The sequence below is a fragment of the Kutzneria buriramensis genome (assembly GCF_003387475.1).
Classification (GTDB): Bacteria; Actinomycetota; Actinomycetes; order Mycobacteriales; family Pseudonocardiaceae; genus Kutzneria; species Kutzneria buriramensis.
In genome coordinates, this window is the sequence record NZ_QUNO01000018.1 from 1 (window position 1) to 115,343 (window position 115,343).

Annotated in this window: 99 protein-coding genes (1 of these 99 running past the window's edge); 61 read left to right on the forward strand and 38 right to left on the reverse strand. The window is 71.0% G+C overall.

Features of this window, described 5'->3' with window-relative positions:
* Positions 1-331 precede the first annotated feature (331 nt).
* The gene (locus BCF44_RS41065; protein WP_116179918.1) at positions 332-1,096 is read right to left on the reverse strand and encodes a crotonase/enoyl-CoA hydratase family protein; all 765 of its coding nucleotides are present in this window, start codon (positions 1,094-1,096) and stop codon (positions 332-334) included.
* A gap of 117 nt (positions 1,097-1,213) precedes the next feature.
* On the opposite strand from BCF44_RS41065, the gene BCF44_RS41070 reads away from it, so the two are divergent.
* Entirely contained in the window at positions 1,214-2,116 is a 903-nt protein-coding gene (locus BCF44_RS41070) for a MurR/RpiR family transcriptional regulator (RefSeq protein ID WP_246016122.1), read from the forward strand.
* On the opposite strand, the gene BCF44_RS41075 is transcribed toward BCF44_RS41070, so the two are convergent.
* From BCF44_RS41075 to BCF44_RS41100, 6 genes are all read right to left on the reverse strand, one after another.
* Positions 2,113-5,028 carry an ATP-binding protein gene (locus BCF44_RS41075; RefSeq protein ID WP_116179920.1) on the reverse strand — a complete coding sequence of 972 codons (2,916 nt, stop codon included), beginning with the start codon at positions 5,026-5,028 and terminating at the stop codon, positions 2,113-2,115. The two genes, BCF44_RS41070 and BCF44_RS41075, sit on opposite strands and share 4 nt — an antisense overlap.
* Positions 5,029-5,169: 141 nt before the next feature.
* Positions 5,170-5,379, reverse strand: coding sequence for a hypothetical protein (locus BCF44_RS41080; RefSeq protein ID WP_116179921.1), 210 nt, complete (start codon positions 5,377-5,379; stop codon positions 5,170-5,172).
* Between the two features lie 57 nt (positions 5,380-5,436).
* Positions 5,437-8,445, reverse strand: a complete 3,009-nt coding sequence (locus tag BCF44_RS41085; RefSeq protein ID WP_116179922.1) for a type 2 lanthipeptide synthetase LanM family protein — start codon at positions 8,443-8,445, stop codon at positions 5,437-5,439.
* A gap of 122 nt (positions 8,446-8,567) precedes the next feature.
* A complete protein-coding gene (locus BCF44_RS41090; protein ID WP_147328829.1) occupies positions 8,568-9,446 on the reverse strand; it encodes a peptidase in 879 nt (292 codons plus the stop codon).
* 495 nt (positions 9,447-9,941) lie between these two features.
* Complete coding sequence (locus tag BCF44_RS41095) at positions 9,942-11,264, reverse strand: MFS transporter (protein ID WP_116179924.1); 1,323 nt, start codon at positions 11,262-11,264, stop codon at positions 9,942-9,944.
* On the reverse strand, positions 11,261-11,812 hold the full coding sequence (locus BCF44_RS41100) for an ArsR/SmtB family transcription factor (protein ID WP_281283202.1): 552 nt from the start codon (positions 11,810-11,812) through the stop codon (positions 11,261-11,263). Before BCF44_RS41100 ends, BCF44_RS41095 begins: the two co-directional genes overlap by 4 nt.
* Before the next feature lie 72 nt (positions 11,813-11,884).
* Between BCF44_RS41100 and BCF44_RS41105 the strand changes: the two genes are divergently transcribed.
* The 3 genes from BCF44_RS41105 (at position 11,885) to BCF44_RS41115 (ending at position 13,751) form a co-directional block, all read left to right on the forward strand.
* Complete coding sequence (locus BCF44_RS41105; protein ID WP_116179926.1) at positions 11,885-12,337, forward strand: GNAT family N-acetyltransferase; 453 nt, start codon at positions 11,885-11,887, stop codon at positions 12,335-12,337.
* Positions 12,338-12,403: 66 nt separating this feature from the next.
* Positions 12,404-13,534 carry an inorganic phosphate transporter gene (locus tag BCF44_RS41110; RefSeq protein WP_116179927.1) on the forward strand — a complete coding sequence of 377 codons (1,131 nt, stop codon included), beginning with the start codon at positions 12,404-12,406 and terminating at the stop codon, positions 13,532-13,534.
* Positions 13,535-13,547: 13 nt separating this feature from the next.
* Positions 13,548-13,751 carry a hypothetical protein gene (locus BCF44_RS41115; protein ID WP_116179928.1) on the forward strand — a complete coding sequence of 68 codons (204 nt, stop codon included), beginning with the start codon at positions 13,548-13,550 and terminating at the stop codon, positions 13,749-13,751.
* 44 nt (positions 13,752-13,795) lie between these two features.
* Here BCF44_RS41115 and BCF44_RS41120 read toward each other — a convergent pair whose 3' ends face one another.
* Positions 13,796-15,295 carry a glycoside hydrolase family 76 protein gene (locus BCF44_RS41120; protein ID WP_116179929.1) on the reverse strand — a complete coding sequence of 500 codons (1,500 nt, stop codon included), beginning with the start codon at positions 15,293-15,295 and terminating at the stop codon, positions 13,796-13,798.
* 95 nt (positions 15,296-15,390) lie between these two features.
* Positions 15,391-16,350 (reverse strand): prolyl aminopeptidase, encoded by a 960-nt coding sequence (pip, locus tag BCF44_RS41125; RefSeq protein ID WP_116179930.1) that lies wholly within the window; start codon positions 16,348-16,350, stop codon positions 15,391-15,393.
* Positions 16,351-16,416: 66 nt separating this feature from the next.
* On the opposite strand from pip, the gene BCF44_RS58770 reads away from it, so the two are divergent.
* Positions 16,417-16,545: a hypothetical protein gene (locus BCF44_RS58770; RefSeq protein WP_281283203.1), complete on the forward strand. Its 129-nt coding sequence runs from the start codon at positions 16,417-16,419 to the stop codon at positions 16,543-16,545.
* Positions 16,545-17,042, forward strand: coding sequence for a GNAT family N-acetyltransferase (locus tag BCF44_RS41130; protein WP_116179931.1), 498 nt, complete (start codon positions 16,545-16,547; stop codon positions 17,040-17,042). The genes BCF44_RS58770 and BCF44_RS41130 overlap by 1 nt, the downstream gene beginning before the upstream one ends.
* Here BCF44_RS41130 and BCF44_RS41135 read toward each other — a convergent pair.
* On the reverse strand, positions 16,987-18,159 hold the full coding sequence (locus tag BCF44_RS41135) for an alpha/beta hydrolase (RefSeq protein ID WP_147328830.1): 1,173 nt from the start codon (positions 18,157-18,159) through the stop codon (positions 16,987-16,989). The two genes, BCF44_RS41130 and BCF44_RS41135, sit on opposite strands and share 56 nt — an antisense overlap.
* Positions 18,160-18,239: 80 nt before the next feature.
* On the opposite strand from BCF44_RS41135, the gene BCF44_RS41140 reads away from it, so the two are divergent.
* Complete coding sequence (locus BCF44_RS41140; RefSeq protein ID WP_116179933.1) at positions 18,240-18,683, forward strand: molybdopterin-binding protein; 444 nt, start codon at positions 18,240-18,242, stop codon at positions 18,681-18,683.
* A gap of 68 nt (positions 18,684-18,751) precedes the next feature.
* Here the strand turns inward: BCF44_RS41140 and BCF44_RS41145 are convergent, their stop codons facing one another.
* Complete coding sequence (locus BCF44_RS41145) at positions 18,752-20,155, reverse strand: hydrolase (protein ID WP_116179934.1); 1,404 nt, start codon at positions 20,153-20,155, stop codon at positions 18,752-18,754.
* A 129-nt stretch (positions 20,156-20,284) separates the two neighbouring features.
* Here BCF44_RS41145 and BCF44_RS41150 point away from each other — a divergent pair, with 129 nt between their 5' ends.
* Both BCF44_RS41150 and BCF44_RS41155 read left to right on the forward strand, forming a co-directional pair.
* A complete protein-coding gene (locus tag BCF44_RS41150) occupies positions 20,285-20,941 on the forward strand; it encodes an HAD family hydrolase (protein ID WP_116179935.1) in 657 nt (218 codons plus the stop codon).
* 55 nt (positions 20,942-20,996) lie between these two features.
* Positions 20,997-21,728: a hypothetical protein gene (locus BCF44_RS41155; protein ID WP_147328831.1), complete on the forward strand. Its 732-nt coding sequence runs from the start codon at positions 20,997-20,999 to the stop codon at positions 21,726-21,728.
* Between the two features lie 30 nt (positions 21,729-21,758).
* Here the strand turns inward: BCF44_RS41155 and BCF44_RS41160 are convergent, their stop codons facing one another.
* The 3 genes from BCF44_RS41160 to BCF44_RS41170 form a co-directional block, all read right to left on the reverse strand.
* Positions 21,759-22,019, reverse strand: a complete 261-nt coding sequence (locus BCF44_RS41160; RefSeq protein ID WP_246016106.1) for a TFIIB-type zinc ribbon-containing protein — start codon at positions 22,017-22,019, stop codon at positions 21,759-21,761.
* A 10-nt stretch (positions 22,020-22,029) separates the two neighbouring features.
* The gene (locus tag BCF44_RS41165) at positions 22,030-22,803 is read right to left on the reverse strand and encodes a phosphotransferase family protein (RefSeq protein ID WP_116179937.1); all 774 of its coding nucleotides are present in this window, start codon (positions 22,801-22,803) and stop codon (positions 22,030-22,032) included.
* A 68-nt stretch (positions 22,804-22,871) separates the two neighbouring features.
* Complete coding sequence (locus BCF44_RS41170) at positions 22,872-23,642, reverse strand: enoyl-CoA hydratase/isomerase family protein (RefSeq protein WP_170218047.1); 771 nt, start codon at positions 23,640-23,642, stop codon at positions 22,872-22,874.
* A 70-nt stretch (positions 23,643-23,712) separates the two neighbouring features.
* Between BCF44_RS41170 and BCF44_RS41175 the strand changes: the two genes are divergently transcribed.
* A complete protein-coding gene (locus BCF44_RS41175) occupies positions 23,713-24,072 on the forward strand; it encodes a hypothetical protein (RefSeq protein ID WP_116179938.1) in 360 nt (119 codons plus the stop codon).
* Positions 24,073-24,075: 3 nt separating this feature from the next.
* Here BCF44_RS41175 and BCF44_RS41180 read toward each other — a convergent pair whose 3' ends face one another.
* Entirely contained in the window at positions 24,076-25,788 is a 1,713-nt protein-coding gene (locus BCF44_RS41180) for an Hsp70 family protein (protein WP_116179939.1), read from the reverse strand.
* 180 nt (positions 25,789-25,968) lie between these two features.
* Here BCF44_RS41180 and BCF44_RS41185 point away from each other — a divergent pair, with 180 nt between their 5' ends.
* The 4 genes from BCF44_RS41185 (at position 25,969) to BCF44_RS41200 (ending at position 32,538) form a co-directional block, all read left to right on the forward strand.
* On the forward strand, positions 25,969-26,949 hold the full coding sequence (locus BCF44_RS41185) for an IniB N-terminal domain-containing protein (RefSeq protein ID WP_116179940.1): 981 nt from the start codon (positions 25,969-25,971) through the stop codon (positions 26,947-26,949).
* A 14-nt stretch (positions 26,950-26,963) separates the two neighbouring features.
* On the forward strand, positions 26,964-28,733 hold the full coding sequence (locus tag BCF44_RS41190) for a dynamin family protein (protein ID WP_116179941.1): 1,770 nt from the start codon (positions 26,964-26,966) through the stop codon (positions 28,731-28,733).
* Complete coding sequence (locus BCF44_RS41195; RefSeq protein WP_116179942.1) at positions 28,730-30,169, forward strand: dynamin family protein; 1,440 nt, start codon at positions 28,730-28,732, stop codon at positions 30,167-30,169. The genes BCF44_RS41190 and BCF44_RS41195 overlap by 4 nt, the downstream gene beginning before the upstream one ends.
* Positions 30,170-30,417: 248 nt before the next feature.
* Positions 30,418-32,538 carry an acyltransferase family protein gene (locus BCF44_RS41200; RefSeq protein ID WP_246016107.1) on the forward strand — a complete coding sequence of 707 codons (2,121 nt, stop codon included), beginning with the start codon at positions 30,418-30,420 and terminating at the stop codon, positions 32,536-32,538.
* Here the strand turns inward: BCF44_RS41200 and BCF44_RS41205 are convergent.
* Positions 32,535-33,959 (reverse strand): helix-turn-helix domain-containing protein, encoded by a 1,425-nt coding sequence (locus BCF44_RS41205; RefSeq protein ID WP_116179943.1) that lies wholly within the window; start codon positions 33,957-33,959, stop codon positions 32,535-32,537. The two genes, BCF44_RS41200 and BCF44_RS41205, sit on opposite strands and share 4 nt — an antisense overlap.
* Positions 33,960-33,987: 28 nt before the next feature.
* A complete protein-coding gene (locus tag BCF44_RS41210; protein ID WP_170218031.1) occupies positions 33,988-35,007 on the reverse strand; it encodes an ArsR/SmtB family transcription factor in 1,020 nt (339 codons plus the stop codon).
* Between the two features lie 99 nt (positions 35,008-35,106).
* On the opposite strand from BCF44_RS41210, the gene BCF44_RS41215 reads away from it, so the two are divergent.
* The 4 genes from BCF44_RS41215 to BCF44_RS41230 all read left to right on the forward strand — a co-directional run bounded on the left by BCF44_RS41215 (position 35,107) and on the right by BCF44_RS41230 (position 38,724).
* A complete protein-coding gene (locus BCF44_RS41215; RefSeq protein WP_116179945.1) occupies positions 35,107-35,760 on the forward strand; it encodes a hypothetical protein in 654 nt (217 codons plus the stop codon).
* Positions 35,761-35,848: 88 nt separating this feature from the next.
* Positions 35,849-37,120, forward strand: coding sequence for a GGDEF domain-containing protein (locus BCF44_RS41220; protein ID WP_116179946.1), 1,272 nt, complete (start codon positions 35,849-35,851; stop codon positions 37,118-37,120).
* A 60-nt stretch (positions 37,121-37,180) separates the two neighbouring features.
* The gene (locus tag BCF44_RS41225; RefSeq protein ID WP_116179947.1) at positions 37,181-37,657 is read left to right on the forward strand and encodes a LapA family protein; all 477 of its coding nucleotides are present in this window, start codon (positions 37,181-37,183) and stop codon (positions 37,655-37,657) included.
* A gap of 143 nt (positions 37,658-37,800) precedes the next feature.
* Positions 37,801-38,724, forward strand: coding sequence for an acetoacetate decarboxylase family protein (locus BCF44_RS41230; protein WP_211353463.1), 924 nt, complete (start codon positions 37,801-37,803; stop codon positions 38,722-38,724).
* A 65-nt stretch (positions 38,725-38,789) separates the two neighbouring features.
* Here the strand turns inward: BCF44_RS41230 and BCF44_RS41235 are convergent, their stop codons facing one another.
* Entirely contained in the window at positions 38,790-39,833 is a 1,044-nt protein-coding gene (locus BCF44_RS41235) for a phosphatidylinositol-specific phospholipase C domain-containing protein (protein WP_116179948.1), read from the reverse strand.
* 263 nt (positions 39,834-40,096) lie between these two features.
* Between BCF44_RS41235 and icmF the strand changes: the two genes are divergently transcribed.
* The 3 genes from icmF to BCF44_RS41250 all read left to right on the forward strand — a co-directional run bounded on the left by icmF (position 40,097) and on the right by BCF44_RS41250 (position 45,555).
* Positions 40,097-43,324 carry a fused isobutyryl-CoA mutase/GTPase IcmF gene (icmF, locus tag BCF44_RS41240; RefSeq protein WP_116179949.1) on the forward strand — a complete coding sequence of 1,076 codons (3,228 nt, stop codon included), beginning with the start codon at positions 40,097-40,099 and terminating at the stop codon, positions 43,322-43,324.
* Between the two features lie 65 nt (positions 43,325-43,389).
* Positions 43,390-44,553, forward strand: coding sequence for an MFS transporter (locus BCF44_RS41245; protein WP_170218032.1), 1,164 nt, complete (start codon positions 43,390-43,392; stop codon positions 44,551-44,553).
* A 258-nt stretch (positions 44,554-44,811) separates the two neighbouring features.
* Positions 44,812-45,555 (forward strand): helix-turn-helix transcriptional regulator, encoded by a 744-nt coding sequence (locus BCF44_RS41250; RefSeq protein ID WP_170218033.1) that lies wholly within the window; start codon positions 44,812-44,814, stop codon positions 45,553-45,555.
* Positions 45,556-45,726: 171 nt separating this feature from the next.
* Here the strand turns inward: BCF44_RS41250 and BCF44_RS41255 are convergent, their stop codons facing one another.
* Positions 45,727-46,608 carry an alkaline phosphatase family protein gene (locus BCF44_RS41255; protein ID WP_116180134.1) on the reverse strand — a complete coding sequence of 294 codons (882 nt, stop codon included), beginning with the start codon at positions 46,606-46,608 and terminating at the stop codon, positions 45,727-45,729.
* A gap of 647 nt (positions 46,609-47,255) precedes the next feature.
* Positions 47,256-48,407 (reverse strand): glycoside hydrolase family 88/105 protein, encoded by a 1,152-nt coding sequence (locus BCF44_RS41260; protein ID WP_116179952.1) that lies wholly within the window; start codon positions 48,405-48,407, stop codon positions 47,256-47,258.
* Between the two features lie 176 nt (positions 48,408-48,583).
* On the opposite strand from BCF44_RS41260, the gene BCF44_RS41265 reads away from it, so the two are divergent.
* The 3 genes from BCF44_RS41265 to BCF44_RS41275 all read left to right on the forward strand — a co-directional run bounded on the left by BCF44_RS41265 (position 48,584) and on the right by BCF44_RS41275 (position 50,972).
* Positions 48,584-49,573, forward strand: coding sequence for an MBL fold metallo-hydrolase (locus BCF44_RS41265; protein ID WP_116179953.1), 990 nt, complete (start codon positions 48,584-48,586; stop codon positions 49,571-49,573).
* Between the two features lie 83 nt (positions 49,574-49,656).
* Positions 49,657-50,148, forward strand: coding sequence for a MarR family winged helix-turn-helix transcriptional regulator (locus tag BCF44_RS41270; protein ID WP_116179954.1), 492 nt, complete (start codon positions 49,657-49,659; stop codon positions 50,146-50,148).
* Positions 50,145-50,972, forward strand: a complete 828-nt coding sequence (locus tag BCF44_RS41275; protein ID WP_116179955.1) for a VC0807 family protein — start codon at positions 50,145-50,147, stop codon at positions 50,970-50,972. Before BCF44_RS41270 ends, BCF44_RS41275 begins: the two co-directional genes overlap by 4 nt.
* 1 nt (position 50,973) lies before the next feature.
* Here the strand turns inward: BCF44_RS41275 and BCF44_RS41280 are convergent, their stop codons facing one another.
* On the reverse strand, positions 50,974-51,486 hold the full coding sequence (locus tag BCF44_RS41280; RefSeq protein ID WP_116179956.1) for an Lrp/AsnC family transcriptional regulator: 513 nt from the start codon (positions 51,484-51,486) through the stop codon (positions 50,974-50,976).
* Between the two features lie 116 nt (positions 51,487-51,602).
* Here BCF44_RS41280 and pdhA point away from each other — a divergent pair, with 116 nt between their 5' ends.
* The 3 genes from pdhA to BCF44_RS41295 are packed head-to-tail and all read left to right on the forward strand — an operon-like array spanning position 51,603 to position 54,897.
* Positions 51,603-52,694: a pyruvate dehydrogenase (acetyl-transferring) E1 component subunit alpha gene (pdhA, locus tag BCF44_RS41285; RefSeq protein ID WP_116179957.1), complete on the forward strand. Its 1,092-nt coding sequence runs from the start codon at positions 51,603-51,605 to the stop codon at positions 52,692-52,694.
* Complete coding sequence (locus BCF44_RS41290) at positions 52,694-53,707, forward strand: alpha-ketoacid dehydrogenase subunit beta (RefSeq protein WP_116179958.1); 1,014 nt, start codon at positions 52,694-52,696, stop codon at positions 53,705-53,707. The genes pdhA and BCF44_RS41290 overlap by 1 nt, the downstream gene beginning before the upstream one ends.
* Positions 53,704-54,897 (forward strand): dihydrolipoamide acetyltransferase family protein, encoded by a 1,194-nt coding sequence (locus tag BCF44_RS41295; protein WP_116179959.1) that lies wholly within the window; start codon positions 53,704-53,706, stop codon positions 54,895-54,897. The genes BCF44_RS41290 and BCF44_RS41295 overlap by 4 nt, the downstream gene beginning before the upstream one ends.
* 3 nt (positions 54,898-54,900) lie before the next feature.
* Here the strand turns inward: BCF44_RS41295 and BCF44_RS41300 are convergent, their stop codons facing one another.
* Together BCF44_RS41300 and BCF44_RS41305 are read right to left on the reverse strand one after the other, a co-directional pair.
* Complete coding sequence (locus tag BCF44_RS41300) at positions 54,901-55,377, reverse strand: hypothetical protein (protein WP_116179960.1); 477 nt, start codon at positions 55,375-55,377, stop codon at positions 54,901-54,903.
* 110 nt (positions 55,378-55,487) lie between these two features.
* Positions 55,488-56,411, reverse strand: a complete 924-nt coding sequence (locus tag BCF44_RS41305) for a PAC2 family protein (RefSeq protein ID WP_116179961.1) — start codon at positions 56,409-56,411, stop codon at positions 55,488-55,490.
* 189 nt (positions 56,412-56,600) lie between these two features.
* On the opposite strand from BCF44_RS41305, the gene BCF44_RS41310 reads away from it, so the two are divergent.
* The 5 genes from BCF44_RS41310 (at position 56,601) to BCF44_RS41330 (ending at position 60,666) form a co-directional block, all read left to right on the forward strand.
* A complete protein-coding gene (locus tag BCF44_RS41310; RefSeq protein WP_246016108.1) occupies positions 56,601-57,263 on the forward strand; it encodes an HAD family hydrolase in 663 nt (220 codons plus the stop codon).
* Between the two features lie 283 nt (positions 57,264-57,546).
* Positions 57,547-58,563, forward strand: a complete 1,017-nt coding sequence (locus BCF44_RS41315) for a beta-ketoacyl-ACP synthase III (protein ID WP_342775708.1) — start codon at positions 57,547-57,549, stop codon at positions 58,561-58,563.
* A 115-nt stretch (positions 58,564-58,678) separates the two neighbouring features.
* Complete coding sequence (locus BCF44_RS41320; protein ID WP_147328832.1) at positions 58,679-58,954, forward strand: hypothetical protein; 276 nt, start codon at positions 58,679-58,681, stop codon at positions 58,952-58,954.
* Between the two features lie 18 nt (positions 58,955-58,972).
* Positions 58,973-60,376 carry a DUF4331 domain-containing protein gene (locus BCF44_RS41325; protein ID WP_116179963.1) on the forward strand — a complete coding sequence of 468 codons (1,404 nt, stop codon included), beginning with the start codon at positions 58,973-58,975 and terminating at the stop codon, positions 60,374-60,376.
* 11 nt (positions 60,377-60,387) lie between these two features.
* Positions 60,388-60,666 (forward strand): phospholipase, encoded by a 279-nt coding sequence (locus BCF44_RS41330; RefSeq protein WP_116179964.1) that lies wholly within the window; start codon positions 60,388-60,390, stop codon positions 60,664-60,666.
* A gap of 214 nt (positions 60,667-60,880) precedes the next feature.
* Here the strand turns inward: BCF44_RS41330 and BCF44_RS41335 are convergent, their stop codons facing one another.
* The 3 genes from BCF44_RS41335 to BCF44_RS41345 form a co-directional block, all read right to left on the reverse strand.
* Positions 60,881-61,681 carry a VOC family protein gene (locus BCF44_RS41335; protein WP_170218034.1) on the reverse strand — a complete coding sequence of 267 codons (801 nt, stop codon included), beginning with the start codon at positions 61,679-61,681 and terminating at the stop codon, positions 60,881-60,883.
* A 218-nt stretch (positions 61,682-61,899) separates the two neighbouring features.
* Positions 61,900-62,811, reverse strand: coding sequence for a patatin-like phospholipase family protein (locus tag BCF44_RS41340; RefSeq protein WP_246016125.1), 912 nt, complete (start codon positions 62,809-62,811; stop codon positions 61,900-61,902).
* A gap of 22 nt (positions 62,812-62,833) precedes the next feature.
* Positions 62,834-63,889, reverse strand: a complete 1,056-nt coding sequence (locus BCF44_RS41345) for an NAD(P)-binding domain-containing protein (protein WP_246016109.1) — start codon at positions 63,887-63,889, stop codon at positions 62,834-62,836.
* A 117-nt stretch (positions 63,890-64,006) separates the two neighbouring features.
* Between BCF44_RS41345 and BCF44_RS41350 the strand changes: the two genes are divergently transcribed.
* Genes BCF44_RS41350 through BCF44_RS41370 form a run of 5 tightly spaced genes read left to right on the forward strand, consistent with a single transcriptional unit; the run spans position 64,007 to position 66,886 of the window.
* Positions 64,007-64,249, forward strand: a complete 243-nt coding sequence (locus tag BCF44_RS41350) for a holin (protein ID WP_116179968.1) — start codon at positions 64,007-64,009, stop codon at positions 64,247-64,249.
* Positions 64,250-64,299: 50 nt separating this feature from the next.
* Positions 64,300-64,563 (forward strand): phosphoribosyl-ATP diphosphatase, encoded by a 264-nt coding sequence (locus BCF44_RS41355; protein WP_116179969.1) that lies wholly within the window; start codon positions 64,300-64,302, stop codon positions 64,561-64,563.
* A 20-nt stretch (positions 64,564-64,583) separates the two neighbouring features.
* Positions 64,584-65,429 carry an ATP phosphoribosyltransferase gene (gene hisG, locus BCF44_RS41360; protein ID WP_116180137.1) on the forward strand — a complete coding sequence of 282 codons (846 nt, stop codon included), beginning with the start codon at positions 64,584-64,586 and terminating at the stop codon, positions 65,427-65,429.
* Positions 65,430-65,439: 10 nt separating this feature from the next.
* Positions 65,440-66,354, forward strand: a complete 915-nt coding sequence (locus BCF44_RS41365) for an AEC family transporter (protein ID WP_116179970.1) — start codon at positions 65,440-65,442, stop codon at positions 66,352-66,354.
* Positions 66,355-66,370: 16 nt separating this feature from the next.
* Positions 66,371-66,886, forward strand: coding sequence for a class I SAM-dependent methyltransferase (locus BCF44_RS41370; RefSeq protein ID WP_170218035.1), 516 nt, complete (start codon positions 66,371-66,373; stop codon positions 66,884-66,886).
* Here the strand turns inward: BCF44_RS41370 and BCF44_RS41375 are convergent.
* Together BCF44_RS41375 and BCF44_RS41380 are read right to left on the reverse strand one after the other, a co-directional pair.
* Positions 66,883-67,245 carry an STAS domain-containing protein gene (locus tag BCF44_RS41375; RefSeq protein WP_116179972.1) on the reverse strand — a complete coding sequence of 121 codons (363 nt, stop codon included), beginning with the start codon at positions 67,243-67,245 and terminating at the stop codon, positions 66,883-66,885. The two genes, BCF44_RS41370 and BCF44_RS41375, sit on opposite strands and share 4 nt — an antisense overlap.
* Positions 67,246-67,305: 60 nt before the next feature.
* A complete protein-coding gene (locus tag BCF44_RS41380) occupies positions 67,306-68,151 on the reverse strand; it encodes a RecB family exonuclease (protein WP_116179973.1) in 846 nt (281 codons plus the stop codon).
* A gap of 246 nt (positions 68,152-68,397) precedes the next feature.
* Between BCF44_RS41380 and BCF44_RS41385 the strand changes: the two genes are divergently transcribed.
* Together BCF44_RS41385 and BCF44_RS41390 are read left to right on the forward strand one after the other, a co-directional pair.
* Positions 68,398-69,534 carry a site-2 protease family protein gene (locus BCF44_RS41385; protein ID WP_116179974.1) on the forward strand — a complete coding sequence of 379 codons (1,137 nt, stop codon included), beginning with the start codon at positions 68,398-68,400 and terminating at the stop codon, positions 69,532-69,534.
* 121 nt (positions 69,535-69,655) lie between these two features.
* Entirely contained in the window at positions 69,656-70,543 is an 888-nt protein-coding gene (locus tag BCF44_RS41390) for a tRNA (adenine-N1)-methyltransferase (RefSeq protein WP_170218036.1), read from the forward strand.
* Here the strand turns inward: BCF44_RS41390 and BCF44_RS41395 are convergent.
* From BCF44_RS41395 to BCF44_RS57005, 3 genes are all read right to left on the reverse strand, one after another.
* Positions 70,540-71,004: a hypothetical protein gene (locus tag BCF44_RS41395; protein WP_116179976.1), complete on the reverse strand. Its 465-nt coding sequence runs from the start codon at positions 71,002-71,004 to the stop codon at positions 70,540-70,542. The genes BCF44_RS41390 and BCF44_RS41395 overlap by 4 nt on opposite strands.
* A gap of 11 nt (positions 71,005-71,015) precedes the next feature.
* Positions 71,016-71,723, reverse strand: a complete 708-nt coding sequence (locus BCF44_RS41400) for a hypothetical protein (RefSeq protein ID WP_116179977.1) — start codon at positions 71,721-71,723, stop codon at positions 71,016-71,018.
* A 76-nt stretch (positions 71,724-71,799) separates the two neighbouring features.
* Complete coding sequence (locus tag BCF44_RS57005; protein ID WP_211353465.1) at positions 71,800-72,669, reverse strand: Rv0361 family membrane protein; 870 nt, start codon at positions 72,667-72,669, stop codon at positions 71,800-71,802.
* A 329-nt stretch (positions 72,670-72,998) separates the two neighbouring features.
* On the opposite strand from BCF44_RS57005, the gene arc reads away from it, so the two are divergent.
* The 6 genes from arc (at position 72,999) to BCF44_RS41435 (ending at position 81,465) form a co-directional block, all read left to right on the forward strand.
* Positions 72,999-74,792, forward strand: a complete 1,794-nt coding sequence (gene arc / locus BCF44_RS41410) for a proteasome ATPase (protein ID WP_116179978.1) — start codon at positions 72,999-73,001, stop codon at positions 74,790-74,792.
* Positions 74,793-75,005: 213 nt separating this feature from the next.
* Entirely contained in the window at positions 75,006-75,932 is a 927-nt protein-coding gene (locus BCF44_RS41415) for an aldo/keto reductase (protein ID WP_116179979.1), read from the forward strand.
* Positions 75,933-76,011: 79 nt separating this feature from the next.
* Positions 76,012-76,686, forward strand: a complete 675-nt coding sequence (locus BCF44_RS41420; protein WP_116179980.1) for a hypothetical protein — start codon at positions 76,012-76,014, stop codon at positions 76,684-76,686.
* A 186-nt stretch (positions 76,687-76,872) separates the two neighbouring features.
* A complete protein-coding gene (locus BCF44_RS41425) occupies positions 76,873-78,090 on the forward strand; it encodes an NAD(P)/FAD-dependent oxidoreductase (RefSeq protein WP_116179981.1) in 1,218 nt (405 codons plus the stop codon).
* Positions 78,091-78,174: 84 nt separating this feature from the next.
* Complete coding sequence (locus BCF44_RS41430) at positions 78,175-80,805, forward strand: WD40 repeat domain-containing protein (protein WP_116179982.1); 2,631 nt, start codon at positions 78,175-78,177, stop codon at positions 80,803-80,805.
* 18 nt (positions 80,806-80,823) lie between these two features.
* Positions 80,824-81,465, forward strand: coding sequence for a class I SAM-dependent methyltransferase (locus tag BCF44_RS41435; protein WP_116179983.1), 642 nt, complete (start codon positions 80,824-80,826; stop codon positions 81,463-81,465).
* On the opposite strand, the gene BCF44_RS41440 is transcribed toward BCF44_RS41435, so the two are convergent.
* Positions 81,456-81,968: an NUDIX hydrolase gene (locus tag BCF44_RS41440; RefSeq protein ID WP_116179984.1), complete on the reverse strand. Its 513-nt coding sequence runs from the start codon at positions 81,966-81,968 to the stop codon at positions 81,456-81,458. The two genes, BCF44_RS41435 and BCF44_RS41440, sit on opposite strands and share 10 nt — an antisense overlap.
* An 82-nt stretch (positions 81,969-82,050) precedes the next feature.
* Between BCF44_RS41440 and BCF44_RS41445 the strand changes: the two genes are divergently transcribed.
* From BCF44_RS41445 to BCF44_RS59520, 10 genes are all read left to right on the forward strand, one after another.
* Complete coding sequence (locus tag BCF44_RS41445; RefSeq protein ID WP_211353466.1) at positions 82,051-83,658, forward strand: S53 family peptidase; 1,608 nt, start codon at positions 82,051-82,053, stop codon at positions 83,656-83,658.
* A gap of 152 nt (positions 83,659-83,810) precedes the next feature.
* Entirely contained in the window at positions 83,811-86,315 is a 2,505-nt protein-coding gene (locus BCF44_RS41450; RefSeq protein ID WP_246016110.1) for an FtsX-like permease family protein, read from the forward strand.
* Between the two features lie 47 nt (positions 86,316-86,362).
* The gene (dop, locus tag BCF44_RS41455; RefSeq protein ID WP_116179986.1) at positions 86,363-87,865 is read left to right on the forward strand and encodes a depupylase/deamidase Dop; all 1,503 of its coding nucleotides are present in this window, start codon (positions 86,363-86,365) and stop codon (positions 87,863-87,865) included.
* A gap of 93 nt (positions 87,866-87,958) precedes the next feature.
* On the forward strand, positions 87,959-88,153 hold the full coding sequence (locus tag BCF44_RS41460) for a ubiquitin-like protein Pup (RefSeq protein ID WP_116179987.1): 195 nt from the start codon (positions 87,959-87,961) through the stop codon (positions 88,151-88,153).
* 55 nt (positions 88,154-88,208) lie between these two features.
* Complete coding sequence (prcB, locus tag BCF44_RS41465) at positions 88,209-89,042, forward strand: proteasome subunit beta (RefSeq protein WP_116179988.1); 834 nt, start codon at positions 88,209-88,211, stop codon at positions 89,040-89,042.
* A 40-nt stretch (positions 89,043-89,082) separates the two neighbouring features.
* Positions 89,083-89,838, forward strand: a complete 756-nt coding sequence (prcA, locus tag BCF44_RS41470) for a proteasome subunit alpha (RefSeq protein ID WP_116179989.1) — start codon at positions 89,083-89,085, stop codon at positions 89,836-89,838.
* Between the two features lie 257 nt (positions 89,839-90,095).
* Complete coding sequence (locus tag BCF44_RS41475; RefSeq protein ID WP_116179990.1) at positions 90,096-94,409, forward strand: LamG domain-containing protein; 4,314 nt, start codon at positions 90,096-90,098, stop codon at positions 94,407-94,409.
* Positions 94,410-94,432: 23 nt separating this feature from the next.
* Entirely contained in the window at positions 94,433-100,876 is a 6,444-nt protein-coding gene (locus tag BCF44_RS41480; protein WP_147328833.1) for an RHS repeat-associated core domain-containing protein, read from the forward strand.
* Between the two features lie 2 nt (positions 100,877-100,878).
* Positions 100,879-101,586, forward strand: a complete 708-nt coding sequence (locus BCF44_RS41485) for a hypothetical protein (RefSeq protein WP_116179992.1) — start codon at positions 100,879-100,881, stop codon at positions 101,584-101,586.
* Between the two features lie 10 nt (positions 101,587-101,596).
* Positions 101,597-101,953: a DUF7919 family protein gene (locus tag BCF44_RS59520; protein WP_446685241.1), complete on the forward strand. Its 357-nt coding sequence runs from the start codon at positions 101,597-101,599 to the stop codon at positions 101,951-101,953.
* 52 nt (positions 101,954-102,005) lie between these two features.
* Here BCF44_RS59520 and BCF44_RS41495 read toward each other — a convergent pair whose 3' ends face one another.
* Positions 102,006-103,391, reverse strand: coding sequence for a bifunctional phosphatase PAP2/diacylglycerol kinase family protein (locus tag BCF44_RS41495; RefSeq protein ID WP_116180139.1), 1,386 nt, complete (start codon positions 103,389-103,391; stop codon positions 102,006-102,008).
* Positions 103,392-103,506: 115 nt separating this feature from the next.
* Between BCF44_RS41495 and pafA the strand changes: the two genes are divergently transcribed.
* The 6 genes from pafA (at position 103,507) to BCF44_RS41525 (ending at position 109,232) form a co-directional block, all read left to right on the forward strand.
* Positions 103,507-104,865, forward strand: a complete 1,359-nt coding sequence (gene pafA / locus BCF44_RS41500) for a Pup--protein ligase (RefSeq protein ID WP_116179994.1) — start codon at positions 103,507-103,509, stop codon at positions 104,863-104,865.
* A gap of 304 nt (positions 104,866-105,169) precedes the next feature.
* Positions 105,170-106,156 (forward strand): helix-turn-helix transcriptional regulator, encoded by a 987-nt coding sequence (locus BCF44_RS41505; RefSeq protein WP_116179995.1) that lies wholly within the window; start codon positions 105,170-105,172, stop codon positions 106,154-106,156.
* Positions 106,153-107,127, forward strand: coding sequence for a helix-turn-helix transcriptional regulator (locus tag BCF44_RS41510; protein WP_116179996.1), 975 nt, complete (start codon positions 106,153-106,155; stop codon positions 107,125-107,127). Before BCF44_RS41505 ends, BCF44_RS41510 begins: the two co-directional genes overlap by 4 nt.
* A 61-nt stretch (positions 107,128-107,188) precedes the next feature.
* The gene (locus BCF44_RS41515; protein ID WP_211353467.1) at positions 107,189-107,431 is read left to right on the forward strand and encodes a hypothetical protein; all 243 of its coding nucleotides are present in this window, start codon (positions 107,189-107,191) and stop codon (positions 107,429-107,431) included.
* Positions 107,428-108,375 carry a twin-arginine translocase subunit TatC gene (gene tatC / locus BCF44_RS41520; protein WP_379796771.1) on the forward strand — a complete coding sequence of 316 codons (948 nt, stop codon included), beginning with the start codon at positions 107,428-107,430 and terminating at the stop codon, positions 108,373-108,375. Before BCF44_RS41515 ends, tatC begins: the two co-directional genes overlap by 4 nt.
* Entirely contained in the window at positions 108,372-109,232 is an 861-nt protein-coding gene (locus BCF44_RS41525; RefSeq protein WP_116179998.1) for a diacylglycerol/lipid kinase family protein, read from the forward strand. Before tatC ends, BCF44_RS41525 begins: the two co-directional genes overlap by 4 nt.
* Positions 109,233-109,246: 14 nt before the next feature.
* Here BCF44_RS41525 and BCF44_RS41530 read toward each other — a convergent pair whose 3' ends face one another.
* The 5 genes from BCF44_RS41530 to BCF44_RS41550 form a co-directional block, all read right to left on the reverse strand.
* On the reverse strand, positions 109,247-110,962 hold the full coding sequence (locus BCF44_RS41530) for a hypothetical protein (RefSeq protein ID WP_116179999.1): 1,716 nt from the start codon (positions 110,960-110,962) through the stop codon (positions 109,247-109,249).
* Between the two features lie 224 nt (positions 110,963-111,186).
* A complete protein-coding gene (locus tag BCF44_RS41535; protein ID WP_116180000.1) occupies positions 111,187-112,395 on the reverse strand; it encodes a hypothetical protein in 1,209 nt (402 codons plus the stop codon).
* Positions 112,396-112,406: 11 nt separating this feature from the next.
* Positions 112,407-114,245 carry a hypothetical protein gene (locus tag BCF44_RS41540; RefSeq protein WP_116180001.1) on the reverse strand — a complete coding sequence of 613 codons (1,839 nt, stop codon included), beginning with the start codon at positions 114,243-114,245 and terminating at the stop codon, positions 112,407-112,409.
* Positions 114,246-114,299: 54 nt separating this feature from the next.
* A complete protein-coding gene (locus BCF44_RS41545; RefSeq protein WP_170218037.1) occupies positions 114,300-115,076 on the reverse strand; it encodes an isocitrate lyase/PEP mutase family protein in 777 nt (258 codons plus the stop codon).
* Positions 115,077-115,120: 44 nt separating this feature from the next.
* Positions 115,121-115,343, reverse strand: partial view of an apiosidase-like domain-containing protein gene (locus tag BCF44_RS41550; RefSeq protein WP_116180003.1) — the 3' portion only. Its footprint extends 1,118 nt past the window's final position; the window shows 223 of its 1,341 coding nt (coding positions 1,119-1,341); its start codon lies off the right edge, out of view; its stop codon occupies positions 115,121-115,123.

Below are 115,343 nucleotides of genomic sequence, written 5' to 3' on the forward strand. Positions count from 1 at the left end.
GGATGGTCAGGACGGCGGAGATCGGGGCGGGGGTGGCGAAGGTGGTCATCGTGGGCTCCTGGCGAGTGGTTTCCGTTGTTGACGAGAACCACGTTTGCCGGCCCCGCTGACACCGCCCGGCCACCGTCCTGACACCGCCCCTGACATGACAGCACCGTCTGCCTGAAACCGACATTCGGTGTGTCTGTGCTTGTGCCGCGCGTTCCGCGCGGGGCGAGGTCGCTCTGATCCGACCTCTTCCCTTGTCTCAGCTCGATCGATGAACAGACTCGATCGAGCTGAGCCTGCGGTCCAGAGGCCGGCGCGACCTCGCGCGCTCCCGCGGGGGTTGCTACTTGCCGGTCCAGCGGGGTGGGCGCTTCTCGGCGAAGGCGGCGGCGCCTTCGCGGGCGTCGGCGGAGGTGAAGACGGGGGCGACGATGGCCTGCTGGCGGTCGAAGGCCTCGGCGGCGGGCCAGTCCGGCGACTCGACGATGACACGCTTGGTGGCCCGCACGGCCAGGGGGCCGTTGGCGGCGATCTCCGAGGCCAGCGACTGCGCGGCGGCCAGGGCCTCGCCCGGCGACGCGAGCCGGTTGACGAAGCCGAAGGCGTGGCCGCGGGTGGCGTCGAGGAAGTTGCCGGTCAGCGCCAGCTCCATGGCGACGTGGTACGGCAGGCGAGTCGGCAGCCGCAGCACACCGCCGCCGGCGGCGACGAGGCCGCGCTTGACCTCGGGGATACCGAACTTGGCGTCGGTGGCGGCCACGACCAGGTCGCAGGCGAGCGCGATCTCCAGGCCGCCGGCCAGCGCGTAGCCCTCGACGGCCGCGATCAGCGGCTTGGCCGGCGGCCGCTGCGTGATGCCGGCGAAGCCGCGGTCGCCGACGGTGGGGCTCTCGCCGCGCAGGAACGCCTTGAGGTCCATGCCGGCGCTGAACGTGCCGCCGGCCCCCGTCACGATGCCGACGACCAGGTCGTCCCGACTGTCCAGCTCGTCGACGGCGGCGGCGACACCCTCCGCCACGGCCCGGTTGACGGCGTTGCGCGCCTCCGGGCGGTTGATGGTGATGACGGCGACGCCGTCGGCATGGGAGACCAGCACCTCGTCGGACATGATCCCCAGGCTACGGGGAGGAACAATTCGTCACCGTTTGCCCACGTCGGCGGCTTGACACCGCGCAGAACGGCGAATAATTTTCGTCTTGCAGGGGGAGGGGTACACCGAGTGGAGATGCCGCACCAGCCGGACGGATCGACGGTCGAGCGGATCAGGGCCATGGTGCCGGCCATGCCGGCGGCCCAGCGGACGCTGGCCGAGCTCATCCTGGCCGACCCGGCGGGGGTGGCGAGGACGACCATCCTCGATCTGTCCGAGCGCTGCGGCGTCTCCACCGGCAGCATCACCCGCCTCTGCCGGTCGCTGGGCCTGAGCGGCTACGCCGACCTGCGCATCGCCCTGGCCTCCGACGCCTCCGCCCCCCGCCGCGGCACCTGGGCCGGCGAGGTCGGCATCGACGCCGACGACGGCATCGAGAAGGTCGCCGAGGTCGTCGCGCACGGGGTCGGCCGCGTCGTCGAGGAGGCCATCGGGCACCTGGACCTCGCCAACGTGGAACGGGCCGCCCGCCTCGCCAGCGCCGCCGGCCGCGTGCTGGTCTCCGGCATCGGCGGCAGCGCCACCGTCGCCTCCGAATTACAGCAGCGCTTCTACCGGATCGGCGTGCCGAGCTGGGACTGGTCCGACCCGCACGTCGCGCTCACCGGCATCGCCCTGACCGCCCCGGGCGATGTGCTCTTCCTGTTCTCGCACAGCGGCCGCACCGAGGAACTGGTGGCGATGGCCACCGAGGCGCGCAACCGCCCGGTGACCGCGGTCGCCGTGACCAACGACCCGAGCTCGCCGCTGGCCGAGCTCGCCGACATCGCCCTGGTCACCGGCGTCTCCCAGCTCGGCTTCGGGCACGAGGCGGCGCTGTCCCGGCACGCCCAGCTCGCGGTCGTCGACCTGCTCTACATCACCGTGGCCCGCATCGCGCTGGACCGCACCACCCGCGCCATGGCCGCCACCGCCGAGGCCGTCCGCGGCCGCCGCGGCGCCCCGAGCGATCCGCTGCCGAGCGACGAACAGCCCTAAGAGGCGAGGATGGCGCTCGCGTAGCTGCTGAGCGCCTCGCGGTCGGGCTGCTGGGTCTTGGCGATCAGGCTCGCCACGTGCTTTTCCACCGTACGGGGCGAGATGTGCAGGCGGTTGGCGATCGCCTTGTTGCCCAGGCGTTCCACCAGCAGCCGGAACACGTCGTACTCCCGCACGGTGACCCCGACGGACCGCAGCTCGCTCGGCACCTGCTCGGCGCCGACCCGCCGCTGCTGCACGGAAACGCCGACCTGACGCAGCAAGGCCCGGCAGGCGCTGGCGGTTCCGGTGACACCGTTGCGGTGGAAGTACTCCTCGGCATTGCGCAGCCACGTGATGGGATCGCCCCAACCGTCGGTGTGCGCGGACTCGGCCACCAGCCGCAGCCCGAGGTTGCGGGCCATCGGGAACGCCCCGCCGACCTGCTGCGCGGCGGCCATGGCGCACTCGGCCTGCTCGACCTTGCCTTCACGGCCATAGAGCACCGCGCCGGCCAGCTCGGTGAAGTGCCGGTTCCAGCGCATGCCGCCGGCGGGCGTCGCCGACACCTCCCGGTGTTGCGCCCAGTCGAAACGCCCGGACAGCACGCCCAGCAACAGATCCAGCCCGTGTCGGCCGGCGAGGTGGAAGGTGGTGGGGTTCTCCGCCTCGAACGCCAGCGCCTGCGCCAGCTCCTTGTCGGCGAGCTCCCGGTTCTCCTCCAGCAGCGCGCAGAAAACCCGTGCCAGGCCGAAGGAAAGAGGCAACTCCTGGGACTTTTCCCCGCCCCACTCCCGGAATTCGGCCAGCGCGTCGTCCATCTCGCGCCGCCGGCCCTGGTGCGCGGCCAGCGTCGCCTTGGTCATCAGGGCGTAGCGGACGATCGAGCTGAGCTGCAGGCGGGTCGCGGACTCGCCGCAGGCGGCGATGCGCTGCGTCGCCAGGTCGAAGTCGCCGCCGAGCACGGTGTGCAGCGCGATGATGGCGTCCGCGTTGTACGCCATGGTGATCGCGCCGATCCGCAGCGCCTCCTGCCGGGCGCGCTCCAGGCTGCCGGTGTCCGCTGTGGACAGCCAGTCGATGCCCGCCAGCCGCATCATCGCGTACGCCCGCTGCATCGGCAGCTGGTGCTGCTCGCCGAGCTGCTTCGCCTTCTCCAGACAGGACATCGCCTGCGAGATGTCGTGCTCACGGGCGATGATGCCCAGCAGTTCCCACGCCTCGCAGGCGACCACCGGCTGCTCGGACCGCTCCGCGGCGGCTACCGCGCGCCGGGCCAGGGCCTCCGCCCGGGTCAGCCGATCCGGTCGCGGCGTGTCCAGTTCCAGGTACGCCGCAACGACATCCACCGGCGCGGTGTCCTCGTCGGCCGGCTGGTCGCCGAGCAGGGCTCGCGCCGCCGCCACCTGCTCGGCGCCGTTGGACGGGCGGCCGGCGAGGTAGGCGACCTTGGCCAGCCGGGTGTGCAGCGCCGCGCGCCGCCGCACGTCCAGGCCGTCGCCGTCCAGGTCGGCCAGCTTGCCGGCGAGCTGGAAGGCCCGCTCGAAGTGGCCGGCCTCGGCCAGCGCGGGCAGCAGCGACTCCAGGATGTCGGCGCGGATGCGGGCGTCCAGCTTCCGGGTCAGCAGTCGATTCGCCTTGTCCAGCAACGTGATCGCGGATCCGGCGGCGCCGTCGCGCAGCGCCCGCCGGCCGGCCTCGGCGAACAGCCGCCCGGCGGCGGCATCCTCGCCGGCGTCCAGTCGCAGCGACGCCACCAGCTGGCACCAGTGCCCCGGCAGCGTGGGATGCAGCTCCAGCACGGCGTCGGCCGCCTTGGACGACAGCTCGGTGCGGTCGATCGGGGTGAGCTGGCTGAGCAACGCCTCGGCGGTCAGCGGGTGCCGGAACGCGTACCAGTCCGGCGCCGGTTCGTCCGGAGTGACCAGTTGCGCCGCGACGCCGGCGTGCAGATGGGAAAGCAGTCCACGATCGTCGATGTCGGCGACCTTGCGTACCACCGAAAGTGGGAACCGGTGACCCAGCACCGCAGCCACCGACAGTAGCATTCGCCCTTGCGGGCCAAGCCGATCCGTGCGGTTGGCGATGCTGCGCACGACCGCCGCCGGCACCTCGGTGCGCAGCGGGCCGACCACCTGCCAGCCGTCCCCGCTCGGCACCAGCAAACCGTTGCTGACCAGGCCGTGTAGCAGTTCCTCGACGATGAAAGGGTTTCCGGCGCTGTCCACCCACAGCCGCTGCACGACCTCGTCGGCGACCTCGGCCCCGGGCATCTCCAGGCAGGACGCGGCCATCGCGCGCACCTGCACGCGGTCCAGCCGGCGCAGCTCCAGCAGCTTGCCGGTGCGGCGCTGCTCGCTGGCCCGCGCCAGGTCCAGCGCCGCGCCGGGCTCGCCGCGGATGGTGGCCAGCAGCATGATCGGCTGAAGGTCCAGATTGTCCGAGAGGTACTCGACGACGGCCAGCGTCTCGGCGTCGGCGTCGTGCAGATCTTCCAGCACCAGCAGGCATCCGCGGCCCCGGCCGGCCACCGACAGCAGCCGCAGCACGGCCTCGGCCAGCACCACCAGCGACACCGGCTGCGGCGGCGCGCCCGCCGCCCACTCCGGGATCAGCCGCCCCAGCACCGGCCGGTACGGCCCGAGTTCGCTGTCCTCGAACGGCTCCCCGCCGCGGAACAGCGACAGCAGCGCCTCGGTCAGCGGACGGAACGGCACCATCGGGCCGATCGTGCTGCCGCGACCGCGCAGCACTCGCATCCCGGAGTCGAACGCCCGGCCGGTGGCCATCGCGGCCAGCCGCGACTTGCCGATGCCGGCCTCGCCCACCAGGAAGGCAGCCCCGCCGCGGCCGGCGCGGGTGCCGGACAGCGACCGCGTCAGCTCCGTCAGCTCGGCGTCCCGGCCGACCAACAGCGGCGCGCGGGTCTGCATGGTGCCGACCCTATGCCGACACCACCCCATGTCCATAAGGACTCCACCGGAGTGGCCGAATTGCGGGACGGTCTGCCCCTAGGTGTACGGCAATCCCCCCATCCGGGCACATCGGATGAGGGGACCGGCGTTCTCGTGGCGTCAGACCGTGCCCGGCGCGCTGACCGTCGTGAACGGAATGGCGCTGACCGCCATGAAGGCGCTCATGCCCAGCGTCAGCCCGGCCAGCGCCCGAGCCCGCGCCCCCGCGCGCGTTCTGGCGGTCACCACGATCTCGCCCGCCGGGTTGTCGCCACTGGCGGTGGCGAACTCGACGTCGGTGGCGGTCTCGTCGGCGGTGAAGTCGCTCATGTTCGTTTCTCCCTCAGTGGATTCCCTCAGCGGCACAGCGGAAAAGCGGTAAATCCCTCAGTGGTGCGACGAGTCGAGCAGGAGCACGGACGGCACCTGTTCGGTGAAACCGAGGCGCAGCAGGCCGTAGCCGATACCGGCGAGGCCGCTGAGCAGACCGGGGGTGGGGACCTCGTTGGGCGTGCCGCAGCGCGCCCCGTACTGGTCGAGCGAGCCGAGCACCAGGCCGGCCCGGCGGCCGACCGCGGCGGCGGCCCGCTCGTCGCCGGCGCGGCCGAGCACGGTGAGCGCCTCGATGGCGCCGAGCTCACCGTGGCACAGGCTCAGGTCGCGCAGCGGAGCGTGTCCCGCGAGGGCGTCCACGCGGCGGGCGAGCCCTTCGTCCGGACGGCCGATCCGCGCCAGCGTCGTACCGGACAAACCGCCGCACCAACCGTGATCGGACACCACGGTGGGATCGCCGTCCGCGGCGAGGAAGGCGTCTCCGGCCGTCTCGTGCCGGTCGCTGCCGATCACGGACGCGAGCCGCAGCAGCGCCCAGCCGGCGCCGCCGGGACCGCGGGCGAAGCCGGTCGCGTCGGTGGTGCCGTGCCGGCCGGTGGCCAGCCGGTCGGCGTACCGGATGGCCAGCGTGCCGGCGGTGGCCAGGCCCGTCTCGGCGTGCACGGCGAGCATCGCCGCCAGCCCGCCGGCCAGGCCGTTGGCCAGGTCCGCCGACTCGTCGCCGGCCTCGGTCTCCAGCGCGGTCGCCAGCCGGACGGCCGTGGTCAGCCAGCCCAGCACCTCGGCGTCGTCGCCGAGCAGCCGGTGCAGGCGGGCCAGCGCGTAGCAGATGCCGCCGAGGCCGTGGAAACCGCCGGAGCCGACGGCCAGCGCGAGTGCCAGGTCGTCGCCGAGCGCGTCGAGCAGACGCGGGATCGGCTGGATCGCCCGCCGCGCCAGGTCGCCGTAGCGGGGCGCGCCGGTGAGTTCGGCCAGCTGTGCCAGGAAAAGCGCGAGCCCGGGGTAGCCGTTGGCCAGGCCCGCGCCCATCGGCAGCACGGTCCACTGCTTGTCGTCGACCAGCTCCAGGCCCAGCCAGTTCGTGCGTTCCGCGCCCGGCACGGCGCGGCCGACCAGCTCGTCGGCGATGCCGCAGGCCGCCGCCAGCAGTCGCTGCGGGTCCGGCACGACGGTGGCGACATGGCCCGGCAGCACGTCCACGCCCTGGTGGCGCACCGGCTGCGGGCGGGTCGCGAACGAGGCTCGGATCAGCCACTCCTGGTTGTGCCGGTCGATCTCGCCCATGTCGGCGATCTTCGCCTCGACGGCGTCCAGTCCGGACACGGCCAGCAGGTTCGGCAGCCGCACCCCGGTGGCGGAGAAGACGTCCCGGGAGCCGACCGGGCAGGTGAACATCGGCACGTCGCCGGCCCACAGGTCGGCGATCTCGTGCGGCACCAGCCGGCGGCGCATCGGGTCGTCCAGCGAGTCCGTCCACAGCAGATCGAAGACGCTGTCGCGGTCCAGCGCGTCGCGCAGCACGTCCGGGTGCGTCGACTCGTCCAGCAGCGTCGCGTAGAGCTGGGTCGGCCGGGCCACGAACCGCAGCTCGTCGGCCGCGCAGGTGCGCAGCAGCGCCACGAACTCGGCCCGGTGCTCGACGATCGCGTCGTAGCCGGCCTGGAACCCGGTCAGCAGCGCCGCCTGGTAGTCCCGCGGCTCGGCCTCCTGCTCGCCGAGCCGCGGCCGGTTGCGCCCGCCGCGCATCGCCACCGGCCGGCGGACCAGCCGCATCGAGTCGGTGCCGGCGCCGTCCCAGCCCACCCCATCGGTCGGGAAGACGCCCTTGTCACCGCCCAGCCCGGAGACGTCCATCGACCCGTTCTCGCCGAGCATGACCTGCGGCAGCAGGGCCGTGCGGAACACCGAACGCACCAGTTCCTGGGCGGCCGGGTCGTGGCCGGTCGCCGTGTCCACCTGCATCGTCGGGTGGAACAGCGTCTCCACGTCCACCAGCACCGGCTGGTCGCCGGCGGCGATCAGGTTCTCGTAGTGCATGTCGCTGCCGTCCACGGCGTAGAGCAGGGCCAGCAGCACCCCCTGGCGGCGGTAGAACCGGCTCAGGCCGGACACCTCGTCGCAGGCGGCGGCGTCGACGAACTCCTGCCAGCCGTAGCCGTCGCCGCGCAGCAGCGCGACCTTGCGCAGGTCCAGGCCCGTGATCCGGCCGTTCAGCCAGTCCAGCATGTCGTTGAAGTGGGCGTGCAGGTCCAGCGGGCGGGGCTTGTAGACGACCACCCGGCCGTCGGCGAAGGTCAGCAGCGCCACCGAGCGGCCGTGCTGGTGGGCGTCGCCGCCGGTGGGCTCGATCCGCACCAGCTCGCCCGGGTCGACGCCGCCCAGCAGCGTCTCGACGATCGCGTCCCGGTCCGCGGCCACGCGCTCCAGCAGCTCCAGGTGCGCGGCGACGGCCTGCTGGCAGGTCTGAGCCAGCAGCCGGGCCAGCACCGGGTACTCGGCGAACAGCGCGTCCAGGTCGGGGCGGCGGGCGAACTCCGCGAACCGCTCCGCCGGCGTGCGGCCGGCCAGCTGGCCCCGGGCCCGGGCCCGGTTCAGCTGCAACACCAGCGTGCGGGCCGCCAGCCGGGCCAGGCAGCGGCCCAGCTGGTGCACGAAACCGCTGGTCACGTCGGCGTGCGCCCGGCCGGCGACCGCCGACTCCGCGACCTCCACCAACGGCCGCAGCCCCGCGGCCAGCGCCCCCAGCCAGTCGTCGCCGAACGCCTTGCGCCGACCGCTCGGGCTGGTGAGCGCCGAGTCGACGAAGTCGGCCCAGCCCGGCCGGGCCACCCGCCGCGCCAGCGCGTCCGGCGCCTCGGCGAGCAGACCGGTCAGCAGCTTCACGTCCAGGCCGGTCGCCGCCAGCCGCCGCTCGAACCAGTCCGGCGCCAGTTCCTCGTGCGCCCGGCGCCACCGCTCCAGCCGCTCCAGCGCGTTCGCCGTGCCGCTGACCTGCTGCGACGGGCGGGGCAACCGCTCGTGCAGGGTCAGGCCCCCGGCCCACCAGAACGTCGCTGACTTCATCACGAGAGGAAAGGTGTCACGCCGGGCACCCCCCTACATGGGGGCAACGCCCCCATATTCGCGGCCCCTGGTCCCACCCCCTACTCGGAGGTGGGACCAGGTGCCTCACATGCGCAGGTCAGCTAGGCGTTCTGGGCGCCGTTGTAGACCTGCCAGGCGGCATCGCGGTAGTAGGCGAAGTACGAGTCGCCCCAACTGCCGAAGAAGCTCGCGGTCTGCACCGCCGACCCGTCGCCCTGGTAGTTGACGATGAAGGCGCCGCCGCTGGCCCCGCCGGACAGGCCGACGCAGTTGGGGATCTGCACGCCGCCCTGCGGACCGTCGTAGGGCTGCCCCTCGCACCAGACGGCGTAGTCCTTGTCGGCCGGGATGCCCAGCCCGTGTGCGTAGTTGTTGGTGCCCCAGTTGAACCCGATGCCGGAGCCGCCGACCACGTCCTGCACGTGCCGGTTGCTGTTGCCGCCGGTGCTCAGGACGATGAACGCGTTGTCGCCGCCGGGGCTGGTGTCGTCGATCCGCCAGCCCATCGACCGCCAGTTCCACCAGCCGTAGGGCGCGTTGCCCTGGTTGTACGACGGCGCGAACCGGAAGTTGTCGTAGGTCTGGCCGGTGCCGATGTCCATCACGCAGTGCCGGGCCGTGGAGATCACGTCGTGGTTGTTGCTGGACACCACGTTGGCGCTGCACAGGTAGTCGCCCTTGCCGGGCACGGAGAACACCAGCCGGCCGATCGTCGTCCATTCGGACGCTAACGGATGCACCACCGTGGGTGCGGTGGCGTGCACGAACTTCGGCGTTCCGGTTCGAGGTAGGGCGGCACTGGGCACGCCCGTCGGCGCGTCCATCGGTTCGGCCTGCGCCAGGCGTTGCGGCGTCCAGTAGGAATCCTGGGCGCTCGCCGACGCGGTGTTGGTCGCGGTGGCCACCGCGGCGTGCGCGGGAACGGTGGTGACCAGCAAGGACAGTGCGGCGGTCAGCAGAACAGCGGCGGTTCTGTGCACGATGTCAACCTCCGGGATCAGCGGCTGGAATCGTGGCGGCCGGCCCATGGTGCCACTGCAATCGGCGTAATCGTTGTGGGGCAGGGGATTCCTGTCCGGTAACGGACACGGTTCGCCCACGATAAGGTTCCCGTGGTGTTCCGACGTGCATCCGAGTTGAGCGATCTGCTGCTGACCCTGTCCCGCTTCAAGTATCCGGCGGACACCACGGCGTTGGAGCACGGCGCGCGGCTGGCCGGCTGTCTGGACGACGACGAGTCCCTGCTGGAAGTGGTGCACGCGCGGCGTTCCTTCGGCGCGACTGTCGCATGTGGACTGGTGCTGACCGGTAGGCGGCTCATTTTCATGCCGGAGACCCGGCACCTGGGCGAGGTGCGCAAGATCCTGCCCGGCAGCGGCGGCGCGTTCGAGCTGCCCCTGTCCGAGGTCACGGCGGTGCGCGCCGCCGGTCAGCCCAAGGAGACCGACTGGCTGGAGGACCTGTTCACCCACCAGTCATCGCACGCCGGCCTGGTGATCAGCGCCCGTGACCTCGACGACCTGCACTTCGGCTCGGTCGTCCCGGTCGACGGCCCGACCAAGCTCGTCGCCCGGCTGCGGTCCATGGGCATCCCCGGCTGACGGGAAGTCGCGGCGCCCTCGGATCGGGCTGGCCAGCAGGATCGTCACCGACAGCGCGAGCAGCGCCGTCATCACCCACAGCGTCGGCCGCACCCCGATCGCCGATCCCAGCGCGCCGCCCAGCAGACCTCCCAGCGCGATCGTGCTGTAGCCGACCACGGAGCCGCTCGCCGCCATCCGGCCGAGCAGCTCCGGCGGGCAGTAGCCCTGCCGCCAGCCCGAGAAGATCACGTTGGACGCCACGACTCCCGCGACGACCAGGAACGTGCCGACGACGTAAGGGATAAGGCCGAAACCCTTGCCGGCCAGGGGGATCAGCAGGCCGGCGGCCGCCGCGCCGAGCTGGCACGCGAGCACGCCGCGGGCCGTGCCCAGCCGCCGCGAGATCCGCACGGCCAGCGTCGCGCCGAGGAGACCGCCGATGCCGCCGACCATGAACAGGACGCCGATCGCCGCCGGATCGAGCCCGATGTCCCGCAGCAGGAACACCGGTTCGATCGCTTGGTAGCCGGTCAATGCGAGGTTGGACGCCGCCCCGTACACGGTGAACATCAGCAGAATGCGGTCGCCGGCGACGAATCGCAGGCCGTCCGCGATCTGCGTACGCAGCGAGAGGCGATCCTTCGTGTCGGAGCGCGGTTCGCGGGTGCGGATCGACAGCAGGCACACCGCCGACACCACGAAGCTGACGGCGTCGAACACCAGGCCGGTCACCAGTCCCAGGAACTGGCCGATCACGCCGGCGGCGCCGGGACCGAGCACCTGGGCTGCCGACTGCCCCGCCTGCATGCGGGCATTCGCCGGCACGAGATCCGGCTTCTCGACCAACGCCGGCAGATACGACCGGTACGCCGTGGAGAAGAACACCGTCGACGCTCCGACCAGCAGTGCGACGACCAGGAGCTGAGCGACCGTCAGCAATCCGAGGAATTGCGCCGCCGGGATGCTCACGTACGCCGACGCCATCACGGCGTCGCACACCAGCATCACCGTCCGGCGCGGTAATCGGTCCACCCACGCGCCGGCGGGCAGGCCGATCACCAGCCACGGCAGCCAGGCCGCGGCGGTCAGCAGACCCACGACGAACGTGTCGGCGTGCAGGGCGACCGCGATCAGCGGCAGCGCCACGCTGGTGATGCTGCTACCGAAGGCGCTGGTGGTCTCGCCGGTCCACAGCAGCCGGAAGTCGCGGTTCACGGCTTGGCCGGTATGCCGTAGGCGAACGTGAACACGGCGTCGCGCTCCTGCCCGTCGTCCGGGATCTCGCGCCGGGCCCACCGCACGATCAGCCCGATCAGCTCCTCCCTGAACTCGTCCAGCTCGGCCGGGGAGAGTCGAAGCCAGGCGTCGGTGGAGAACGCCGCGTCCTGCCAGGCCGCCGGGTAGCTCTCGCGACCCGCCTGCCAGGCCCGGACCAGCGAGAGGTGGTGGTCGAGGTTGAGCGACTCGGCCGCCTCCGCGACGGCGGTGGCCGCCGGGTCGTCCGTGTAGTCGCGGGCCGACCAGCTCAGCGATCCCGCACGGATCCGCCACCACCGCTCGCGGCGGTCGCCGGCCAGTTCGGGGGCCTCGTCCACCAGCCCGGCGGCGGCCAGCACCTTCATGTGGTGGCTGATGTTGCCGACGGCCTGCCCGGTGCGCTCGGCCAGCGCGGACACCGTCGCCGGGCCCTCCACCTTGAGCACGTCGAGCAGCCGGCGGCGCAGCGGATGGGCCATCGCGGCCAGCACCTTGGACTCGATCACGGGTGTCAGCATGCATCAACAAGAGAAGTTGTACAAGAGCTCTTGTGTAACTCGGCGACTAGGCTGGCCGGCATGACCGTGAACTTCCGCCGGGCCGTCAAGACCGACGTGCCGGCGATCGTGGCGATGCTGGCCGACGACCCGCTCGGCGCGACCCGGGAGAACGCCGCCGACATGTCGGCCTATTTCGACGCATTCGACAGCATTGACGCGGATCCGGGAGAGTTGCTGATCGTCGCGGATCGGGACGGCGAAGTCGTCGGCACGCTCCAGTTGACGTTCCTGCACGGTTTGTCGCGGGGCGGCGCGATCCGCGCGCAAATAGAGGCCGTTCGGGTCCGTTCGGACGCCAGAAGCGGCGGCCTTGGCAAGCGCCTCATCGAATGGGCCATCGACGAATCCCGCCGCCGGGGCTGCCATCTGGTGCAGTTGACGTCGGACCGGACTCGCGTGGACGCGCACCGCTTTTACGAGAAGTTGGGCTTCTCCGGCACGCATCTCGGGTACAAGTTGACTTTGGTCTGACTCGGTTCACCTGCCGTTCGCCTACACCGTTTACCTTGCGGTCCTCCGATGCGGCAGGAGGCGCGGATGGACATCTCGCTCCTGGTCATCGTGGTCATCGTGACCGCGCTGGCCTTCGACTTCACCAATGGCTTCCACGACACGGCCAACGCCATGGCCACCTCGATCGCCACGGGCGCGCTCAGCCCCCGGGTCGCGGTCGGCGTCTCGGCCGTGTTCAACCTCGTCGGCGCGTTCCTGTCGGTGCAGGTGGCCAAGACCATCTCCAGCGGCATCGTCGACGACACCAAGATCAACGCGGCCATCATCTTCGGCGGCCTGGTCGGCGCCATCGTCTGGAACCTGCTGACCTGGCTGCTGGGGCTGCCATCGAGCTCGTCGCACGCCCTGTTCGGCGGCCTGATCGGCGCCAGCTGGATCGCCGCCGGCTCCGGCGCGGTGCACTTCGAGACGGTGCTGGAGAAGATCATCGTGCCGGCGATCGCGTCGCCGATCATCGCCGGCGTGGTCGCCACGGCCGCCACGTTCCTCGCCTACAAGCTCACCGCGAAGTCCGAGAAGACCGAGCGGGCCAAGGGCTTCAAGGCCGGCCAGATCCTGTCGGCCTCGATGGTCTCGCTGGCGCACGGCACCAACGACGCCCAGAAGACCATGGGCGTGATCACGCTGACGCTGGTCACCGCCGGCGCGCTGCCCAGCGGCTCGAACCCGCCGCTGCTGGTCATCCTCGGCGCGGGCCTGGCCATCTCGCTGGGCACGTTCCTGGGCGGCTGGCGGATCATCCGCACGCTGGGCAAGGGCCTGACCGAGATCGAGACCCCGCAGGGCTTCGCCGCCGAGGCCAGCGCCACGGCGACGATCCTGGCGTCCTCGCAGGTCGGCTTCGCGCTGTCCACCACGCACGTCGCGACCGGCGCGATCATCGGCTCCGGCGTCGGCAAGCGGCTGTCCGAGGTCCGCTGGGGCGTCGCCGGCCGGATGGCCATCGCGTGGCTGTTCACCCTGCCGGCCGCCGCCATCGTCGGCGCGATCGCCGGCCGCACCGCCGCCCTGGGCACCGCCGGCACCGTGATCGTGGCGCTGGCCGCGGTCGCCATCGGCGTCGGCGCCTACCTGCTGTCCCGGCGCCAGCCGGTGTCCGCGGGCAACGTCAACGAGCTGCCGTCCACCACCACCCCGGCGACCGCGTCGGCCTGAGCAGGGAGAACCCATGACGATCAATTGGGCCGGCCTGGGCGCGGTCTTCCTCGTCGCCCTGGTGGCGTCGGTGCTGTTCGTCGGCCTGTTCTCGGTCGGCATCGCCTCGTGGACGCGGCGCGGCGAGGCCGCGGTGAACAACGTCCTCGCGATCGTGTGCTTCGTGCTGTGCGCGGGGATCATCGGCTACGGCATCTTCGCCATCGCCCACAAGTGAGTTCAGCGCCCCTCCGTTCTGCTGAACGGAGGGGCGCCGCATGTTCAGCCCGTCGCGTTGAGCAGGTCCAGCGCGCTCTGCTGGCGGGCGGCGTCGGACCGGTCGAACGGGCCGGACCAGACCAGCCCGTACTGGTCGAAACCGTTGCGGTCTTGGGCGTACGCCGAATCCGCCTGGCGCTTCAGGTAAGCGCCGTACGGGTGATCGGCCAGCACCGCGTTCAGCACGCTCAGGTCCCGGGCGTAGACGCCCTTGAAGGTCGGGCCGTCCGCGCCGCCGCCCCCGGGCTGCTCACCCGGCTCGTGCAGGACTCCGTCGGGGTTGAGCGAAGTGCTCGTGGTGGACGCGTTCGCCAGCGTGCGGGCCTGGGTGAGGTACGAGCCGTTCCCGGTCGCCTTGTACAGCTCGGTCAGCGCCGCCAGCGGCACGCCCTGGTTGTAGGTCCACGTGGTCTGCCCGTTGTTGGCGCAGGCACTCGTGAGGCCGTCGTTGACGAGGTTCTGCGGGTTGATCATGCCGCTGTTGCGGAACCAGCTCCAGCCAGCCTGAGCGCGTTGCAGGTAGACGGTGTCGCCCGGGATCCTGTTGTGCAGCGCGGCGTTCAGCTGGATGTACAGCGAGTTGGGGATGGCGTTCTTGTACGTCCTGGCGTCGCTCCACCACACCCCGCCGCCACACGTGTTGTCCCAGAAGGAGAACACGTGGTCCGCGTCGAAGCGGGCGGTGTTCAGGTAGCGGCTGTCGCCGGTGAGGTCGTAGGCCGCGACCCAGGCCAGGCCCCACCACTCGGTGTCGTCGTTGTAGGCGTTGGTGAAGTTGCCGCCCTGGGCCGAGAGATTCAGGTCGTACGTCTTGGCGATGGCGTAGGCGTAGCTGCCCATGCCGGCGGCGCGGATGTTGTCGATCACCGCCGTGAGCGCGTTGGCGGAGTTCCACCAGCCGGTCGTGTCGAACAGGCCGGTGGCGGTGTCGTAGTCCTCCATCAACGCGGTCGCGGCGGCGGTGCGCCGGTCGTAGGAGTTCCAGGTGGTGCGTCGCCAATCCGTGCAGGTGATCGCCGTGGTGCCGGCCGGTTGGGCGCAAGCCCGCAGTAGGCCGATGCCGTTGTTCGCCCAGTCGTCCACGTTGTACATGAGCGTGCGCCAGCCGGGATAGCCGGTCGGCGTGCGGGTGTCGCCGATCTTCGAGCCGGACGCCCAGCTGCGGCCGGCGTCGAAGGACCGGTCCAGCCACAGCTCGTCGCCGGCGGAGCTGTTGGTGAGCGCGCCCCAGCCCATGTCGTCGGCGTCGTCCATGTGCAGGGACAGTTGGCGGGTCCCGGCGGCGGTCGCGGTGGCCTGCCGGTCCTGTGCCGCCAGCGCGGGATCCCTGGCGTCGCAGTACTTGTCGCAGATGGTGGCCATCGGGGCGACGGCCTTGCCGGCCGACGGGGGCGGAGCGGCGGTCGTAGGAGTCGGCGGTGCTTCGGTCGACGCGGCGGCGACCGGGGCCAACAGGACGGCGGCGACCAGCGTGAGGGCGCTCGCCAAGGCACCTCTGAGCATGGAACCTCCCGGTTTGCAGGGGTAACCGTGCAGGTGAGAGCGCTCTCAGCTCTGAATGTAAGGTCCGCGTGAGGTGTCGGTCAACTCGGACCACGTCACCTGTTCTTGAACTCCTCGATGGCTGCCCGAGTCGTCGCCGACATCAGATCGCTGCCACCGTGCCCGGCGTCCTCGATGATGTGGAGCCGCGCGCCCGGCCACGCCTTCGCCAGTTCCCACGCCGTCTGCACCGGGCAGCCCATGTCGTGCCGGCCGTGCACCAGCACTCCCGGTATCCCGGCCAGCTTGTGAGCGTCGCGCAGCAGTTGATCCTCGGCCAGCCACGCTCCGTTGCTGAAGAAGTGGGCGCAGATCCGCACCATCGCGATCGACGCGTCGACGTCGCGGTCGCTGTACATGCCGGGCGAGCCGTTGGGCTCGTCGGAGATCACCGCGTCCTCCCAGGCGAGCCAGTCGGCCGCGGCCTTCTCCCGGACCGCCCGGTCCGGGTTCTCCATCAGCCGAGAGTAGGCCGCCAGCAGGTCGCCGTCCCGCTCGTCCTCGGGCACGCCGTCGCGGAATCGGTCCCAGGCCTCGGGACGGAACCGTCCGGCGCCCCGGTAGAGCCAGTCGATCTCGGACCGGCGGCTCGTCGTCACCGCCGGGACGATCACCTCGCTGACCCGCTCGGGGTGCTGCTGCGCGTAGGCGAGAATGAGGGTGACGCCCCATGAGGCGCCGTTGAGCAGCCACCGGTCGATGCCGAGGTGCTCCCGCAGCCGTTCCATGTCGTCGATCAGGTGCTGAGTGGTGTTCAGGCTCATGTCCGCCGCCGGGTCGCTGGCGTGCGGCGTGCTGCGCCCGCAGTTGCGCTGGTCGAAGCGGATGACGCGGTAGCGCTCGGGATCCCACGCTCTCGTCGGCTGCCGCGGCGCGCCCGCTCCCGGACCCCCGTGCACGTTCAGCGCCGGCTTCCCGTCCGGGTTGCCGAGCTGCTCGTAGTAGATGCGGTTGCCGTCCCCGGTGTCGAGAAATCCGGTGTCGTACGGACTCGTCGGCGGATAGAAGTCAACCATGATCGTCGATCCTACGAGAACGATCCCCACGCGGGTCCCGATTTATGAAAGACCCAAGCCCGCTGGATGGTGTGGGTGTTCCTCACCCTGTTCGGCGTGCCCGGGACCGGCACCCGCGTCGAGTTCGACTTCGCGGCCGTGGCCGAGTGGGAATTCGCTGGCTACCGGCGGCTGGTCTGCCTCAGTCTGACGTGATGGAGACCGACCGCCTGCTGCTGCGCCCGGCCGAACCGTCCGATGTGGACGACCTGCGGGCGCTCGATGCCGACCCCGAGGTGATGCGCTTCCTCGGCACGGACGGGGCAAGCTCGGTCGGCCTGGTTGGGCGGCCCGGCTACTGGGTCGGTGTCGAGCGCGCCAACGGCGACTTCGTCGGCTGGTTCGGCCTCGGCGACGAGCTCGGCTACCGGATCCGCCGCGACAAGTGGGGCCTCGGCTACGCCACCGAGGGGGCGAAAGCCGTGCTGCGCAAGGCTTTCGCCGACGGGCGGGAGCGGGTCACCGCCCAGACCATGTTCGTCAACGAGGGCTCGCGGCGGGTGCTGGCCAAGCTCGGCATGACCCACGTGCGGACCTTCTTCGTGGACTGGGAGAACCCGCTGCCCGGCTCGGAGCACGGCGAGGTGGAGTACGAGATCACCCGCGCCGCTTGGCTAGATACGACAGGAACTCCTCCACCGCGTGCGCGGTAGCCACGGTCCGGGCGCTGGCGAGCATGTCGAAGGCGTGGTGGGCGTAGGGGAGCTCGGCGTAGCCGACGGGCGCGCCGACTTCCCTGGCCCGGAAGGCGAACTCCCGCGCCTGGTTGACGGAGACGATCTCGTCGCGGTCGCCGTGCAGGACCAGCAGCGGCGGCGAGTCCGGGCCGAGCCGGTGGATCGGGGACGCCGCGCGGAGGTCCGCCTCGTCGTCGATCATCACGCGGCGGATGTGGTCGCGCAGGGCGGTGCTGCCGTCGTCGTTGAGCGCGGCCAGGTCGTAGACCCCGTACAGCAGCGCGCCGGCCTGGATCGACGTGTCGGCGTCCTCGAAGTCGGGCTGGAACGCGGGGTCGTTGCCGGTCAGGGCGGCCAGACCGGCAAGGTGCCCGCCGGCCGAGCCGCCGGTGATCGCGATGAACGACGGGTCGCCGCCGTACCGCTCGATGTTCGCGCGCACCCAGGCGATCGCCCGCTTCACGTCCACGATCTGCGCCGGCCAGCGGTTCTTCGGGCCGAGCCGGTAGTCGATCGCCACACACACCCAGCCCTGGTCGGCGAGGTGCGCGAGCAGCGGCAGGTTCTGCTGCCGGCGGTCGCCGCCGGTCCAGGAGCCGCCGTGCACCTGTACCAGCACCGGCGCGCCGGTGACGCCCGCCTTCCGCCACACGTCGAGCCGCTGGCCGTCGGTGTACTCGACGCCGTCGGCGGCGATGAACTCCGCGCGCCGGAACCGTCCCGGCAGCGCCGGCTTCGGGGCCCACAGCTGCACCGCGCCGCGGCCCAGCGCCTCGTCCACCGCGCCCTGGAGCTGCCGGATCGAGTCGTTCGCGGGCTTCTGCAACGCGGCGGTGGCCACCGCCGCGCCCGCCGACAACGCCAGCGCCGCCGCCCCGACCTTGCTCCGGCCCGCGCCCAACGCCGCCGCCACGCCGGTCGCCGCCAGCTGGGCCGTAGCCGTCGGCACCGGCAGCTCCGTGCCGAGGATGCCGCCGGCCATGCCCACCAGATGCCACGGATAGTGCCGCCACGGCGCCCGCCGCGCGATCACGTTCAACGCCACTCCGCCGACGCCCGCGGCCACCGCCAGGGCTGTTCCCGTCCTGCTCACGATCACTCAACGTACGGGAGGCTGCTACTGAGGAGTGAAACCCGTCACACAACCGCAGATGCGGATCTATTCTGACGGTTGTGACGCCGCTGCGGACCGATGAGCTGGTCATCACCGGCGAGGTCGCCACGCCGGGCACGGTGTGGTGCACCTCGGCGCTGCACGCCCGCGCCTGCCGGCCGCTGACCATCGACTACGTCACCCGCCGCCGCAGCGAGCGGCACGAGGTCCGCGGCGTCGCCCTCTACGACGCGCTGGCCGCCGCCGGCCTCGCCCTGGATCCCGCCCGCAAGATGGATCACCTCAGCCTGGCCGTGCTGGCCGAGGGGGCCGACGGCTACGCCGTGCTGGTGTCCTACGCCGAGATGCACCCCGAGTTCGGCGACTGTGGGGCCCTGCTTGCGACCTGGCACAACGGCTCGCTGCTGCCCCGGCCGACGCTGGTGATGCCGGCGGACCGGCGGGCGAGTCGCTTCGTCCGCCAGGTCCACCGGCTGCACGTGGTCCACCCGTTGGCGGCCTGACGCAGGGAAGGACGCCTTACCTGCGTTGAGCGAGGGTAAGGCGTCCTTCCCCGCATGAACTGGATCGGTCAGGAGGCCGTCAGCGCGGTGTCGTCCAGGGCGAACGACGTCTGCTTGGTGTAGTCCTCGCTGCCGGTGAACTTCACCGTCACCGACTGCCCCGCGTACGCCGAGAGGTCCACGCTGTGCTGCTGGTACCCCGACGCCGCGTCCAGGTTGGAGAAGCTGGCGACGGTGCTGGAGCCGACCGCCACGGTGAACGTGTCGTACTTGCTGGTGGTGGTCGTCTCGGCGGTGTCGACGTGCAGCCAGAAGCTCAGGCTGGCCGAACACCCGGCGGGAATCGTCACGGTCTGCGACTCGGTGTTGGTGGTCGTCGTGCCGGTGCCGTCGAACAGGGCGTCGGCCGACCCGGTGTGCGGGGCCTCGACCGAGCCGATACCGGCGTTGCCGCTCCACGACGTGGTGCCGCTCTCGAAGCCGGGGTTGGCCAGCAGCTGCCCGGGCGTGGTGCAGTTCCCGCCGCCACCGCCGCCGGTGCTGGACGCCTGCGCCAGCCACGCGGTCGCGTTCAGGCCGAGCGCGGCGTTGTCGGCGGTCGGGTCGGTCCAGCCGTTGTACAGCGTCTTGCCCGACTCGCCGGTGCCGTCGTCGATGGTGGAGCTGTCGCCCCAGATCGCGACCCGGCCCTTGCCGAACGTGCTCGTCACGAAGAAGGCGTTGGTGGTGCCCGGCGACGAGGTGCTCAGGTACAGCAGGCCCTTGACGTCGGGGTTGTCGGCCGGCTTGAGCGTGAACGTGGTGCCGTTGGCGATCAGGCTGTGCTTCACGGTGCCGAACGAGCCGCCCAGCACCGGGTTCGTCGAGTCGCTGATCGCGACCGGGTGGTCGGAGGTGATGTTCTTCAGGTCCACCGAGAAGCCGAACGGGTCGGAGTTGTCGACGCCGTTGCTGGTCATGATGTCGTTGATGATCTTCGGCGAGTCCCAGCCGTCGTTGTTGCGGTCGCTGCCGGTGTGGTCGGACACCAGGAACAGCCCGCCGCCGTTCTGCACGAAGGTCAGCAGCGCCGTCTTCTCCGCGCTGGACAGCCGGATGTTGGGCTCGGGCAGCACGAACTCGTCGAAGTTCTTCAGGTCCAGGGCGTTGGACGTGCCGTACGTGATCGTGCTGCCGGCGGGCAGCGTGTCCAGCGTGTACTGGCCGGTCTTCTGCAACGCGACGCCCCACGAGGAGATCGCGCCGGTCCAGTCCTTGTCGCTGGTGGGCGAGGGGTTCTGCTTGAGCGGGTCCGGCTGGCTGGTGCTGATGATCCAGTCGGCGTTGCCGGCCGTCTCGGCCTTGCTGGCGTCGAACAGCACACGATGCGTGGTAGCCATGGGGGTGGTAGCTGTGTGCGCGGTGGCGGCCAGCCCGGGTAAGAGGGCCGCGGTCAGCGCGGCGGCGAGCGCCGCGCCCGTGATCGGACGCATGGTGTGCGTACCTCCGGTGCAGGGGACGGGGGATGCCGGTGAAGGATCTCCCGCCGCGGCAGCGGGATCAACGATTCAATCTTCACTTCACCGAGACGTCATCCGTTCGTCCGGATAGCCTCATGGCCTGTGGACGCGGTGGTTTTCGATCTTGACGGCGTGCTGGTCGACTCCGAGCAGACCTGGGACGAGGTGCGCCGGGCGGTGACGGCCGAGCACGGCGGCACCTGGGACGGCGAGCGGACGACCCGGGCGCTGATGGGCATGAGCACGCCGGAATGGGCGGCGTACCTGGCGACCGAGCGGGGCGTTCGACTGCCGCCCGACGCGATCGCCGAGCTGGTGGTCGACGGCATGGTCCGTCGCTACGCCGAGGGGCCGCCGCTGCTGCCGGACGCCGTCGAGGCCGTGCGGGCGGCGGCGCGGCGCTGTCCGGTGGCGATCGCGAGTTCCTCACCTCCGGCGTTGATCGCCGAGGTGCTGCGGGTGACCGGCCTCGACGACGTCGTGAAGGTGGCGCTGTCCAGCGAGCTCACCGGCGCGGGCAAGCCGGCCCCGGACGTGTACCTGGCCGCCGCCAAGGCATTGGGTGCAGATCCGGCTGCCTGTGTTGCCGTAGAGGATTCGACCAATGGCATCAAGGCTGCGCTGAACGCCGGCATGATAGTGGTGGCGGTGCCCAACGCGCACTTCCCGCCCGATCCGCAGGTTGTGGCGCAGGCGGCCACGGTGATCAGCGGCGTCGGGCAGCTGTCGACGTTCCTTGACGGATTGTCACGTCCATGACAATCCCGCCATTGGACGATCCCGCGCCGTGACGGCGAACCCCTATCCTGGCCGCTTGCGGAAATTGACCCTGCGTGAACAAGCGATCATGGAGCTCGACCGGGTCGTCGCGTGGCTGGAGACCGGCGCCGTCGACGACACCCGGGTGTTCGGCACGACCGACGAGCGCGACTGGATGCTGCGCATGTGCGCGGCGCTGCTCGCGCTGCTGGACGAGCACGAGGTCGACGAGTTCGGCCGCTGCACGAGGTGCCGCGAGCCGCGGTCGGGCCTGCGCAAAGCGCTGCCCGGCAGCCGGCGCGCGCCCACGTGTGCGGTCCTCGACGCCGTGCTCGCCGCGTTCGGCGACACCGTCGAGGCCGTGTGGAGCAGGGTGCTGGCCACGCTCGGCTCGGACATGACCGAGGACGAGGTGCGAGACTGGCTCGCGACCCCGCCGCCCGCGCCGGAACCGGCCATGTCGCTGTTCAATGTGGACGTCATCGGCGGCTACGGCTTCGGCGCCGCCGAGTTCAACCTGGAGCAGGTCAAGTCGCTGCCGGAGGCGCCGGACGAGACCACCGACCCGATCTCGGGCTGGTTCCGGCGGCCCTACATCCTCGACGACGAGCCGACCGAGCCGGGCACCGCGCTGCGCGTGGTCAACCATTACCGGCAGCAGGCCAAGGTGTGGCGGACCCCGGAGGAGCTGGCCGGCGAGTCGGAGACGGTGGTGCTGCCCCGCCTCGAGGTCGCCGACACCATCCCCATGTACCTGCCTTCGTTCGGGCCGGTCGTCCGTGCGTGAAGGGCCCCTTCCGAGGGGCCCTTCACCACGTCAGGACGAGAACAGGAAGCGCCCGAAGCCGCCGCGGCGCTGGCGGCGGTCGCCCCAGCCGGGTCCGCCGTGGTGTCCGCCGTAGACGGGCGAGCCCTCGAACCGGTTCTGGGCGCTCCACTGGGCTTCGGCGCGGGTGAGCGCCTCCAGCTCGCCGTGGTCGAGGAAGATGCCACGGCAGGTGTCGCACTGGTCGACGTGCACGCCGTTGCGCTCGTAGCTGCGCATCGCGCCGGGGCACTTCGGGCAGGTCATCATCATGGTGCTCTCCTCATTTCTGATCGATGCTGTCGATCATTCGGCGGCAGGCGGCGAGCGCCGCCAGGTCCACGTCGTCGAGCGGTCGGTCGGCCCCTGCCGCCGTAGCCGCGGCGTACACCGTGAAGGCGCGGGCGATGGGTTCGAGGGCGGGCCAGGGATCGCCGATCGCCGGCACGGCAGGGCCGTGCGCGGCGCGGTAGCCGGCGAGGAACCGCCGCCAGCCGTAGGCCGGCAGCGCCCCGATCGCGTAGCCTGCGGCGAGTCGGCCCAGGTCCCAGGCCGGGTCCCCGAGCCCGAGGTCGTCCACGTCGATCAGCAGCCAGTGGCCTTCGAACCGGACGAGCTGGCCGAGGTGCCAGTCGCCGTGCACCAGATGGAAGCCGGGCTCCAGCGGGCGAACCGTCGCCCATGCGTCAAGAATCGTTGTCGCATCGGGGTTTCCGTGCAGCCGCGTGACGGCGTCACGTAATCGGCGCGGGGTGCCGGCCGGCGGGATGGGGCCGAGCCGGGACGGGTCCACCCGGTGCAGCCGGGCCAGCAGTCGGCCGGCCTCGGCCCACGGCGCGGCCGACGGGTCGTCCCGCACGGGACTGCCCCGCGGCCACACGCTGACCCACCGGTCGCCGACCGCGATGGGCGCAGATTCCTTGGGAGGCAACAGGATTCCCCGCAGCACCGGGTGTGCGGCCAGACGCATCCGGTCGGCCAGGGCATGGCCGTCGGCGCCGTCGTGATGCGCCTTGACGATCTCGTCGGCGACGCCGACCACCGCTCCGGTGCCCATCGCTCCACCTCCGTTCACCAACACTTGGTAAACGGTCTGCAATGGAGCCTCGGTTCCCCGGGAACCTGTCAATGACCTGAGAAAGTCGCCTTGCCCGGGCCGTCGGTCAGGAAGGAGCGCACCGCGCCGCGCAGGTCCTCGGTGTCGAACAGCTCCGCCGCGACGGCCGTGACGTGCGCGTTCGCCTCGGCGACGCCGCCGTGCTCGAAGTGCCGCAGCACCTGCTTGGTCGCCGCGTGCGCCTTGGTCGGGCCGGCCGCCAGCCGCCGCGCGTAGGCCAGCGCGGCGTCGGCAAAGCCCTCGTCCGGCAGCACCTTGTTGACGACGTTCCACCGCTCCAGCGTCGCCGCGTCGTAGCGGTCGCCGGTCATCACGAACTCCTTGGCCCGGCCCACGCCCGCGCGGGCGGCCAGCCGCTGCGTGCCGCCCATCGTCGGCGTCAGGCCGATCACGTTCTCCACCAGCCCGAACTTCGCCCGCTCCGCCGCCAGCAGCACATCGCAGGCCACCGCGATCTCGAACGCCCAGGTCAGGCACAGGGCGTGCGCCGCGAACACGGTCGGCACCGGCAGCGCGGCGATCCGGTCGGGGATCGTCAGCATCTCGTCGAACAGCTCCTTGGCCGCGGCGGCCGAGGGCTGCGCGTCGAAAAGGGCAACGTCCACACCGCCGCTGACCACCCGGCCCTCGGCCCTGATCAGCAGCGCCCGCGGCAGGTCCCGCTCCAGCCGGGCGATCGCCTCGGCGAGTTCGGCCTGCATGGCGGCGGTGTAGAGGTTCAACGGCGGCGCGTCCATGGTCAGCACGGCCAGCCCGCCGTCCTCCCGCTCCAGTCGCAGCAGCTGCACGGCGGCCTCCCGGTCAAGGTGATCTTTGCTTTGCCCACCCTCTCACGGGGATGATTGCGGGGTGTCGGAGATCGCGTCGTGGAACGGCGAGCAGCCGCAGGTGAAGCTGCTCGATCCGGTGTTGTTCGGGCAGTTGGGCGCCGGCGAGGGCCGGTACACCGAGCTGCTGCTGGCCGAGTACGGCCGGGGGGACCAGATCATCGAGCGGCGCGAGGTGCCGCACGGAGTCCTGCACTTCATCCAGTTCGAGGAGCTACCGGGCCGCCCGGCGTGGACGACGCACCTGATCTTCGGCGGCGCGACCGAGCCACAGGTCCGGGAGTACCTGGTGTCGATCGGCCTGGGCTCGGTGGAGATCCACACCGTCTACGGCGCCACCGAGGAGATCGTCGAGGCTCCCGAAGAGGTCGACGAGCTCTGAGGCTCACACCGTCGTCGGCGTCGGATCCGTGGTCGTGGTGATCACCGAGGACGACGTCGCCGGCGCGGAGCTCACGACGGTGCCGGTGTCCGGCGGCGGCGCCTGGTGCGGCTGCTGGGTGGCGGTTGTGGTCGTCGGATCCACGGTCGTGGTCGGTGGCGGTGGTGGCGGCGTGTTGGTGTCCGTCGGCGTGCTGTCGGCCGTCGTCGTCGACGTCGATGTCCCGACCTGCGGCCCCAGCGACCGCGCGCTGCTACTGCTGGTGGTGGTACTCGGCCCGGAGGTCGTCGTAGTGCTCGACGCCTTGGACGTGCTGGTGATGGCGTTGTGCCCGGACGTCTTCGGCGACGCCGCGTGGTTGACGGTCCCGGCACCGCCGCCGGGCGGTGGCTGGTCGGAGGTCGGCGTCGCGTCGGGAGTGGCGGCCTGTGCGGGGTTGACGGCGTCGTTGGTCTCGGCGCTGTACACGAGCGCCCCGCCGGTCATGGCGAGCAGTGCGAGCCCGGCGGCGCCGAGCAGCACCCGAGGCCGGAGCAGCCGGTGCGGCCGCGACGGCGTGGTCAGGTGCAGCGGGATCTCCGGTTCGATCGGCCGCGTCGGCGGCCCGGCGAGGTCCGGGGCGACGACGGCCGGCGCCGGCTCGACGACCGTGTCCAGGGACGCCGACAGTGCGGCGCCGATAGCGACCGTGGCCTTCGGGTCGGCGTCCACGGCGACGGGACGCCCCAGCCCGGCCGACAGCAGCTCGGTGACCAGCGGAATCCGCGACGAGCCGCCGACCAGCAGCACCGCCGCCAGGTCGGACTCGGTCAGGCCGGCGGAGTCGATGGTCCGCCGCATCAGGTCGACGGTCTCCTCCAGCGCGGGCCGGATCATCGCCTCGAACTCGGCGCGGATCAGCCGCGCCTGCCGCTGCCCGGACGGCAGCAGCACCGGGATCACGGCCTCGGTGTCGGCGGACAGCGCCTCCTTGGCTTCGGTGATCTCCCGCCGCAGCCGCCCGACGGCGCTCAACACCAGCGTGTCCTCGGCGGGCAGCCCGGTCAGCAGCTCCGGGAACTGGGTGCGGATCCGCTCGAACAGCAGCTCGTCGAGGTCGACGCCGCCGAAGTGGTCGTCGCCGGCGGGCTCACCGAGCAGTTCGAACATGCCGATGGCGTCGCGCCGCAGCACGGCCGTGTCGACCGTGCCGCCGCCCAGGTCGTAGACCGCGACGGCCTCGCCGGGGGCGATGCGCTCGCTCGCGGCGTACGCGATGGCGGCGGCCGCGGGCTCGCTGAGCAGCAGGGCGTCGCCGAGGCCGACCTCGGCCAGCGCCTCGCCGAGCAGCGTGGTCTTGTGTCCGCCCCAGCCGGCAGGATGCGTCACGGAGATCAGCTCGGGGTCGCCGCCCTCACGGGATCGCACCAGATCGACGACCCAGCGGGCCAGCCGCGCGGTCAGCTCGTGGGCGGTGTGTCCGCCGTCGCCGAGCAGGATGGGCGTCCGGTCGCCGATACGCCGCTTGAACTCGCGGGCCACCCCCGAGGGGTCGGCCGCCGCGCGGCGCTCGGCCGCGTCGCCGACCAGCACGGCGCCGTCCGCGCCGATGTGCAGGACCGAGGGCATGCACGTGCTTCGATTACCAAGCGTCACCATTTCCGGCGGTCCGCCGCCCCGCCGGATGGCGGCCGCGGTGAACGTCGTTCCGAGATCGAGTCCGAGCAGATAGCCCACGCGTGAGTCATCGCCCCGCGCTTTGCGGTTATTAGCACCGGAAACCCCCAAAAATCCCCCAACGCGGCCCCCGGTCGGACCCCCTAACGCCGGGGATCGGGAACGGGGGACGGCACCCGATGCCCCCGGCGGTGATCGCTACCTAGCGTTATCGCCGACGCCGATCAAGGAGGAGATCCCATGGCGACCGGAATCAGCCTGCTGGACTTCATCATGGAGCTGCTGGGCGACCAGTCGGCCCGTGACCAGTTCCAGGCCAATCCGCAGCAGGTGCTGCACGAGCACGGCTTCAGCGGGCTGTGCGCGGCCGACGTGCACGACGCGCTGCCGCTGGTGGTGGACGCCGCGCAGTCGTTCGACAGAACCTACGACGCCGGCGGCCCGAGCCACGTGGTGACCCCGCCGCCGCCCCCGCCCGTGCACCCGGGCGGCGGCGTGGAGCACGCCATCGAGCAGATCAAGTACATCACCCAGAACTACTCGTACTCCACGGACAGCCACAACACCGTGGTGGACAACTCGGTGAACCAGAACATCTGGGCCCGCGACGTCTCGCAGAGCTTCGACAACCACTCCGTGGTCACCACGGGCGACCACAACGTCGTCGGCAACGGCAACGAGGTCAACAACGGCGACGTCAGCGCCGACCACGGCGGCGCGGTGGCCGTCGGGGGTAGCGCCACGGGCTCGGCGGACGACTACTCCACCGACGTGCACGCCTACGGCAGCGGCAACGTGGCCGTGGCCGGCGCCGACGGCAGCACCAGCCAGCACGACTCGCACAACAGCACGGACAGCCACAACACCACCGACAGCCACAACACGACCGACTCGCACAACACCGTGGCGTCCAACAACAACACGGCGGTGGACTCCGGCAACGACTCGCACGACACCACCGACTCGCACAACTCCGTCGACTCGCACAACACGAGCACGGTGGCGTCGGACAACAACACGGCGATCGGGTCCGGGAACGACTCCCACGACACCACCGACTCGCACGACACCACCGCGTCGGACAACACGGTGGCGTCGGACAACGACACGCACAACTCGAGCCTGAACGAGCTGGACTCGCACGACACCGTCGCCTCGGACAACGACATCCTGTCGCACAACGACGTCGACACGCAGCACGACCACCTCATCCACATCTGACGGGAGCACCGCCCATGCCGCCGACCGCCGCCGAGCTGCTGGACCTCGCGATCAGGGCCACCACGGCCTACCGCCGGGAGGACCTCGGCGAGCGGTTGGCGGTGGCGCGGCGCCGGCTGCTGGACCCGGAGGTCCGGGTACTGGTGGTCGGCGAGTTCAAGCAGGGCAAGAGCATGCTGGTCAACTCCCTGGTGGACGCCCCGGTCTGCCCGGTCGACGACGACCTGGCGACCGCGGTGCCCACGCTGGTCCGGCACGCGCCGGAGCCATCGGTGGTGCTCGTCGGCGACGACGAGCGGCAACGGCGCTCCGTGCCGATCGACCAGCTGGCCCAGCACGTCTCCGAGGCGGGGAACCCCGGCAACCGCGAGCATCTGCGCCACGCGGAGGTCGGGGTTCCCCGTGCCGTGCTGTCCGGCGGACTGTGCATTGTGGACACTCCCGGCGTCGGCGGCCTCGACTCGGCGCACGGGGCCAGCACGATGGCCGTGCTGCCCACCGCGGACGCGGTGATCCTGGTGTCCGACGCGGCCCAGGAGTACACCGCCCCGGAACTGGACTTCCTGCGCCAGGCCATGAAGATGTGCCCGACCGTCCTGTGCGTGCTGACGAAGACGGACCTCTATCCGCAGTGGCGGCGGATCGCCGAGTTGAACCGTGGGCACCTGGCCGCGGCCGACGTCGACGCCGACCTGATCGCCGTCTCCTCGACGCTGCGCCAGCACGCCATCCGCACGAACAGCCAGCGGCTGAACGAGGAATCGGGCTTCCCCGAGCTGATCTCCAGGCTGCGCAACGACATTCTCGGCCAGGCGGCCGCGCTCGCGGACCGGTCGGTGGCCAACGACGTGCTGTCGGTGACCGCGCAGCTGTCCGCCTCGATGCAGGCAGAGCTCGCGGCGTACCGGGATCCCAACCATGCCGGCGACCTGATCGCCGAGCTCACCCGCGCCCGCACCCGTGCCGATGCGCTGCGCGAGCGGTCCGCGCGCTGGCAGCAGACCCTCAACGACGGCGTCAGCGACCTGATCGCCGACATCGAGTACGACCTTCGGGACCGGATGCGGCACCTGCTGCGGGAGGCCGAGGAGGAGCTGGAGCGCGTCGATCCGGCCACTGTGGACGAAGAGTTCACGCTCTGGCTGCACCAGCGCGGCGCGGCCGCGGCGTCGGCCAACTTCGTGTGGGCGCACCAGCGGGCGCAGTGGCTGGCCCGGCAGGTCGCCGAGCACTTCGGCGACGCCGGCGACCAGGCCATGCCCGACCTGGACTTCCACGCGCCGAACGCGACGAGCTCGTTCGAGATGCCGGGGGCGGAGCGGTTCGGCCTGGGGCAGAAGGTGATCACCGGCATGCGCGGCGGCTACGGCGGCACGATCATGATCGGCATGCTGAGCACGGTCGCCGGGCTGGCCCTGCTCAACCCGGTCTCGGTGGCGGCCGGCGTGCTGCTGGGCCGCAAGACCGTCAAGGACGAGCGCAAACGCATGTTGCAGCGGCGGCGCAGCGAGGCCAAGGTGGCCGCGCGGCGCTTCGTCGACGACCTGATCTTCCAGGTGGGCAAGGAATCCCGCGACCTGCTGCGCGAGTTGCAGCGGACCCTGCGCGACCACTTCACCGCGTACGCGAAGGAGTTGTCCCGGTCGGTGCAGGAGGCGCTGACCGCGGCGCAGCAGGCCGTGAACGGCGATGCCGGCAGCCGGGACGGCCGGATCAAGGACGTGACGGCCGAGCTGGGACGGGTCGACCACCTCGCGTCGCTGGCCCGCGGGCTGGGCCGATGAGCCGGCTCGGCGGGCAGGTGCGGACGCTGCTGCGCGACGCCGTCGAGGTGTTCCGGGAGACGCCGGAGATCGCGCAGGGGCTGCGCGACCACCTGGACCGACTGGACGGCCCGTTGCGGGTGGCGATCGCCGGCCAGGTCAAGGCCGGCAAGTCGACGCTGCTCAACGCGTTGGTGGGGGAGCGGCTGGCGCCGACCGACGCCGGCGAGTGCACCCGGATCGTCACCTGGTACCGGCGCGGACACCGGCCGCGGGTCTCGGCGCACCCGCTGGGCGGCGGGCCGCGCCAGCTGCGGATCGACCGGGTCGGCGGGGCGCTGCGGATCGATCTGGAGGGTCTGAACCCCGCGCACGTCGAGCGGCTGGTCGTGGACTGGCCGGCGCAGGGGCTGTCGGACACCATCCTCATCGACACGCCCGGCATCGCGTCACTGTCGGCTGACGTTTCCGCGCGGGCCAACGGTTTCCTCGCGCCGGACGACGAGCCCAGCGAGGCCGACGCCGTCGTGTACCTGATGCGGCACCTGCACAGCGCCGACCTGCGGCTGCTGGAGTCGTTCCACGACAACGGGATCGCCCGGGCCAATCCGGTGAACACGATCGCCGTGCTGTCCCGGGCCGACGAGATCGGCGTCGGGCGGGTGGACGCGCTGATGTCCGCCGCCAAGATCGCCCGGCGCTATCGGACCGATCCGCGGCTGCGGCGGCTGTGCCAGGGTGTGGTGCCGGTCGCCGGGCTGCTTGCCGAGACGGCGAGATCGTTGCACCAGCAGGAGTTCGACGCGCTGGCCCGGATGGCCGTCACCTCGCGGGACGAGGTCGAGTCGGCCCTGCTGTCGGCGGACCGGTTCGTCCGGTATGCCGGCCTCGGGCTGCTGGAACGGTTCGGGCTGTTCGGCGTGCGGCTGTCGCTCGCGCTGATCCGCCAGGGCTTCGGCGATCCCGGGCGGCTGGCCGCCGAGCTCACCCGCCGCAGCGGCGTCGACGAGCTCCGGGCGGTGTTCGCCGCCCAGTTCACGCAGCGTCGTGACCTGCTGAAATGCCGGTCCGCGCTGCTCGCCGTGGACGCGCTGCTGAGCCGCGACTCCCGGCCCGGCACCCCCGTGCTGCGCGACGACATCGAGCGCATCCTCGCCGGCGCGCACGAGTTCACCGAGCTCCGGGTGCTCGGCGCGCTGCGTTCCGGCGCCTTCGACCTCACCGACCACGCCGCTGACGAGGCCGAACGCCTGCTCGGCGCCGGCGGCGCGCAGCCGTGGTCGCGGCTGGGGCTGCCCGCCGACGTCGGCCGCGACGAGCAGCGGGCCGCCGTGCTGGACGCCCTCGCCCGCTGGCAGCGCCAGGCCGAGAACCCGCTGGCCCGGAAGGCGACCGTGGACGTGGCCCGCGTGGTCGTCCGCAGCTGCGAGGGCATGGCCGCCGACCTGGCCGACTAACCCCCTTTCCGTCACATGCGCTTCTTATGTGGCGCTGAGTGGCAAGTAGGAAGCGCATGTGGTGTTAATTGGGGCGTGTGGGACGGGTGGGGTTGGTGGGGTGCCGCCGGAGGGCCCAGTGGCCGGCGGCCGTCCAGCAGTGGACCCGACCGGTCCAGTGACCACTTTCGGGTGAATGTAGGGTGCGGACCTGTTTGTGTCGGGGGGCGCGGTTCGGACCGGCCTGCTGTTGCCCTAGGGGGAGTTCGTTGAGCACGGTCACGCAGGACGAGTACGCCAGATCCGCGCCCGATCCGGCCAAGGCCGCGTCGGGGTCGGCCGGCTTCCGCACCGATGTGCAGGCGCTGCGCGCCGTCGCGGTGATGGCGGTCGTCATCAACCACGTCTGGCCGAGCCGGCTGGCCGGTGGCTACGTGGGCGTCGACGTCTTCTTCGTCATCTCCGGCTTCCTGATCAGCTCCCACCTGGGTCGCGAGATCATCGGCACCGGTCGGCTGCGGCTGGGCCGCTTCTACGCCCGCCGCGTCCGCCGCCTGCTGCCGGCGGCGTTCCTGGTGCTGGCGTTCTGCATCGTCGCGGCGTACCTGTTGCTGCCCTACCCGCAGTGGGAGGCCAACGCGTGGGAGGTGTTCGCCAGCGCCACCTACTGGGAGAACTGGCTGCTGGCGGCCAAGTCCGTCGACTACTCGGCGATCAACGCCGCCGCGAGCGTCACCCAGCACTACTGGTCGCTGTCGGTGGAGGAGCAGTTCTACCTGTGCTGGCCGCTGCTCCTGCTGCTGCTGTTCAAGCTCAAGAAGCGCTGGGCGCTGGGCGTCGGCATCGCGGTCGTCGGCCTGGCCTCGCTCGGCTACAGCGTCTACCTCACCGCCGCCGACAAGAGCCCGGCGTACTTCGTGACGCCGGTGCGGGTGTGGGAGTTCGCGATCGGCGCGCTGATCGCCTTGCTGGGCACCAAGGCGCTGCCGAAGCTCGTCGCCGGGCTGGGCTCGCTGGTCGGCCTCGTGATGATCATCGGTAGTGCGGTCGTCTTCGACCACCACACGGAGTTCCCCGGCGCGATGGCGCTGATCCCGGCAGTCGGCACGGGCCTGGTGATCCTCGCCGGCACCGGCCGGGACCGGCAGTGGCACAGCGTCATCACGGCCCTGCCGCCGGTGCAGTGGCTCGGCAACATCAGCTACTCGCTGTACCTGTGGCACTGGCCGCTGATCGTGCTGGCCCCCTTCGTGCTGCGCGACTCGCTCAACGCCGGCAACCTCACCTTCACGCAGCGCGCCGGTGTGCTGGTCGTGTCGCTCGTGCTGGCCCACCTGTCGAAGGTCTTCGTGGAGGACCGCGGCCGCACGTTCGGCCCGCTGGCCCGCAGCACGAAGCTCACGTTCGTGGCGATGGTCGCCGGCATGGTCGCCCTGGCGGTCATGGCCGACACCCTGGACTGGACGTACAACCGGCACGTCGCCCAGGCCGCCGAGGACCAGCGCAACGAGGCGGTCAAGCCCTGTCACGGGGCCAGCGCGCTGGCGCCGGGCAGCAACTGCGCGGACCCGTTCGGACCAGCCAAGGTCGTCGACATGGGTCCCGCCAACGAGTACTGGCCGTACCCGCCCGAGTGCAAGGGCATGGAGCAGCTCAAGGCCGGCGACACGACGACGTCGGCGGTGTGCGACTTCAGTGCCGGCACGGCCAGTCCGAAGGTGGTGTGGCTGGTCGGCGACTCGCACGCCGAGCAGTGGCAGGCGGTGCTGGTCGACCTGGCGCGCAAGCAGAAGTGGACGCTGAAGACGAGTTATCTCGGCGGCTGCCCGTTCGCGCAGGTCCAGTTCGTCGGCTACAACGAGCAGGTCTCCGAGGACAAGACCAAGGCGTGCCGGGACTGGAGCAAGGCCGCCGCCGACTTCATCGCCGCGGACAAGCCGGCGTACGTCTTCACGGACTTCTTCGCCCGCCACGAGCTGGTCGACGACAAGACCGGACGGCCGGCGGCCGACCAGTACAGGGACGGCGTCGAGCCGTACTGGACCAAGTGGGCGCAGGCCGGCGCCCAGGTCGAGGTGCTCGGCGACCCGCCGCTCAACGGCGACGTCCGGGCGGCGAACTGCGTGTCGCTGAACCCGAAGAACCCGCTGACGTGCGCGGTGGACCGGGCCGCGGCGCAGCCGCCGGACCCGCTCGCCGCCGCGGTCGGCGCCATCGCCAACCCGCGGATCAAGTACCTCGACCTCACCGACTACATGTGTGACGCGCAGAAGTGCTACGCGGTGGTGGGCAATGTGGCCGTCTACTACGACCTCGACCATCTGAACAAGGAGTTCAGCCGCAGCCTGCGGCCGATGATCGCCGCCGGCCTGGGCATCACCGAGTCCTAGGCGATCAGGCTCCGCAGCCGCGCCAGCAGCTCGCGCCGGGAGGTCGAGCCGAGCCGCTGGCGCATGCGGGCCACGTGGTGCTCGACGGTCTTGGCCGAGATGAACAGGCGCTCGCCGATCTGCTTGTACGTCATGCCGCCGACCAGCAGTTCCGCCACCTCCATCTCCCGCGGCGACAGCTGCGGAGCGGGGGAGTCCTCGACGCTGTGCGGGGCCCCGTGCAGCGCTCGGGCGCAGGTCAGCAGGGTGGTCATCTCGTTGCGGTCGGCGGTCCGGATGGCAGCCTGCCCGGCCAGGCGTGCCCCGTCCCAGCCCAGCCCGACCGCCCGTAACTCGCGGGCGGCGGACACCACCTGCTCCACCTGCACATCCCCGGCCAGCACCCGCAGCCACGCCCGCGCGCAGCCGGCGAGCGCGCCGGCGTAGCGGGAGCTCCGGGACATCGACGCCAGCGCGGCCGCGTGCCGGCCGGCCACGGTCGGTGACTCCGACGCGACGGCGGCCTGCAACCCGAACCAGTGCAGCGGCACCGACCACAGCGCAGGGCGTCCGAGCCGGACCAGCAGGTCCTCGGCCTCGGCCAGCTTCGGCGCCAGCCACTCGTCCTCGCGCAGCCGCGCCGCCGCCACGGCGATCTCGCCCAGCGGCTGCAGCACGAACAGGTCCACCGGGTGCGCGATGATGGCGTCACGAGCGCGTGGCCACGCATCGAGCAGACCGGCGAGGTCGGACCTGCGGCGCGCCACCCCGATCTCGATCGCCGCCGCGAACAGCTCGTCCCGTGGACGAGCGCACTGCGCCGGCCCGTCCGCCGCCGCGAGATCGCCGCGCTGCAAGGAAATCCACGCCCGGAGCAGGGAATGCCGCACGGAGTCGTCGCCGACCGCGGACTCCGCCATGTCCAGCTGCCCCAGGTGCAACGCGACGAGGCAGGCCAGCGCGGCCGGCGTATCCGGCAGTAACACCTTGCCGGCGTGGGGTTCCAGCACCGCGGCCGCCTGCACCAGCTGTGACAGCGCCGCCACCGCCGACCCCGTCACGGACTCGCTGAGCGCATGGGCCACAAGGGATTCGACGGTGGACAGCGAGGTCGGCGTGCGCTCGGCGTCGTCGAAGGCGGCCAGTTGCGCCTGCGCCTGCGGCAGATCGCCGACGCCCAGCAGCGCGGCCACCGCGAAGCCGGACCGCGAACCGTCCACGCTCTCCGCCCACCGGTACAGCGCGACGCTGTCGGCGAGCATTCCCCGCTGCGCCAACACCGCCGCCGCGACCTCGGCCCCGTGCCGGTCTCCCTCGAGTATCGCCTGGTCGGCCAGCAGGGAGGCAGCGTCCAGGTTCCCGTCCAGCGCGGCCGTCTCGGCGCGCGCGGACAGCAGGCCCGTCGCCACGGCTTCGTCGTCGTGGTCGACCACGTGGGTCATCTCGCTCCTGGCACTCCTCGATTGGGACCTACGCATAGTCGTACGGACGCCGGGATTCGTTAGTTCGTATTTCCAGCAAAGCCTTACCCTTTCGGGTGACGGAGTGGCGCACCGCCTGTCCGTCACGCCTGCTCACGACGAAGTCGGCGTTGCGCAGCAACGTGACCTGTTGGCTGGCCGAGGCGAGCGACATGCCGATCGCCTCGGCGAGGTCCGACGTGGACCGTGGCGTGCGCAGCGCGATCAGGATCCTGGCCCGGGTGCGGCCGATGACCTTCGCCAGGTGGAACGGCGCGCGGTCCTCCTCGGACGGGTCGCGCGGCAGCCGCCTCGCCGGAAACACCAGCATCGGCGGCAGTTCCTCGTCGATCAGCGTGACGGGAGTGCCGGTGCAGAAGTACGACGGCACCAGCGTCAGCCCGCGGCCGCCGAGCCGGATCTCGTGCGAGCGCGGATAGTCCGTCTCCAGATACGGCCAGCGCCACCGGAAACCGGGCCCCAGCCGGGCGAACATGCCGCCGAGGCCGTCGTCGACCAGCTCGTGCGCGCGGGTATCGCCGTCGGACCGGACGTGGTCGGCGATCTCGCCCCAGTGCGGGGCGACCGCCGCATCGTAGTAGTGTCGCAGCGCGCCGACCAGCTCCGACATCGGTGCGTCACGGCCGGTCGCCAGACCGTGGCAGAACCGCGAGTCGTCCACGCGGCGTAGTCGAGCCGGGCTCAGGTCCAGGGCGAGCCGGTCACGGGGCGTAGCGCGAATCGCTTCGATCGCGCCGTCCACGCCGTCGGACGTGGGCAGCGGCGTGAGGAAGTCCGGGAAGTTGCCGGCCGGCGGCACGAGGGTGCGCAGCAGCCGGCACGCGCGGACCGAGTCGGCGCCGGACAGTCGCGGCCGAACCGCCCGCCGCCACGCCGTGTGCCGGTCCAGCTCGCCGCCGGGCTGGAGGCGATGAACGCTCAGCACCAGCTCCCACATCGGGTCCGGCGCGGTGAGCACCTTCGTGCGTAACAGATCTTGGGCCGTGAAGCGCAGCCGCAACGTGCTCATGTGCCACCCCCGATGTTTCATGCCTGCCTGAAAGGTCCTACCAGTCGGCGCATGCCCGTGTCATGGTTGCTGTGCACGATCACGGTGGGGGGAAGCGTCATGGACGATGCGTCGGTGCGCATGCGGGTGGTGTTCGACGAACGGATCGGCGACTCGCGGGCGGAGCTGGCCGATCTGCTCACGCGCTGCGGCTGTACCGGCGCGCGCACCGGCTACCTGGCCGAACTGGCCGCCCGCCTGGAGGTTTTCGGCAGCGCCGGCGAGCCGTCGTCCACGCCGATCCTGGACGCCGGCGCGGACGGACTGGAGTTCTTCCGTCGGCACGGGCCCGAGCACGCCCGCCGGCGGCGCCGAGACTTCGACTTCGACGCCGAGATCGGCGACCGCTACGCCGCGCAGCGGGACATCCCGCTGGCCGAGCTGCGGGCCGACGCCCAGCAGCTGGAGTCGCTCTGCTCGGACATGCTCGACGGGCGGCCCGAGCCGTGGCGGCGGGTGGTGTGGCGACGGCTCGGCTGCTTCGCCGACACCCTGAGGGTGGCCTGCGACGCGGTCGAACGCATCGTGTTCGACAAGGCCGACGCCGTCCATCGACTGGCTGACGACCTGGAGTGGTACGACGGCGACCGCTACGAGGCCCGGCTGGCCGTGTTCGACGCCGCCTGCCGGCACGCCGACGAGGACATCGCCGACGTGCTGCGGCGGCTGGGCGAGGGCATGGTGGCGGCGGAGGCGTCACAGGACGTGACCTGACCCGTTCCGCTAGCCGGGTGGTCCCGGCCGAACCGCCGGCAACGCTCCGCGATCTCCCTCATACTCGGGGAAACCGTGGGGGGAGACCATGGCCGTTGTCGGAGGGGACGAACCTGGCCTGGGCCGGGTCGGGAAATGGCCGCTGTGGCGGCGGCCGGCGCTGTCGGTGTGGTTCGTGCTGGTGGTGGACCTCGGCGCGGCCGCGGTCGCGATCATCGAGTTCACGCGGTCCGGCGCGGCGGACGCCGGGATCGCCGCCGCCATCCTGGCCGCCGCGCTGGTGCAGGGCGAGGCGTCGCGCCGGATCGAGCGGATGCGCCGGGTCAAGAGCGGGTCCGTGCGGATCAACATGATCTCGATGTGGGTGTTCGCGGCCGTGCTGACCCTGCCGCTGTCCTGGGTGGCAGCGCTGACCGTGCTGGTGTCGCTGCACGACGCGGTGCGCGGCAGCCAGCGGAGCTTCGTCCACCGGAAGGTGATGAACGCCGCCGCGATGGTGCTCGCGGCGTGGACCGCCCGCCTGATGCTCGACGCCGGCGGCCTGTCCGTGCTCACGCAGGCCACGCGGCTGTCCGCCGTGCAGATCGTCGTGGTCGCCGCCGCCGCGCTGGTGTTCTTCGCCGTCGACGGCGTGCTGATCGCCGTGAGCCTGGTCGTCGACGGCGGCGACGACCGGACGCTGGTGCACCTGGTCGGCACCGCCGACGACAACGCCATGGAGCTGGCCACCATCTGCATCGGCGCCGTCGCCGGCCTGGTGCTCGTGTACGAGCCGCTCGCGCTGGCGTTCCTGTTCGTGCCGTTGTTCGTGCTGCACCGCGGGGTGCTGGTCCCGCAGTTCCGGGAGCTGGCGACCAAGGACCAGAAGACCGGGCTGCTCAACGCCGGCTCGTGGCGTGAGGTCGCCTTGAAGGAGCTGGCCGCCGCCGACCACGCCGGCGTGCTGATGGTCGACCTCGACCACTTCAAGCGGGTCAACGACACGTACGGGCACCTGTCCGGCGACGAGGTGCTCAAGGCCGTCGCCGACACCGTCCGGCGGTCCGTGCGGGACTACGACGCCGTCGGCCGGTTCGGCGGCGAGGAGTTCGTGGTGGTGCTGCCCGGGCTGCGCGACGGCGACGTGCTGGCCATCGCCGAGCGGATCCGGCGGGCCGTCAGCGACCTGCGGGTGCCCCTGGCCGGCGGGGCAACCCTGAGCACCCTGTCCGCCTCCATCGGCGTCGCCGTCTACCCCGGCGTCGCCACCGGGCTCGACGAGCTCGTGCACGCCGCCGACACCGCCCTGTACCGGGCCAAGCGGGCCGGCCGGAACCGGGTGGTGAGCGCCCTGGCCGTGTGCGACACCCGAACGGGCTAGCTGGACGTGCGGCGGCGGTCGTTTCTGGGTACCACTTGGGGACATCGAGGAGGTGGCCCCATGACCGAGCCGAAGCGCGGCTCCGCCGCCGAGCGTGAGACGCCCGAGGTCCCGCCCATGCGCGCCGGGGGTGAGACGCCGGCCGTGCCCGTCGTGCCCGGCGGCGCCGCGCCCGGCGGGGGCGCGGTCGAGCCACTGCCCACCGACGCCACCATCGCCGGGGCCGACCTCACCAAGCCCGACGCCAGCCGTCCCGGGGCCGACCTCAACCGGCCCGTGCACCTCAAGCGCACCCGCATCAGCGGCCTCTGGGTCGGCGTCACGGTGGCCGCCGTCGTGCTGTTGCTGCTGCTCATCTTCATCCTCCAGAACAACATCACCGTGACCATCAACTACTTCGGCTGGAGCGGCGACTTCCCGCTCGGCGTCGCCCTCCTGCTGGCCGCCATCTGCGGCGTGCTGCTCGTCGCCATACCCGGCTACGGCCGCATCATCCAGCTCCGCCGCGCCGCCCACCGGGCGAGCCGCCGGAAGTGACACCGAATTCTCCTTGGGGTTGACCGGTTTCGCGCTGTGCCCCGGCTCTTCGGGCACCGGTGGCGGATCGCTTGATCGTCCGTCACCGGGCTCGGCCACGGCCGCCGGTAGCGTCGGAATCCAATCCACACAAGGAGGAACGCGTGTCCGACGAGAACCGGGGCGAGATCGGCAGACGGAGCCTGATCGCGGGCGGCATCGCGGCGGTCACCACCGCCGCCGTTGCGTCCCCGGCGGTGGCGGCGACCGGCACCGTGCCGCCGGGAGAGCTGCTCGGCTACAGCCTGCCGTTGAGCGCCAAGGGAACCGCGAACATCGTGCCGTCGCCGCCGTGGCACTACGCGGGTGACGTGGTCGGCGTCGAGTTCTGGACGACGCCCGCGGCGGCCAAGGCGGCGCTGGCGGCCGGACTGACGCCGGATCCGACGACGCCCGGCCACGGCTACGCGCTGTTCATCGACTGGCAGTGGGCGGGATCGCACCAGGAGTACCTGGACCCGGTGCGCAGCCAGTACTCCGAGTTCCTGGTGCTGCTGGACGCCCAGTTCCAGGGCCGGCCGGTGGCCTGGTGCCCGTACATCTGGGTGGACAACGACGCGGCGCTGGCCCGGGGCTGGTTCCAGGGCTTCCCGAAGAAGCTGGGCGCGATCCGGCAGACGCGCGCGTTCTCCGTGCCGGGCCAGGGATCCCCGGTGGTCGGCCCGGGCGGCCAGTTCGGCGCCAGCCTGACGGCGGCCGGGCGCCGGCTGGCCGAGGCGCAGATCACGCTCCAGTCGCCGTCGGCCACGCTGCCGGCGCTGACCCGGCCGATCGTGAACCTGCGGCACTTCCCGCGCCTGATCGCCGGCCAGTACGACGACCCGGACGTGCACGAGTTGACGCAGTCCGTGCTGGACACGCCGGTGGTCGGCGACAACTGGACCGGCACCAGCACCCTGAGCTTCTTCGCCGCGCCGGGCGAGGAGCTGGCCGACCTGACGATCGTGCGCACCGGCGCCGGGTTCCGCGGCTCGCTGTCGTACACGGTGACCACACTCAAGATGCTCACCGGCCCCGACGCCAGCTGAAATGCCACATGCGCTTCCTACTCGGCATCCAGCGCCAAGTAGGAAGCGCATGTGGCAACAGGAGCTCAGCCGCGGGGGAGGACCTCCGGCAGCACGGTGGTCAGCTGCCGCCAGTCGGTGCCGACGACGCTCGCGCCCTTGCCGGCCATCAGCGCCACCCGGTCCTGGGCCTGCTGCACGGTCGGGTTGACGTCGTCGATCGCCGGCTTGACGTTCTCGGCGTCGGTCATGATCAGGAAGTAGTGGTTGGTCACGTAGAACGAGGTGTCGATGCCGCCGTCGATGTAGCCGCTGGCGTCGCCGTCGAACACGACGAACCAGGGCCGCAGGGTGGTGTCGGCGTAGCGGGTGCGCGGGTCGCCGGCGGCGGCGTTGTGCACGGCCGGGAAGATCTGCGCCTGGCCGAGGTTGCCGGCGGCGGCGAGGCCCTTGAGATACTGGGCGTACTCGACGTCGGTCCAGAGGTGGTCGGTCGGGTTGTTCTCCTCGACGGTGCCGGGAATGATCTCCACCATCACCTTGCCGGCCATCGCGGCCCGGGTCGGCCAGTTGTTGGCCTTGGCGGCGTCGTCCAGCGTCGGGTACGAGCCGAGCAGGTCGACGGGCCGGAACACCCGGCTGCCGAGGCTGTTGTGCACGTAGCTGTCGAGGCTGGCCGGGCCCATCCCGATGGTGGCGTCGAAGCCGGCCTTGAGCTCGATCTTCACGGTCAGCGGCCCGGCCGACGGGTGGTTGCCCAGCCAGACGTTGATGTCGTCCAGGCAGTCGTTGAGGTTCTGGTTGCGATTGCCGCTGTACAGGTTGGCCGTCGGCGACTTGGCCTGCACGCAGTTGTTGTCGCTGCCGATCGGGTTGCTGTGGCTGACGTTCCACTTGTGCGTGAAGATGTTGAACCACGCGTCCAGCTCGACCAGATTGGCGCCGGCGTCCAGTGACTGCGCCAGGTACTGGTAGGCGCCGGTGTCATAGGTGTTGTGTATGCCCACGGTGGTGGCCTCGGACAGCCGCAGCGAAGCCGTCCCGTCCGCCGTCGCCGTCCCGGTCGTCACGGTCCCGGCGGTCAGCCCCGCCAGCGCCAGCACCGTGACCGCCACCCTGCTCACCCGCATAGCGATCTCCTCAGTCCGCATGTGATCACCGGGGTGTGGCGGCACCCGGAGTGGGACCCTACTGGCGGGTAGGGCGAGGCGACAGCCTCCACCGACAACCGCAGTCCGCTGGTCGCCGGATGGATGAACGCCGTTAACCCGGATGCCGTGCGGGCTGTCCGAGATGCCGGATCCGCCGGTCGTGAGGTGTTCCGCGTCCCAATTGGTTGCACTCCCGATAGTAGGAAGGCAAAGTATTTGGGAGGCGACCCCAAGGAGTTTCCATGAGCGGCTCAGGTGCTCTCCACAAGCCGAGCAACCCGGTCCGGTTCATCACCGCCGCCAGCCTGTTCGACGGACACGACGCCGCGATCAACATCATGCGGCGCATCCTCCAGGCGCAGGGCGCTGAGGTGATCCACCTGGGCCACAACCGCTCGGTGGACGAGGTCGTCACGGCCGCCATCCAGGAGGACGCGCAGGGTGTGGCGATCAGCGCCTACCAGGGCGGCCACGTGGAGTACTTCACCTACCTCGTGCAGCTGCTGGCCGAGCGCGGCGCGGGGCACGTCAAGGTGTACGGCGGCGGTGGCGGCGTGATCGTGCCGCGGGAGATCGAGCTGCTGCACTCCCGGGGCGTGGAGCGCATCTTCTCGCCGGCCGACGGCCAGCACCTGGGCCTCGCCGCCATGATCAACACCATGGTCGAGGCCTGCGACTACGACCTGTCCGCGCGGCTGCCGGCCAGCTGGGACGGCCTGTTCACGGGCGCCCAGGACGCGCTGGCCCGGGCCATCACGGTGATCGAGGCCGGTCAGCTGCCCGACGACCTGCGCGCGGCGATGACCGACGCGGTCGGCGACCGGCACGTACCGGTCCTGGGCATCACCGGCACCGGCGGCTCCGGCAAGTCGTCGCTGACCGACGAGCTGGTCCGCCGCTTCCGGCTGGACCAGCAGGACAAGCTGCACATCGCCGTGCTGGCGGTGGACCCGAGCCGTCGCCGCGGCGGCGGTGCGCTCCTCGGTGACCGGATCCGGATGAACTGCCTGGACCGCGAGCGGGTCTTCTTCCGCTCGCTGGCCACTCGCCGGGCCGGCGCGGAGGTGCCGGACGGCCTGGCCGACGCGATCCTGGCCTGCAAGGCCGCCGGCGCGGACCTGATCGTCGTGGAGACGCCCGGCATCGGCCAGGGCGACGCCGCGATCGTGCCGTTCGTCGACCACTCGCTGTACGTGATGACGCCGGAGTTCGGCGCCGCGTCGCAGCTGGAGAAGATCGACATGCTGGACTTCGCCGACGCGGTGGCGATCAACAAGTTCGAGCGCCGCGGCGCCGAGGACGCGCGCCGGGACGTGGCCCGGCAGCTGGTCCGCAACCGCGAGGCGTTCGGCTCCACCTGGCAGGACATGCCGGTCTTCGGCACCAGCGCCGCCACCTTCAACGACGACGGCGTCACGGCGCTGTACCAGCACCTGGTGACGAGCCTCGGGTTCGAGCCGGGGGTGCTGCCGAAGGTCGAGGGCAAGGTGTCCACCTCGGCGTCCACCGTCGTGCCGGCCGCCCGGGCGCGCTACCTCTCCGACATCGCCGACACGGTTCGCGGCTACCACAAGCGCACCGACGAGCAGGTCGAGGCCGTACGCAAGCACGCGCACCTGGTCGACGCGCAGAAGGCGCTGGACGCCGCCGGCAAGTCCACTTCGGACATCGCGGAGCTGGTCGAGGCCGGCGAGCGCAAGGTGGACCGGGAGAGCGCCGAAGCGCTGGCCGAGTGGCCGCGCACGGTCGAGCAGTACTCCGGTGACGAGCTCGTGTTCACCGTGCGGGACAAGGAGATCCGTACCGCGCTCACCAGGGAGACGCTGTCCGGCAACAAGGTCCGCCGGGTCAGCCTGCCACGGTTCGACGACGAGGGCACGCTGCTGCGCTTCCTCCGCTCGGAGAACCTGCCCGGCTACTTCCCTTACACCGCAGGAGTTTTCCCGTTCAAGCGGGACGGCGAGGACCCGGCCCGCATGTTCGCCGGCGAGGGCGACGCGTTCCGCACCAACAAGCGGTTCAAGCTGCTGTCCGAGGGTTCGGCGGCGACCCGGCTGTCCACCGCGTTCGACTCCGTCACGCTGTACGGCCGCGACCCCGACACCCCGCCGGACGTCTACGGCAAGATCGGCACCTCCGGCGTCTCGATCGCGTCCCTGGCCGACATGAAGGCCCTGTACGACGGGTTCGACCTGACCTCGCCGACCACGTCGGTGTCGATGACGATCAACGGCCCGGCGCCGACGATCCTGGCCTACTTCCTGAACACCGCGATCGACCAGCGGGTCGACGCCTTCCGCGCCGAGCACGGGCGTGAGCCGTCGGCCGAGGAGCTGGCGGAGCTGCGGGCCTGGGCGCTGGCCAACGTGCGCGGCACCGTGCAGGCCGACATCCTCAAGGAGGACCAGGGCCAGAACACCTGCATCTTCTCCACCGAGTTCAGCCTGCGCATGATGGCCGACATCCAGGAATGGTTCATCGCCAACAAGGTGCGCAACTTCTACTCGGTGTCGATCTCCGGCTACCACATCGCCGAGGCCGGCGCGAACCCCATCAGCCAGTTGGCCTTCACGCTGGCCAACGGCTTCACCTACGTCGAGTCCTACCTGGCCCGCGGCATGGACATCGACGATTTCGCGGCCAACCTCTCGTTCTTCTTCTCCAACGGCATGGACGCCGAGTACAGCGTGATCGGCCGGGTGGCCCGGCGGATCTGGGCGGTGGCGATGCGGGACCGCTACGGCGCCAACGAACGGTCCCAGAAGTTCAAGTACCACGTGCAGACCTCGGGGCGGTCGCTGCACGCGCAGGAGATGAACTTCAACGACATCCGCACCACGCTCCAGGCGCTGTGCGCCCTCTACGACAACTGCAACAGCCTGCACACCAACGCCTACGACGAGGCCGTCACCACGCCGACGGAGAGCTCGGTGCGCCGGGCGATGGCCATCCAGCTGATCATCAACCGCGAGTGGGGCCTGTCGATGAACGAGAACCCGTTGCAGGGTTCGTTCGTCATCGACGAGCTGACCGACCTGGTCGAGGAGGCCGTGCTGGCCGAGTTCGACCGGATCTCCGAGCGCGGCGGCGTGCTCGGCGCGATGGAGACGGGCTATCAGCGCGGCCGGATCCAGGACGAGTCGATGCTCTACGAGCAGCGCAAGCACAACGGCTCGCTGCCGCTGATCGGCGTGAACACGTTCCTGGCGCCGCAGGCCGACGAGGGCCCGGTGGAGATCGAGCTGGCCCGCGCCACCGAGCAGGAGAAGGAGTCGCAGGTCGCGCGGACGCTGGACTTCCAGCACCGGCACCGCTCCGAGGCCGCCGACGCGCTGGCCCGGCTGCGCGCGGCGGCCACCGGCGGCGAGAACGTGTTCGAGGTGCTGATGGACGCCGCGCGGGTGTGCACACTCGGCCAGATCACCGAGGCGTTCTTCGAGGTCGGAGGCCAGTACCGCCGCAACATCTGAGCCTTTGATTCTGCCCTGAGCAGCGCTCGCGGTGCTCAGGGCGGCTGAGGGCTAGGGTCGGCGCCGTGACCCTGCTCGCGCGGCACCAGGACTTCCGCCGGCTGTTCGTCGGCAACTCCGTGTCCCTGCTGGGATCCAGCGTCACCACCGTGGCGCTGCCGCTGGTCGCCGTGGTGTACCTGCGCGCCACGCCGGTGGACATGGGCCTGCTCGGCGCGGCGGCCTTCCTCCCGCACCTCGTGCTGGGGCTGCCGGCCGGCGTGTGGGTGGATCGCTTGCCGTACAAGCGGATCCTGGTGATCGCCGACCTGTGTCAGCTGGTGCTGATCGGGTCCGTCCCGATCGCCGCTGCGCTGGGGTTGCTCACCCTTGAGCAGCTGTACGCCGTCGTGTCTCTGGCCGGCGTGTGCAGCTTGTTCGACGCCATCGCCGCGCAGTCCTTCACCCCGCAGCTGGTGCCGCGCGACCAGTTGCTGCCCGCCAACAGCGCCCTGATGCTGACCACTTCCACGGTCGGCGTGACGGGCTCCGCCATAGCCAGCGGGCTCGTCGCTCTGCTCGCCGCCCCGCTCGCCATGGCCGTCGACGCCGTGTCGTTCCTGATCGCAGCCCTGTTCAAGTCCCGGATCACGGCCGCCGGTGTCGGAAATCCCTTACGCGGCAAGGGTGATCTGTTCGACGGCCTGCGGGAGATGTTCTCCCACCCCGTGCTGCGGCCGGTGACCATCGCCGCTGCGCTCGGTGCCCTCGGCGGCCAGACGCAGAACGCCGTGCTGGTCCTGTACCTGGTACGAGTGCTCGGTTTCTCGCCCGCCTTCGTCGGCATCGCGCTCACCGTGGCCGGCATCGCCGGCATCCTCGCCGCCCTCATCACTCCCGTGGTCACCCGCCACCTCGGCCCCGGCCGTACCTTCGTGTTCGGCATGCTGCTCTCCTCCGCCGCCGGCCTCCTGCTCGCCACCGGCCCCGCCGTCCTGTCCCAGCTCCTGCGCGGCGCGGGCCCGGCCCTGTACGGCGTCAACCAGCAGACCTTCCGCCAGAAGTTGGTCCAACCCGCGCTGTTGTCCCGGGTCAACGCCGCCTGGCGTTTCCTCGTGTACGGCACTCAGCCCGTCGGCGCCGTCCTCGGCGGCCTGCTCGGCACCGTCGACCTACGCCTGCCCCTGATCGTCAGCGGCGTCCTCATGCTCGCCGGCACCGCGCTGGCTTTGCCCCTGACGACCCGATAGACCTCGGTCTCCACGGCCACCGCCACGGAGACCGAGGCGGCTCGACTACGGGGTCGTGAGGGTGTCTCCGCCGAGCTCCAGCTGCGCACCGGACGCTGGAACGAGGCGTACGTCAGTGCGGGGGAGGCGGCGACCATCGCGTACCAGGCGAAGATCGTGCTCCCGGCCGCCTACGCGCTCAGCAGCATGGCCCGGATCGACGCCGCGCGGGGCGACCACGATGACTGTCGATCGCACGCCGCCGAGATCGACGGTCAGTTGGCCGATCTCGGCGCGGCGCTGGTCCAGCCCTATGTGGACATCGCACTGGGCCTCGATCGACTCGGCGCCGGCCAGCCCGTCGAAAGCGCCGCACGGCTGCGCCGCGTCAACGCTCGCCTCGCCGGGACCGGGCTGCGTGAGGCCACCGTGCTCCAATACCACGCGGACCTGGTCCTGTCCCAGTTGGAAAGCGGTGACAAGGAATCGGCTCGGCGGGTGGTGCGGGAACTCGACGACCTCGTCTCCTCGTCGCCGATCGCTTGGAGTCGGGCCGCGTTGCTGGTCTGCCGCGCGCTCGTCGCCGACGCGGTCGACGCGCATGCCGCGTGTGAGGACGCGATCGCCCTCTACGGGCGAATTCCCGATCCGTTCGCTCAGGCCAGGGCGCAGCTCGTCTATGGTTCGCTGCTTCGGCGCGCGAAGCGCAGGCGGGCCGCTCGCGATCAGCTCGCCGCCTCCTTGGCGACGTTCGAGGAGCTGCGGGCGAAACCGTGGCGGGACCGCGCCTCCCAGGAGCTTCGGGCGGCCGGGGTCAACGTGGCGCGGCAGCCGGCCTACACCGCGGGGCTGGCTCCCCAGGAGACGCAGATCGCGCTCTCGGTGGCCGAAGGGCGGACGAACCGGGAAGTCGCGTCGGCGCTGTTCCTGTCGGTGAAGACGGTCGAGTACCACCTCGGCCGTGTCTACGTGAAACTCGGCGTTCGATCACGAGTCGAACTGGCGCGACTGCTGACCTCATGAGTCCGGCCACGCCCCGGCTCGCCGGTGTCGGTGCCACGGGTCGCGTCGCGGCCGTCACCGTGGCAATCACGGTGACGGCCGGACGCTGCGTGGCGACGCGTCGATCACGGACGGCAAGGCCGCTGGCGGCGGGCGGCCATCGTTGCGACGTGGACGGCCACCACCCCATGGTCAGGACGCACTGCCCGACCAGACATCGGTGATCGCCGTGGCCTTCGCGGCCGCGCCCAGCGCGCCCACTCCGTAGGCGTCCTCAAGGGTTCGCAACACCGTGTAGTGGTTGATCTTCTCCGTGTACTGCCCCGGCTTCACCTGCGCGCCGGCGAAGATCGTGGGGATCCCGTTGTTCCCGCCGTTGTCCTCGTCCTCGTCCCAGGTGATGATCAACAGGCTGTTGTGGGTCCTGGCCCACTGGACGTATCCGTCGACGTTCTTCTTCAGCCAGGTGTCGCCCTGCTGAATGGAACCGTCGTGCATGTCGTCCTGAAGGTTCGGCGTCACCCAGGCCAACGTCGGCAGCTTGCTGAAGTCCTTCGGGAAGGAGGAATAGGGCTGGTTGGCGGAGGTCGGGAGGTCGCTGAAGTTCACCCAGGGGCTGTGCTTGCGGGCGTAGTCGCCGTTGGTGCAGCCGGTGTAGCCGACCTTCGGCAGGCTTTCGGAGTACCCGACGAAGCTTCGCCCGCTCGCCGCGAGCTGATGGGCGACGTTGTCCGCGGCGAAGGTGTGCGGACACGAGTCGTCCTTGACGCCCTGGGTGGAGCCCGACAACAGCGCGATGTAGTTGGGCTCGCTGGGATGCGTGAGCGCGAACGACTTGGTGAACAGGGCGTACTGCTTGGCCAGGGAGTTCAGGTACGGCGCGTGGGAACTGCCGATGATGCTGTTGAATCCGCGGTTCTCCATCATGATCAGCACGACATGATCGAACCTCGGAACCGCGGTCGTGACGCTGTCGGGCTGCCCGGCGGTTGCCGGCGCCGCGTTGACGGCCATGCCCAACGCCGCCGCGGTCGCGGTCACGATCGCCGTGACCCATCGTCGTCCGTTCGCCATCGGATCCTCCACGTCTCGTGGTTGTGCGTGACATCCCGCCGGCTTCCCGAATGAAGCCGACGTCCACAGTTGACAGTCGCGGCCGAGGGCGCGGCTCGGTTGCGCGATGGACCATGTAGTAGACGGTTCAACACTTGTTGCGCCACAAGGGTTTGATCCCGCGTTGAACGGAACGGACCATCCACCGGGGGCGTCCCCCTGGAACCGTGGACCGCCCGCCATGTCCGCGACATTCTTTGGTTAGGAAACTTTCCTAACTAGTTGACTATATCGGCCTGCCCTATCGCCGAGCAAGGGTGAGGCAGCGTGGAACGATCCAGCCGATTGCCCTGTCCACTGGGGACGATGAGACCGGTGGTCCGGCAACAGGTGAGGATGGCGCGGACGGCTGGATTCGTTCCAGGCTGGTGGAATCCGGTCAGCGGCCTCCGTCGACTGATTTGCCCCATTCGATGGGCGGTGAGCCCTGGTTGCTCGACTGTTGCACCAAGTCTTGGCCCAGGAATCGCCCTTGGCGCCGATCGCTCGGATCATGCGCGCCCAAGCCGATGGTTGCTCGCAGTCGACCTCAACGTCGCCGACTCGGCGTGCACCGCTGCGCGGGCGGGTGGCCGTCGTAGGCGTTCATGCGACGGCCACCTATCAGCTCACTTGGTCAATTCCTCGTTCATCAACAGGAACGTGCCCAGCCCGTGCTGGTCGTTGGCCGTGCGCGGGCGGCTGTAGTAGCCCGACAGCGAGTTCGTGACGGCGGTGCCCGGGCAGATGTCGGCGATGGTGGTGCGGCCGTCCGACCCGAGGGTCACCTTCTGGAGCACCCCCTGGTAGCCCTTCTGCGCCGCCGCCTGGAGGCTCGATGACACGTAGCCGGCGCGCACCGCGCGGGAGATCGCGTAGGTGTACATCGCCGACGCGGAGGTCTCCGTCCAGTTGTTGGGGTCGGTGCCCTTGTCGACGATCTGGAACCAGCGGCCCGTCGCCGGGTCCTGGTACCTCACGAACGCGGTCACCAGCTGCTGGAGGTTCTTGATCAGCTGGGCCCGCCGGGAGTCGTTGGCCGGCAGCACGTCCAGCACGTCGAAGTGGGCCAGCGCCACCCAGCCGATCGCCCGCGCCCAGTGGTACGGCGAGGTGTGGGTGGTCTTGTTGGCCCAGAACGCCTTGCCGTCGGCCGAGTAGGCGTGGAACAGCAGCCCCGTCGACGACGTCAGGTGGCCGAAGTAGGTGGTGAGGTTGTGACACGCCTCCTGGTAGCAGTACGTCTGGTCGTTGTACCGCTGGCCGTAGCGGGCGAGGAACGGCTGCGCCATGAACAGACCGTCGCACCACAGCTGCTGCGTGAACGACGTGGAGTGCCACATCGCCCCGTCGCTGGTCCGGGGGTAGTTGGTGATCCGGGTGCGGATCTGCTGTGCCGCCGTCCTGTACCGGCCGTCGCCGGTCTCCTGGTGCAGGATCAGCAGCAGATTGCCGGCCTGCATGGCGTCCAAGCTGGTGAGCGGGTCGTTGAGATGCCCGTTGCCGTCGACGGAGTAGTCCACCCACTTCTTGATGTACGCCAGGTACGACGGCGTGCGCAGGCGCTGGTAGACGAGGTAGGTGCCGTACAGGAACAGGCCCTGCGTGTAGCCCCAGCCGCCGAGCGACTTGGGGTCGGGGTTGCGGGCGATGGTCGAGTCCACCACCGCCTTCGACCAGTCGGTGGCCGCCGCCGAGGCCGTGCCGGCCGTCGCCGCCAGCAGACCACCCGTCAACACCGCGAGGCGGCCGAGATCCCGCCGCGAGATCGAGCTGGACATGGTTGTCCTCCGGCCGAGCCCCGGCGGCGGGCCCGACGTGCTAGTGGGAGCGCTTTCTCACGCAGGGGTACACGGATGTGCGTCACAGCCGCAAGAGGCCGGACGGGCCCGTGTGGCACACTCCGGAGAGGAGGTTGGCTTTGGCAACTGATATCGCGGCGGCTCGGTCGGCGTGGATGGAGCCGGGGGCGTTCGAGGTGGCGCCGGGCGTGTTCCGGATCCCGCTGCCGCTGCCCAACGACGGCCTGCGCGCGGTCAACGTGTACGCCATCTCCGACGGCGACGAGCTGGTGCTGATCGACTCCGGCTGGGCCCTCGACGAGGCCCGGGACCGGCTGGAACAGGCGCTGGGCGGCATCGGCCACGGCTTCGAGAGCATCAGCCGCTTCCTGGTCACGCACGTCCACCGCGACCACTACACGCTCGGCGTCACGCTGCGGAAGACGTTCGGGTCAAGGGTGAGCCTGGGCATCGGCGAGCAGCCGTCGCTGGAGGCGATCCTGAACGGACGGGTCGAGGGCCAGCTCAACGACCTGGTGCGCTGGGGCGCGGCGGACATCGCGGAGCGCATGCGTGAGGGCATGAAGCGCGGCGGTCGGCAGCCGGACGGCTACGAGCGGCCGGACGAATGGATCCGCGGCGAGACGGAGATCCGCCTCAACACCCGGACCCTCAAGGCGCTGCCGACGCCCGGGCACACGGCCGGCCACCTGGTCTACATGGACGCCGACTCCTCGCTGCTGTTCGCGGGCGACCACATCCTGCCGCACATCACCCCGAGCATCGGCTTCGAGCTGGTACGCCAGGAACTGCCGCTGGGGGACTACCTGGACTCGCTGCGCCTGGTCCGCGAGCACCCGGACATGCGCCTGCTGCCGGCCCACGGCCCGGTCGCCGACTCCACCCACGTCCGCGTGGACGAGCTGCTGGACCACCACCGTCGTCGCCTGGACGAGACGGAACGCGCCCTCGGGCAGGACGTGGCGACGGCGGCGGAGGTGGCGGGCCGGATGGGTTGGACCCGGCACAACCGCAAACTGTCCGAAATGGACACGTTCAACCGCATGCTGGCCATCGGCGAGACCTCCGCGCACCTGGACGTGCTGGTCCGGGACGGCCGGCTCACCGGGTCCACTGTGGACGGAGTCGCGCGCTACACGGCCTAGAACCTGCCTCCGGTCGGGGCCCGGAGATCCCCATGCGGAAAAGTAGTTGATGGAGTCCATCAACTACTGCTAGCGTCTACCGCATGGTGAGTCGTGAGGACGTCGAGGGTCTGGTTGCGGCGCTGTTCACGGTGAACGGCGGCCTGACCAAGGCGGCGAAGCAGCGGCCGAAGGCCGCCGAGCTGCGGCTGCTCCAGACCGTCGCGATGCACGAGGGCAGCCGGCCGTCCGAGCTGGCCGAGGCCATGGGCGTGGACCGCTCGCTGGTCACCCGGCAGCTGCGCGACCTGGAGGACGAGGGCAAGGTCAAGGTCAGCCCGGACCCCCGTGACGGCCGCGCCTTCATCGCCGAGCTCACCGAGCTGGGCCGCCAGCAGATCGCGGAGCTCACCGAGTTCGGCATGCGCCGGTTCGAGAGCTTCGTCGCGGACTGGGAGGCCGACGAGCTCCGCGAACTCACCCGCCTGCTGTGGAAGTTCGAGCACAGCAAGGCCGCCGTCGTCGAGCGGGAACAGCAGGAGCACCAGCGGCCCGAGCGCGGCCGCGCCCGTCGAGCAAGGGGGAACACCGAATGAACACGGCCAAAGCCAAGGTCTTAGCCATCGCGCTGCTGGACATGGCGCTGGACATCGTGGTGCCGACGGTGGTGTACCTCATCCTGCAACCGCTCGGCGTCCCGTCCGTCCTCGCGCTGTCCGCCGGCGCCGTCCTGATCGGCGGCAAGGCCGCCTTCGGCAAGCTCACCGACACCGGCGAACGCGACGTCAAGCTGGTCCTGGCCAGCACGGTCGTCTCGCTGGCGGTGATGTTCGGCCTGTACGCGGCGGGCGTGTCCGTCACCATCGCGATGGTCGCCGGCGTGGCGGTGCAGGCCGTCGGCGTGGCCACGTCGATCCTGCGCAGCGGCAAGCTGGACGGCTTCGCCCTGCTGGTGCTGACCGAGCTCGCGCTGGGCATCGCGCTCACCTTCGTCAGCAGCGGCGACCCGCGCTTCCTGGTCGCCCGCCCGGCCTTCTACACCGCCGTCGCCGCGGTCTACGTCTTCATCACGGTCTTCCGCGGCAAGGCCTTCATGTACGTCGTCGGCCGCCCGATGGCCGTCGCCGGCGACCCGAAGCGGGACGCCGCCTACAACCGGGCCTGGGACAACTCCGCCGAGTTCCGCCGCCTGGAGCGCATCGGCACCGCCGCCTTCGGCCTGGTGCTGCTGGCCGAGTCGGTGCTGCGGGTGGTGCTCGCCTTCCAGTTCGGCGCCGACGACGTGGCCGCCTCCAGCCTGGTCTCGAACCTGCCGGTGATCATCCTGTTCGTGCTGTTCATCGTCGGCTTCAAGGTGATCCTGGTGCCCCGCCTGAGCAAGGTGGTCGACGCCGAGATGCCCGTCGAGAAGGCGGCCTGACCTAGCCCCGCTGTGCCGATCCCCATTGGGGCCCCAGACCCGGATCCTCCTCGAACACGAGCCAGGTCCGGGTCGCCCGCACGCCCTTCACGCTCTGGATCCGCTCCAGCACCACCTCGCGCAGCGCCAGGTTGTCCGGCGCGTGCACCAGGGCCAGCACGTCGAAGTCGCCACCGACCAGCGCCAGGTGCTCGATGTAGCGGATCCCGCGCAGCGCCTTGGCCACCGACCGCCAGGTGTTCTGCTCGATGGTCAGCAGCACGTATGCGCTGGTGCCCAGGCCGGCCCGGCGCGGCGAGATCTCCGCGGTGAAGCCGGTGATCACCTCGGCGGCCAGCAGCCGGTCCAGCCGGGCGTAGGCACTGGTGCGGGAGATGTGCACCCGGTCGGCCAGCGTCCTGATCGACATCCGGCCGTCGCGCCGCAGCTCGGCGATGATCGCCCGATCCACGTCGTCGAGCTCGGCGGCCGAACGTCCGGCCGGCCCCGGTGTGACGTCGGTCTCGATGGACAAACGGCCCTCCAAACGGCCACGAGGCGGAAATCTGTCTCGGATCTTCCGCCAGTGTCGGACAAGGAGCTCAGAATGTCGAGGAAACGCCTGCAAACGTCTGCCGAAGGAGGACCCCGGTGTCCGATCACATCGCCACGGACCTGCTGCCCTCGGCCACCCCCGTGCGCTACCTCGCCGAAGACGGCACCACCGTCGACGGACCCGCCGGCTACCCCCGGCCGAGCACCGAGGAGCTGCGCGAAGCCCACCGCCGGATGGTGGTGGGACGCCGATTCGACGCCCAGGCCACCGCCCTCACCAAGCAGGGCCGCCTCGCCGTCTACCCGTCCAGCCACGGCCAGGAGGCGTGCCAGATCGCCGCCGCCATGGTGCTGCGCGAGGACGACTGGCTGTTCCCCACCTACCGCGACACCATGGCGATGGTCACCCGAGGCCTGGACCCGGTCGAGGCGCTGGGCCTGCTGCGCGGCGACGCGCACTGCGGCTACGACCCGAACGCCACCCGCACCGCCCCGCAGTGCACCCCGCTGTCCACCCAGACGTTGCACGCCACGGGTCTGGCGTACGCCTTGCGCCGCAAGGGAACCGACAGCGCAGTGCTGGCCCTGATCGGCGACGGCGCGACCAGCGAGGGCGACTTCCACGAGGCGCTGAACTTCGCCGCGGTGTTCGAGGCGCCGGTGGTCTTCCTGGTGCAGAACAACGGATTCGCGATCTCCGTGCCGCTGGAGAAGCAGACCAAGGCGCCCTCCTTGGCGTACAAGGGAGTCGGCTACGGCGTCCGCTCCGAGCAGGTCGACGGCAACGACCCGGTGGCCATGCTCGCGGTGCTGCACAAGGCGTTCGAGCACGCCCGCGCCGGCGCGCCCTTCCTGGTCGAGGCGCACACCTACCGCATCGAGGCGCACACCAACGCCGACGACGCCACCCGCTACCGCAACAGCGATGAGGTCGACCGCTGGCTGGACGCGGATCCGTTGGCCCGCCTGGAGAAGCACCTGCGCACGCTCGGCGCCCTCACCGACGAGGACGTCGCCGCGGCGCAGGCCGACGGCGAGCGGCTGGCGGCCGACCTGCGTAGCCGGATGAACGCCGACCCGCACCTGGACCCGATGACGCTGTTCGACCACGTGTACGCCCGGCCCACCACGCAGCTCGTCGAGCAGCGTGACCTGCTGGCCACCGAGCTCAAGGCCCAGGAGGGCTGATGGCCGCCACCACCATGGCGCAGGCGCTCAACCGCGCGCTGCGCGACTCGATGACGGCCGACGAGCGGGTGCTCGTCTTCGGCGAGGACGTCGGCCAGCTCGGCGGCGTCTTCCGCATCACCGACGGCCTGACCAGGGACTTCGGCGAGGACCGCTGCTTCGACACGCCGCTGGCCGAGGCCGGCATCGTCGGCTTCGCGCTGGGCATGGCCATGGGCGGCTTCAAGCCCGTGGTCGAGATGCAGTTCGACGCCTTCGCCTACCCGGCCTTCGAGCAGATCACCTCGCACGTGGCGAAGATGCGCAACCGGACCCGCGGCCACCTGACGGTGCCGATGGTGATCCGCGTGCCGTACGCCGGCGGCATCGGCGGCGTGGAGCACCACTGCGACTCCAGCGAGGCGTACTACGTGCACACGCCGGGCCTGAAGGTGGTCACGCCGGCGACCGTCAACGACGCCTACACGCTGCTGCGGGAGGCGATCGACGATCCCGACCCGGTGATCTTCATGGAGCCGAAGAAGCTGTACTGGTCCAAGGAGGACATCGAGCTCCGGCACATCGACGAGCCGCTCGGGCACGCCGCGGTCCGCCGGCACGGCAAGGACGCCACGCTCATCGCCTACGGCCCGTCGGTGCCGGTCGCGTTGCAGGCGGCCGAGGCCGCCGCCGAGGAGGGCGTCGACCTCGAGGTGATCGACCTGCGCTCGCTGGTGCCGTTCGACGACGACACCGTGATGCGGTCGGTGCGCCGCACCGGGCGCTGCGTGGTCGTGCAGGAGGCGTCCGGTTTCGCGGGCTTCGGCGCGGAGATCGTCGCCCGCATCCAGGAGCGCTGCTTCCACTCGCTGGCCGCGCCGGTGATCCGCGTCGCCGGCTTCGACATCCCCTACCCGCCGCCGATGCTGGAGCACTCGCACCTGCCCAGCGTGGACCGCGTGCTGGACGCCGTGGACCGCCTCCAGTTCACCGACGAGCCCGACCACCGGTACCTCACGGGGGCCCACTCATGACGACCGAACAGCTGTTCCGGTTGCCGGATCTGGGGGAGGGGCTCACCGAGGCCGAGGTGCTCGGCTGGAAGGTGGCGGTGGGCGACACCGTGCACGTCGACCAGGTGGTGATCGAGGTGGAGACGGCCAAGGCGGCCGTCGAGGTGCCGGTGCCGTTCGAGGGCACCGTGCTGAAGCTGTTCGCCGAGGCCGGTTCCGTGGTGTCGGTGGGGGAGCCGCTGATCGCCGTGGGCGCGGCGGCGCAAGCTGCCGAGTCCGGCTCCGGCAACGTGCTCATCGGCTACGGCACCAAGGACGAGCCGCGCACCCGTCGCCGCCGGGCCAAGGCGGCGGTGGCCACCGCGGCGGCACCGGCCGCGCCGGCCGTCGAGCAGGCGCCGAAGGTGATCTCGCCGCTGGTACGGAAGTTGGCCCGGGACAACGGGATCGACATCGCGACGATCACCCCGACCGGTCCGGACGCGATCGTGCTGCGCAAGGACGTCGAGGCGGCGATCGCCAAGCCCGCGCCGGCGGTCGACGGCGAGCGGATCCCGCTGCGCGGCATGCGCCGGGCCATCGCCGACAAGCTCAGCCGCAGCCGGTCCGAGATCCCCGACGCCACGACGTGGGTCGACGTGGACGCCACCGGGCTGATGGAGGCCCGCAAGGTGATCGGCGTCGGCGTGCTGGCGCTGATGGCCCGCATCGTCGTCGCCGGCCTGGCCCGCTACCCCGAGCTGAACTCCACTGTGGACACCGAGCGGCAGGAGATCGTCCGCTTCAAGGCGGTCAACCTCGGCTTCGCGGCGCAGTCCGACCGGGGCCTGGTGGTGCCGGTCGTGCGCAACGCCAACCGCCTCACCACGCTCGAACTGGCGGCCGAGCTGACCCGGCTCACCGAGCTGGCCCGCGCCGGCACGCTCACGCCGGAGGACATGACCGGCGGCACCTTCACCCTCAACAACTACGGCGTCTTCGGGGTCGACGGCTCCACGCCGATCATCAACCACCCGGAGGCCGGGCTGCTCGGCGTCGGCCGCATCGTCGACAAACCGTGGGCGGTCGACGGCCAGCTGGCGGTCCGCAAGGTCACCCAGCTGTCCTTCACCTTCGACCACCGCGTCTGCGACGGCGGCGTGGCCGGCGGCTTCCTGCGCTACGTCGCCGACTGCGTGGAACGGCCGGTGACGATGTTGGGCGGGCTCTGAGCCTCACCAGGTGTCGGCGACGACCCACCAGCGCACGCCGTCGTGCATCAGGATCGCCTGCGTCTCGCCCTGCTCCTCCAGCATGCCGTCCGGCGTGCTGGAGGCCTCGCCGGCGTAGTGCACGACGGCCAGCGCGCCGCCCTTCTTGGCCACCGTGGACACGCTCACGATCTCGGTGGTGCGTTCGTACCAGCCGGATTCGGCGTGCTTTTCCTCGACGAGCCGGATGAAATCGTCCAGCGGGCAATTGTTCACCGTCGTCTCGCCGTCCTCGTTCACGGTGAGGCAGGCGAACAGCACGTTCGGCACGCACAGGGAACGGAGCCGATCGCTGTTCCACGCCCCTTTCGGCCCGTTCACCGAATCGTGCAGCGCCGTCACGATCGCCTCGGGTGATGCGACGTCCTCGGCACGTGCTTTCGGCACCCACTCCTCGAGTTCGCGATTGGTGCGACTCCACGCCGCGTGCGCATCCGCCATACCCGAACCGTAAACCCACAGCGGGAATGGTTGACCGGAAGTTCCGCGAAACCGGCACGAAAAAGGCGGCGGAGCGCCGGGGCTCCGCCGCCTCGATGGGACAGGGACGATCAGCGGTCGAACGGTCCGGGCGGGCCGTCGCCCCGCTGGCCGCGCTCGCCGCGGCCGCGGCGGCGCAGGTAGCGCTCGAAATCGGCGGCGATGGCGTCGCCGCTGGTCTCGCTGAGCTGGTTGTCGGCGTCGGCGTCGCCGCGCTCCTCCAGGGCGCGGACGTAGTTGCGCACGTCCTCGTCCTCCTCGGCCATCTCGGTGACCGTCTGCTCCCACTCCTCGGCCTGCTCCGGCAGCGCCCCGAGCGGCACCTCGATGTCGAGCGCCTCCTCCACCCGGTGCAGCAGCGCCAGCGTGGCCTTGGGGGCGGGCGGCTGCGACACGTAGTGCGGCACCGCCGCCCAGAACGAGATCGCCGGCACGCCGGCCTGCACGCACGCGTCCTGGAACACCCCGACGATGCCGGTCGCGCCCTCGTAGCGCGAGCTCTCCAGCCCGAACTTGGCCGCCGAGTTGGCGTCGTAGGCCATGCCGGTGACCGGCACGGGGCGGGTGTGCGGGGTGTCCATGAGCATCGCCCCCAGCGTCACGACGGTGGTCACGCCCAGTTGCTCCACGTAGCCGATCAGCTCGGCGCAGAACTTGCGCCAGCGCATGTTCGGCTCGATGCCGTGCACGAGCACCACGTCCACCGAGGACCCCGGCGGGCGGCACACCGACAGCCGGGTGGTCGGCCACTCGATCCGCCGCGTGATGCCCTCGACCATGCGGACCGTGGGCCGCGTGACCTGGAAGTCGTAGTAGTCGTCGGGATCGAGTTCGGCGAGGGGGGTGGCGTCCCAGGTGAGTTCGAGGTGCTCGATCGCGGTGCTGGCGGCGTCGCCGGCGTCGTTCCACCCTTCGAAAGCGGCCACGAGGACGGGGTCGGTGAGCTGACGCTGCTCGGCCGAGGCGCCCTCTGCGTTCAGGTCCGGATCGGTCACCGGCCCAGCCTACGACCCGGGGCAGGTCCGACTCGTTCGGTGCACCTGTTTGCCCCCCGCGCGTCGTCCCGTCGATCGTTCGGCGGGAGGGTGTGGCGCTGGCCGCACCGCCCCCGCGAACCCCCTGTGGGCGGGGTCGGCTCGGTTACCGTTGCGGGTGCGGTGGCACTTCGACAGGCAGGAGAACCCGTGCGCGGGCCGGCGGCGGTCTTGTTCGACATGGACGGCACTCTGATCGACTCCGAGAAGGTCTGGGACGTCTCGCTGGCGGATCTGGCCGCCTCGCTGGGCGGCGCGCTCACGCCCGAGACCAGGGCGGCCATGATCGGGTCCAACATGGACCGCACGATGGTGCTGATGTTCGACGACCTCGGCCTCGCGCACGACCGGTCGGCGATGGACGAGGGCTGCCGATTTCTCACCAAGCGAACAGAGGAGCTGTTCCACGAGGGCCTGCCGTGGCGGCCCGGCGCGGCCGATCTGCTCGCCGCGGTGAAGGCGGCCGGCGTCCCGACCGCGTTGGTCACGTCCACCGAGCGCGCCCTGACCGAGGTCGCGCTGGACACCATCGGGCGTGACTTCTTCGACGTGACCATCTGCGGCGACGAGGTCGACGGCCGGAACAAGCCGCTGCCCGACCCGTACCTGAAGGCGGCGCGGCTGCTGGGCGTCGAGCCGGCCGACTGCGTGGCGGTCGAGGACTCGCCGACCGGCTCCGCCTCGGCCGCCGCCGCCGGCTGCACCGTGCTGGTCGTGCCGTGCGACGTGGACGTGCCGATCGGGCCGGGCATGGTGCTGCGGGAGACGCTGGTCGGCGTGGACGTCGCTGCCCTCGGAGCACTGCTGGGCTGAGAATTCGCGCAGACCCGGCCGCCACGGGTGGTTTCCCACCCGGTCGGCTGGCATTCTGGCAGGCACTACCGGGGACGGGCGGGCGCCGGGGCCGATCGGCCCCGGCGCCCGATTTATTTTCCCGATCGCCCGAACGGCCGTTAATCGAAACGAGACGGGATCGTTTTTCGGTGTGGCGGACGTGACTGCCGGACCCCGGGTCGGCGAATTGCCTTACCGATCGGTAGCGGATCTCCTTGACGTTCGCGTGTTTTCTCCACCGCCGACGACAGGAGCCGCCACCGTGAGGGCGTCCATTCGCACCAGCGCCCCCGTGCGCCACGCCGCCATGCTCGGTATCGGCGCGTACCGGCCTCGGCTCGTGGTGGACAACGACCAGGTGGCCGGGCTGATCGACTCGTCCGATGAATGGATCCGGACGCGGTCCGGAATTCGCTCCCGGCGGTGGGCGAGCGAGGACGAGACCATCGTCGAGATGGCGGTGGCGGCGGCCACCGCGGCGATCGAGCGCAGCGGCGTCGACCCGGCCCGGATCGGCTGCGTGCTGCTGGCGACGATCTCCCACCTCAAGCAGACGCCGGCCGCGGCCAGCGAGGTCGCCACCCGGGTCGGCGCGGTCAACGCCGGCTCGATGGACATCTCCGCCGCCTGCGCGGGCTTCTGCTACGGCCTGGCGCTGGCCGGGGACATCGTGCGCGGCGGCAGCGCCGAGACGGTGCTGGTGATCGGCGTGGAGCGGATGACCGACATCATCGACGGTCGGGACCGCGGCACCGCCTTCCTGTTCGCCGACGGCGCCGGCGCGGCCGTGGTCGGCGCGAGCGACGAGCCCGGCATCGGCCCGGTGGTGTGGGGGAGCGACGGCAGCCAGGCCGACCTGATCGGCCAGGACCACAGCTGGCTGGACTGGCGGGACCAGGTGGCCAAGGATCCGTCGGCCGAGGCGCCGGCGATGCGGATGCACGGGCAGCCGGTGTACCGCTGGGCGACCGTGGAGATGGCCAAGGTCGCCCGCCGCACGCTGGAGGCCGCCGGCATCGAGCCGGGCGACCTCGGCGCGTTCATCCCGCACCAGGCCAACGACCGGATCACCGAGGCGCTGGCGCGGTCGCTGCGGCTGCCCTCGACGGTGGCCGTCGCGCGGGATGTTGTTGAACAGGGCAACAGTTCCGCGGCGTCAATTCCGCTCGCGATGGACGCGCTGCTGTCCTCCGGCGCCGCCCGCAGCGGCGACACCGCCCTGTTGCTGGGCTTCGGCGCTGGTCTGAGCTTCGCCGGACAGGTCGTCGTGCTGCCCTGAGCTGTTGCACATGAGTTGCAGTTAGTGAACGAGTGAACTGATCAGGTTCTCCGCGCGAAGTGATCTGGTGACCCGACTCGCGCCAGTTCGCACCTTCTGTCTGGAGACCCGGATCATGACAAGTCTTTCCCCAGTGTCGCGCCGCAAGCTGTTCCGCGGCGCGCTCGCCGTCGGCGCCGCTGGCGTCGTCGGGGGCGTCGCCGTCGAGGCGTTCACCACGGGCGCGTCGGCGCAGACCACCGCGCAGGCCGCCGGTGGCGACTCGGAGCCCGTGGTGGCGCACGTGCGCGACGTCGCGTCGGGGGACATCGACATCTTCGTCGGCACCAAGCTGGTCCGGCTCAAAGACCCGCAACTGGCCGCGCAACTGGCGCAGGCCGCCGCCCGCTGACGAGGAGACCCGAATCCCGTGTCATCGCATCGCGAAGCCCCCGAGATCTCACAGGACCCGGTCGCCGACTCCGCGGACCTGTACGCGTTCGTCAGCCCCGACGTGCCGAACACCGTCACGATCATCGCCAACTACGTGCCGCTCCAGTCCCCGGCGGCCGGCCCGAACTTCTTCGAGTTCGGCGAGGACGTGCTGTACGAGATCAACATCGACAACGACGGCGACGGCCAGCCGAACGTGACCTACCAGTTCCGGTTCAAGACCGTGCTGGGCAACAACAACACGTTCCTCTACAACACCGGCCCCATCCAGTCGATCGACTCGGCCAACTGGAACCGCAAGCAGTTCTACGACGTCGCCAAGGTCACCCGCAACGGCAACCAGGCCGTCGCGCAGACCGTGGGCCACAACCTGGCCAGCCCGCCGTGCAACATCGGTCCGCTGTCCACCCCGAACTACGGGGCGCTGGCCCAGCAGGCCGTGCACGACCTCGGCGGCGGCCGCAAGGTGTTCGCCGGCCAGCGTTCCGACGGCTTCTACGTCGACCTCGGCTCGATCTTCGACCTGGGCCGGCTGCGCCCGTTCGACGCCGCCCACAACAACTTCGGGCTGGCCAAGCTGGTCAACTCCGGCGGCGTCAACGCCACCAAGGACCTCAACGTGCACACCATCGCGTTGCAGGTGCCGATCAGCGACCTCGTGCGCGGTGGCGCGGCGTCCAAGGACGTCAACAACCCGGCCTCGGTGATCGGCGTGTGGACCGCCGCCAGCCGGCAGCAGGTCAAGCTGTGGGACGACGTCAAGCGCAAGCACGAGTGGTCCGGGCCGTGGACGCAGGTGTCGCGGCTGGGCAACCCGCTCGTCAACGAGGTGCTGATTCCCATGTCCCGCAAGGACGAGTGGAATCATTCGCAGCCGGCCGACGACAAGAACTTCGCCCAGTTCGTGACCAAGCCCGAGCTGGCCGGGCTGCTGCCCGTGCTGTACCCGGGGGCCTTCCCGAACCTGGACGCCCTGAACAAGTCCGGCAAGTCCCGTGACGACCTCGCCGCGGTGCTGCTGACCGGCCTGCCGTCCGGTGTGGTCAACGGGTTCCAGAACAACACCGGACACGTGCAGGCCGACATGCTCCGGCTGAACACCGCCGTGCCGCCGGCCGCCAAGCCGAACATCCTCGGCGTCGTCGGCGGCGACCTGGCCGGCTTCCCCAACGGGCGGCGGGTCTACGACGACGTGGTGTCGGTGGAGCTGCGGGCCATCGCCGGCGTGACGTTCAGCCTGATCGACAAGAACTTCAAGCCGGACGCCGTGGCCGGGCAGGTGACCGACGGGCTCACGCCCGCCAACCTGGACATCCAGTTCATGCCGCACTTCCCGTATCTCGGCCTGCCGCACGACGGCTTCGACACGCCTTCCAAGTAGGAGCGGATCAGTTGGACAGTCTGGTTCTCAACATCGGCGGCGAGATCGGCGCGCTGGTCATCCACACCGGCCGGGAGATGGATCTGGCGGAAATCGAGCTCAGCCCGGTCGGCGCCGACCACCAGCGCTTCCACAACCAGGTGCACGCCCGGGAGCTGCCGGACGGCATCCGCCACAACGCCGTCTTCCCGCACGTCCACGCCGGCACCTACACCGTCTGGCGCGACTCCCTGACGGCCCACGGCACCGTCACCATCGCCGGCGGCCAGGTAACCGACTACACCTGGTAGCCGAACCCCCGCGAGTCACGCGTGAGGTCGCGCCGGTCTGAAGGACCGCGGGCTCAGCTCGATCGAGTCTGTTCATCGATCGAGCTGAGCCAAGGGAAGAGACCGGATCTTCAGCGACCTCACCCCGCGCGGAACGCGCGGCACAAGCACAGACACACCGAAATGCGGTTTCGTGCAGATCTGAGCCTCCGGGCTCAGATCTGCACTGCCTTTGTCAGCACCGGTCCGCCAGCCAGTGCGGGTCGACGGCGATGGTGTCGGCGGTGAGGCCGTAGTGCTCGGCGACCTCGCGCAGCCGCTCCTCGCCGCGGCCGAGGGTGAAGCGGTGCCCGTCGGGGTCCCGCACGACGAAATCCCGCATGCCGTACGGGCGGGAGGCGACCGGGTCGACGATCTCGGCGCCGGCCTCCCCGTACTCCGCGCAGAGGGCGTCGGGATCTTCCACGTAGACGTACGTGGACTGCGCCGCCGGCGGCCCGTCACCGGTCCAGGGCGCGAGCAGCAGCATCTCGATCTCGCCGCTGGCCAGGGCGGCGAGGCTGTCGTCGCCGGTGCGCCAGGCGAGGCGGAAGCCCAGCGCTTCCTGGTAGTAGACGATCGACCGGTCCAGGTCGGAGACGGGCAGTCGAGGCATGAGGTGCTGCCAGGTCGTCGGCTCGGTGGGCATGGATTCCTCCTGGGTCAGGGCATCCACAGCCGCCAGCAGGCCGCGGACCTCGTCGAGACGAGCCTCCAGCCGTGCGCGGTGGTCGCGGAACAACTCACGGCGCTCCGGGTCGCCGACGCCGGCCAGCACGCGGCGGATGTCGGCGATGGGCATGTCCATCGACCGGAGCAGGGCGATCACCCGGGCGGCGCCGGTCTGGCCGCTCGTGTAGTAGCGGTAGCCGGACTGCGCCTCGCGGCCTTCGGGTTCGAGCAGCCGCAGCCGGTCGTAACGGCGTAGCTGAGGAATGGTCAGCCCGACGAGCTCGGCGAACTGCCCGATCTGCCACCGGCCGGAGTTCTCGTCCACGCCGATGATTCTGGAACCCTGACCGGCGAGAGGGTCAAGACTTCTGCCTGAAACCTGCATTCGGTGTGTCTGTGCTTGTGCCGCGCGTTCCGCGCGGGGTGAGGTCGTTCGTGACCGGTCTCTTCCCTTGCCTCAGCTCGATCGATGGACAGACTCGATCGAGCTGAGCCGGCGGTCCTTCAGACCGGCGCGACCTCACGCGTGACTCGCGGGGGTTGTCAGGCGGCGAAGAGGGCGTGGACGGCGGCGGCACCGGTTTCCTCGGCGCGGCGGAGGCGGGGGATGTTGGTGGTCAGGCCGTTGACACCGCAGTCGACAGTGGGGCGCAGCGCCAGCAAACCCTTGCCCGTCAACAACTGCATGGCGCTGGCGTGCTTCTCGGCCCGCCGGCGCAGAGCCTCGGCGACGACGGGGTCGAGGCCCCGGGCCACCACCGACATCAGCGGATGCTCGCCCCCCTTGGGCGACTTCTCCGTGGGGGCACGGGAAAGCAACACCAGCACGTGCGTGGCCTCCCGCTCCAGCGCCCGCTCGATGGCGATGGGCTCGGCGACGGAACCGTCGATCCACTGCGCGCCCAGCAACGACACGGCCGGCCCGCACAGGAACGGCACGCACGAGGTGGCGCGCAGGGCCGCCCGCCAGTCGTCGGCACAGGTGAGACCGGAGAGTTCCTCGGCGGCGCCGGTGTCCAGCCGCGTCGCCACCGTGCGCACGGGGATGTCGGACCCGGCCAGCAACTCGTAGTCGAGGGGCTTGGCCTTCTCGAGCACGTGCTCGACGAGGTAGTCGAGGTTGATCAGAGGCCCCCGGCCCGTCAGCGCCCGCCGGTAGTTGATGAAGTTCCGGGACGCGAGGTCCTCGTAGTAGACGGCGCCGGCCTTGGAACCCTTGCCGACGGCCAGGGCAACCGCGGAGAAGGCACCGGCGGAGGTGCCGTAGACCTCGTCGAACGAGTCGCGCAGGCCGAGGGACTCCAGGGCGGAGACCATGCCGCCGGCGTAGACGCCCCGCATGCCGCCGCCCTCGACGACGAGCGCCACCCGCAGCTTGTCCTTGCGCCGCCCCGGCCTGCTGCCGGAGGCCCGACGGGCCCGCAGCACGTCCAACACGTCCCGGTCGCCGTGCACGAAGTCCAACGCGCCTCACCTCTCAGGCGGCGCTCACGGCCCGCCTCGCCAGCAGGTCCCGGACTTCCCGGGCCGCCGCACGTCCTGCCCTGGTCGCGCCCACGGTACTAGCCGAGGGTCCGTACCCGATCAGGTGAACCCGAGGGTCTGGCACGACGCGAGTGCCATCCATGGTGATGCCGCCGCCCGGCGCGCGCAGGTGCAGCGGCGCGAGGTGGTCGAGGGCGGCCCGGAAACCGGTGGCCCACAGGATGACGTCGGCCTCGACGTGCCGGCCGTCGTCCCAGGCCACGCCGTCGGGCACCACCCGGTCGAACATCGGCAGCCGCTCCATCACGCCGCGGGCACGCGCGTCCGCCACGTCCGGGGTGACACCCAATCCGGTCACGCCGACCACACTGATGGGTGGCAGCCCCGCGCGAACGCGCTCATCCACCAGCGCGACCGCCGCACGCCCGTCCTGCTCCTTGAACGGCCCCTCCCGCCACACCGGCGGCCGCCGCGTCACCCACGTCGTCTCGGCCGCGACCAGCGAGATCTCCGCCAACGCCTGCGTGGCGGACGCCCCGCCGCCGACCACGACCACGCGTTTCCCGGCGAACTCCTCCGGCCCGCGGTAGCCGGCCGTGTGCAGCTGTCGGCCGCGGAAGGTGCCCTGCCCCGGGTAGTGCGGCCAGAACGGCCGGTCCCAGGTGCCTGTCGCATTGATCACGGCCCGGGCCACCCACTCACCCTTATCGGTGACAACCAGCAGTCGCCCGTCCCCGTTCTCCCGAACGGATGTCACCCGAACCGGTCGTTGCACCGGTAGGGCGTTCTCACGCTCGAACCTCTCGAAGTACGCCGACACGACCTCCGACGCCGGCAGCGACCCGTCCGGCTTGCCCAGCGGCATGTCCGGCAGGTCGTGGATGCCGTGCACCTTGCCGAGCCGCAGCGACGGCCAGCGGTGCCGCCACGCCCCGCCCGGCCCCGCGTTGCCGTCCAGCACGACGTGCTCCACGCCGTAATGGCGCAGGAAGTAACTCGCCGACAGCCCCGCCTGCCCGGCCCCGATCACCAGCACGTCGACATCCACACCCTGGGAAACGATCAGCGCGAACGGGTGCTTCCGCGACCGTTGTCGGATTGGTCACAGCGACCGGTATCAGCCGGTCCCGCCGCGGCTCATTGGTCAACGAGGAGGGGAGTAGAAATGTTGACATTGACCTTCTGGCAGGACGCGCTCGAACGCGCCGTGAAAACGTTCTGCCAAGCGCTGGTGGCCGTTCTCGGAGCGGGAAGCTTCGGGCTGTTGAACGTTCCGTGGGTGACGGCGCTGTCCACCGCGGGCATGGCCGCGCTGCTGTCGCTGCTGACCTCGGTGGGGTCCGCCCCGCTGGGCAAACGGGGCGAGGCGAGCCTGCTCGGGGCCGAGCACCAGCCCGCCCCCAAGTAGCCGCCCCCAAGTAGCCGGTGGGAGGTCGGGGGATGGGAGGATCAGCCCCCGTGAAGACGTTCGACGAGCTGTTCGCGGAGCTGACCGACCGCAAGAAGACCCGGCCCGAGGGCTCGGGCACGGTGGCGGCGCTGGACGACGGCGTCCATGCCCAGGGCAAGAAGGTCCTGGAGGAGGCGGGCGAGGTCTGGATCGCCGCCGAGCATGAGTCCGACGAGCGGCTGGCCGAGGAGATATCCCAGTTGCTCTACCGCGTCCAGGTGTTGATGCTGGGCCGCGACCTGACCCTCGACGACGTCTACCGCCACCTATGAGCGACAACGGGAGTAAGCAGATGCTGCGCGTCGCGGTGCCCAACAAGGGCGCCCTTGCCGAGAAGTCCGCCGAGATGCTGGCCGAGGCGGGCTACCGGGGACGCCATGAGTCCCGCGACCTCACCGTGCTCGACAACGCCAACGACGTCGAGTTCTTCTTCCTGCGGCCCAAGGACATCGCCATCTACGTCGGGTCCGGCGAGCTGGACCTCGGCATCACCGGCCTCGACCTGGCGTGGGACTCGGGCGCGGGCGTCGAGGAGCTGCTGGCGCTGGGCTTCGGCGCCTCGAAGTTCCGCTACGCCGGCCCCGCCGGCCGGGACTGGAAGATCGAGGACCTCCAGGGCATGCGGCTGGCCACCGCCTACCCGCGGCTGGTGGTCGACGACCTGAGCCGCCGGGGCATCGAGGCGGACGTGATCCGGCTCGACGGCGCGGTGGAGATCTCGGTGCAGCTGGGCGTGGCCGACGCCATCGCCGACGTCGTCGGCTCCGGCCGCACGCTGCGCCAGCACAACCTGGTGGCCTTCGGCGACGTGATCTGCGAGTCCGAGGCGTACCTGGTCAAGCGGGAGGGCGCGGTGCAGACCGCGCCGATGGCCCAGCTGACCGCCCGGCTCAAGGGCGTCGTGCTGGCCCAGCAGTACGTGATGCTGGACTACGACTGCCCCAAATCGCTGCTCCAGCAGGCGCTCAAGGTCACGCCGGGCCTCGAGTCGCCGACGATCGCGCCGCTGGCCGACGAGAACTGGAACGCGGTGCGGGCCATGGTGCCGCGCAAGGAAGCCAACCAGATCATGGACGAGCTCGCCGCGCTGGGCGCCAAGGCCGTGCTGGCCTCGGACATCCGCTCGTGCCGGCTCTGAGCCTCGTGAGGTGCTGACCGCGTTCGTGCCCATCTGGGCGCTGACCGTGCTCGGCTACCTCGTCGGCCGGTCCGGCGTGCTCGGCGACCGCGCCGAGCTGGTGCTGGGCCGGCTGGTGTTCCACGTCGCGATGCCGGCGGTCCTGTTCACGACGCTGAGCAGGACGCCGGTGTCCCGGCTGCTGTCGCCGGCGATCGTGGTGTTCGCCGTCGGCACGCTCGTCGTGGGTGTCGGCGCGCTGGCGGCCAGCCGCTGGCTGTTCGGGCGAGGCCTGGCCGAGCAGTCGATCGGCGCGATGGCCGCCTGCTACGTCAACTCGGCCAACCTGGGCGTGCCGGTGGCGATCTCCGTGCTCGGTGATGCCTCGTTCATCGTCACCGTGCTGCTGTTCCAGGTGCTCCTGGTGACGCCGGTCGTGCTCACCCTGGTCGAGATGGACGTCGCGCGCGCGTCCGGCCACCGCTGGCGTGAGCTGCTCACCCTGCCGGTGCGCAATCCGATCATCGCGGCGTCCGGGCTCGGTGTGGCGGTCAGTGCTCTCGGCTGGCGGCTGCCCGATCTGGTCAACGGCCCGCTGACGCAGCTCGGGGCCGCCGCCGTGCCGACCGCGCTGCTGGTGCTCGGCATGTCACTGCACAGCCGTGAGCAGCGCGAACCCGCCAACCGGCGAGAGCTGTGGATCACCGTGCTGCTCAAGGCCGTGGCCCAGCCGCTGGTCGCCTTCCTCGCCGGCGAGGCCCTCGGCCTGGACGCGCGGCTGCTGCTCGCGGTGGTGCTGTGCTCGGCGCTGCCGACCGCGCAGAACGTGTTCGTCTATGCCCACCAGTACGCTCTGGACACCCGGCTGCCGCGCAACGCCGTGCTGCTGTCCACCGTGCTGTCCATGATCACACTCTCGGGCGTAACAGTGTTCATGCATGCCTAGTGCAACGATCGCGGCCATGCCCGGGAACACGATCGAGCGCACCCTGGACATCGCCCTGGCCGCCGTGCCGTCGCCGCGGCGGGTCCTCGACGTCGGCTGCGGGCCCGGGACACTGCTCCGGCTGCTCGCCGCGCGCCGGCCCGAGACCGAGGCCCTGGTCGGCATCGACGCCGCCGCCGACGTCGTGCGGGCCGCGTCGACCCGCAACCGCGACCCGCGGATCCGCTACGGCAACGCCTTCGCCGAGCACCTGCCGTTCGCCGACGGCGGCTTCGACCTGGTCGTCAGCACCACGTCCTTCGACCACTGGCACGACCAGCGCCAAGGCCTCGCCGAATGCGCCCGGATGCTCGGACCCGGCGGCACCCTCGTGCTCAGCGACCTGTTCTCGCCGCTGCTGGGGCCGTCGGCGTGGTGGCGCCGCCGGGCCCGCACCCGTCGACGGGCCGAACGCCTGCTCACCGAGGTGGGTTTCCGTCCGCCGACCTGGCACTCGGCGCTGTTGGAGGCGACGGTCGTGGCGAGGATCTAGGCCCGCAGCGCCGCGATGGCGTCCGGCACCGTCGCGTGCACCCGGAACGCCGGCAGCAGGCCGCTGATCTGGAGCGGCCGCAGCACCACCCGCTGGTCGCCGACCAGCCGCAGGTCGACGCCGGTGCTGTTGGCCCGTTCCCGGGTCGACAGCAGCACGCGCAGGCCCGTCGAGCCGAGGAAGCTGACCCGGTCCAGGTCGACGATCACCACCGGCGCCCCGCTGCCCACGGCCTTCCCCAGCTGGGCCTCCGCCACCTCGGCCGTCGACAGGTCGAGCTCGCCCTCGACGTGCACGACCATGGCGTCGCCGGCCGGCTCGGTGCGGACCGTGATCAGGTCGAAGTCCTCCAGGGACATGGCGCTCCCTTCGCCCGGCGACCCCGAGTGACCGGGCGTGCGGGTCGGGTGAGCACCAGCCTAGTCCGCTCGGTCCAACGCCGTCTCCACCCCGGGGTCCGGTTCCGGCCAGCCCGGGTACGGCGGCGGCGTGCCGCCGAACTCCGGGCACAGCGCCTTGTGGTCGCACCAGTCGCACAGGCGGCTGCGGTTGGGCCGGAAGTCGCCGGTCTTGCCGGCCTTGAGGATGGCGTTCCAGATCGCCTCCAGCGTCCGCTCGAAGCGGCGCAGCTCCGCCTCGTCCGGCTGGTAGGCCAGGTTCTGCCGGTCGCTCAGGTACATCAGCAGCAGCTGACGGGGCACGACGCCGCGCAGCCGCCACAGCACCAGGGCGTAGAACTTCATCTGGAACATGGCCTTGGCCTCGCCGATCTCCCGCGGCGCGGCGCCCGTCTTGTAGTCGACGACGCGGATCTCGCCGGTCGGCGCCACATCCAGCCGGTCGATGTAGCCGCGCAGCAGCATGCCCGAGGGGAGCTCGGCCTCCACCAGCAGCTCGCACGCCTCCGGCTCCAGCCGGCGCGGGTCCTCCAGGCCGAAGTAGCTGGTCAGCATGCCCTCGGCGGAGGCGAGCCACTCGGTGAGCTCCTCCTCCCGCTCGAACAGCCCGCCCAGCTCCTCGCGTTCCGCCAGCAGGTCCCGCCAGGCCGGCTCCAGCAGGTCCTTGGCCGTGTCCGGCACCCGCTGGTCGGCCGGCAGCCCGAACAGGCGCTCCAGCACCGAGTGCACCACCGTGCCCCGGATCTGCGCCTTGGTCGGTTTCTCCGGCAGCCGGTCGACCGCCCGGAACCGGTAGAGCAGCGGGCACTGCTTGAAATCGCTGGCCCGCGACGGGGACAGCGCCGGCCTGCGCACGACCTTCTCCATACGTAAAACGCTACCCAGCGGGTCTGACAGTTCTGCCGGCCCCCACCTCACGCCCGCGCGAACACCACCCGAATGCCACGCCTTTTTCTTCACATGCGCTTCCTACTTGGCGCCAGGTGACAACTAGGAAGCGCATGTGGCGTCGGAGCGCAAATGGGAAGCGCATGTGGCGAAAAGGGGGTGTCGACAGGGTGGCGTGAAGATCTCGTCACGCACGCCCCACACGGCTGGGCCTACCCTGCTTCCGTGGCCACCACCAGCTGGACGCGTCCGGGCGACCCCGATGGTGGCCTCCGCCTGTTCCGGATCGGGAACGTGCCGGTGCTGCTCGCGCCGTCCTGGTGGATCGGCTCGATCGTGGTCACGGTCCTGTACGCCCCGATGGTGACGAACCTGCTCCCCGGCATCGGCCTGGCCGCGGCCCTCGTGCTGGCGGCCAGTTTCGCGCTGCTGCTGGGCGTCTCGGTGCTGGCCCACGAGTTGGGGCACTGCGTGGTTGCGCTGCGATACGGACTGCCGGTCCGCAGGCTGCGGCTGTTCCTGCTGGGCGGCATCTCGGAGGTGGGCCGCTCGCCGGCGAAGCCGACGCAGGAGGGCATGGTCGCGGCGGCGGGGCCGGCGGTGTCGATCGTGCTGGCGCTGCTGTTCGGCGGCACGCTGTTCGTGATCCCGCAGGGCGGCCCGATCTGGCTGCTGCTGCTCGAGACGACGCTGGCGAACGCGGCGGTGGCGGTGTTCAACCTGCTGCCGGGCCTCCCGCTGGACGGCGGCCGCATGCTGCGCGCGGCGGTCTGGGGCCTGACCGGCAAGCGCGGCACGGGCACCCGCACGGCGGTGGTCGGCGGCGGCATCGTGGCGGGCCTGCTGGTGATGTGGGCGCTGCTGCGGCTGGTCCAGGGCTCCGAGGACCGCTGGCTGTGGCTGGGCGTCTGCGCGGTGACGGCCTGGTTCGTGATCGCCGGCGCCCGCAGCGAGCTGGTCTCGGAGAGCCAGCGGACGTGGCCGGAGGGCGTGACGCTGGCCGACCTGACGAGGCCGGTGTTGCAGCTGCCGGCGGAGAGCCCGGTGGCGGACGCGCTGGCGGCCTCGGCGGGCCGGGGAGTGGTGCTGGTCCGCGCCGACGGCGTGGCGGCCGGCCTGCTGGACGAGGACGCGGCCCGCCGGCTCGCGGAGCAGTCGCCGCTGACGCCGGCGGAGGCGGCGGCGGAGCCGATCCGGCCGGAGACGGTGCTGCTGGACTCGGACCCGAACGACGAGATCGCGGAGCGGGTCCGCACGACGGCGGCGTGGCAGTTCCTGGTGGTGGACGCCGAGGGACGGCCGGCGGGGGTGCTGCGCCGGCAGGACCTCAGGGCCGCTTCCACGACACGCAAGCGCGCTTGAGAGGATGGCGGTCAAGAAAATCCGCCAGCGGTTGCGGGTCCGCGCCGGCGTCTGGACCGCGGCCTGATGACGATCGAGTCTTTTCATCGATCGACATCAGGCAAGGGAAGACGCCGGCTCAATGGCGGACCCGCCCGCCGCGGAACGCGGCGAGAGGAATGCAGTGACCGTGAGTGGGCCGTTCCAGGCCGGTGACCGTGTGCAGCTGACCGACTCGAAGGGCCGGCACTACACGATCGTCCTCGAACCCGGCAAGGAGTACCACACCCACCGGGGCGCGCTGGCGCACGACGACCTGATCGGCAAGCCCGAGGGCTCGCTGATCACCTCCGCGGCGAACACGTCCTACCTGGCGATGCGGCCGCTGCTGCCGGACTACGTGCTGTCGATGCCGCGCGGCGCGCAGGTGATCTACCCCAAGGACGCGGCGCAGATCGTGATGTGGGGCGACATCTTCCCGGGCGCCCGCGTGCTGGAGGCGGGTGCGGGCTCGGGCGCCCTCACCTGCTCGCTGCTGCGCGCGGTCGGCGACCAGGGCCGGGTCATCTCCTACGAGGTGCGCCAGGACCACGCCGACCACGCGATCCGCAACGTGGAGCAGTTCTTCGGCAAGGCGCCCGACAACTGGTCGCTGACGGTGGCCGACCTCTCGGAGCACCCCTCGGCGGCCGAGGGCGGCGAGGTGGACCGGGCCGTGCTGGACATGCTGGCCCCGTGGGACGTGCTGCCCACCGTCAAGGACGCCCTGATCCCGGGCGGCGTGCTCGTGGTCTACGTCGCGACGACCACGCAGCTGTCCCGCGTGACGGAGGCGCTGCGCGAGCAGCAGTGCTGGACCGAGCCGGAGTCGTGGGAGACGATGATGCGCCCGTGGCACGTGGTGGGCCTCGCGGTCCGCCCGGAGCACCGGATGATCGCGCACACCGCGTTCCTGCTGACGGCCCGACGGCTGGCCGACGGCGTCGTCACGCCGAAGCCGCAGCGCCGGCCCACCTCCACCGGGAACTAGGCGGTCCCGCAGACCTGCCAGGCGCCGTTCTGCTTGACCAGCCGGACGGGCGGCACGGCGACGTCCTGACCCGGCTGCGGGTGCTTGACCAGCGTCAGCGTGCCGGACGAGCCGGTCACGTCCAGCTTCTTCACCTCGTAGGGCACCTTCACGCCGGCCGTCGTGGGGTTCTCCGTGGAGCAGACGACCAGCTTGGCCGCCGCCACGTCGTCGTCCGACAGGGCGTCGGCGAACTGTTGCGCGGCGGCCGCCGCCATCGGGTCAACCGGGGCGGCGGCCTGCGGCACGCTGGTCGGCGCGGGCGGGTTCTTGGCGCTGGTGATCGCGATGACCGCCCACGCGCCGAGGCCGAGCATCGCCAGCACGCCGACGGCCGTGCCGGCGATGATCCACCGGTCCTTGGTCCGGCTCGGGGACCGGTGGACCGTCGACGAGTCGAACGGCGGCTGCGGGTAGGTCACGGATGATCACCCTAGTTGCTGCACAGGAACCAGCTGCCGGACAGCTGCTTCATCGGAAGGGTGAAGTCCTTGTTGAACGGCTTGCCCTTGACGATGCCGCTGTAGTGCCCGCTGCCGTTCGCGGTGTCGGCCGCGCTCTGCGTGACCTGCCCCGGCGAGGCGATGACCTGGGCGTCCGGTGCGAACACGGAGCTGCTGTCGGTGATCGACGGCGCCAGCTTGTCCTTCTCCGCCGGGCAGATCATGGCCACCACGTCGTTCGGGGTCTTGCCGTTGACGGCGTTGACGTAGTCGGTGAGCAGCTGCTGCGGCGACGCCTCGCCCGCGCCGCCGGCTGAGCCGCCGGACTTGCTGGTCGTGGTCGGCGCGGCGCTGGACGATGCGGCGGCCGTCGTCGTCGGCGCCGGCGCGCTGCTTCTGGTGCTGGCGGTCGGGCCGCCGACAGTCGCGGCCAGCCAGAGCACGAGGCCGAAGCCGCCGAGAACCACCACCACGATGATGCCGATGACCAGCGCGATGACGCCGCCGTTGCCCTTCTTCGGCGGCTGCGGCGGCATGCCGCCCGGGTACATGCCCGGCGGCTGCTGCCCGTAGTAAGGCTGCTGGGGATAAGGCTGCTGTGGGTACTGCTGTTGGGGATACGGCTGCTGCTGCGGGTACGGCTGCTGTGGGTACTGCTGGCCGTACGGGTTCGGCGGCGGCTGCGGCGGATAGGTCACGGATGGTCCCCCAGTTGACGAAGTGGCGTCTCGCGGCGGGACGCGGCGGCCGGACCGGCCGCCGCGTCGACGGGGCTCAGCCCCCGTAGCCGCCGGTACCCGAGCCCGAGCCGCCACCCAGGCCGCCGGAACCCGAACCACCGAGACCGCCCGAACCCGAGCCGCCGCCCAGGCCGCCGGAGCCGGAACCGCCGCCGAGGCCACCGCCGCCGCTGATCGCGTCGGCCAGGCCGCAGATCTGCCAGTCGCCGCTGCTGTTCTTCTGGAGCGGCAGCGGGAACTGGGGCAGCGAGGACTTCTGGCCGTTCACGGTCATGTTCAGCGTGATCTGCGCGGTCGCCTTGTCCCCGTTGACGGAGACGGCGCCCAGCGTCGCGGTCATGTCGACCTTGATGTTGCCGGGCATCTTGGGCGCGCTGGTGGCCATCTGGTTGACCTTGGCCATGTCGGCCGAGCAGACCAGGTTGGTCATGCCGGCCGGGTTCTTGTTGTTGACGGCGTCGACGTACGCCTGCGCGACGACCTTGGGGTCGCTGCTGGTGCCGCCGCCCCGCGTCATCACCACCACGAGCACGACGATCAGCACCACGACCAGGCCGGCGCCGCCGAGGATCCACGGCAGCGGGCTCTTCTTCTTCGGCTGCGGATAGCCGGGGTAGCCGCCCGGGCCCGGCGCCTGCTGGGTCGCCCACTGCGGCTGCTGCGGCGGGAAGACCCCGCCGGCCGGCGGCTGCTGGCCGTACGGCTGCTGCCCGTACGGATCGGGCTGCGGCTGCTGCGGGAATCCGCCCGTGGCCGGCTGCTGCGGGTACCCCTGCGGCGGCTGCTGCGGATAGCCGGCCGGCTGCTGGGGGTAGCCGCCGGGCTGCTGCGGGTAGCCGGGCTGGCCGTAGCCGCCGGCGGGCTGCTGGCCGTACGGGCCGGGCGGCTGGGGCGGATAGGTCACGTCGCTCTCTCTCCCCGAATGTTTCGTCGTCGGCGGTTTGCCCAGGTGGGCACCGGGGGATTCCCAGGTGTCCATTCCACGGGACGGACGTCACGTAGGGGTGGCTCGCCACGCTGTGGGCGTGGAGACTGCCACTCCAACGGCACGTCAGGTGCCTGAGACGCACGGTAGCGGTTGGGAGGTTCCCCCTGACACCGGTATGGAGTAGTTCATCCGGCCGAGCGGGCGTTTCGTGGCCGTTTCGCGACCAGCGCGCGGCGGCAGGTCCTCTCACTTGTCAGTGATCGCCGGTACCGTGGGAAGACGTAGAGCGGGAGGAGGGTGCCGATATGTCGACCGACCGTCCCGGCAGCCAGCCCGATGAGGGTGGCGAGCTGAACCACGGTGCGAGTGGCGCCGAATTGTCCGCGCAGATCAGGTTCCTCGAGGACGAGATCGCACTGCTGCGGCGCAAGTTGACGGAGTCCCCACGACACGTCCGGTTGCTCGAACAGCGCCTCGCCGAGGCGTCCGAGCGGGTGAGCCAGCTGACCGAGCGCAACACCAAGCTGGTGGACACCCTCCGCGAGGCACGCAGCCAGCTGCTCGCCCTGCGCGAGGAGGTGGACCGGCTGGCCCAGCCGCCCAGCGGCTACGGCGTCTATCTGGCCGGATACGAGGACGGCACGGTGGACGTGTTCACCGCCGGCCGTCGGATGCGCGTGGCGGTCTCGCCCGCCGTCGAGAGCGGCAGCCTCAAGCTGGGCCAGTCGGTCCGGCTGAACGAGGCGCTGACGGTCGTGGAGACCGGCGGCTTCGAGCGCACCGGCGAGGTGTGCATCCTGCGCGAGCTGCTCGCCGACTACGAGTTGGGCGGCGCCCGCGCGCTGGTCGTCGGGCACGCCGACGAGGAGCGCGTGGTGTGGCTGGCCGACCCGCTGGTCGACGCCCCGCTCAAGCCGGGCGACTCGCTGCTGGTGGACTCCAAGGCCGGCTACGCCTACGAGCGGGTGCCCAAGGCCGAGGTCGAGGACCTGGTGCTGGAGGAGGTGCCCGACGTCGACTACGCCGACATCGGCGGCCTGTTCCGGCAGATCGAGGCCATCCGCGACGCGGTGGAGATGCCCTTCCTGCACGCCGAGCTGTTCCACGAGTACCAGCTGCGGCCGCCCAAGGGCGTGCTGCTCTACGGCCCGCCCGGGTGCGGCAAGACGCTGATCGCCAAGGCGGTGGCGAACTCGCTGGCCAAGCAGGTCGCGGCGGCCCGCGGCGACGACGACGGCCAGGCCAAGTCGTACTTCCTCAACATCAAGGGCCCGGAGCTGCTCAACAAGTTCGTCGGCGAGACCGAGCGGCACATCCGGCTGATCTTCCAGCGGGCCCGGGAGAAGGCCTCCGAGGGCACCCCGGTGATCGTGTTCTTCGACGAGATGGACTCGATCTTCCGGACCCGCGGCTCGGGCGTGTCCTCCGACGTGGAGACCACGATCGTGCCGCAGCTGCTGGCCGAGATCGACGGCGTCGAGGGCCTGGAGAACGTCATCGTGATCGGCGCCTCCAACCGCGAGGACATGATCGACCCGGCCATCCTGCGGCCCGGCCGGCTCGACGTGAAGATCAAGATCGAGCGGCCGGACGCCGAGGCGGCCAAGGACATCTTCTCGAAGTACCTCAACGAGACGCTGCCCATCCACACCGACGACCTGGCCGAGTTCGCCGGCGACGCCAAGCGCTGCATCAACGCGATGATCCAGCACACGGTCGAGCGGATGTACGACGAGTCCGACGAGAACCGGTTCCTGGAGGTCACCTACGCCAACGGGGACAAGGAGGTCCTGTACTTCAAGGACTTCAACTCGGGCGCGATGATCCAGAACATCGTGGACCGGGCCAAGAAGGCCGCGATCAAGGCCGTCCTGGAGACCCGCGAGCCGGGCCTGCGGGTGCAGCACCTGATCGACGCCATCGTGGACGAGTTCGCGGAGAACGAGGACCTGCCCAACACCACCAACCCGGACGACTGGGCCCGCATCTCGGGCAAGAAGGGCGAGCGGATCGTGTACATCCGCACCCTGGTCACCGGCAAGAACCAGGAGTCGGGGCGCGCCATCGACACCGCGAGCAACACCGGTCAGTACCTGTAAATCCACGGTGCAAATCCACGAACGGCCCGGGTCTTCGGACCCGGGCCGTTCGTGACTCTTTCGGGCGAAGGACCTCGCTCGGTTTTCGTAACCATTGGGTAAATCCTGGAATGGGGCCGACCGCCACTCTCCGTGGTCATTCACTCGTGCTGTCGTGCGAAAACGGTGTCGCCCGGTTAGCGTCTTGCCGTCGACGGCGGTGGAGGGGGCGAAGTGCTCGAACGGATCGGTCTGGGGCTCGCGGCGCTGGGGCGGCCCGCGTACATCAATCTCGGCCGGCAGGGCGCGCTGCCCGGCGTGCGGACCGTGCCGGCGATGCGGGCGGCCGCGTGGAAGGTGCTGGACGAGGCGTACGCGGCGGGCATCCGGTGGGTGGACGCCGCCCGGTCGTACGGGCGGGCCGAGGAGTTCCTGGCCGGCTGGCTGGCCGATCGGGGCCACGGCGACCTGACGGTGTCCAGCAAGTGGGGTTACGCCTACGTGGCCGACTGGCGGCCGGACGCCAAGGTGCACGAGGTCAAGGAGCACAGCCTGGCCCGTTTCGAGCAGCAGTGGGCGGAGACCGAGGAGCTGCTCGACGGCCGGCTCTCGGTGTACCAGGTGCATTCGCTGACCGCGGACAGCCCGCTGTTCAACGACCCGCTGCTGCAGGAGAGCCTGTTCGAGCTGACCGAAAGGGACATCCGGATCGGGTTCTCCACCACGGGTCCGGCGCAGGCGGACACCATTCGGCGGGCGCTGGGGCTGACCGTGCACGGGCGGCCGCTGTTCAGCACCGTGCAGTCGACGTGGAACGTGCTGGAGACCTCCGCCGGGCCCGCGCTGGCCGAGGCACACGATGCCGGCCTGCACGTGCTGGTGAAGGAGGCGCTGGCCAACGGACGCCTCGCGGTGGAGCCGCCGGCGGAGCTGCTGGGCATCGCGGAGCGGTCCGGCGTCGGGGCGGACGCCGTTGCGCTGGCGGCGGCGCTGGCGCAGCCGTGGGCCGACACCGTGCTGCTGGGCGCGGCCAGTCCGGCGCAGCTGCGGGCCAACCTCGCGGCGGCCCGGGTCTCCTTGCCCCATGCGGACGTCCTGGCCCATCTGGCGGTGGATCCGGGGCGCTACTGGGGTTTGCGCGCCGACCTCGCCTGGAACTGACGGTCGGGCGCGGGGCGAAGATCGCCGGCTACTACTCTCGGGTGATTCCTCGAGACGAATCCCGGAGAGGGGCCCCGCGTTGCGTCGCGCGTACGTGGTCGCCGGCATCGGCCTTCTGGTGCTGACGGCGTCCTGTTCAGGCAAGCCCAACGACCTGCGGCACTACGCGACCCAGGACACCGTCGCCACCACCACGTCCACAACTCCGCCGAGCACCACCCACACCGCCGCGCCGACCACGACCACCACCACCGTGGACACCGCCGTGCTGGTCGCGCAGATCACCGCCGGCCTGATGGTCGACTCGTCGGTGAGCGAGATCGGCTTCCATCCGAGCGTGCCGCAGGCGACCACGACGCTGGCCGCGCTGCCCGTCTGCTCGGCGCCGCTGAACAAGCCGGCCGCCGCCGCGACCGGCGCGCAGACCGGCTGGGTCGGCGGCAGCTCGGTGACGACGCTGACCGAGTACGTCGGCAACTACCCGACGACCACCGGCGCACAGGTTCTCGCCGCCACGAAGGCCGCCCTCACGTGCAGCCAGGCCACGAAGTACGCCCTCGCGTCACCTCCGGCCGGCGTGGACGCCAGCTACAGCTGGTGCGAGACGGGCACCGCGCCCAGCTGCACGGTGCTGCTGGCCAAGGGCCACCTGCTGGCCAGGGTCCAGGTCGTCACGACGTCCACGGGCAAGGCGCAGAACCTGATAACGGAGGTCGCCGTGCCGGCGGCCGCGCGTCTGGCCGCCACCGACTGACACTGACCAGGAGGAGGCAACCGGTACCCCCCTTGCGGCCGGTTGCCGTCCGACTCCTGTCTAGCGGCTCCCGGTTGTTCGGTGTCGCCGCCGCCCGGCCGAACAGCGAGCCGCGAACAACGCGCGGGGCTTGCGCGGGGGTTGTAGAACGGGGGAACCAGCGGTTCTGCGACGGGAGTGACAAGGATGTCCAGCGAGCAGACGCACGTGATCGTCGGCGCCGGCATGGCCGGGGCGAAGGCGGCCGAGACCCTGCGCGAGGAGGGCTTCGACGGCCGGATCGTGCTCATCGGCGCCGAGCAGGAGCGACCGTACGACCGTCCGCCGCTGTCCAAGGGCTACCTGCTGGGCGACCAGGACCGGGACAGCGTGTTCCTGCATCCGCTGAACTGGTACGGCGACAACCACGTCGAGCTGCTCACCGGCCGCCGCGTCAGCCACCTGGACCGGGCCGCGCACGAGGTGGAGCTGGCCGGCGGCGAGCGCATCGGCTACACCAAGGCGCTGCTGGCCACCGGCTCGTCGCCGCGGCGGCTCAAGGTCGACGGCAGCGATCTGGACGGTGTGCACTACCTGCGCCGGTTCCCGCAGTCCGACGACCTGCGCACGGCCTTCGCCACCGGCGGGCGTGTGGTGGTCGTCGGCGCCGGCTGGATCGGCCTGGAGACCGCGGCCGCAGCGCGCAAGGCCGGCTGCGAGGTCACCGTCGTCGAGCCGGCGGCCTCCCCGCTGAGCGTCGCGCTCGGCCCGGAGATGGGTGCCTTCTTCGGCGACGTGCACCGGCGGCACGGCGTGGACGTGCGGCTGGGCGTCGGCGTCACCGGCTTCAAGGGTGCGGGCAAGCTCGCCGCGGTGGCCACCGACGCCGGCGACATCCCCGCCGACATCGTGGTCGTCGGCATCGGCGCGCGGCCCAACACCGAGCTGGCCGAGGACGCCGGTCTCACCGTCGACAACGGCGTGCACGTCGACTCCGCGCTGCGCACCGAGGACCCGGACGTCCTCGCCGCCGGCGACATCGCCAGCGTGCCCAATTCGCGCTACGGGCAGCGTATTCGCGTCGAACACTGGCAGAACGCCGTCGATTCCGGCCCGGCCGCCGCGAAATCGATGCTCGGCCAGGACGTGGTCTACGACCAGATCCCGTATTTCTTCACCGACCAGTACGACCTCGGCATGGAATTCGCCGGCTGGTTCGCGCCCGGCGGCTACGACCGCGTCGTCACCCGCGGCGACGTCGAGGGGCAGGCTTTCCACGCGTTCTGGCTGGCCGGCGACCAGGTCGTCGCCGGCATGCACGTCAACCTCTGGGACGACGGCATCGGCCCGGTGCAGGAGCTGATCCGCAGCGGCAAGACCGTGGACGCGGCCCGGCTGGCCGATCCCGACACCCCGATCGCCTGATCCGTTGTCCGGCCTCGTCGGGCGCTTGCCGAACAACGGCGGGTGCCCGATGGTGGTCGGTGAACGACGACGGGGGTGGGGGAAGTGCCGCGTGGCGAGCGTCCGCTCGACAACGGACCGCTGCGGGAATTCGCGGCCGGTCTGCGGGAATTGCGGATCGGTGCGGGGAATCCGACTTATCGGGAGTTGAGCGAGCGGGCGCATTATTCGCCGAGCGTGCTCTCCGACGCCGCCGGCGGGCGGAAACTGCCGACATTGGCGGTGACGCTCGCGTATGTGACGGCGTGCGGCGGCGATGCCGCCGAATGGGAGGCGCGCTGGCGGTCGCTGACCGCGCCGGCGCCCGCCGGCGGCGGCCCGTGCCCGTACGTCGGCCTGTCCACCTTCCAGGCCGGCGACGCCGGCCTGTTCTTCGGCCGGGAGCGGCTGATCCTTCAGGTGCTCGGGCAGCTGCGCGAGCGGCGGTTCGTCGGCGTGTTCGGCGCGTCCGGCGCCGGCAAGTCGTCCATGTTGCGCGCCGGCGTCGCCGCGTCCGACGAGTGCTCGGCGCTGGTGGTCGTGCCCGGCGCGCGGCCCTTCGACGACGTCGCCGCTCGGCTCGCGGCGTCCGCCGACGAGCTGGCGCAGGACCCCTCGAACCTGGCCCGGGTGGTGCACGACCACGGCTACGACCTGCTGGTCGTGGACCAGTTCGAGGAGGTCTTCACCCTGTGCGGGGAGGCCGACCGCGCCGCGTTCATCGCCGCCCTCATGGATCCCACGCTGCGCGTCGTCATCGGCGTCCGGGCCGACTTCTACGGCCACTGCGGCCGTTACCCCGAGCTCGTCGCCGCCCTCGACGGCGCGCAGGTGCTCGTCGGCCCCATGAGTGCCGACGAGCTGCGCCGGGCCATCATCCGTCCCGCCGGCGTCGCCGGCTGTGTGGTCGAGGAAGCCCTGGTCACCCGGCTCGTCGCCGACGTCGGCAACCAGGGCGGCGCGTTACCCCTGCTGTCGCACGTCCTGCGCGAGACCTGGCGCCGCCGCCAGGGCATCTCCCTGACCCTCACCGGGTATGAGAAGACCGGCGGCCTCCAACACGCGCTCGCCCAATCCGCCGAGCAGACCTTCACCGCCCTCACGCCCGCGCAGCAGCTCCGCGCCCGGCAGCTGTTCCTCCGGCTTGTCTCGCTGGGCGACGTCACCCACGACACCCGCCGGCGCGTGCCTACTGCCGAGGTCGGCGACGACCCGGACCTGCCGCTGGCCGAGCTCACCGCCGCCCGCCTCATCACCCACGACCGGCACGGCGCGGAGATCACCCACGAAGCGCTGATCCGCCATTGGCCGCGCCTGGCCGGCTGGCTCGCCGACGACCGCGACGGCCTACGCGTGCACCGCAGGCTCACCGAGGCCGCCGACGTCTGGGAGTCCCTCGACCAGGACGACGAGGCCCTCTACGTCGGCAACCGCCTCGCCCGCGCCCAGGAATGGGCCGACGACCACGACTCGGCGCTGTCCGCCCGAGAGCGGGACTTCCTCCGCGCCAGCCGATCCCTGGAGCGGAGCGCGGCCACCGTCGCGCGCCGCCGGACCCGCCGGCTGCGGATCCTTGCCGTCGCGCTGGCGGCGCTGTTCGTCTTCGCCGCCGGCACCGCGGCCGTCGCCGTCAACGCCGAGTCGGCGCAGCAGGCGACGGAAAAGCAGCGCCAAGAGGCCGTTCTGGACAGCGTGTACAACCTGATCCCCACCATCGATCAGCAGCCACTGGCGGTGCAGCTGGCCGACAGTTTCGAACTCCTGCACGCGCCCCGCGATCCAGCGCTGCTGAACCAGGTGCTCACCAGGAGGACCCCGTCGGTGGGCATCGGGCAGGGTGGCAAGGCGGCGTTCGCGGACGACACGAAGCTCTTGGTGACGGTCACCGCTGACGGCAAGGCGACCAGCTGGGACCTGACCCGCGCGGATTGGCCGGTGCCGGTGGCGGGGTTGACCGCGCCGGCCGGGCCGTCGGCGGTCGCGCTGAGCCCGCGCGGCGATCGGCTCGCCGTGTCCTATCCGGACGGAACCATCCGGGTCTGGACGCTGTCTGCGCAGCGCCGGCCCGTCGCAGACGGCACGCTGCACGGGCCGCAGGCGGCGCGGCTGGCATTCGACCCGGACGGCCGTCGACTGGCGGCCGGCGATGCGGCCGGCACCACGCGCGTCTACGACGTGACCGATCCCGCGAATCCGATCGAGTCGCCGGGGCCGGTGCCGGGATGGGCCTTGACGGCTCAGTCGAGTCCGGCGGAGCTGCGCGGCTCCATGCCTGGGGCGATCAGCGGCGACGGCGCACGTGTTGTCGCCGCCGGTGTCGGCGACAACATGGAGGTCTGGGACGTGCGCGACCAGCCCACGCTGGTCTTCACCGCGTTCGGCGGCCAGCACGGGGCGCCCGAGGCCATCAGCCACGACGGCCGGCTCGTGGCCGCGGTGACCGTCGAGGGACGGGTCCTCGTCTATGACACGACGCGGCAGACCGACTTCATGCTGATGATGGTCAGCGACGCCCAGAACGTCGGGGCGCTCGCCTTCGCCTCGAACGGGGACTTGATCGCCAGCGCGGCAAACGGCCTTTACCGGTGGCACACCGATTCCGCGGTGGCGCACGCCGACGCCTGCACCTACGGCCAGATGACTCCGGAGACCTGGAAGCAGTACTTTCCAGGGTTCGACTATCGGTCACCGTGTTGAGGGGGAGCTGTGTGGGACATGGGATGGCGGCAGATCGAGGAGATCGACGCGGCGTTGGCGCAGGGGCGGATCGACCAGCAGGGCTGGCATGACGCGATGGCGAACCTGCTGCGCGAGCCGTATCTGACCGCCGAGACGCCGTGGCAGCAGTCGGGCAAGGGCGGCACGGCCGAGGACTGGGAGCAGTCGAGGAAGTTCGTGCTGGACCCGGTGGATCGCGACGGCACGCTCCTGGATGTGGGCTGTGCCAACGGATATCTGATGGAGTGCATCCCGGGCTGGGCGGCGGAGAAGGGGCTGAACATCGAGCCGCACGGGGTGGACATCGTGCCGGAATTCGTTGCCCTGGCCCGGAAACGGCTGCCGCAGTGGGCGGATCGGATCCATGAGGGCAATGCCCTGACGTGGACTCCTCCACAGCGCTACGACTTCGTCCGCACGGGCCTGGAGTACGTGCCGGCCGACCGCCGCCGGGACTTCGTCGCCAAGCTCCTGACCATCGGCGACCGACTGATCGTCGGGCCGTACACGGTGGACGTCGGCGACGAGCAGACCGAGAACGACCTGGCGGACTGGGGATTCACCGTCGCCGGGCACGTGCGCAAGCCGCACCCGAACCCGAGGGGCGTGCGCACGCTGTGCTGGCTGGATCAGTCGTAGTAGCGGCGCAGCCACTCCAGGGCGATGGCCCGTCCGTCGGGCACGAAGTCGGTGGACGGGTCCCGCAGCTGCGCGGCCAGCTCGTCCAGGTCCATCCACTCGCCGGAGACGATCTCCTCCGGCTGGTGCGTGATCGGTCCATCCCAATTGGTCTCGTACACGAAGTTGTGGCACCGCACGGGCGGCTGGTCGAAGGTGAACCGGTAGAGCGGGCGCAGCGGCGCACCGGTGATGCCCAGCTCCTCGGCGAGCTCCCGGCGCGCGCCGTCGTCGGGGGACTCACCGGCGTCGACCACGCCGCCGACGCCGCTGTCCCGCAGGCCGGGGTAGACGTCCTTGTCGGGGCTGCGGCGGTGCACGTAGACGCGGCGGCCGTCGCCGGAGCGGACCAGGATCGCGGTCGCCGCGTGCCAGAGGCCCTCGGCGCGCATCCGGGCGCGGGTCGCGCTGCCGATCTCCTCGCCGTCGGGGGAGTACACCGCGACCAGTTCGTCGGCTGCCATGGGGCGATCTTCGCACGTCACTGAACCTCGGCGCTGACCGGCGCGTATTGGCACTCGACCCTGCCGGACCGAGGAGCCGATGGTGAAAAAGAGCATCAAGGTGGCCGTGGCGGTAATCGCGCCGCTCGCCGTCCTGGGGACCTGCGCGGCCGTCATGCAGGCCGCGAACGCCAGCCCAGTCGCTTTGCAACCCAGAGTGACCCTGGCCGGCACGGTGCTGCCGAAGCTTGCCCAGTCCACGCGCACCGGCGACGTGCCGGCGGACAAGCAACTGTCCGTGGCGGTCAGCCTCAAGCCGAGCAACTCCCAGCAGCTGGACCAGTTCATCAGCCAGGTGAGCAACCCGCAGTCGCCGACGTACGGCAAGTACCTGACGCCGGAGGAGTTCACCGCCAAGTACGGAGCCCCGCAGGACCAGATCGACAAGATGACCGCGTACCTGAAGTCGAAGGGCCTCAACGTCGACTCGGTCGCGGCCAACCATCTGATCGTCGACGCCAGCGGTCCCGCGTCGGCGATGGAGCAGACCTTCGGCACGAAGCTGTCCACCCGCCGCGACGCGAGCGGCCAGGACTACTACGCCAACGACTCCGCCCTGACCCTGCCCCGGGACCTCGCCCCCGCCGTCAGCGACGTCGCCGGCCTGGACAACCACCGCAAGCTGACGCACCCGCCGCTCAAGCAGCGGGCCGTGCGCGGCCTGACGCCGGCCAACCTGACCGGCGCGTACGACGTGAAGGCGCTCAACGCCACCGGCGCCGGGCAGCAGGTCGCCGTGTTCGAGCTGGACGCCTTCCAGCAGCAGAACATCAACGCCTACGACCAGCAGTTCGGCCTCAAGCCGCCGACGCCGATCGTCAAGAAGGTCGACGGCGGGGTGGCGCTCGGCGAGGGCCAGACCGAGGTCGAGCTGGACATCGAGGCCATCTCGGCGATCGCCCCGCAGGCCCAGCAGACCGTCTTCGAGGGCCCCAACAGCAACAAGGGCGTCATCGACACGTACGCGGCGATCGTGAACAGCAAGATCCCGGTGGTGTCGATCAGCTGGGGCGGTCCGGAGGAGGCCGGCTCGCAGGCCGACATCCAGGCCCAGGACACGCTGTACAAGCAGGCCGCCGCGCAGGGCCAGTCGCTGTTCGCGGCGTCCGGCGACAGCGGCTCGGACGACGCCGGCAACGGCGGCCAGAGCGTCGACTTCCCGGCCAGCGACCCGTTCGTCACCGGCACCGGCGGCACGCACCTGGTGGTCAGCGCGGCCAACGGTCGCACCAGCGAGTCCGGCTGGGTCGACTCCGGCGGCGGCAACTCGAAGCTCTTCGCCGCCCCCGACTACCAGGCCAACCTGGGCAGCAAGGTCCGCATGGTGCCGGACATCGCCGCCGACGCGGACCCGGCGACGGGCCTGGCGGTGTTCAGCAAGGGCCAGTTCGGCGTCGTCGGCGGCACCAGCGCCGCAGCGCCGCAGTGGGCCGGTTTCACCGCGCTGTACAACCAGTTGGCCAAGGCCGCCGGCAAGCCGGCCCTGGGCTTCGCCAACCCGGCGCTGTACAAGCTGTCCGGCACCGCGGCACTGCACGACATCGTCGGCGGCAGCAACGGCGCCTTCACTGCGACCAAGGGCTACGACCGGGTGACCGGCCTCGGCAGCTTCGACGCCGCGCAGTTCGTGAAGACGATGCTGGGCCAGTGACCCCATCCTGATGCAGGGAAGGACGCCTTACCCGCGTTGAACGAGGGTAAGGCGTCCTTCCCTGCATGAACGGCCGTAGTCCTCTGGGCGGACGCCGGGTCGCGACGCCAGGATGACGACCGGTGATCCACACGGTCCTTAGCGTCGTCGGCGTGAACCCAAGGATCGTCACCCGACTCGCCCTGTCGGATCTGCGCGGCCATCCCGGCCGCACCCTGCTGCCGGGCCTGGCGCTGCTCGTGGGCGTCGCCTGCCTGATCGCGTCCCTGATGCTCGGCGACGCCATGAGCGACGCCTTCAAGGCGGGCGCGGAGCGGGTGCCGCAGCCGGTCGGTGTGGTGGTCTCGACGGTTCCGGGCTCGAACACCCAGCCGCCCGATCTGACGCAGGTGGCCAAGCAGCTCACCGGTGTCGGGGGCGTGGCCAAGGTCGTGCCGGTGCAGCAGGTGAACGTCGACATGCTCGACGCGAACGGGCGCGCGCTGCCGGAGCGGATCCAGGCGGCGATCGACGCGGGCGACCCGTCGCTGAACCGGTACGCCCTGGCCGACGGCCACACGCCGGCCGCCGACGGCGAAGTCGTGGTGGACAAGGTCACCGCCTACCAGCGCCACCTGGCCCCCGGCACGAAGGTGACGCTCGCGGATGCGGCGGGCCGCCCGATCCAGGTGACGGTCAGCGGTGTGACGCAGATGGGCTCCAAGGGCGACCAGCCGTTCCTGATCGTCGGCAAGGACCTGGCGGCCAAGCTCAATCCGAACTTCCAGACGTCGGAACTGGACCTGCTGCTGACGCCCGGCACCAGCGACGTGACGATGCGCGGCAACCTGGCCCAGCAGCTCGGCAGCGGTCTGAGCGTGACGACCGCCGACGGCGAGCGGTCCATCCAGGGCGGCAACAACACGCTGCGGGTGCTGCTGTTCCTGTTCAGCATCCTGGCCATGGCCACCGCGGTGTTCGTCGCCGGCGCCACCTTCCGCGCCGTATACCTGCAACGCCAGAAGCAGACGGCGCTGCTTCGCTGCGTCGGTGCCGACCGCGCGCCGATCGTGTGGGCCAACCTGATCGAGGCGACCATCACCGGCGCGTTGGCCGGCGCGGTCGGGGCGCTGCTCGGTGGGGCCGTCGCCCGGGCGCTCGGCTGGATCCTGGACGTGACGGGCGTGTCCTCGATGCTCGGGACGGTCCAGCTACAGCCGGCGGCGCTACCAACCATCGGATACCTCATCACCGGCATCCTCGTGGCGGCGGCGCTCAGTGCGTTCGCCGCTGTGCGGCCGTCCCGAGCCGCCGCGCGCGTGTCGCCGCTGGCTGCGTTGCGTCTCGCCGGCGAGGCGACGCCGGAGCGCCGTGCGGTCCGTGCGCGGTTGGTGCGCGGCTGGCTGTTGGTCGCCGCCGCCGTCCTGTTCGCGCTCGGCGCACTCGCCACCCAGCGCACCGTGCCCTCCCCGTTCTTCGCACTGTTCTCCGGCATCGCGGCGGTCGCCGGCATCTTCGGCTCGTTCGGCCCGTACGTGGTGCCGAGGATCGGGCGCGCCATCGGCTGGGTGGCCGGCAAGGCGTTCGGCCCGCACGTGCGGCTCGCCGGCATCGAGCTGGGGCGCGTGCCGCAGCGGGCCGCCTCCGTGGCGATGCCGCTGGTGCTGGCCAGTGCCATCGTCGCCGGCACGGTCGTGCTCATCGGCACCGCCCGTGACGTGGCGTTCTCGCACGGCGGGATCCAGAGGCCGGACGCCCAGATCCACGACACCGGCCAACGGCCGCTCGGCCCGGACGTGCTCAAGGCCGCCCAGCAGCCCGAGGTCGACCAGCTGCTGCCGGTGAGCTCCGCCGAGAAGGACATCACCGTCGCCGGCAAGCCCGCGTCCGTCGCCGGCGTCGACCCGGCCAAGCTCACGGCGTACCTCCAGTCCAAGCACCAGCCCGCGGCGCCGCAGTTCGGCACGGACTCGGCGCTGCTCGAATCGTGGCTGATGGACGAATGGCACGTCGGCGTCGGCCAGCAGGTCACCATCGACGGCCTCCCCGGCGGGTCACGCACCGTGACTATCGCGGGCACGGTGCCCGACGTCAGCATCGGCTTCGCCGGGGTGGTGGTCGGCGACCCCGCCATCGCGCCGGTCAGCTCGATGCTGGTCAGCGTCAAAGCCGGCTTCGACCAGGGCGCCTATCGCAACGCCGTGCTCGGCGCCCTGCCCAACGCGCCGACCGTCGAGGTGGAGACGGCGTCGCAGAGCGACGAGGCGACCCAGCGCAACCTGGACCTCGGCGCCGTCATGCTGATGGTGCTGCTCAGCCTGAGCGTCGCCGTCGCCGTGACGGGCATCGGCACCGCCCTGAGCATCTCCGTACAGGAACGCCGCAAGGAGGTCGCGCTGCGGCGGGCCCTCGGCGTCACCCGCATGGGGGTGACGGCCGGCATCCTGGCCGAGGCGGTGCTGCTCGCGCTGAGCGGCCTGATCGGCGGCGTCGTGCTCGGAACCGTGTACGCGGAGCTGCTGATCGCCGGTCTGGGCGTGCACACTTGGCCGACTCTGCCCTGGGGCCAGTTGGCGATCGGGGGACTTGCGGTGGTCACGCTGGCTGTGCTTGCCGCCGTTGTGCCTGCTCGGACGGCCTCGCGGGTGCTGCCGGCGGCCGGGCTGGCCAGTTCGTGAGTCCGGTCACCGGCTCGCGTGTCGGCGTGAGGTCGTAGGCTGCTGACATGCGGCGGATCATGGGCACCGAGGTCGAGTACGGCATCTCCGTACCCGGCGACCCGACGGCCAACCCGGTGTTGACCTCGACCCAGGTGGTGTTGGCGTACGCGGCGGCGGCGGAGATTCCGAGGGCGCGCCGCGCCCGGTGGGACTACGAGGTGGAGTCGCCGCTGCGGGACGCGCGCGGCTTCGACCTCGGGGCGCCGGGCGTGCCGCCGTCGGACCCCGACGTGGAGGACCTCGGCGCGGCCAACGTCATCCTGACCAACGGCGCGCGGCTCTACGTCGACCACGCGCACCCCGAGTACTCCGCGCCCGAGGTGACCAACGCCCGCGACGCGGTCATCTGGGACAAGGCCGGCGAGCGGATCATGGAGGAGGCCGCCATCAAGGCCGCCTCCGTGCCCGGCCAGCCGCGCCTGCAGCTGTACAAGAACAACGTGGACGGCAAGGGCGCCAGCTACGGCACCCACGAGAACTACCTGATGTCCCGCAGCACCCCGTTCACCGCGGTGATCGGCGGCCTGACCCCGTTCTTCACCTCGCGCCAGGTGGTCACCGGCTCCGGCCGGGTCGGCATCGGCGCCTCCGGCGACCACGCCGGCTTCCAGCTGTCCCAGCGCGCCGACTACATCGAGGTCGAGGTCGGCCTGGAGACCACGCTCAAGCGCGGCATCATCAACACCCGCGACGAGCCGCACGCCGACGCCGACAAGTACCGCCGGCTGCACGTCATCATCGGCGACGCCAACCTGGCCGAGTACTCCACGTACCTCAAGGTCGGCACCACCGCGATCGTGCTGGACATGATCGAGTCCGGAAAGCGCTTCGACGACCTGCGGCTGGCCGACCCGGTGCGGGCCGTGCACACCATCAGCCACGACCCGACGCTGAAGGCCACCGTCGAGCTCACCGGCGGCCGCAAGTTCTCCGGCCTGGACATCCAGTCCGCCTACCACGAGCGGGCCGCGGCGTACCTGGAGTCCGAGGGCAGCGGCGACCGGGTGGCCGCGCACGTGCTCAAGACCTGGGGCGAGGTGCTGGACGCGCTGCGCCGGGACCCGATGGAGTGCGCCGACCGGCTGGACTGGCCGGCCAAGCTGCGGCTGCTGGAGGGCTTCCGCAGCCGGGACAACCTGGCCTGGGGCTCGCCCCGGCTCCAGCTGGTCGACCTCCAGTACGCGGACGTGCGGCTGGACAAGGGCCTGTACAACCGGCTGGTGACCCGGGGCTCGATGAAGCGCCTGGTCAGCGAGGAAGAGGTGCTGGCGGCCGTCACGACGCCGCCGGAGGACACCCGCGCCTACTTCCGCGGCCGCTGCCTGGAGCGGTACCCGACCTCGGTCGCGGCGGCGTCCTGGGACTCGGTGATCTTCGACATCGGCCGCGAGTCGCTGGTGCGGATCCCCACCCTGGAGCCGCTGCGGGGCACGAAGGCGCACGTCGGGGCGCTCCTGGAGGCCGCGAACACCGCCGAGGAGCTGGTGGACGCCCTCACCAGGGGGTAGACACGCGTTGATCACGACCCGAGTGGCTGAAGGACGAATGTCAGTGCCGCTGGGTAGTGTTGAAGCAGGCCAACCAGTCACCGGGAGGCGGCCATGGCTCAGGAACAGGTTCAGCGTCAGGGCGGGGGCGACGGCGACGAGGGCGCCGACGGCGCCACCGCCGCGGGTCAGGAGCGCCGGGAGAAGCTCGGCGAGGACGTCGACGCCATCCTCGACGAGATCGACGACGTGCTCGAGGAGAACGCCGAGGACTTCGTGCGCGCCTACGTGCAGAAGGGCGGCGAGTAGGGCCAGCGCCCGACCCGCGACCAGTTATCACCGGCGGCAGGAGAAACAGCACTACATGGAGCACAACTCGCAAGCGGGCGCGGCGCTGCCGGCGGCCTATCTGGCGCCGGGCACGTCGTCGTTCGTGGACTTCCTGCGCGCACAGGCGCCCGAGCTGCTGCCGTTCAACCGGGTCGCGCCCGGCGCTCGGCCGCTCGAACTGGCCCACGGCACCACGATCGTCGCCGTCGCCTACAAGGGCGGCGTGCTGATCGCCGGCGACCGGCGGGCCACCCAGGGCAATGTGATCGCGCACCGGGACATGGACAAGGTCTATGTCACCGACGAGTACTCCGCGGTCGGCATCGCCGGCACCGCGGGCCTGGCCGTCGAGATGGTCCGGCTGTACCAGCTCGAGCTGGAGCACTACGAGAAGCTCGAGGGCGTCACGATCACGCTGGACGGCAAGGCCAACCGGCTGGGCGCGATGATCAAGGGCAACCTGGAGGCGGCCATGGCCGGCCTCGTGGTGCTGCCGCTGTTCGTCGGCTACGACGTGGACGCGCCCGACCCGGCGCGGGCCGGCCGGATCGTCACCTACGACGTCACCGGCGGGCGGTTCGACGAGCACGCCGGCTACCACTCCATCGGCTCCGGCTCGGTGTTCGCCAAGGGCTCGCTGAAGAAGCTGTACGACCCGGACGCGGACCAGGACGCGGCCGTGCGCACGGCGATCGAGGCGCTCTACGACGCCGCCGACGACGACTCCGCGACCAGCGGGCCCGACATGGTGCGCCGGATCTTCCCGGTGGTCATCACCGTCAACGGCGCCGACGGCGCGGTGCGGCTGTCCGACGAGGTGACCGCCCAGGTGTCCGAGGCGGTCGTCGCGGACCGCACCCGCGGCTGAGGTCCGCCGCGATGTACCCACGAACCACAGGAGCCGCACAGTGACGTTGCCGTTGTACGCATCCGCCGAGCAGGTGATGCGGGACCGCTCGGAGCTCGCCCGCAAGGGCATCGCCAAGGGCCGCAGCGTCGTCGTGCTCACCTACACCGACGGCGTGCTGTTCGTCGCCGAGAACACGTCGTCCACGCTGCGCAAGGTGTCGGAGATCTACGACCGGATCGGGTTCGCCGCGGTCGGCCGGTACAGCGAGTTCGAGAGCCTGCGGGTGGCCGGCGTGCGGCACGCCGACCTGCGCGGGTACCAGTACGACCGGCGGGACGTGAACGCCCGGTCGCTGGCCAACGCCTTCGCCGGCCTGCTCGGCTCGATCTTCACCGAGCAGATCAAGCCGTTCGAGGTCGAGGTGTGCCTGGCCGAGGTCGGCGCCTCCTACGGCACCGACCAGCTCTACCGCCTCACCTACGACGGCTCGATCTTCGACGAGCCCAAGTACGTGGTGATGGGCGGCCAGGCCGACGCCATCTCCGCCGCGCTCAAGGACTCCTACCAGGACGACGCCTCGCTCGCCGACACGCTGCGCGTCGCCGTGAACGCGTTCGACGCCGGCAGCCCCGCCACCAACAGCGACCGTTCGCTGGAGGTCGCCGTGCTCGACCGCAAGCGCCCCCGGCGGGCCTTCCGGCGCATCCAGGGCACCGTGCTGGCGGAGCTGCTCGACTCCACCAAGGCCAAGCCCGAGGAGCCCGCCGCACCTGCGGAGGACACGAGCACGGGGGACTCCGGCAAGGAGAGCTGAACCACGTTTTCCAGCGGGCCCGTCGGCGATTCGCCGGCGGGCCCGCCGCGTCGTGCCCCCGGCACCTGCGAAAACGGCGCCGCGATTCTCGTCGACCGGCCCTTTCGTTCTTATTGTCCGTTTGTTCCGCCCTTGCGTGAGCTTTACGCCTTTTGGCCTCTTTGCTGGCGGGCGCCGATCCGGTGAGGATGACCTGGGTTGTGCTCCTGGCGCGGCTTCGATGAGCCGTGACCAGTCACAAAGGGGGAAGGAATCTCATGGCTGTTGTCGGGCTGCCGCGCGCCCTTTTCCGGGTGCGCGTGCTTCTGGGAGCCGCGGCGCTCGCCGCCGGATCCCTGCTGACGCCGGTGGCCGCGGCCCCGGCCTCGGCCGCCGCGATACCGGATCAGGCGCCGACCGAGACGCAGGCGCAGCAGTACGCCAGACAGGGGCACAAGAACGTGCTCGTCACCTCCCGGCTGAGCGAGACCGAGGAAGTCTCGGCTCAGCCGGACGGCTCGCTGGTGTGGCGGCAGTACACCCGGCCGGTCCGGGTGCGGCGCGGGAACCAGTGGGTGCCGGTGGACACCACGCTGGCGGTGCGGCCGGACGGCAGTATCGGGCCCAAGGCGTCCACACTGGACATCTCGCTGTCCGCGGGCGGCCCCGGCTCGGCCGCGCGGCCGCTGGTGAAGCTGGGCAACAAGGGCGCGGAGGTCGGTCTCACGTGGACCGGCGACCTGCCCAGGCCCACCCTGGACGGCGCCACCGCCACGTACCCGGAGGTGTGGCCGGGCGTGGACCTGGCGGTCACCGCCGACTCCATGGGCTTCTCCGAGGTGCTGGTGGTCAAGACCGCCGAGGCCGCGAAGAACCCGAAGCTGAGCAGGATCACCTTCGGCACGTACACGAGCAACACCCAGGTCCGGGCGCGCGCCCAGGCCGCGCCCGGCGGCGACCTCCAGGTGGTGGACGCCTCCGGCGCTGAGGTCTTCGCCGGCGACGCCACCCGGATGTGGGACTCCTCGGGCCAGGGCAGCAAGGCCGAGCAGGTCACCGGCGGCGCGGACGGCGCCCGGCGCGCCGGCATGCGCGCCGACGTCACGCCGACCGGCGTCGACGTCAGCCCGGACCAGGCCTTCCTCGCCGACAAGGGCACGCACTTCCCGGTCTACATCGACCCGGAGTACTTCTGCTCCAACACCTCCTGGTGCGGCATGCAACACCACGTCGTGGTGCAGTCGGGCTACCCCGACGCGCACAACTTCGACGCCACCGGCGGTTCCCTTGGCGAACTGCTGACCGGGTACGAGAACTCCGACCCGGCGCACATCTCGCGCTCCTACCTCCAGATGAACACCGCGCCGATCATCGGCAAGTCCATCCACTGGGCGCACCTGAACACCACGGTGACGCACACCTGGAACTGCTCGGGCACCACCGACAGCGAGCTGTGGTGGACCGGCGGGATCGGCGGCGGGACCACGTGGAACGCGCAGCCGGGGTGGAACCAGAAGATCTCCACCGCCAACGTGGCCAACTGCCACGACGCCGGCAACGTCACGCAGGTCTTCGAGGCCTCCGACATCGTGCGCCGGGCCGCGGCCGAGGGCTGGCAGGCCGGCACCTTCATGATCAAGTCGACGGTGGAGAACAGCGTCTCCGGCTGGCGCAAGTTCGGGCTCAACCCCTACCTCGAGGTCGCCTACGACTCGCCGCCGAACAACCCCACCAACCACGCCATGGCCAACGGGGCGCTGCCCTGCGTGAAGGGCGACAACCGGCCCTGGGTGGACACGCAGCAGCCCGAGGTGCAGGCCACTGTGTCCGATCCGGACGGCGGCAGCCTGAGCGTGCAGGTCGCGACCAGCGGCGGGACCTACGGGCACGACACGCCCAACAGTTACCACGACAACGCCGCCAACCGCTTCTGGGTCGGCACCCCGGGGCCGAACCAGGGCGCGACCGCGCAGTACACGATCCCCGACGGCTGGATCGGCGGCGACGGCATCTACAAGTGGGCGATGAAGGTCGGCGACGGTGAGCTGGATTCCCCGCGCTGGGACTGGGACTGCGAGTTCACAGTGGACACCGCGGTGCCCAAGGCACCGACCGTGGCGCTGACCGGCCAGCAGCCGCAGCTCCAGGGCGACCCGGTGACGTTCAGCGTCTCCGTGCCGCTGGCCAACGCGGGGCTGGACGACATCGACCGGTTCGTCTTCACCACCGACGGCAGCGACCCCAGCGTGCAGGGTTCGCCGGTCGCCAACCGCAACCCCGGCCTCGACGCCAACGGCAACGTCACCGCCACGGTGAACGCGACCGCCGTCAACGGCAACCAGAACCTGATCCGGGTCAAGGCCGTCAGCAAGACCAACAAGCCCGGTCCGAACGGCGCCTGCGTCGCCGGCAACGGCCTGGACGCCGCCGCCTGCGCGTACATCGTGCAGCCGCTGACCCCGGAGAAGGGGTTGGCCGGTGCGTGGGCCCTCGATGACGCGGGCGGCACCACCGGCGCGGACAACGTGGCCGCGATTCGGTCGGACGCGACCCCGCACCCGGTGACCCTCAACGGCGACGCGACCTGGTCGCTGGGGTACAGCCGCGGCAACGGCTGGACCCAGCCCGACCAGAACGGGAGCAAGGACGGCGTCAAGGGCGGCTTGGTGTTCAACCGCACCGGCTACCTGGCCACCGCCGGCCCGGTGCTGGACACCACCAAGTCGTTCACCATCTCGGCGTGGGCGATGCTGGCCGATGCCAGCCCCAACAGCTACCACGCCGTGATCGCGCAGGACGGCAACGTCAACAGCGGCGCGTTCATCGAGTACTCCTCGGACGCGGCGACGTGGACCTTCAACCTGCCCAGCACCGACACCACCAGCCCGTACAATCCGCGGGTGGCGGCCAAGGCCCCGCCGCAGATGAACGTGTGGACGCACCTGACCGGCACCTACGACGGCGAGACCGGCCTGGCCACGCTGTACGTCAACGGCGCGAAGCAGAACAGCCTGGTGCGCAAGGGATACGCGTCCAACGGCCCGCTCACCATCGGCGGGTTGCAGTGGAACGGCGCGCGGGCCAGCCTGTTCGCCGGCTTCATCGACGACGCCCAGGTGTGGCAGCGGGTGCTGTCCGACGCCGAGGTGCACGCGCTGGCCACGGCCGGCGTGCCCCGCGCCCAGTACGGGCTCGGCGAGGGCGCGGCGTCGCTGCTCACCACCGGTTCCACCAACGACGGCGGCAACTTCACGCCCGCCCCCGTGCCGAGCCTGCAGGGGTACTGGAAGCTCGACGAGGGCAGCGGCACCACCGCCGCCGACGTCGGCAACAGCGGCAGCGGCCTGGCCCCGCACCCGCTGACGCTGTCCGGCGGCACGTCCTGGGTGCCCGGCAAGTCCGGCACCGCCGTGCACCTGGACGGCACCGGCTACGGCCAGACCAGCGGTCCGGTGGTGGACACCAGCCGCTCGTTCACCGTGTCGGCCTGGGCGAAGCTCGATGACGTCAACGGCTACTACGGCGTCGCCGGCCAGCCGGCCAAGCCCGGGGGCGTGCCCGGCTTCCTGATGCGGTACTCGCCGGACGTCAAGGCGTGGATCTTCGGCGTGAACAGCACCCCGCAGGACGACCACGCGGCCGCGCAGATGAACTGGACCTACCGGCCCAACTCGGTGACCACCGCCGGCGACTGGACGCTGGTCACCGGCGTGTTCAACAGCGAGACCAAGAAGCTCCAGATGTACGTCAACGGCAAGCTCACCGGTGACACGGCATTCGGCGGCGCGCCGTGGACGGCCGGCGGCCCGCTCACCGTCGGCGGCTACGACATCGGCGGGATCACCCACCAGTTCAAGGGTTCGCTGGACCAGGTGCAGGTGTGGCAGCAGGCGCTGAGCGCCTCGCAGATCGCCGGCCTGGCCGGACAGTCCTTCCAGGACGCCGTGTGGAACGTCAACGGCAACACCGCGCCGGGCACGCCGTCCGGGTCGGTGTCCGAGGTGGCCGACCAGCGCGACGCCGCCGACGCCCAGTTCAACTACAACGCCACCGTCGGTCTGCAGCGGCCCGACACCTTCCGCACCGACAACTCATTCACCGTCGAGGCCTGGGTTCGCCTGGACGCTCCCGACGGCGACGACAACACCCGGGCCGTCGCGGCGATGGACGACGCCAGCGGGTACAGCCCGTTCATGTTCGGGTACCGCAAGGACACCCAACCCGTGGGCAAGTGGGCCTTCGGCCTGTCCTGCGACCAGCACCAGGCCTGCCTGAACTTCGCGTGGAGCGACGCCAAGGCCGACCGCGGGGCGTGGACGCACCTGGCCGCCACCTTCGACCGCGCGGCCAACACCGTCTGCCTGTACGTCAACGGCCAGCGGCAGTCCACCTGCGCGACCGCCACCGCGCCGTACAACGGCAGCGGGTCGCTGCGGCTCGGCGCGGGCCAGTGGAACGGCGGGTCGCTGGTGGACAACTGGTACGGCGGCATCGCCGGGTTCCGGGTGTACTCCGGGGTGCGCACCCCGGACCAGATCAAGGGCGACCGCACCGTGGACGACCCGGGCAACCTGTTCGGGGTGAAGCACTGATGCGGGTGGGGGGATTCCGGAAGATGAGCAACACTCGAAGACTGCCGTGGGCCAGGGCGGCGATGGCCGCCGTGGTCGCGGTGGTCATGGTCGTGGGCGAGACCCAGGCCGTCGCCGCGCCCAAGGGCGGCTGGCACGGGCTGGGCTGGGACCTGCCCGATCTGCAGAAGCCGATCAACGTGGCCGGCGCCGCCGACAAGGCGCATCCGTTGCCGCCGAACAAGACCAAGGACTCCGCGCTCAAGACGCCGCCGAAGGTCAGCTGGCCGGAGGCCGAGCGGGACGACGTCGAGCTGCCGGCGACCACCGCCGGCCGGGCCGTGCCGAACGCCGTCAAGGCCGGCACGTCCCCGGTGACGGTGACCCGCGGCCACGGCCGTGACACCAACGGCAAGTTCAGTGCCAAGGCCGGCGCCGCGCCGGCCGCGCACGACAAGGGCACCGTCCGTGTGGAGACGGTGGACCACTCCGTCGCCGCGAAGGCGAAGATCTCCGGCACGCTGGTGCACCTGACCCCGGTCGCCGGGGACACCTCCGGCCCGGTGTCGGTGGACCTGGACTACTCGGCGTTCACCGACGCCTACGGCGGCGGCTACGGGGCGCGGCTGCGCTGGGTGTCGTACCCGGACTGCGTCCTGACCACGCCGGAGAAGCCGGCCTGCGAGGTGCCGACGCCGATCGACTCGGCGAACCAGGAGCAGAACCACCACCTCGTCGGCGAGCTGACGCTGGCCCCGCAGAAGCGGGCCGCGGCGGCCGCCGCGGACGGGGGCAGTGGCGGCGGCGGTACGGTCGTCGGCGCCACCTCGGGCCCCAACTCCGGGGGCGGTGACTTCTCCGCCACGTCGCTGTCCCCGGCCGGTTCCTGGTCGGCGGGCAGCTCCTCCGGCGACTTCTCGTACACGTACCCCCTCGGCCTGCCCGCCCCGCCCGGCGGCACCGCGCCGCCGCTCAAGCTGACCTACTCGTCCGGCGCGGTGGACGGCCTGACGTCGGCCACCAACAACCAGCCGTCGGTGATCGGTGACGGCTGGGAGCTGTCGGGGGCCGGCTACATCGAGCGCAAGTTCTCCTCGTGCGCCACGGATCTGGGCGGCAACAACGGCCAGACCAAGACCGGCGACCAGTGCTGGGGTACGGACAACGCCACCTTCGCCCTCGGCGACCGCTCCGGGCAGCTGGTCAAGGACGCCGCGACGGGCGCCTGGCACCCCAAGAACGACGACGGCTCCAAGATCGAGCACCTGACCGGCGCCAGCAACGGCGACGACGACGGCGAGTACTGGAAGATCACGACCACCGACGGCACCCAGTACTTCTTCGGCCGCAACCACCTGCCCGGCTGGCACGACGGCCTGCCGGAGACGCAGTCGACGTTCACCGAGCCGGTGTTCGGCAACAACCCCGGCGAGCCCTGCTACAAGGACGGCGATTTCGCCGGCTCCGCGTGCACGCAGGCGTACCGCTGGAACCTGGACTACGTGGTCGACCCGCACGGCAACGCGCAGGCCTACTACTACCAGCCGGAAATCAACTTCTACGGCCAGGACAACAACTACACCACGCCCGGCGTGCAGTACACGCGCGGCGGCTACCTGACCAAGATCGAGTACGGCTTCAACGTGAACGTGCCCGGGGCCGGCGTGTACGACGCCGCCCCCGACCGGGTCGTGTTCGACACCACCGAGCGTTGTGTGCCCGGCGGCGCGGTCACGTGCGATCCGGGGCAGCTGTCCAAGGACACCGCCAACTCGTGGCCGGACGTGCCGGCCGACGAGATCTGCAACTCCGGCGACGTCTGCAAGAACAACATGAACCCGTCGTTCTTCACCCGGCGCCGGGTCACCGCGATCACCACCCAGGCAGCCGGCGTCGACGTCAACCGCTGGGACCTGGCCCAGTCCTTCCCACAGACCGGCGACGGCTCGCCCAACGCGCTGTGGCTGGACGGCATCACCAGCACCGGGCTCACCGGCGGCAGCCTCTCGCTGCCGCAGACCACGTTCATCGGCACAGCCATGCCCAACCGGGTGTTCCCCGGGCAGAACAACCTGACCGGCATCACCCGCAACCGGATCACCTCGGTGGTCAACGAGCAGGGCGGCGTCACGTCGGTCGACTACACCGCGCCGGACTGCAAGGGCGGAACTCCCGCGCCGGAGAACAACTCCACGCGCTGCTACCCGACTTTCTGGTCGTACCAGGGCAATTCCGAGCCGCAGATCGACTGGTTCAACAAGTACCTGGTCACCGACGTCCACGAGGACGGGCGGACCTCGCTGTCGCAGCAGACCCACACCCACTACGACTACGTGGGCGGCGGGGCCTGGCACTACGACGAGTCCCCGCTGGGCGACCCGAAGTACAAGACGTGGTCGGTGTGGCGGGGCTTCGGCACCGTGCGCACCACCAAGGGCGATCCGGACGACCCGGCCGGGCCGCCGTCGGTCACCCAGACCACGTTCCTGCGGGGCATGGACGGCGACCCGCAGCCGTCGGGGACGCGCAGCGTCTCGGTCGGCGACTCGCTGGGCGAGAACATCGTCGACAGCAACCAGTTCCGCGGCATGACGCGGGAAACGCAGCAGTTCCTGGACGGCAAGCCGATCTCCGGCACCATCACCGACCCGTGGAGCTCCGGGGCCACCGCAACCGGGAACGGCATGCAGTCGTTCCTCACCGGCACCGCGGCGACCCGTCAGCGCGCCTGGATCGCCGCCACCGGGCAGTGGCGTACCACCCGCACCGCGACCAGCTACAACAACGAGGGTCTGGCCGTCGCGGTCGAGGACGACGGTGACGTCACCGATCCGTCGCAGGCCAACTGCACGCGTACCAGCTACGCCTACAACACCGGCGCCTGGATGCTCACCTTCCCGAGCCAGGTGCAGAAGGTCACCGGCCCCTGCGTCGGCTCGAACCTGGCCGGCAGCGGCAACATCATCTCCGACACCCGGACGTACTACGACAACAAGGGTCTCGGCGCCGGGCCCACCACTGGGAACATCACCAAGACCGACAGCCTCAGCGGCTGGCCGGCCGGCGCGGCCGAGGCGTTCGTGTCGGCCGGCACGACATTCGACACCTACGGGCGGGTCAAGTCCAGCACGGATGAGCTGAACCGCACTACGCTCACCGACTACACGCCGACCACCGGCGCGCCGACGAAGATCACCACGACCAGCCCCTCGCTGGGCGGCTCCGTGGGCAGCCTGACCGGCGTCAAGGTGTACGACGCCCCGTCCGGCCTGATGATCGGCATGGTGGACCCGAACGGCCGGGTCACGAGTGCCAGCTACGACCCGCTCGGCCGGATCACCGCCGTCTGGCGACCCGGCCACGACAAGGACCACAGCGGTCCGGCCGACGTCAAGTATGGGTACTCGATCTCCACGGACAAGCCCAGCGTGCAGTCGACCGGCACGCTGCAGTCCTCCGGCGGCTACGCCGTCACGTACAACCTGGTCGACGGTCTCGGCCGCACGGTCCAGACCCAGGCGCCGACCCCATACACCTCGGGGCGCGTCGTCAACGACACGCTGTTCGACTCGCAGGGTCGGCAGTGGAAGATGCACAACGCCTACTGGAACGGGGATTCCGGGCCGACCGGGAACCTGCTGACCGTGCTGGACCCGGCGGTGCCCAGCACCACCGTGCTCCAGTTCGACTCGGCAGGCCGGCAGACCGCGGCGATCTCGTTGCGGGACAACACCGAGATCGCGCGATCGACCGTCCGCAACGACGGTGACCGCACCACCACCATTCCGCCCGCCGGCGGCACCGCCGAGACCGTCGTCAACAACGCCCGCGGGCAGATGACGCAGCGGCTTCAGTACCGCGATCCCGCGCACACCAATTTGGGCGACCCGGCCGACACCACCAGCTACACCTACAACCCCGCCGGGCAGCTGGCCACGGTCACCGACAGCACCGGCAAGAACGTGTGGTCGTACAGGTACGATCCGCGCGGGCAGCAGATCTCCGTCACCGATCCGGACAGCGGGACCAGGACGGCCAGCTACGATCCGGCCGGGCAGCTTCTGTCCGCAACGGACGGACGCGGCAAGACCGTCGCCTACAGCTACGACGTGCTCGGCCGGCGGACCGGCGAGTTCGAGGGCACCACGGCTGGGCCGCAGCTGGCGTCGTGGAGCTACGACTCCCTGCTCAAGGGCCTGCCCAGCCGGACCATCCGATACGTCAACGGGCAGCCCTACGCGGCGACTGACGTCTCCGGCTACGACAATGCCAACCGGCCGACCGGCAGCAAGGTCACCATCGTCGGTGAGCCGGGACTGGCCGGGACGTACTCGTTCCCCGTCACCTACGACCCCAACACCGGGCAGGTCGCCACGTCGACCAGCCCCGGGGTCGGCGGGCTGCCGGAGGAGACGATCTACCACGGGTACGACGCCTACAACAACCCGACGACGACCCTGGCAGCCAGCACCGGCGGCGTGACCACGTCGCTGGTGTCCGAGACCGACTACAGCCCGTTCGGGAAGGTGCTGCGCGAGAACTTCGCCGCCGCCACCGACCCTAAGCAGGTTTCCACGACCAACACCTACGACGACGCCACCGGCCGGCTGGCCAGCACCTTGTCGGTGCGAGCTACGACCAGTGCCCCGCAGGTCGTCAACCGCAACTACGGTTACGACGCCGCCGGCAACGTCACCAAGATCGCCGACACGCCGGACGGCAGCGGTTCGGACGTCCAGTGCTTCGCAACCGACTACCTGCGGCGGCTGACCGACGCCTGGACCCCGGGCAGCGGCAAGTGCGAGGACCCCCGCAGCGCCACCGCGCTCGGCGGCGCCGCGCCGTACTGGACGAGTTGGACGTACGACCAGACCGGCAACCGGTTGACCCAGACTCAGCACACCGGGGCCGGCGACACCACGGCGACCAGCACCTACCCGGCCGCCGGCGCCAAGCAACCGCACACGGTGCAGTCCGTCCAGACCGCCGCGCCGTCGGGCACCAGCACGGTCGGCTACACCTACGACAACGCTGGCAACCTGCTGACCAAGGACAAGCAGACCTTCGGCTACGACGCCGAGGGGCATGTCACCACCGCCACCGGGCTGGACGGCAAGCCCGTCAGCTACGTCTACAACACCGACGGCTCCCGGCTCGTCACCAAGGACTCGTCCGGCACCACGCTCACCGTGGACGACCTGGAGCTGTTCGTGCCCGCCGGGTCGACCACCGCCCAGGGCACGCGGTTCTACACCCACGGCGGGACCAAGGTCGCCGAGCGCAACGCCAAGGGCCTGACCTGGGTGCTGTCCGACGCCCACGGCACCAGCGTGGCCCAGGTCAACGCCGGCAACCTCGGGGTGGCGCGGCGCTACCAGGATCCCTTTGGCAACGGCCGCGGTCCCGCACCCGTGGCCTGGCAGGACAAGCACGGGTTCCTCGACGGGCAGCAGGACGCCACCGGGCTGACCAATGTCGGGGCACGAGACTACGACCCGACCACTGGCCGGTTCACCCAGGTCGACCCGCAGTTCGACCTGAGCAACCCGCAGTCCTGGAACAACTACTCCTACAGCGCGAACAACCCGGTCACTTGGACCGACCCCAGCGGCCGGGGCTTCTGGGACGTGCTCGCGATCGTCACCGTCGTGGTGATCGTGGTCGTCGTGCTGGTGGCCGTCACGGTGACCACGTGCGGCGCCGGCGACGTCGCCCTCGCGGGGGCTGCCGAGGCCGGTCTGGCCATTGAGGACGGAGCTGTCGCCACCGAGGCCGGTGTCGGCACCGCGGAGGCCGCCGCGCCCGAGGTCACCACGACCACGGAGATGGTGCCGGAAACCGAGACGTCGACCGAGACCACGGTCACCACCGAGGTCAACTCGGAGGCCGCGGCCGAGCCCGCCGCCCCCGAGAACGCGGCGACCACCGAGGCCGACACGGCCGAGTCGGCCAGCAACGAATCGGCCACCTCGGAGTCCGAGCCCAGCACCGAGGCCAAGCCGGAGACCAACGAGAGCGCGCCCAAGTCGGAGGCCAAGGAGGAGCCGTCCGAGCCGCAGGCGAAGAACAAGGCCGACGACGACACCGTCAAACGGCTCGACGACCGGCGGCTGGAGATCAAGGACAACGCGCCGAAGAGCAAGCGGCCCGGCACCGTGTCCGAGATGAAGACGCCGAATCCCGAGGACCCCGAGGGCGATCCGCTCACGTACGAGGGCCGATCCGGTCGGACATCGACGGACACGGTGCACCCGGATCTCAAGGAAGTGCTGGAGCGGAACAACCATCCGCACGGCGGCTGCGGCGAGATCGACTGCCTCAATCAGGCGTACGAGGACGGCGTGCCAGTGCGCGGGTCGGTGATCACCACCATGGGCATCCTGTCCAAGCGGATCGGCCGCGCGCTGGACGGCGTCATCATGAGCCCCTGTCCGGCGTGTGCCAGAGTGCTCGAGGATCTCGGCGTCGACTGGTTGATTGGTGGATAGCGATGAGTGAGCTCCTGCGGTCCGGCTCCGGACTGTCGGAACGGGCGGTCCGCTTCCTCCGGGCGAACGCGACCGAACACGACTGCCGGTGGGACGCGGACGAGGACCGAGGGGACGCCGAGGAGGTCGCCGGCCACTACGGACTGGCCGTCGACAAGGTGCTGGCACGGCTGGCCGAGCTGCGGGAGCGGTTCGGCGGGCTGCGCTACGAGAGCCGGTCCTGGTCGTTCGAGGAGGTGGTGATCTTCGCGCCGGCGCTCGACTTCGACGAGGAGGACAACGAGCCGAGGGTGATCCTGCTCGAACACACCGTGGCCCATCCCTTCGGCGTGTGGGCGACGTTGGACGGCGCGGTCGACTACATGTTCCCCAGCGAAGACGGCGCCGACTACGTCCGCGTGTTCGACCGGCCGGAGAGCATCGTCGAGGCGGACGCCCTGCACTGGGAGTGCGCGGACTGGACCGAGGTCGGCGCCGGCCGCCTGGAGTGGGCCGACGAGGTCGAGGACCGCGCGCGGGCCCTGCCGCTGATCGACGCCGGCTCCGGGTCGACCGAATGGTGGTGGCAGGGCGACGGGTTCCGGGTGCACGTGTGGCGGACCTACGCCAAGGTGTTCAACCGGGACAAGGCCACGCGTTGGGCCGTATGGGGCAGCGATCCGTCCGGTGCGGACAACGCCCGGCAGTTCCTTCGGGAGGCAGGGGTCTAGGAATCGGTGGGTGTCCTGCTGTCTGCGGGACACCCACCGATTTCGTATCCCGCGCGGAGTTCGCCGACCGCCTGTTCGAACGCTGTCACTCGGATCGGCATGCTCAGACGCGCGGGCTGAGGACTGCACGATCTGTCGGCAGGCCGGCATTGACGAGTGGCCGGTGGTGATGGAACGAGGCGGTGTCCGGCTGACGATGGGCAGGGCCGACGTTCGGGTGCCGGACGGGGAGACCTGGCTGGTAGCGCCGGATCTCGTTTACCACTACGTGGTGAAGCACGACGACCTGCCGCCGAGCCGGTTCGTCGAGGCGGCGATGTCGGACGCGCGGATCGACGCCTCCGTCGAACCGGCGAACGGCGGCTGACCTCTGCCTGAAACCTACATTCGGTGTGTCTGTGGGCGCGACTCGCGGGGGTTCAGCGGTAGACGGTGAGGGCGGTGGGGCGGGACTCGAAGTGGAAGAGGCGGCCCTCGGGGTGGACCTCGCCGTCGGTGGCCAGCGCGACGGGGCGGCCGTGCACACGGACGTCGACCTCGGGCAGGTCGACCTGGCGGTAGGTGTGGCTGCGGTGCAGCGCGCCGGCGACGGCGGCCAGCACGAACCGGGTGCGCGAGAACGGGATGTCGGCGCTGATGTAGCGGACGTCCAGCAGGCCGCTGTCCAGGCGGTGCCGGGTGGCCGGGGCGAAGCCCTTCGGCATGTACGGGTTGTTGCCGACGAAGATCATCCACACCTCCTCCCGGCGGCCGTCCAGGGTGACCACCAGCGGCTCGGCCTCGTGCAGGACCCGTACCAGCGCGTACGCCCCGGCGGGCCACTTGCCCCAGCGCTTGGCGTGCTTGTCACGCAGCCGCACCAGGTCGGGATAGCCGCCGAGGCTGGCGGTGTTCAGGAAGATCGACGGTTCGCCGCCGTCCACGGCGACGGATCCCAGGCCGATGGTGATGCCCTCGCCGGATTCGGTGGCGGTGCGGCTCTGCTCCAGGCTCTCCACCCCGATGTCGCGGGCGAAGTGGTTGAGGGTGCCGGCGGGCACCACGACCAGCGGCAGGCCGTGCGCGGCGGCGACCTCGGCGACGGCCGAGACGGTGCCGTCGCCGCCGGCCGCGCCGAGCGCCCGGACGTCGGTGAGGTCCAGGTCCCGCAGGTCGTCGATGCGGATCACGTCGGCGCGAGGCCAGGCGGCCTTGATCTCGACCGCCGGATCCGTGTCGTCGGGGCCGGAGTTCGGGTTGGCGACGACCGCCAGGCCCTGGCCGTCGGGGAGGACCGGCGTGCGGACGCGGTCGTCGGACAGGGCCGCCTCGCCGACGCCCAGCGGCCACCAGCGCTGCGTGAGCATCCCGACGCCGACCCCGATCGCCGCCCCGAACATCACGTCGGTAGGCCAGTGCACGCCGGTGTGCACGCGCGAGTACGCCACGGCGGCGGCGACCGGGGCGACGAACGCGGCCGCGGTCGGCGACTCCAGGGCGACGGCCGTGGTGAAGGCGGCCGCTGACGCGGCGTGGCCGCTCGGGAACGACGACGACGTGGGGCGGCGGGTCAGCCGCCGGGCCACCGGGACCAGGTCGGCGGCCGGCCGGCGGCGCGGAAAGACCCGCTTGCCGACCAGGCTGGCGGTGAAGCTGGCGCCGGCGATGGCCACCACCCCGCGCAGGGCGGCGCGCCGGCCCCGGCCGGGGATGGTGGCGAGCACCGCCGCCGCGGTGAACCAGATCAAGCTGTGGTTCGCCGAGGTTGACAGCCTCTTGACGAAGAAGTCGGCGCGGGACGGCTTCAACGCCGCCGACCTGCGCATCAGGGCCTCATCGAGCCGGTTCACGGAGGGCACGTTATGCGAAGGTAGCCGAATTTTCGGGTCGATCCCCGAACGGCGCACGGTCAGCCGGCGTCGGACCGCCTACTGTGAACATATGCAGCGGCGGATCTTCGGAATCGAGACCGAGTTCGGGGTGACCTGCACGTTCCACGGGCAGCGTCGGTTGTCACCCGACGAGGTGGCGCGGTACCTGTTCCGGCGCGTCGTGTCGTGGGGACGCTCGTCGAACGTGTTCCTGCGCAACGGCTCGCGCCTGTACCTGGACGTCGGCTCCCACCCGGAGTACGCGACCGCCGAGTGCGACGAACTCACGCAGTTGGTCACGCACGACAAGGCCGGCGAGCGGATCCTGGAGGACCTGCTCGTCGACGCCGAGCGGCGGCTGGCCGACGAGGGCATCGGCGGCGACATCTTCCTGTTCAAGAACAACACCGACTCGGCCGGCAACTCCTACGGCTGCCACGAGAACTACTGCGTCGCCCGGGCCGGCGAGTTCTCGCGGATCGCCGACGTGCTGCTGCCGTTCCTGGTGACCAGGCAGCTGATCTGCGGCGCCGGCAAGGTGCTCCAGACCCCGCGCGGCGCGGTGTACTGCCTGTCCCAGCGGGCCGAGCACATCTGGGAGGGCGTGTCCAGCGCGACCACCCGGTCCCGGCCGATCATCAACACCCGCGACGAGCCGCACGCCGACGCCGAGCGCTACCGGCGGCTGCACGTGATCGTCGGCGACTCGAACATGTCCGAGGTGACCACCCTGCTCAAGGTGGGCAGCGCCAACCTGGTGCTGGAGATGATCGAGCAGGGTGTGCAGTTCCGGGACTTCAGCCTGGACAACCCGATCCGGGCGATCCGGGAGATCAGCCACGACCTGACCGGCCGGCGGCTGGTCCGGCTGGCCGGCGGGCGGGAGGCCTCGGCGCTGGACATCCAGCGCGAGTACCACGCCAAGGCCGTGGAGCACGTCGCCTCGCGCACCAGCGACCCGACCTCGCAGCGGGTGGTGGAGCTGTGGGGCAAGGTGCTCGACGCCGTCGAGCAGCAGGACCTGTCCAAGATCGACCGGGAGATCGACTGGGCGGTCAAGCACCGGCTGATCGAGCGCTACCAGGCCAAGCACGGCCTGGAGCTGTCCAGCCCGCGCATCGCCCAGCTGGACCTGGCCTACCACGACATCCGCCGCGGCCGGGGCATCTTCGACCTGCTCCAGCGCAAGGACCTGGTGCACCGGGTGACCGACGACGGCGAGATCGAGGCGGCCAAGGACACCCCGCCGCAGACCACCCGGGCCAAGCTGCGCGGCGACTTCATCGCCGCCGCCCAGGCCGCCGGCCGGGACTTCACCGTGGACTGGGTGCACCTCAAGCTCAACGACCAGGCCCAGCGCACCGTGCTGTGCAAGGACCCCTTCCGCGCCGTCGACGAGCGAGTGGAACGCCTCATCTCCAGCCTCTGACCGAACCCCCGCGAGTCGCGCTCTCGGACACACCGAATGCGCCTCTCGGGCACACCCCCGCGAGTCCCGCCCAGCGTCACACCGAAACACGGCTCCCGGCACACCCTCGCGAGTCGCGCCCAGCGCCAGACCGAAATGCGGTTTCCGGCAGATCCGAGATCCCGGTCTCGGATGTGCCTGAGAGCGTGTTTCGGTGTGCCTGAGAGCGCGACTCGCCGGGGTCGTGCGACCGGATGGACCATTCGTCCGGGCGCGGTGGGGGTTGCGCGGACACGGTGGGCCGGGACGGCGCTAGGGTGCTGAGGTGTCCATAGCCCGTGCCGAACGTCTCGTCAACCTGGTGCTGTGCCTGCTGTCCACCCGGCAGTACCTCACGGCCGACCGGATCAGGACGATCGTGCCCGGCTACCCCGAGGACGCCAATCCCGAGGCGTTCTACCGGATGTTCGAGCGGGACAAGGCCGAGCTGCGGGACCTGGGCATCCCACTGGAGACGGGCCGGAACAACCCCTTCGACGCCGCCGAGGGCTACCGCATCGCCCGCCGCGACTACGAGCTCGGCGACATCGACCTGGAGCCGGACGAGGCGGCGGCGGTGGCGCTGGCGGTGCGGCTGTGGGACTCGCCGGAGCTGACCGGCGCGGCCGAGGTGGCGCTGCTCAAGCTGCGCGCGGCCGGCGTCGACGTCGACCAGGCCGCGCCGGCGGTGGTGGAGCCGCGGGTGCGGACCAGCGAGCCGGCGTTCGCGACGCTGCTGGCGGCCGTGCAGACCGGACGGGTGGTCACCTTCGACTACCGCCGGCCGGTGCCGGCCGAGGTGCGCACCCGGACCGTGGAGCCGTGGGGCGTGGTGTCCTGGCGCGGACGCTGGTACCTGGTCGGGCACGACCGCGACCGCCGGGCGGCGCGCTGCTTCCGGCTGTCGCGGATCGTCGGCGACGCCAAGGCGGTCGGCAAGCCCGGCGTGGTGCAGGCCCCGCAGGGCGAGGACCTGCTCGGCTACGTGAAGGGCATCGAGGACGACAGCGGCCAGGGCACGCTGGCCCGGCTGTGGGTGGCCAAGGGACAGGCGCAGGGGCTGCGCCGGCGGGCCCGCGTGGTCGGCGCGGACGTGGTGGACGGCATCGAGGGCGACCTGCTGGAGATCGAGTTGAACCTGCCCGAGTCGGCCGCCGGCTGGATCGCCGGCTTCGGCGCGGACGTCGAGGTGCTGGAGCCGGAGATACTGCGCAAGTCGGTGTACGAGCGGCTGCTCGGCGCGCTGGCGGCGGCCGAGGGGAGAGCGTCGTGAGCGCCGGCGGGACCGATCGGCTGACCCGGCTGCTGGCGCTGGTGCCGTACCTGATCGCGCGTCCCGGCATCCGCGTCGACGAGGCCGCGGCCGACTTCGGCGTGACGGCCCGGCAGCTGCGCAAGGACCTGGAGCTGCTGTGGATGTGCGGGCTGCCCGGCTACGGGCCGGGTGACCTGATCGACCTGTCCTTCGAGGGCGAGACGATCACCGTCACGTTCGACGCCGGCATGAACAAGCCGCTGCGGCTGACCGGCGCCGAGGCGACCGCCCTGCTGGTGGCGCTGCGGGCGCTGGCCGACAGCCCGGGCGTGGCCGACACCGAGGCCGTCCGGCGGGCGTTGGCCAAGGTCGAGGCGGCCGCGGGGGCGGCCCAGCCGGCCGGCGTCGTGGTCGGGCTGGCCGCGCCGGAGGCCGAGGCCACCGCCGAGGTGCGGGAGATCGTCCGGGACGCGTTGTCCCGCCGGCGGGCACTGTGGATCCGGTACTACACGGCGTCCCGCGACGAGATCACCGAGCGGGTCGTGGACCCGATGCGGGCGCTGCTCGTGGAGGGCCGCAACTACCTCGAGGCCTGGTGCCGCGAGGCCGCCGACGTGCGGCTGTTCCGCCTCGACCGGATCGACGCCATCGAGGTGCTCGACGAGCCGGCCGCGCCGCCGCCGTACGCGGAGCCGACCGACGTGTCGGCGGGCCTGTTCCAGCCCGAGGCCGGGCAGCGGTCGGCCGTGCTGCGGCTGGAGCCCGACGCCCGGTGGATCTCCGAGTACTACGCGGTCGACGCCGTCACCGAGCTCGACGGCGGCGCCTGCCGGGTGGTGATGCGGTACACCGACCCGATGTGGATGGCACGGCTGGTGATCGGCACCGGCGGCCTGGCCGTCGCCGAGGGCCCGGCCGACCTGGTGGACCTGATCCGGGAACGCACCTCCGCCGCGCTGCACCGCGCCGGCCGCCAGCTCGCCGGCTGAACGGGCACCGGGGAAGGCGGTCCCTACCTGGGCGATACGGGCGAACCGTTACCGTGTGCACGTGGTGTACGTCATCGGCGCGTTGGTGATCGTCCTGGGACTGCTGTTCCTGGCGCGGACCCTGCTGCGCACTCTGCGCAAGGCCGCCCGGCTGCGGGCGACCGCCGCGCGGGCCAAGGCCGACCTCGCCGACCGGCGGGGCCTGCTCCGGGCCCGCATCGCCGCGCTGGGTGTGGCACTGGCCCGACGCCGTAGGATCTACAGGGAGCTACAGGCGGCGGACGCTGAGGGGCGGCACCGGTGACGTCCGAGAAGAAGACGGAACGCAAGAGCAAGAAGCGGCGTCGCAGCCGTCGGCAGAACCCCGACGGCACGATGACCCTGATGGAGCACCTGTACGACCTGCGGTACCGGCTCGGCATGGCGCTGCTGGGCGTGGGCATCGGTGCGATCATCGGCTTCGTCTGGTTCGAGTGGTTCCCGTTCAACGCCCTGCCGACGCTCGGCGAACTGCTGATCAAGCCGTACGACGCGATCCCGGCCAACCTGAAGCTTCCCGGCACCGAGGGCAAGCTGCTGGCCAGCGGCCCGTTCGAGGGCTTCATGGTGCGCCTGCAGATCGGCGCGGCGGCCGGCGCGGTGCTGTTCAGCCCGATGTGGCTGTACCAGCTGTGGGCGTTCATCACCCCGGGCCTGTACGCCAAGGAGAAGAAGTTCGCCCGGATCTTCGTCGGTTGCGCGGTCGTGCTGTTCGTCGGCGGCGCGGTGATGGCCTACTTCGTCGCTCCCGAGGCGCTGACCGTGCTGTCCAGCGTCAGCTCCGCCGAGTTCCTGACCGCGCTGACCGCGGACAAGTACATCTCGTTCATGCTGGCGCTGCTGGTGATCTTCGGCATCAGCTTCGAGCTGCCGCTGCTCGTGGTGATGCTGAACAAGGTCGGCATCCTGCCGTACGAGAAGCTGAAGAAGTGGCGCCGGGGCATCATCTTCGGCCTGTTCTGCTTCGCCGCGGTCGCCACGCCCGGCCAGGACCCGATCTCCATGTGCGTGCTGGCCGGCTCGCTGACCCTGCTGTTCGAGGTGGCGGTGCAGATCTCCCGGCTCAACGACCGGCGCAAGAACACCGAGAACGAGTGGGCGAACCTGTCCGACGACGAGGCCTCGCCGCTCAACTACGACCCGCAGCCCGAGACGGCCACACCGGAGTCCGAGGTCCGGGCCACCGCGTACGACGACGACGCCACGTGACGGTAGCGCTGCTGGTGTGCCCCGCGGCCGGGCTCGGTGCCGCCGGGCGCGTGGCCGGCACGGTGGCGAGCCGCCTGCGTGAGGCCTGTGGTGACGTACGGCTCCTGGTCGCCTCCGACGCCGAGGGCACGACCAGGCTGGCCCACGCGGCCGTACGGGACGGCGTCGATGTGCTGGCGGTGCTCGGCGGCGACGGCGCTGCGCATGCGGGTGTACAGGCGTGTGCCGGTACGAAAACGGCACTTGCTGTCATCCCCGCCGGCACCGGCAACGACTTCGCCCGTGCCCTCGACCTGAGTCTCGACGGCGTCGTCGAGGCACTGCGCGCGGGCAGGCGGCGCGCGATCGACCTGGGCCGGGTGCAGAGTGGCGCGTGGTTCGGCACGGTGCTGTGCGCCGGCTTCGACTCCGCCGTCAACGAGCGCGTGAACCGGATGCGGTGGCCCCGCGGGCCGAGGCGGTACGACCTGGCCATCGTGCTGGAGCTGGCGCAGCTCCAGTCCCGGCCGCTGACCGTGCGCACGCCCGCCGGCGAGACGGAGCTGGAGGCGACGCTGATCGCCATCGGCAACACGCCGTTCTACGGCGGCGGCGTGCCCATCTGCCCGGACGCAGATCCCGGCGACGGCCTGCTCGACGTCACCATCGCGGGGCGCGCCAGCCGGTCCGAGCTGATGCGGATCCTGCCCAAGCTGCGCACCGGGCGGCACGTCGACCACCCGGTGGTGACCACCATGCGCGCCAGCTCGGTGTCCATCGCCGGCAACGACTGGATCGGCTACGCCGACGGTGAGCGCCAGCGCGAACTGCCGCTCACCGTCGAGTGCGTGCCGAGGGCCCTGACCGTCGTGGCTTAGGGGGCCGTCGTCGCCTAGCAGTGCGAGGCGGGGCGTTTCCACTTGTCGCCGCTGGTGTCGTCGCCGTCCTTGAGCGTGCCGCTGGCCTTCATGAACGCAACGGCGGCGTTCTTCAGGAGGTCGTTCAGTTTGGCCGGCGGACCGGCCGGCACCGCGACGCCGCCCTGCTTGGCGAACCAGCCGCTGGGGCCGAAGTCGCCGTAGGGCCGGCCGTCCTGGAACACGTGGATCTCGAAGTCCGGGAACCGCGCGGTGTCCAGCCGGGCGTCGAACTTGTCGTACAGGTTGAGCGTCGTGCGACCGGCACCGCCCTTGTCCGTCCAGCCGCAGGCGTGGTCCGGCCGCGCCGACTCCAGGCGCTTGCCCACGGCGGTCAGGTCCAGGGAGGCCAGCGCGTACGGGTACACGTGCACCTCGGCCAGCACGGAGTAGTAGACGTAGTCGTCGTTCGGGTTGGACTTCGCCAGGGCGTCGGCGAGGGCCTTGGCGTCGGCCTGCGCGAAGGCGGCGTGCATGTCCGTGTCCACGCACGACAGGGCGTACGAGCCGTGCGAGGGCTCCTTGGCCGTCGTGCTGCACGAGCCGGCGGGGATGCCGTCGACCGAGACCTCGGCCGTCATCTGCACGTCCACAGTGGACGGAAGCTGCCCCAGGCTGCCCGAAATGGCGGAGGTGAGGTGCGCGGTGACCGTGCAGCCGGTCTGCTCACACTTGTTGTAGCTGTCGAGGTTGTCGATGTCGTCGAGGTGGAACACCATCCCGGTGTTGACGGCGTCGCCCAGTTGGCCGGTGTCGGCCTCCAGGTCGTCGTACGTCCTGTCGACGTCGTCGGCGTCCATCGGCGTGAAGTCGACGGTGCCGAGGCCGCTGTAGGACGCCCGCGTGCCGTTGAGCTGGAGTTTGCGGCCGGGATCCGCGAAGGCGACGGTGGACTTCCTGGTGCCCTTGTCGATCCACCGCACCACGCGGTAGGGCTGGTCCTTTGCGACGTACAGCGTGCCGTTCGGGGTGTCGGCCTTGAGCACGGGCACGCCGTCGACCAACGTGCCGTCGTCGCTGGGCGTCGGCAGCTTCGGCGTCGCCGCCACTTCGGCGCGGAGCCTGTCGGCGATCGCCGTCGGCGTCACGTTCTGGTTCGCCAGCGAAGCCAGGGCGCCGAGATCGCCCGTGATCCACCGGTTCTTCAGCCGATTCGCGTCGAAGTCGCCGGAGATGCCGTGCGGCAGCACGTTGCCGTCGACCCGGACGAACAGCTGGCCGTTGAGGATCATGTACCGGAACTTGACCATGGTGTCGCCGGTGAGCCAGCCGACCGAGTCCCCCTGCTTGGTGACGCGGCCGTCGAAGACCGTGCCGTCCGGCAGCGTCGAGGTGTAGTTGACCACCGGCTGAGCGGCGAGGTTGGCCACGGCCTGCTCGAACGGGCTGCGGTCCGGCGGCCAGGCCAGCCAGGTCGTGACGCCCGCGATCAGCAGCACGACGACCGCCGCGGCGATGAGGATGATCCTCGTGCGTCGGCGTTTCCGGGGCTGGGGCAGGGGAATCAGGTCGGTGCGCAGCGGCGCGTGCCAGCTGGGTGGGAGGCCCGCGTCGGCCTTGAGCGGCGGGTGCCAGGGGCCGGGGTCCGGCCAGGCCTGCTGCGGCTGCCAGCTGGCGGCCGGTGGTGTTGTCGGCTGCCAAGAGCTTTGCGGCAGGCTGGCCGTGGGCGTGCCGGGCTGCCATGAGCTCACCGGCACGTTCGCCGTGGGAACACCGGGCTGCCACGGGCTCTGCGGTAGGTTGGCCGTGGGTGCGCCCGGCTGCCGCAGGCTTTGCGGCGCCTCGGCCGTTGGCTGCCGAGGGCTTTGTGGCGCCGCGGGCGGCTGACCTGTGGTCGGCGTTGGCTGTTCGGGCGCGCCGGTGCCCGGGTTCTCCGGCGGCGCCCCGGTGGACTGGTCGTCCATATGATCATTCCTCAGCAGTGCGGGGTGGGGGTGCCGTTGGCCGTCGTGAACGTCGTGGTCCCGCCGCAGGCGTGGTCGGGTCGCAGCGACTTCAGCCGCTTGCCCTCGGCGGTGGGGTCGACCGTTGCGAGCGCGTAGGCGGTCGCCTTCGCCAGTTCGGTCAGCGTCGGGACGCCGGACCCGATGGCCTGCTGGTAACCGGCGTTCATGCCCGTGTCGACACACGACAACGTGGTGAGACCCTGCGTGGCCACCTTGGCGGTGACGCTGCACGAGCCGGCGGCGGCGTCGTCGATCTTCGCATTGACGGTCATCGTCGCGGTCACTTCGGCGGGCACCGTCGCTCCCGGCATCGGCGTGACGCTGAAGTGCACGGTCATGGCGCAGCCGGTCGCCGCGCACGCGGTGAAGTTGTTGTCGTCGTACGAGTCGGCCTTGAAGGTCAAGCCGGTGTCGACGGCGTTGCCGAGCTGGCCGACGTCGGTCTCCAGTTCGTCGTACGCCTTGTCGACGCCGTCAGCCGTCACCGTGGCGAAATCGACGGTGCCCAGGGCCTTCCTGTCGACCCAGCGGACGACCCGGTAGGGCTGGCTTCTGGCGACGTAGAGGGTGCCGTCGGGGGTGTCGGCCTTGAGCACGGCGACGTTGTCGACGGTGGTGCCGTCGTCGCCGGGCGTGGGCAGGTCCGCGGTCCGCGCCACCTCGTCGCGCAGCTTGCCGGCGATCGCGGCCGGCGTGACCTCCTGCTTGGCCAGCGCCGCCAGATCGCCGATGTCGCCGGTGATCCACCGGCCGTGGAGCAGGCCGGTGTCGATGAACGACAAGGTGCTGGACGGCGCCAGCGACCCGTCCATGCGGACGAAGGTCTGTCCGTGCACGGTGACGAATGGGTACTTCGCCGCCGACACATCGGTCAGCCAGCCGACGGCATCGCCCTCGCGGGTCACACGGCCGGCGAACCTGGTGGTGTTCGGCAGGCTGGCGGTGTAGTCGACCATCGGCTGGGCGGCGAGGCCGGCCACGGCCTGTTCGAACGGGCTGCGGTCCGGCGGCCACACCAGCCAGGTGGTGACGCCGGCGACGAGCAGCGCGACGACCGCCGCGGCGATGAGGATGGTGCGTCTGCCGCGGCGTTTCCGTGGCTGTGGCGTCGAATCGGTGGGTGGGGGCGCGCCGGTGCCCGGGTTTTCCGGCGCCGCCCCGGTGGACTGCTCGTCCATGTGATCATTCCTCAGCAGTGCGGGGCGGGGCGCTTCCACTTGTCGCCGGTGGTGTCGTCGCCGTCCTTGAGCGTGCCGCTGGCCTTCATGAACGTGACGGCGACGGTCTTCAGGTCGGTGTTCAGGCCCGCCGGCACGTCGGACGGGATTGAGCCGCCGTTCTTGGCGAACCAGCCGCTGGGGCCGAAGTCGCCGTAGGCCTGGCCGTCCCGGAACACGTGGATCTCGAAGTCCGGGTAGCGCGCGGTGTCGTACCGGGCGGTGAAGCCCATCTGCGTCAACTGGATCGGATCCCGCTTGCTGCCGCCCTTGTCGGTCCAGCCGCACGCGCGGTCGGGCCGCAGCGACTCCAGCCGCTTGCCCTCGGCGACCAGGTCGACCGAGGCGACCGGCAGCGCGAACACCTTCACGTTCGCCTGGACGTACCAGGAGATGTAGCCGCTGTAGCCGGCCTTCGCCTCGGCATCGGCCTTGGCCTTGTCGTTGGCCTGCTGGAACGCGCCGGCCATGTTCGTGACGGTGCAGCCGAGCGTGCCGGGACCGTTCGAAGCGACCTTGCCGGTCGTGGTGCAGGTGCCGGCGTCGGTGTCGTTGAGCGTCACCTGCGCGGTCATCTGCGCGGTGACCTCGTTGGGCAGGGTGCCGTGCAGACCGCGGGGCGTGTCGACGAAGTGCGCGGTCACCGTGCAGCCGGGGCCGGTGGCGCACGCCTTGAGCCCGTCGATGTGGTCGATGCCGTCGAAGGTCATGCGCACGCTGCTGTCGAGGGCGTCGCCGAGCTGGCCGACGTCGGTCTCCATGTCGTCGTACGTCTGGTCGACGTCGTTGGCGTTCATCGGCGTGAAATCAACCGTGCCGAGCCCGCTGTAGCCCGACTGGCCGCCGTTGAGCTGGAGCTTGCGGCCGGGGTTGGCGAACGCGGCCTGCGACTTCGTGGTGTTCCTGTCGATCCAGCGGACCACCTGGTACGGCTGGTACTTGGCCACGTACAGCGTGCCGTTCGGGGTGTCGGCCTTGAGCACGGGGACGTTGTCGATCGTCGTGCCGTCGTCGCTCGGGGCGGGCAGCTTCGGCGTGGCGGCCACCTCGCCGCGCAGCCGGTCGGCGATCACCGACGGCTTGATCGACTGATTGATCAGCGGCCCCAGCAGGCCGAGGTCGCCGGTGACCCACCGGTCCTTCAGCTTGACGCCGTCGGGCAGCTGGGTGTCCACGCCCGGCGGGAACAGGCCGGCGTCCAGCCGCACGTACAGCTTGGAGTTCAGCAGCATGAACGGGAACCGCTGGCCGCGGCCCGTCAGCCAACCGATGGCGTCACCGTGCTCGGTGGTGCGGCCGTCCCACTGCGTGCCGTCGGGCAGTGCCGCCTTGTAGTTCACCACGGGCTGGGTGGCGAGGTTGGCCACGGCCTGTTCGAACGGGCTGCGGTCGGGCGGCCACACGAGCCAGGTCGTGACGCCGGCGACCAGCAGCACGACGATCGCCGCGGCGATGAGGATGACCCGCTTGCTCCGCCGCTTGCGCGGCTGCGGGGCCGGGACGAGGTCGGCGCGCAGCGGCGCGTGCCAGCCGGGCGGCAGGCCGGCGTCGGCCTTGAGCGGCGGATGCCACGGGCCCGGGTCCGGCCAGGTCAGCTGAGGCTGCCAGGTGGCGGGCGCCCGCATCGGCCCGACCTGGCCGTCGGCCGGCTGCCAGGGGCCTTGCGGCCGGTCGAGCCCGGGTGCGCCCGGCTGCCACGGGTTCTGCGGCGTGGTGGGCTGCCAGGGCTGGTACTCGGGTCTCGGCAGGTCGGCGATCGGATCCTCCGGCGCGGACTGGGCGCGCGCCGGCTCGATGGACGGCTCGTCCATGTGGTCATTCCCCCCTACTGTTCGGCGGGAATGATGACACCCTCAGGTCACGGGTTAATAGCGTTTATCAAGAGCCTTCATCAGGTCCGGGTAGGACAGCGTGGTGGCGAGGCCGGCGAAGCCCTGGCCGCCGAGCAGGCCGGCGAGCGCGTCGCGGGAAGAACCCCAGGCCAGGCGGCACAACCACGAGCCGGTGGACACCCGGCGCACGCCCATCGCGGCGAGCACCTCCGGGTAGGGCAGCGTGGGCGAGGCCAGGATGTTGATCGCGGCGCCGGGCAGGGCGGCGACGAGCTCGGGGATCTGCGCCTCGGGGAAACCGGGGACGAACACGCAGTCGGCGCCGGCCTGGAGGAATCGCCGCAGGCGGGCCACCCCCTCGTCGAAATCGCGGGAGCCGGACCACCACACGTCGGTGCGCGCGTTGATGACGAGGTCGTCGCTGACGGACCGCGCGGTGGCGATGCGGTCGGCGGCCTCGGCGGCGTCGCGGATGGCCCCGTCGGGGTAGCGGACGTCCTCGATGTTGACGCCGGCGGCGCCGACGTCGACGGCGGCGGCGATGCAGGCGCGGATGTCGCCGTAGCCGCCCTCCAGGTCGGCGGTCACCGGCACCGCGGACGCCTCGATGATGGCGGCGACGGCCTTGATCATCACCGCCAGCGGCATCCGCTCGCCGTCGGGCTGGCCGAGGGCGGCGGCGACGCCGGCGCTGGTCGTGCCGATCGCCGGCACCCCGGGCACCGCCGACAGCAGCTGCGCGGACGCCGGGTCCCAGGCGTTGGGCAGCACGAAGAACCCGCTCTGGTGCAGCTCCCGGAAGGTCGTCATGCCGGGAAGCTTAGGCATTCGACGGTTCGGCGCACGCCGAATCGTCAGCCGGCCGAGCTGATGCGCAGCACCCAGTCGTCCTCGCCGAGGTGGTTGTGGCCGGGCGTGGTGAACTGGGCCGGGCCATGGTCGGTGGAGGGCTTGGCGGGCTGGAAGGCGCCGGAGGTCGGGTCGTACCAGTACGCGACCGCGCCGGGCCGCATCTTGTCCAGGTCGACGGTCAACGTCCGCGCCGTGGGCACGTAGACCATGGCGAGCCGGCCGTCG

What these genes read in the sequence shown, in the direction of transcription:
- BCF44_RS41065 (WP_116179918.1), bottom strand. Translation starts at nt 1,096, where the DNA reads ATGTCCGACGAGGTGCTGGTCTCCCATGCCGACGGCGTCGCCGTCATC.
- BCF44_RS41070 (WP_246016122.1), top strand. Translation starts at nt 1,214, where the DNA reads ATGCCGCACCAGCCGGACGGATCGACGGTCGAGCGGATCAGGGCCATG.
- BCF44_RS41075 (WP_116179920.1), bottom strand. Translation starts at nt 5,028, where the DNA reads ATGCAGACCCGCGCGCCGCTGTTGGTCGGCCGGGACGCCGAGCTGACG.
- BCF44_RS41080 (WP_116179921.1), bottom strand. Translation starts at nt 5,379, where the DNA reads ATGAGCGACTTCACCGCCGACGAGACCGCCACCGACGTCGAGTTCGCC.
- BCF44_RS41085 (WP_116179922.1), bottom strand. Translation starts at nt 8,445, where the DNA reads ATGAAGTCAGCGACGTTCTGGTGGGCCGGGGGCCTGACCCTGCACGAG.
- BCF44_RS41105 (WP_116179926.1), top strand. Translation starts at nt 11,885, where the DNA reads ATGACCGTGAACTTCCGCCGGGCCGTCAAGACCGACGTGCCGGCGATC.
- BCF44_RS41110 (WP_116179927.1), top strand. Translation starts at nt 12,404, where the DNA reads ATGGACATCTCGCTCCTGGTCATCGTGGTCATCGTGACCGCGCTGGCC.
- BCF44_RS41115 (WP_116179928.1), top strand. Translation starts at nt 13,548, where the DNA reads ATGACGATCAATTGGGCCGGCCTGGGCGCGGTCTTCCTCGTCGCCCTG.
- BCF44_RS41120 (WP_116179929.1), bottom strand. Translation starts at nt 15,295, where the DNA reads ATGCTCAGAGGTGCCTTGGCGAGCGCCCTCACGCTGGTCGCCGCCGTC.
- pip (WP_116179930.1), bottom strand. Translation starts at nt 16,350, where the DNA reads ATGGTTGACTTCTATCCGCCGACGAGTCCGTACGACACCGGATTTCTC.
- BCF44_RS58770 (WP_281283203.1), top strand. Translation starts at nt 16,417, where the DNA reads ATGGTGTGGGTGTTCCTCACCCTGTTCGGCGTGCCCGGGACCGGCACC.
- BCF44_RS41130 (WP_116179931.1), top strand. Translation starts at nt 16,545, where the DNA reads ATGGAGACCGACCGCCTGCTGCTGCGCCCGGCCGAACCGTCCGATGTG.
- BCF44_RS41145 (WP_116179934.1), bottom strand. Translation starts at nt 20,155, where the DNA reads ATGCGTCCGATCACGGGCGCGGCGCTCGCCGCCGCGCTGACCGCGGCC.
- BCF44_RS41160 (WP_246016106.1), bottom strand. Translation starts at nt 22,019, where the DNA reads ATGATGATGACCTGCCCGAAGTGCCCCGGCGCGATGCGCAGCTACGAG.
- BCF44_RS41165 (WP_116179937.1), bottom strand. Translation starts at nt 22,803, where the DNA reads ATGGGCACCGGAGCGGTGGTCGGCGTCGCCGACGAGATCGTCAAGGCG.
- BCF44_RS41185 (WP_116179940.1), top strand. Translation starts at nt 25,969, where the DNA reads ATGGCGACCGGAATCAGCCTGCTGGACTTCATCATGGAGCTGCTGGGC.
- BCF44_RS41190 (WP_116179941.1), top strand. Translation starts at nt 26,964, where the DNA reads ATGCCGCCGACCGCCGCCGAGCTGCTGGACCTCGCGATCAGGGCCACC.
- BCF44_RS41195 (WP_116179942.1), top strand. Translation starts at nt 28,730, where the DNA reads ATGAGCCGGCTCGGCGGGCAGGTGCGGACGCTGCTGCGCGACGCCGTC.
- BCF44_RS41205 (WP_116179943.1), bottom strand. Translation starts at nt 33,959, where the DNA reads ATGACCCACGTGGTCGACCACGACGACGAAGCCGTGGCGACGGGCCTG.
- BCF44_RS41210 (WP_170218031.1), bottom strand. Translation starts at nt 35,007, where the DNA reads ATGAGCACGTTGCGGCTGCGCTTCACGGCCCAAGATCTGTTACGCACG.
- BCF44_RS41215 (WP_116179945.1), top strand. Translation starts at nt 35,107, where the DNA reads ATGGACGATGCGTCGGTGCGCATGCGGGTGGTGTTCGACGAACGGATC.
- BCF44_RS41220 (WP_116179946.1), top strand. Translation starts at nt 35,849, where the DNA reads ATGGCCGTTGTCGGAGGGGACGAACCTGGCCTGGGCCGGGTCGGGAAA.
- BCF44_RS41225 (WP_116179947.1), top strand. Translation starts at nt 37,181, where the DNA reads ATGACCGAGCCGAAGCGCGGCTCCGCCGCCGAGCGTGAGACGCCCGAG.
- BCF44_RS41235 (WP_116179948.1), bottom strand. Translation starts at nt 39,833, where the DNA reads ATGCGGGTGAGCAGGGTGGCGGTCACGGTGCTGGCGCTGGCGGGGCTG.
- icmF (WP_116179949.1), top strand. Translation starts at nt 40,097, where the DNA reads ATGAGCGGCTCAGGTGCTCTCCACAAGCCGAGCAACCCGGTCCGGTTC.
- BCF44_RS41255 (WP_116180134.1), bottom strand. Translation starts at nt 46,608, where the DNA reads ATGGCGAACGGACGACGATGGGTCACGGCGATCGTGACCGCGACCGCG.
- BCF44_RS41260 (WP_116179952.1), bottom strand. Translation starts at nt 48,407, where the DNA reads ATGTCCAGCTCGATCTCGCGGCGGGATCTCGGCCGCCTCGCGGTGTTG.
- BCF44_RS41265 (WP_116179953.1), top strand. Translation starts at nt 48,584, where the DNA reads ATGGAGCCGGGGGCGTTCGAGGTGGCGCCGGGCGTGTTCCGGATCCCG.
- BCF44_RS41270 (WP_116179954.1), top strand. Translation starts at nt 49,657, where the DNA reads ATGGTGAGTCGTGAGGACGTCGAGGGTCTGGTTGCGGCGCTGTTCACG.
- BCF44_RS41275 (WP_116179955.1), top strand. Translation starts at nt 50,145, where the DNA reads ATGAACACGGCCAAAGCCAAGGTCTTAGCCATCGCGCTGCTGGACATG.
- BCF44_RS41290 (WP_116179958.1), top strand. Translation starts at nt 52,694, where the DNA reads ATGGCCGCCACCACCATGGCGCAGGCGCTCAACCGCGCGCTGCGCGAC.
- BCF44_RS41295 (WP_116179959.1), top strand. Translation starts at nt 53,704, where the DNA reads ATGACGACCGAACAGCTGTTCCGGTTGCCGGATCTGGGGGAGGGGCTC.
- BCF44_RS41300 (WP_116179960.1), bottom strand. Translation starts at nt 55,377, where the DNA reads ATGGCGGATGCGCACGCGGCGTGGAGTCGCACCAATCGCGAACTCGAG.
- BCF44_RS41320 (WP_147328832.1), top strand. Translation starts at nt 58,679, where the DNA reads ATGACAAGTCTTTCCCCAGTGTCGCGCCGCAAGCTGTTCCGCGGCGCG.
- BCF44_RS41350 (WP_116179968.1), top strand. Translation starts at nt 64,007, where the DNA reads ATGTTGACATTGACCTTCTGGCAGGACGCGCTCGAACGCGCCGTGAAA.
- hisG (WP_116180137.1), top strand. Translation starts at nt 64,584, where the DNA reads ATGCTGCGCGTCGCGGTGCCCAACAAGGGCGCCCTTGCCGAGAAGTCC.
- BCF44_RS41370 (WP_170218035.1), top strand. Translation starts at nt 66,371, where the DNA reads ATGCCCGGGAACACGATCGAGCGCACCCTGGACATCGCCCTGGCCGCC.
- BCF44_RS41375 (WP_116179972.1), bottom strand. Translation starts at nt 67,245, where the DNA reads ATGTCCCTGGAGGACTTCGACCTGATCACGGTCCGCACCGAGCCGGCC.
- BCF44_RS41380 (WP_116179973.1), bottom strand. Translation starts at nt 68,151, where the DNA reads ATGGAGAAGGTCGTGCGCAGGCCGGCGCTGTCCCCGTCGCGGGCCAGC.
- BCF44_RS41390 (WP_170218036.1), top strand. Translation starts at nt 69,656, where the DNA reads ATGGCGGACCCGCCCGCCGCGGAACGCGGCGAGAGGAATGCAGTGACC.
- arc (WP_116179978.1), top strand. Translation starts at nt 72,999, where the DNA reads ATGTCGACCGACCGTCCCGGCAGCCAGCCCGATGAGGGTGGCGAGCTG.
- BCF44_RS41425 (WP_116179981.1), top strand. Translation starts at nt 76,873, where the DNA reads ATGTCCAGCGAGCAGACGCACGTGATCGTCGGCGCCGGCATGGCCGGG.
- BCF44_RS41435 (WP_116179983.1), top strand. Translation starts at nt 80,824, where the DNA reads ATGGGATGGCGGCAGATCGAGGAGATCGACGCGGCGTTGGCGCAGGGG.
- BCF44_RS41440 (WP_116179984.1), bottom strand. Translation starts at nt 81,968, where the DNA reads ATGGCAGCCGACGAACTGGTCGCGGTGTACTCCCCCGACGGCGAGGAG.
- dop (WP_116179986.1), top strand. Translation starts at nt 86,363, where the DNA reads ATGCGGCGGATCATGGGCACCGAGGTCGAGTACGGCATCTCCGTACCC.
- BCF44_RS41460 (WP_116179987.1), top strand. Translation starts at nt 87,959, where the DNA reads ATGGCTCAGGAACAGGTTCAGCGTCAGGGCGGGGGCGACGGCGACGAG.
- prcB (WP_116179988.1), top strand. Translation starts at nt 88,209, where the DNA reads ATGGAGCACAACTCGCAAGCGGGCGCGGCGCTGCCGGCGGCCTATCTG.
- BCF44_RS41475 (WP_116179990.1), top strand. Translation starts at nt 90,096, where the DNA reads ATGGCTGTTGTCGGGCTGCCGCGCGCCCTTTTCCGGGTGCGCGTGCTT.
- BCF44_RS41480 (WP_147328833.1), top strand. Translation starts at nt 94,433, where the DNA reads ATGAGCAACACTCGAAGACTGCCGTGGGCCAGGGCGGCGATGGCCGCC.
- BCF44_RS41485 (WP_116179992.1), top strand. Translation starts at nt 100,879, where the DNA reads ATGAGTGAGCTCCTGCGGTCCGGCTCCGGACTGTCGGAACGGGCGGTC.
- BCF44_RS41495 (WP_116180139.1), bottom strand. Translation starts at nt 103,391, where the DNA reads ATGCGCAGGTCGGCGGCGTTGAAGCCGTCCCGCGCCGACTTCTTCGTC.
- pafA (WP_116179994.1), top strand. Translation starts at nt 103,507, where the DNA reads ATGCAGCGGCGGATCTTCGGAATCGAGACCGAGTTCGGGGTGACCTGC.
- BCF44_RS41535 (WP_116180000.1), bottom strand. Translation starts at nt 112,395, where the DNA reads ATGGACGAGCAGTCCACCGGGGCGGCGCCGGAAAACCCGGGCACCGGC.
- BCF44_RS41540 (WP_116180001.1), bottom strand. Translation starts at nt 114,245, where the DNA reads ATGGACGAGCCGTCCATCGAGCCGGCGCGCGCCCAGTCCGCGCCGGAG.
- BCF44_RS41545 (WP_170218037.1), bottom strand. Translation starts at nt 115,076, where the DNA reads ATGACGACCTTCCGGGAGCTGCACCAGAGCGGGTTCTTCGTGCTGCCC.